Origin of the sequence: Pseudomonas sp. FEN, from assembly GCF_904067045.1 — a bacterium.
Lineage (GTDB): Bacteria > Pseudomonadota > Gammaproteobacteria > Pseudomonadales > Pseudomonadaceae > Aquipseudomonas.
This window is the reverse complement of record NZ_CAJFDC010000007.1, coordinates 457,151-572,493: the sequence shown is the minus strand read 5'-3', so window position 1 is coordinate 572,493 and position 115,343 is coordinate 457,151. Positions and strand designations below refer to the sequence as shown.

Here is a 115,343-nt window from a genome sequence, read left to right as displayed (position 1 = left end):
TGCATCTATAGGGATAAAAGGTAGTCGGGCGACTGTATACCGTAAAGCCTATGGCTTGTCTTGCGACGGGGATGCGCTACCATGGCCCTCCCATTTTTTGTTGCCTGCCACCATGCACTGTCCCTTCTGCGGTGCCAACGACACCAAAGTCATCGACTCGCGTCTGGTCGCCGAGGGCGAACAGGTGCGCCGCCGGCGCGAATGCCTGGCCTGCGGTGAACGTTTCACCACCTTCGAGACCGCCGAACTGGTCTTGCCACGCCTGATCAAACAGGACGGCAGCCGCCAACCCTTCGACGAAGACAAACTTCGCGCCGGCATGCAGCGCGCGCTGGAAAAGCGCCCGGTCAGCGTCGAGCGCCTGGAAGCCGCGCTGGTGCATATCAAGCACAAGCTGCGGGCCACCGGCGAGCGCGAGGTCAAGTCGCTGGTTGTCGGCGAGCTGGTGATGAGCGAGCTGCAGAAGCTCGACGAAGTCGCCTATATCCGTTTCGCGTCGGTCTATCGCCGCTTCCAGGACCTCAATGAGTTCCGCGAAGAGATCGACCGTCTCGCCCGCGAGCCGGCCAAGGAATGAGCCTTTCGACCGAGCAGGCCGTCCTCGACGCCCACTACATGGCCCGAGCCCTGGAGCTGGCCCGCAAGGGCCGCTACTCGACCCACCCGAACCCTCGGGTCGGCTGTGTGATCGTGCGGGCCGGCGTGGTGGTCGGCGAAGGTTGGCACGTGCGCGCCGGCGAACCCCATGCCGAGGTGCATGCCTTGCGCGAGGCCGCTGAAAACGCCCGCGGCGCCACGGCCTACGTGACCCTTGAACCGTGCAGCCATTTCGGTCGCACGCCACCGTGCGCCGACGCCCTGGTCAAGGCCGGCGTGGCGCGGGTGGTCGTGGCCATGCAGGACCCCAACCCGGAAGTCGCCGGCCGTGGCCTCAAGCGTCTGGCCGATGCCGGTATCGCCGTGCACAGCGGCGTGCTGGAAGGCGAAGCCCGGGCGCTCAACCAGGGCTTCCTCAAACGCATGGAGCATGGCGTGCCATTCGTGCGGGTCAAGCTGGCGATGAGCCTGGATGGCCGTACCGCCATGGCCAGCGGCGAAAGCCAGTGGATCACCGGTCCAGAGGCGCGTTCCGCCGTGCAGCGCTTGCGCGCCCAGGCCAGCGTGGTGCTGACCGGCGCCGACAGCGTGCTGGCGGACAACGCGCGGATGACCGTGCGCCCCGCCGAGCTGGGCCTCGACCCCGAACTGACGGCCCTGGCCGAACGCCGCCCCCCCCTGCGGGTGCTGATCGACGGTCGGCTGCGGGTGCCACTGGAGGCGGCGTTTTTCACGGTGGGGCCGGCGCTGGTGGTGACCTGCACCCCAGGCGCCAGCGAACGCTATCGGGCCCTGGGCCATGAACTGCTGGAAGTGCCCGCTGCCGATGGTCACGTTGACCTGCGCCGCGTGCTCACCGAACTGGCCGCCCGTGGCGTCAACGACGTGCTGGTCGAGGCCGGCCCGCGCCTGGCGGGCGCCTTTGCCCGGCAAGGACTGGTGGATGAATACCAATTGTTTGTCGCTGGTCAGTTTCTCGGCTCCACGGCGCGTCCATTGTTGGACTGGCCATTGGCGCGGATGAGCGAGGCGCCGCGGCTGAAAATCATCGAAATGCGCGCAGTCGGCAGTGACTGGCGAGTCACCGCGATACCTGATCCGACACCCGGCGTATAATTTTCGGCTTGCGCCACGCGCGGGCCTGTTCTCGAGGAGGACTTCATGTTTACCGGCATCATCGAATCCATCGGCAGTATCCGTGCCCTCAACCCCAAGGGCGGTGACGTTCGCGTCTACGTGGAAACCGGCAAGCTGGACCTGGCCGACGTCAAGCTCGGCGACAGCATCGCGGTGAACGGCGTCTGCCTGACCGCTGTCGAGCTGCCGGGCGATGGCTTCTGGGCCGACGTCAGCCGTGAAACCCTGGACTGCACCGCCTTCAACCAGTTGAAAGCCGGCAGCCGGGTCAACCTGGAAAAAGCCCTGACCCCGACCACGCGCCTGGGTGGACACCTGGTCAGCGGCCATGTCGACGGCGTCGGCGAAGTCGTCGCCCGTGAAGAAAACGCCCGGGCCATCCAGTTTCGCATCCGTGCGCCGAAAGACCTGGCCAAGTACATCGCCCACAAGGGCTCGATCACCGTCGACGGCACCAGCCTGACGGTCAACGCGGTGAACGGCGCCGAGTTCGAACTGACCATCGTCCCGCACACCCTGGCCGAAACCATCATGGCCGACTACCGTCCCGGTCGTCAGGTCAACCTCGAAGTCGACCTGCTGGCCCGTTACCTGGAGCGTCTGCTGCTGGGCGACAAGGCCGCGGAACCATCAAGCGGCGGCATCACCGAAAGTTTCCTGGCCGCCAACGGCTACCTCAAATCCTGAAACTCAATTTTTGAAAGAAGGGGGGTGCCGCGTGGCGCTCAACACGATTGAAGAACTGGTCGAAGACATTCGCCAAGGCAAGATGGTCATCCTCATGGATGACGAAGACCGTGAGAACGAAGGCGACCTGATCATGGCCGCCGAATGCTGCAAGGCCGAACACATCAACTTCATGGCCAAGCACGCCCGTGGCCTGATCTGCATGCCCATGAGCCGCGAGCGTTGCGAACTGCTCAAGCTGCCGCTGATGGCGCCGCGCAACGGTTCCGGCTTCGGCACCAAGTTCACCGTGTCCATCGAGGCCAGCGAAGGGGTGACCACCGGTATCTCCGCCGCCGACCGCGCGCGTACCGTGCAAGCGGCGGCCGCCAAGGACGCCAAGGCCGAAGACATCGTCAGTCCCGGTCACATCTTCCCGCTGATGGCCCAGCCCGGCGGTACCCTGGCCCGTGCCGGCCACACCGAAGCGGCCTGCGACCTGGCGCGCATGGCCGGTTTCGAGCCGAGCGGGGTGATCTGCGAAGTGATGAACGACGACGGCACCATGTCCCGTCGCGCCGAACTGGAAACCTTCGCCGCCGAGCACAGCATCAAGATCGGCACCATCGCCGACCTGATCCACTACCGGATGATCCACGAACGTACCGTTCAGCGGATTGCCGAGCAGCCACTGGACAGCGAACTGGGGCAATTCACCCTGGTGACCTATCGTGATTCGGTGGAAGGCGATGTGCACATGGCCCTGACCCTGGGCAGCTTCTGCGCCGAAGAGCCGACCCTGGTGCGGGTGCACAACATGGACCCGCTGCGCGACCTGTTGATGGTCAAGCAACCCGGGCGCTGGAGCCTGCGCGCCGCCATGGCCACGGTGGCCGAGGCCGGCAGCGGCGTGGTGCTGTTGCTGGGGCACCCGCTGGACGGCGACGTGCTGCTGGCGCATATCCGCGAGACCGCCGAGCAGGTGCCGGCGAAAAAACCGACCACCTACAGCATTGTCGGGGCCGGTTCGCAGATCCTGCGTGACCTGGGCGTGCGCAAAATGCGCCTGATGAGTGCGCCGATGAAGTTCAATGCGATATCCGGTTTCGACCTGGAAGTAGTAGAATACGTGCCCTCCGAATAAAGACTGGCTGCTCGCGGCCCTTGATTCGCGGTTCAAATATCCCTGAGGGGCGCGTACTAGGCGCGCCCCGGCTCTTTAAGAGAATTGTCGAATGACCCTGAAGACCATCGAAGGTACCTTCATCGCCCCCAAAGGCCGCTACGCCCTGGTGGTCGGCCGCTTCAACAGCTTCGTCGTCGAAAGCCTGGTGAGCGGTGCCGTTGACGCCCTGGTTCGCCACGGTGTCAGCGAAAGCGACATCACCATCATCCGTGCGCCTGGCGCCTTCGAGATCCCGCTGGTGGCACAGAAAGTCGCGCAGAAAGGCGACTTCTCGGCGATCATCGCCCTCGGCGCGGTCATTCGTGGCGGTACCCCGCACTTCGAATACGTGGCCGGCGAATGCACCAAGGGCCTGGCCCAGGTCTCCATGGAGTTCGGCGTGCCGGTGGCCTTTGGCGTGCTGACCGTCGACTCCATCGAGCAAGCCATCGAGCGTTCCGGCACCAAGGCCGGCAACAAAGGCGCCGAAGCCGCCCTTTCCGCCCTGGAAATGGTCAGCCTGCTGGCGCAATTGGAGGCTGTGTGATTAGCGACGAAAGCGATCGTTTCAACCCGCGCGATCCGAAGCCCGAAGGCGCCGGCAAGCCCTCCAAGAGCGTCAAGCGTCGCGAAGCCCGTCAACTGGCGACCCAGGCGCTGTACCAGTGGCACATGGCCAAGCAGTCGCTGAACGAAATCGAGGCGCAGTTCCGGGTCGACAACGATTTCAGCGATGTCGACGGCGCGTACTTCCGTGAAATCCTCCACGGCGTCCCGCAGTTCAAGAGCGAGATCGACACGGTCCTCAAGCCGTGCCTGGACATCGAGATCGAAGAGTTGGACCCGGTTGAGCTGGCGGTGTTGCGCCTGTCCACCTGGGAACTGCTCAAGCGCGTTGACGTGCCCTACCGCGTGGTGATCAACGAAGGCATCGAACTGGCCAAGGTCTACGGTTCCACCGATGGTCACAAGTTCGTCAACGGCGTGCTCGACAAGCTGGCGCCGCGCCTGCGTGAAGCTGAAGTGAAGGCGTTCAAGCGCTGATCCGCGCTTGACCTTTGCATGGGCGAGTTCGAGCTGATCCGCAATTTCTTCGCCGCCGCGCCCTGTGCGCAGGCCGGCGAGGGCGTTGCCCTGGGCATCGGCGACGACTGCGCTCTGCTCAGCGTCCCCGCCGGGGAGCAATTGGCGATTTCCACCGACACCCTGGTGGCCGGTGTGCACTTTGCCGACCCCTGCGACCCTTTCCTGCTCGGCCAGCGCGCGCTGGCCGTGGCCGCCAGCGACCTGGCCGCCATGGGCGCCACACCCCTGGCCTTTACCCTGGCCCTGACCTTGCCGCACAACGACGCCAGTTGGCTGCAAGCCTTCGCCCACGGCCTGAACCTGATGGCGCAACACTGTGCCTTGCGCCTGGTGGGCGGCGACACCACCCGTGGACCGCTGTGCCTGACGCTGACGGTGTTCGGTCGGGTGCCGACGGGGCAGGCCTTGACCCGCGGCGGCGCGCAAGTCGGCGACCTGCTGTGTGTCGGCGGCGAGTTGGGCAATGCGGCCGGCGCCTTGCCGCTGGTGCTGGGGCAGCGTACGGCGGAGCCGGCGATTGCCGAGCCGCTGCTGGAGCACTACTGGTCGCCCAAGCCGCAATTGGCACTGGGTCAGTTCTTGCGCAACAAGGCGACCTCGGCACTGGATATCTCCGATGGGCTCTTGGCCGATTGCGGGCATATCGCGGCGGCATCCGCGGTCAGGTTGCAGGTGGCGCACGACGCGCTGCCCTTGTCGTCGGCGTTGCGGGCCTTTCTCGGTCAGGATGGCGCCCACCAGGCGGCCCTCAGCGGTGGCGATGACTACGTGCTGGCCTTTACCCTGCCAGCCGACGAGTGGCCCGGGTTGCTGGCCGCGCACCCATCGGTACGGATGATCGGGCAGGTACTGGCCGGGCAGGGCGTGCTCCTGGTGGACGCCGCTGGCCGCGATATCACACCGGCGCGCCGGGGTTACCAACATTTTCCGGAGACACCGTGACAGATCATCCCAAGCAGGTCCCGGCCGAGCACGTGCCGCCGTCGGTCTGGCGCAATCCCTGGCATTTCCTGGCCTTCGGCTTCGGTTCCGGCACCTTGCCCAAGGCGCCGGGCACCTGGGGGTCGCTGGTTGCGCTACCCTTTATACCGTTATGGCAGATGCTGCCCGACTGGGGCTACTGGCTGATGCTTGGCGTCACCATGTTGTTCGGCTTCTGGCTGTGCGGCAAGGTCGCCAACGATCTGCGGGTACACGACCACGAAGGCATCGTCTGGGACGAGATGGTCGGGATGTGGATCACCCTCTGGCTGGTGCCGGACGGCTGGTACTGGTTGCTGGCGGGTTTTCTGCTGTTCCGCTTCTTCGACATCCTCAAGCCCTGGCCGATCCGCTGGATCGACCGGCATGTCCATGGCGGTGTTGGCATCATGCTCGATGATGTACTGGCCGGGGTCTTCGCCTGGCTGGCCATGCAAGGGTTGGTGCACCTCTTTACCTGAGGAATCGGGCATGTCTGGCTGGCGGTTGTGGGTGCTGCTGCTCTGTTTGTTTGCAGGTAGCGTTGTAGGAAATGTTGCTCGAGCTGGCGAGGAAACGTCCTTACCCGGGCAGGTCCACCTCGCCAGCGAGGAATGGCTCGACTACACCGGCGCCGACGGACACGGCATGGCCTGGGATCTGATGCGCGAAATCTTCGAGCCCAAGGGCGTCAAGGTCTTGATCAGTACCGAGCCTTATACCCGGGCGATCGGACTGGTGCAGCGGGGCGAGGCGGACGCCTGGGTGGCGGCTTATCGCAACGAGGTGGCGGGGGCGCTGTATCCGCGTTGGCATTTCGACGTCGATCATCTTTATGCCTTGGGGTTGGCGAGCAATCCGCAGCCGACCCTGGAAACCCTCGGCATCTATCGCCTGGCCTGGATGCGCGGTTACAAGTACCAGGACTACCTGCCCAATATTCGGCATTACAACGAAATCGTGCGTCGGGACGGTATCTTGTCGATGCTGTCCCACAGTCGTGCCGACTACTACATCGACGCCTTGTCCGAGGTGAACGAGGTGCTGGGGCATGCCGCGCACCCTGATATGTACCGGCGCAGCCACCTGCTGGACCTGCCGCTGTACCTGGGGTTTGCCAATACCGCACGGGGGCGTGCGCTCATGGCGCTGTATGACCTGCGTATGGAGGAGCTGGTCAGGAGCGGTGAGTTGCGGGTGATTTTCGAACGTTGGAAGCAACCTTATCCGTTCGATAGCCTGCCGGTGCCGGTGGGTACGAATCAAACCAATCGATAGTTATCATGGATAATTCAGCCTAAGCGTCTGTAGGAACCTGCTGTTACAATGCAATCTCTGCGAATTTCCAGTCCTCATACTGATCAGGAGCACATGGTGCCCGTCGTTTTCGTCGCCGCTTCCAAACTGCCCACTCCCTTTGCGACCTTCACCATGAATGGCTTTCTCGAAGAAGCCACCGGCCGTGAACACGTCGTGCTGACCCTGGGGGATGTGGCAGATGGCGCACCGGTTCTTGGCCGCGTGCATTCCGAATGCCTGACCGGCGATGCCTTGTTCAGCCAGCGCTGCGATTGCGGCTCCCAGCTGGAGGCAGCGCTGCGGGCGATTGCTCTCGAAGGTCGCGGTGTTTTGCTGTACCTGCGCCAGGAAGGCCGAGGCATTGGCCTGATGAACAAGATCCGCGCCTATGAGTTGCAGGATGGTGGCGCCGACACGGTCGAGGCCAACGAGCGCTTGGGTTTTGCCGCCGACCAGCGCGACTACTCCATCTGCCAGCCAATGCTCGAACACCTGGGCATCAAGTCCCTGCGCCTGATGACCAACAACCCACGCAAGGTCAAGGCTTTGACCGAGATGGGCATTGACGTGGTCGAGCGCGTGCCGCTGCAAACCGGGCAGAACCCGCACAACAAGCTCTACCTGGCGACCAAGGCTGGCAAGCTCGGCCATATGATGGGCAACGAGCACCAGAGCGAGGCTGACCCGGCGTGACCCGTGGCCAGGTAAAGCGGCGGCTGGCGGTGGGCTGGTGGAAGCAACTGGGGCTGAGTGTGCTGCCGCTGTTTGTCGCCAACTGGTTGTTCGGGCAGACGGAGCCGCTGCTGCCGGTGTTGGCGATGCCGTTGTTCATTGCCGGGGTGGCTTCGATGTTTGTCAGCCTGCGCTTTTTCGGGGCTTACAAGCGTTCGTTGGTAGCGACGCAGGCGGCGTTGGATAGCCCGGAAGAGCCGGCGGCGTGGATTGAACTGGCGGATGTGCGGCGCAAGGCCCTGGTCGTGGCGGCATTGCCGACCTGGATCGGCACCCTGGCGGTGTTCGTCGGGTTGGAGGCGGTGCCGTTGATGCTGCTGGTGTTGTCCACGGCGGTGCTGTTCTACCTGTACCGCGTTCCGCGTCAGTTGGGCTGATCGATACCATGCCCTTTGGCTTGGAGGGCGTCAGGTTAGAGACGGTCCTGAGGTGTGCCGGGTTTTGTGGCGAGCGGGCTTGTCGGAACGCCGCACCGCCGCGCTCGGCTGTGCAGCAGTCGTAAAACCTGTGATTACCTTCCAGCTGACACAATGAGGCTGCCGATTTTGGGGCCGCTTCGCGCCCCAGCGCGGGCAAGCCCGCTCGCCACAAGTCGCTGTGCTCCAGGATGGAGCAAGGGGCTCACAATCCCAGCAGCTTCATCCGCTCGGTCACCGACGCTTCGATCCCCGCCACATCCAACCCGCACTCCGCCAGCATCTGCGCCGGCTTCGCGTGTTCGACATACACATCCGGCAGACCCAGGTGCAGGATCGGCTTGAGCAGGTTGTCACGCGCCAGGAACTCGCTGACCGCCGCCCCGGCGCCGCCCATGATGGCGTTTTCCTCGAGGGTCACCAGCAACTCATGGCTGCCGGCCATTTCGCGCACCAGCGCTTCATCCAGCGGCTTGACGAAACGCATGTCGACCACGCTCGCCTCCAGCTTCTCGGCCACGATCAGCGCCTCGGCCAGTTGCACGCCAAATACCAACAGGGCGACTTTGCTGCCGCGACGCCGAACCACGCCCTTGCCGATCTCGATCGGTTCCAGGTCTTTCTCGATGGGCGCATTCGGCCCGGTACCGCGCGGATAGCGCACCGCCGCCGGCCCGTTGTACAAATGGCCAGTGCTGAGCATCTTGCGCAGTTCGTTTTCGTCGCTCGGGGTCATCACCAGCATGCCGGGGATGCAGCGCAGGTATGACAGGTCGAAACTACCGGCATGGGTCGGGCCGTCTTCGCCCACCAGGCCGGCGCGGTCGATGGCGAACAACACGTCGAGATTCTGCACCGCCACGTCATGCACCAATTGGTCATAACCGCGCTGCAGGAAGGTCGAGTAGATCGCCACCACCGGCTTGGCGCCTTCGCAGGCCATGCCGGCGGCAAAGGTCACCGCGTGTTGCTCGGCAATCGCCACGTCGAAGTAGCGCAGCGGGAAACGCTCGCTGAAAGCCACCAGATCGGAGCCTTCCTTCATCGCCGGGGTAATGCCCACCAGGCGCGGGTCGGCGGCGGCCATGTCGCACAGCCATTCGCCGAACACGCCGGAGTATTTCGGTCCGCTGGCCTTTTTCGGCGCGGCGGCCGGGGCGTCCAGGGGGTCGAGCTTGGTGATCGCGTGGTAACCGATCGGGTCGAGCTCCGCCGGAGCGAAGCCCTTGCCCTTCTTGGTGACCACATGCAGGAACTGCGGACCCTTGAGGTCGCGCATGTTGCGCAGGGTGGCGATCAGGGTCGGCAGGTCATGGCCGTCGATCGGACCGATGTAGTTCCAGCCCAGTTCTTCGAACAGGGTCCCGGGCACCAGCATGCCCTTGGCGTATTCTTCGGTACGCCGGGCGATTTCCCAGGCCCCGGGCAGGCGCGACAGTACTTTCTTGCTGCCTTCGCGCATGCTCGCGTAGGTGCGGCTGGAGAGAATCTTGGCCAGGTAGTTCGACAGGCCGCCGACATTGCGCGAGATCGACATGTCGTTGTCGTTGAGGATCACCAGCATGTTGGCGTCGACTTCCGGCGCGTGGTTCAGCGCCTCGAAGGCCATGCCGGCGGTCAGGGCACCGTCGCCGATCACGGCGATGGCCTTGCGCTCGCTGTTCTGCAGGCGGGCGGCGATGGCCATGCCCAGCGCGGCGCTGATCGAGGTGCTGGAGTGACCGACGCCAAAGGTGTCGTACTCGCTCTCCGAACGGCGTGGGAAAGCAGCCAGGCCACCTTTCTGGCGCAGGGTGTGCATCCGGGCGCGGCGACCGGTGAGGATCTTGTGCGGATACGCCTGATGACCCACGTCCCACACCAGTCGGTCGTCCGGGGTGTCGAAGACGTAGTGCAGCGCGATGGTCAGTTCGATCACGCCGAGGCCGGCACCGAAGTGCCCGCCGGTCTGGCCGACCGAATAGAGCAACTCCTGGCGCAATTCATCGGCCAGGGTTTCCAGCTCGGCTTCACCTAACCGGCGCAGGCCGGCCGGCGTGTCGGCACGGTCCAGCAGGGGCGTGGTCGGGCGCTTGCGGGGAATCTCATGGAACGTCGTGGGCATCAGGCGAATCGTTATAGGTATAGAAGAGGCGGCAGTTTACCTGATGCATCGCACGCTGCCCACGCGGAGCGTCGAAGTTGGCCGATACGCGGCCTTGAGCGACGCGCCGGGATCAGTGGCGACGTTCGACGATATAACGGGCCAGCTCGCGCAACGGTTCGGCGCAAGCGTCAAACGGTCGCAGGGCGTGCAGCGCCTGGTCGCGCAGCTCCAGGGCGTAGACCTTGGCCGCGTCCAGGCCGAGCAGGGCCGGGTAGGTTGGCTTGTCGCGGGCGATATCGGCGCCCTGGCGCTTGCCCAGGGTGGCGGTGTCGCTTTCCACGTCGAGAATATCGTCCTGCACCTGGAAAGCCAGGCCGATGGCCTGGGCATAGGTCTGCAGGGCACGCAACTCGTCGTTTTGCGCGTGGCCGCTGGCCAGGGCGCCAAGTTTGACGCTGGCTTCGATCAGTGCGCCGGTCTTGTGCCGGTGCATGTACTCCAGGGCTTTCTGGTCGAGCTTGCGGCCGACCGCGCCGAGGTCGATGGCCTGGCCGCCGACCATGCCGGCGGGGCCGGCCGCCTGGGCCAGGGTGGTGACCATGGTCAGGCGGATATCGGCGTCCAGGTCGCTCAGGCGTGGATCGAGCAGGGCGCTGAAGGCCAGGCTTTGCAGGCCGTCGCCGGCAAGAATCGCGCAGGCTTCGTCGAACGCCTTGTGGGTGGTCGGCTGGCCGCGGCGCAGATCGTCGTCGTCCATGGCCGGCAAATCGTCGTGCACCAGCGAGTAGGCGTGGATCAGTTCTACCGCGCAGGCCGCGCCGTTGGCCTGTTCGGGCTTGCCGCCGAGGGCCTCGCAGGCGGCGTAGGCGAGTAGCGGACGGACGCGCTTGCCGCCATTCATCACGCTGTAGCGCATGGCTTCATAGAGGCGGGCGAGTTCGGCGCTGGGGGCGTTGAACAGGGTTTCGAGTGCGCTGTTGACCCGGGCCTGGCTGCTGGCCTGATAGGCTTTGATCATTCTGCTTGTTCCGCGTCGAAGGGCTCTTCGGCCAGTTCGCCGTCGCGTTCGAGGAGGATCTGCACCTTCTGCTCGGCCTGGGCCAGGGCGCCCTGGCAGTCGCGGGTCAGGCGGATGCCTTGTTCGAAAGCGGTCAGCGAGTCTTCCAACGACAATTCGCCGTTCTCCAGGCGTTCGACCAGGGTTTGCAGGTCGGCAAGGGACTGCTCGAAATCCAGGGAAGCTTTTTTGCGGGCCATGGCGGCGATCTCGGTAGGCGTTGAACGGGCGCGACACTAGCAGACAGCGGGTTTAGGGGCAAATGCGAGGGGCTACCACTCGCTTTGTCCTGAACAGAATAGTGGATCGTTTCCACGCTCTCGGGATGATCACTGTGGTGATCGTAACAGTGCGATACATACCCATGATTGTTTGTGGATACGGCATTGCTGTATTCAAGTCAAAATTTGACAACCTACCTGCCGTGTTCCTGAAACAATTGAAGGAAGAACTCTTCGATGAATGATGAACCGGAGCAATTCCAGAAGGACTTGCTGGTCTCGGTTCGGCAGATGAAGGCGAGTAAAGCGGCGCGGGTCACCAGGGAGACATTGATCGCCGCTGTCGAGGTTCGGACAAAGGTCGGTTTGTCCGAGGGTGATTTCGCCAAGCTTCGGCCGGCGACTCCGGTTGTTTTGTAAGGGCATCGTGTATCTGTTTCTCGTCGATATGAAAACCGCAGGTCGATCGGAAAACACTGCTTAGGTAATGGCCTTTTGCCTTGTTTTACAAGGCTTTCCGGGGTTCGCACGAGGAACCTGATTTATTTGCTGAGCCACCTCACAAATACCGCTTTGTATCCATTGTCTAACAACCTTCGAATCGCTAACCTCTGCCGCTTCCCCCGCCTGTCATCGACAGGTCTTCTCTGACCGATACCGTGTCGGGAGTGCGCTGTGGATCTGGCGCAGGGATTTGTCAAACATGGCAAGGAGGCTGTTGATGCGCCGGTTTTTCCCCATCCTGATCGCCCTCTGGGCCACGACCGCCTGGGCCGAGCCCTCGGCCGAGCTTCAGGAGCCCACCGGCGGCTGGCGTTATTCGGGCTTCCTCGACCGCAGCGAGGCCCCGCGCGTGGCCTATCCCACGCCGCCCATCGATCGTGGCATCCAGCGCAGCCGCACGCCCATCGAAGGCCGGATCAATCCGCCCTCCGGTCCGCGCACGCCGCACGTCCTGTCGGTCAACGGCAACCCGCTGAATCTCTACACCGACGACGCCGGCCGCTTCGTCCGGCCCTACGCCTTCGGTGCCGGTTCCAACAACGTCGAAGTGCGCAGTTCCGAGGGCAAATCCCTCAAGCGCGTGCAGTTCTACGAAGCCAACAAGCAGATCACCCCGGCGCGTATCCGCGTGGTCCTCGGCTGGGACGACCCCAAGGCCGAACTCGACCTGCACATCATCACCCCCGACGGCCAGCACGCCTTCTACGCCCATCCGGCGTTGACCAACGGCGGCGGCCTCGACCCGGACGGCGTCGACGGCCCCGGCCCGGAAATGTTCACCATGACCGCGCCGCTGCACGGCACCTACCTGATTTATGTGAACTACTGGGGCAACTACAGCGCCAGCGACGGCTATAACTTTACCGAGCGCGCCAACCAGAACGAGGTCATCACCTCGCAGATCAACCTGGTGCTCAACGAAAACACCGTCGATGAAAAACGCGAGAGCTTCACGGTGCCCCTGCGCGCCATCGGCGACCTGCTGCTGGTCAAGACCTTCAACTATTGAACATCCCGCTCCACGGATGAATGGGCTTTGCGAACATGAGCGATAACACAGCTTCCCCGGACGCCGCCGTACCCGCCACCCCACCTGCTGGCTCGCGCCGCTGGCTGGGCCTTGTGCTCGGGCTTTGCGTGGCCGGCACGGTGGCCGGCGGCCTGGGCTGGTTTTTCCACCACAAACCGGCCGCCCCGATCCCGGAACTGGCCCTGGAAAAACTCGGCGTGAGCCGCCCGGATGCGCTGTTGGAAACCGCGTCGCTGAGTCAGTTGCCCAAGGACCTGCTCAGCGTGCCGTTCCTGCGTGACACCCTGACCGAGGATTTCGTCTTCTATTACGAAACCCACGGCGACCGCCTGGGCCTGATCGGCAGCCTGCGACGGATCATCTACGAGCATGACCTCAAGCTGCAGGACAACCTGATCGAGCAACTCTTCGACCAGCCGGCGGATATCGCCCTGTGGCGCGGTGCCGATGGTCGGCTCAAGGACTTCCTGCTGGTCATGGACCGCGGCGGCCTGGCCAAACTGCTTGAGCCCCTGGCCCATGTCGCGCTGGACGACACCCAACTGACCAAGGTCGGCGACGTGAAGGTCGCCGGTGACAGCGTGCCGCTCTATCGCCTGGCCTACAACGCCAGCAAGTCCCTGCTGTTCGCTTCCCGTGGCGACAAGCTGGTGGTGCTGTCCAACCCGGACCGGCTTTACGAGCAAACCAGCGACGACAGCGAAGTGGCGCCGGGCGAGGTCTCGACCCAGGCCCTGGCGGCGTTGCTCAATGGCGACAAACTGTTCCCCGAAGCCTTCGGTCTCAAGCCCCGCGAAACGGTCGTGAAGCAGCGTATCTCGATTGCGTCCAGCGTCCTGGCCATGGGTTACCAGCGCTTTATCCCCAACTTCGCCGGCCTGCGCCTGGATATGGACGACAAGGGCTGGCACAGCTTCCTCGCCCTGGATGAGCAGGACAAAGCCGCCGACTTCGACTTCAAGCCGATCTGGCAAGCCATGCCGGTAGGCGCCAGCGCCTGCGTCGCGCTGCCACTGGCCGCCGAGCAGCAACAACCGCTGCTGGTCAAACTGGGGGCCGACGAGGCCACCGCGAAAAAACTCACCGAACACATGAGCGGTGCCGCCGGCCTTTGCTGGTATGCCGACTCGCGCCTGTACACACCGTTGCTGGTGGCGAACCTGACCAAGGACAACGACAGTCTCGACGCCGACCTGGGCAAGCTGTTCGGCTCGATGGTCGGGAGCAAGGAAAGCAATGTCGACGGCGGTCTGTTCCCCATCGACGAGCAGCAGAAAGACGGCGTCCACCAGTGGAAGCGTCAGGTCAGCTCGACCTTCGGTCAGTACGCCGCCAAGGAAGCCGAGAACCCCGACGCCATCACCGGCAAGGGCTTCTTCCGCGTGAGCCTGGCACGACACGGTTCGACCCTGTTGTTTTCCCTGGATGACAAGCTGGTGGACAAGGCCCTCGGCACCCTCGACAAGCACTTCCCGCCACTGGCCGACGTGCTGCCCAAGGACGTGCTGATGCCGGTCTACCTCGGCCCGGACTCCCTGGCGCAACTGATGCAGCAGGAAACCCTCGACAGCCTGCCCCAGGACATGGAGCCGGTGTTCCGCAACGCCGCGCAGACCCACCTGATTCCCAAGCTGCAAAAGCTCGCCGGTTTCGGCAAATACGCCCTGACCCTGCCGGAAGGCAGCGAGCCGGACGGCCACTGGCAGTGGTTGCCGCTGCAATGGCGCGCGATGTGACGCCTATGTTCGCGATTGGCACGGCGCTATCGGGATGGCAACGCTGCACCACTGTGGCGAGTGGGCTTGCCCACGTTCGACTGCGCAGCAGTCGCAAAACCGGCCAACGCATTCCGTCAGATCGACCTCGCTTGCAGGTTTCAGGGCTGCTGCGCACCCCAGCGTGGGCAAGCCCACTCGCCACAATGGAGGGGCGTGCCCGGAAAGGCCTGTGCGTGCTGGCGCTGCTGTTCAGCGTGCCCGCGTTCGCCCTGGAAACACCGCCCCTGGACGTCGAGCAATCGCAGGTGTTCCGCGCCTGGTTCGTGCGTATCGCTCAGGAGCAACTGACCCAGGGCCCGAGCCCGCGCTGGTACCAGCAGGACTGCGCCGGGCTGGTGCGTTTCGCCGCCAACGAAGCGCTGAAAACCCATGACGACAAATGGCTACGGGCCAATGGCCTGTCCAACCGCTACCTGCCGCCCGAACTGGTCCTCAGCGAAGGCCAGCGCAACCTGGCCCAGCAATGGCAACAGGGCGGCGGCAAGGTCGGGCCCTACGTCAATGCGATCAAACTGATCCAGTTCAACAGTCAACTGGTCAGCCGCGACCTCAACCAGGCGCGGCCCGGTGACCTGCTGTTCTTCGACCAGGGCGACGACCAGCACCTGATGATCTGGATGGGCCGCAATATCGCCTATCACACCGGCACCACCACCCCCACCGACAACGGCATGCGCTCCGCCAGCGTGCAGCAACTCATGACATGGAAGGACACCCGATGGATACCCGATGCAACGAACCCCAACTTCATCGGCGTCTACCGGCTGAACTTCCTCTCTCGATGAACGGGTCTCCCATGAAGCGTCTGTTTTCCCGAATGGTTTTCGCCCTGGCCGTGCTGCTGCCGGTTGTCGCTGGTGCCGCTGATGACTCGGTGCCGCCGAGCAACTACACGCCGGTGGCCGGCGAGAGTTTCTTCCTGCTGGCCGACAGCAGTTTCGCCAGCGACGAGCAGGCCCTGGTCCGCCTCGAGGCGCCGGGCCGCGACTACCGGCGTTTCCGCATGGAGCCTTACGGCGGCGCGGATATCCGCGTGTACCGCATCGACCAGCCGCTGGAGTTCCTCAAACGCCAGAAGAACCTGCACCGGGTGGTCAGCGACGGTCAGTTCAAGGGCGAAGGGCTGTCCAACACCCTGGCCTACCTGTGGGACAACTGGTACCGCAAATCCCGTCGGGTGATGCAGCGGGCGTTCTCCTATGAGTCGCGCAAGCAAGTGACCGAGGAAGTGCCGGAACTGAAAATGGGCCAGGCCATCGCCGCGCCGACCCCGTATGACAACCACCCGCAATACGCGCCACTGCCCGGTCTGCCAATGGTCAGCCAGTTCCGCTACCCGCTGTGGGACGCCAAGCCGATCCAGCCGCCGAAGGGCGTCGACCTGGCTGGTTCTTCCAGCCAGTTCATCAGCGTCGCTCCCGGCAACGTCTATATCCCGCTGGGCAAACTCAAGCCGGGCCTGTACCTGGTGGAAGCGCTGATCGGCAAATACCGCGCGACCACCGTGGTGTTTGTCTCCAACACCGTGGCCGTGAGCAAGATCGCCGGCGACGAACTGCTGGTCTGGGCGGCACGCAAGCATGAAGGCAGCTCGGTGCCCAAGGTCAAGGTGCTGTGGACCGACGGCCTGGGCGTGATGAGCAGTGGCGAGACCGATGCCGATGGCTTGCTGCGCCTCAAGCACGTCAGCCCGGAGCGCTCGTTCATGATCGGCGAGGACGACGAGGGCGGTGTCTTCGTCTCCGAGAACTTCTATTACGACAGCGAAATCTACGACACCAAGCTCTACGCTTTCACCGACCGGCCGCTGTATCGGCCGGGGGATTGGGTGTCGATGAAGATCGTCGGTCGCGAATTCAAGAACGCCCGCGACTCGGTCAACCCGACCACCGCCCCGGTGCGCGTCAGCGTGCTGGATGCCACCGGCACCACCTTGCAGACCCTGGACCTGAACCTGGACGCCAAGTCCGGGACCCAGGGCCGTTTCCAACTGCCGGATAACGCCGTGGCCGGTGGTTACGAACTGCGTTTCAACTACCGCGACCAGACCTACAGCAGCGCCTTCCGCGTCGCCGAGTACATCAAGCCGCACTTTGAAATTTCCATGGACCTGGCCAAGCAGGACTTCCGCACTGGCGAGCCGATCAAGGGCAAATTGCTGTTGCTTTACCCGGACGGCAAGCCGGTGGCCGATGCCCGCGTGCAACTGAGCCTGCGCGCCCAGCAACTGTCGATGGTTGACAACGAGCTGCAATACCTCGGGCAATTCCCGGTGGAACTGACCAGCACCGAACTGACCACCGACGACAAGGGCCAGGCCGTGCTTGACCTGCCGGCGGCGGAAAAACCGAGCCGCTACATGCTCACCGTGTTCGCCAGCGATGGCGCGGCGTATCGGGTCAAGACCACCAAGGAGATCCTCATCGAGCGCGGCGCGGCGCGCTATCGCTTGTCGGCACCGCAGCGTTTCAGCGCTACCGGTGAGAAGGTCGCGTTCAGCTACGCCAGCGAATCCACCGTCGCCCAGCCCAACGCCGGTACGCCGAGCACCTATAGCTGGGTACGCCTGGAAGACCAGTCCACCGGCAGCGGTAAACTGGCGGCCAATGACAAAGGTTTCAGCGTCACCTTCGACCGTCCTGGCACCTACAACCTGTCGCTCAAGGACGATCACGAGCGCATCCTTGGCGCCACTGGCCATTCGGTGACCGGCGATGGCGTGAAAGCCGTGCCCGGCACCGTGGAAATCCTCCTCGACAAGCCCGAATACCAGGCTGGTGGTGAAGCCCTGGCGCTGATCACCTTTCCGGAGCCGGTCACCGACGCGCTGCTGTCCCTGGAACGCGACAAGGTCGAGGCCACGGCATTGCTGTCCAAGGGCGGCGACTGGTTGCGCCTGGAGAAAATCAGCGACACCCAATACCGTGCGCGGATTCCGGTGAAGGACAACTTCTCCCCCAACCTGACCTTCTCGGTGCTCTACACCAAGGGTGGTGAATACAGCTTCCAGAACGCCGGCCTCAAGGTCACCACGCCGCAGATCGACGTGGCCATTGCCACCGACAAGGACAGCTACCAGCCGGGCGACACCGTCTCGGTGGACCTGACCACCCAGTTCGCCGGCAAGCCGGTCGCGGCGCACCTGACCGTCAGCGTGGTGGATGAAATGATCTACGCACTGCAGCCGGAAGTGGCGCCGAGCATCGACCAGTTCTTCTACCACCCACGGCGCAACAACGTGCGCACCAGCGCCAGCCTGTCGTTTATCAGCTACGACGTGGCATTGCCGGGCAGCCCGGGCGCGCCGGGCAAGGCCAACCGCAGCGAGCGCGGAGTGAAAGTGCTGGAGCGGCCGCGTCGCGAAGACGTCGACACCGCCGCCTGGCAGCCGGAACTGGTCACCGATGCCAACGGCAAGGTGCGCTTCACCTTCCGCATGCCGGACTCCCTGACCCGCTGGCGCATCACCGCCCGGGCCATCGCCGATGCCGGACAAGTGGGGCAGAAGAACCAGTTCATCCGTTCCGACAAACCGCTGTACCTGAAATGGAGCGGTCCGACCCACTTCCGCAGCGGCGACCAGCCGAAGCTTGGCCTGTTCGCCTTCAGTCAGGCCGACAAGCCGGTCAAGACCGAACTGGTGATTCGCTACGCTCGTCAGGAACAGCGCTTGCCGTTGTCCCTGAACAAAGGCATCAACTACATCCCGCTGCCGGCGACCGCGCTGAGCAGTGGCGACTGGAGTGCTGAACTGCAACAGGATGGCAAGTCCCAGGACGCCCTGACCGTGCACCTGAGTGCGGTGGGCGACGGCTGGCAAGTGACGCAAAGCCAGAACCTCAGTGTGGCCAGTGGCGACACGCCGTTGAGCCTGCCGGCGGACGCCAGCGATATTCGCCTGCGCCTCGACGACAGCCCGCAAGCACTGTTCCGCGCCAACCTCGACGACCTGCTCAGCTACCCCTACGGTGGCGTCGAACAGACTGCCAGCCAACTGCTGCCGTTGAGCATCGCCTACCCGGCACTGTCGGCCAACGCCCAGGTCCGCGACCGTCTGCGTCTGATCATGCAGAACAGCCGCCTGCGCCTGGTCTCGATGGCCGGGCCGGACGCCTGGTTCACCTGGTGGGGCGAAGATGTCACTCCAGACGCCTTCCTCACCGGCTACGCCTATTACGCCGACTGGCACGCCAGCAAGGCGCTGGGCATCAGCCTGCCGCCGGAGCACTGGCAGCGGGTGCTGGATGTCTATGCCAAACAGGCCAGCGTCACGCCGTTGCTGCAACGGGCGCTGGTGTTGTCGTTCGCCAAGGACATGCAACTGCCGGTGAACACCCTGCTGAGCGGCCTGATGGACGAACTGGCGAAAGCCGGCGAGGGCGCCGACGCCAACCTGATGGACGATGGCCAGGACAGCGTGATCATGAGCGCACCGGATTCGGCCCTGGGCCTGGCCAGTGCGCGGGTACTGACCGCCGCCCTGGCCCGCCAGAGCAAAGTCGCCTTGCCGGATGCGTTCAGCAAGCAACTGCCCGCGGCCGAGCAGCGCCTCGGCGCCAGCTCGCAGCCGTTCGCCAGCGCCTTGAACCTGTCGATCAAACCGTTCAACGCCGACCTGGCTCAGGACCTGTTGCAGCGCCTGTTGCCGCAGCAATCCACCCTGGAACGCGCCCTGGCCCTGACCTGGCTGCAACGCAGCGTCGAGCAGACCCCGAAAATGGTCAACCTGACCCCGGGCGAAGGCTGGCAAGCGCGTCAGGGCGGGACCGGTGAGAACTACTGGCAATGGCAGGGCCCGGGTGTACCGAGCGTGTTGACCGTGAGCGGTGCGCAGGAGCTTCCGCTGCGGGCCAAGCTGAGCTACCTCAGCCAGCAGAAAGTCCCGGATGACCTGCCGGTGCAGATCAAGCGCCGCCTGCTGGAACTGGTGCCGGGCGACGACGCCTACACCTTCAGCCTCAAGGCCGTGGGTGACAAACCGTTGTCCAGCGACAGTCTCTACCTGGATGAAGTGATCCTCAGCACCAAGAGCGCCAAACCACTGCGCTACGGCATGCTCGAAGTGCCGTTGCCGCCGGGCGCCGATGTCGAGCGCACCACCTGGGGCGTCAATCTTGAGGGGTTGGCCGGTGCTGAAGCCACGCCTTTGGAGAAGGCGCATTTCGAACCGGGGCAGATGGCTTACGGTGTGCCGGTCAACAGCCTCAACGGTGAAGTGCGCCTGCGCCATCTGATCCGCTTCTCGCAGAAGGGCCAGTTCAAGTTGCCGCCGGCGCGTTTCAGCCAGATCTATGCGCCAGAGCACCAGGCCCAGGAGCAGAAGCCGGCGCTTGGGCAGATCACGGTCGAATAACATGACCCGCCCACTGGCCTGGCTGCTGTTGTGCCTCTTTCCTCTGCTGGCGACGGCAGAGGAAGCGCCCTTGCGCCTGGCTTGGAAAACCTCCGACGGTTATGAGCTGGTGCAGTTGAACACCACCCAGGTGCTCAACCGCGAGCCGGTGCCGGCGGATCTGCAAACGCCGTTGGGCAGCCTGTGGAAACTCTTCGTCTATGCCTGGTTGGTGGACACCGACCAGAAAGAGCCTGCCTACGATTGTCATGGGCAGGATCACGAGGAAGTCTATTGCTGCACCCCTGGCGGCAGTATTGCCCGGGATGCGGCGTTGGTCCGCTCCTGTGGTTTGTACTTTGACCCCAAGCGCTTGAAGATCGATGACGGCCAATGGCGTGACTATTGGCAAGCACGGCAGGCACCCGCCTGGCTGCTGAGTTTCAACCAACTGCAACCGCAAACCCGTGTCCCCGTGGTGCAACTGCTGGAAGCGTTGCGCACACTGCCGGCTCAGGAAACGGCGCGCAAACTGCTGCTGGACGTGGTGCTCAACGCCGCCGATGGTCAGGCGGTGGGACTGCTCGGCGGGCGCGTGCGGGTCAAGACCTGGAGCTGGCTCGGAGATCAGGATTCGCAGTCACGCCAGGGCGGTTTTGCCGGTTGGCTGGAAGATGGCACACCGCTTTGGGCCGGTGGTCGCGGTACCAGCCAGATGGTGCTGCGGCACTACTCGGATGTGCTGGGCAGTTTCTTGCCATCGCCGTCATCCGAGGATGCCGGGCGTTGCGTGCAGGTCGATCTGTTTTCCCGTTACCCGCTGAAAGGCGTTACCCGTGCTGACGGCCAAGCCGCTCCCAAGGGGGCCTTGCAAGGTCACTACCGGGTCGACTTCGCCAACGGCAACCAGTTGGAGATCGAAAGCGCGGGTGAACTCTTCCTGTTGCAGAATGCCGGTCAGCCACAACTGGTGGCGCGGCTGGACCGTGAGGAATATGTCGCCCGTGTCCTGCAACGCGAAGCCAAGACCGAACCGGTCGAAGCCGCCAAGGCCCTGGCCGTGGCGATCCGCACCTACCTGTTGCAGAACGCTGGCCGTAGTGGCGACTGCCTGAGCATTGACGACAGCAGCGGCCGTCAGCGTGTTGCACCACGTCCTGCCACTGCCGAAGCTCGGGGTATCGCGGCCTGGACCAGCGACCTGGTGTTGGCGGGCAGTCCGGTGACTTACCACTCTGATCAGTCGGGCCCGGACAAGCTGTCCTGGCAACAGGCAGTGGAACAGGCCAAGGGCGGCGAGCGTTATGACCAGATTCTCCAACACGCTTATCCGCGTGCGAGCTTGAGCCGCTGGGACAACCCGGTGGCTTCGTGTGAGCCGTTGCCGGCAGCGCAGGAATGGCTGCTGAAACAGCGTCGCGTCTGGCGCCAGCGCCTGGATCAGGAAGTCGGCTATAACGAATTGAGCCAGTTTGCGGTCTGTCGGGTGTCTTACGGTCGGCCTTATGTCGACCGCGAGCGCCAACGCATCTATGTGCGCGGCGTGCTGACCCAGCAGGACCGCCTCGACCTGACCCATGAATACCTGCACCTGGCGTTCGAGGCCCATCCGAACGGCCAGGACGAAGATTACGTCGAAGGGCTTGCCCGTCACCTGTTACTGGAATAGGCCATGAAATTGCGCATCTCCACCGTTGTCCTGTTCCTCGGCGCCCTGGTTGTGCTGAACGCGGCCCATGCCGATAGCGGCATCCAGTTGGACACGCCCAAGGGCGGCTGGCACGCCGGCTCGGCGGATGGCGAGCACTTCCGCCAGACCGTCAACTACCCGGCTTCATCGGTTAACACCCCTGCGGGCCAGGCGGATACGGCGCGGATCCGGGGCATGATCAAGGGCGCGCCGAAGAGCGCCAGGATGCCGGGGAATCTGATCGTCAATGGCGTGAGCATGCCGTTGAAGATCGATGAGTCGGGGAATTTTGATCGACCGTTTTCGTTTCCCACTGGCAGCAACAGCGTTGAAGTGCGCAGCCCGGATGGGCAGCAGCGCAAGCGAGTGCAGTTTCTGAATGTGGGTGGCGGCGCGACGCCGGCCAAGTTGCGGATTCTGCTGTCGTGGGACACCGACGGCACTGACCTGGACCTGCATGTGGTGACGCCGGATGGCGCGCATATCTGGTACGGCGATCGGGTCGCTCCGAATGGTGCGGCGTTGGATGTGGACGTGACCACGGGTTACGGCCCGGAGATTTTCTCCATGCCCGCGCCGATCAAGGGGCAGTACCTGATCTATGTGAACTACTTCGGTGGCGGTTATCGCAGTGACGATGACGAGAGCGGCGGGCAGGAGAATGCCGTTCAGCCACTGACCACGGCGAAGGTTACGGTGATTACGGAGGAGGGGACGGTGAACGAGAAGATGGAATCGTTCATCGTGCCGATGCGGGCGCCGGGGGAACTGACGTTGGCGAGGCGGTTTAGTTATCCGTAACCGGCCTAATAATCCCTAATCTCTGAAAGGTCTGATATGCAACCGCGGAAGTGACCGCGGAACTCACCGCGGAAGTCGAGGGGAATGTCTTTCGGTTTGTGTTGCTCGTTCAGGGGAGGGGATAGGCTTTTTCACCATGGAAGTCACCATGGAAGTCGCTGCTAGAGCTGTTTGAAAATTGATTCAGTGCGATTGGCCGGCTGAAAATTTAGCCAACGTAATTTCGAAAGCTCGCCCTGAAATCCAAAGGGTTCAGGTACAACTGATCCGACAGATCCCCGCGCAGAATGAAGAGCTTGGGCGCGTTGCGCAGCTCAAACACCCGGTAGAGAAAGAACTGTTGATCCATCTCTTTTGAGAACTGCAGCTCGTTGTGGCTGATGATGAAGGGCGCCGCTATTCCATTGTTGGTGGTTTTGACTTCGATGTACCGATGGTCCACTGGTGTATCGAACGACAAAATGTCGAATCCAGCGCCGTCGCCTCGGGTGTCCGATATCCATTCCAGTTGCTGAATCAGATCTGGGTAGCCAGCCTCCTGCAACCGCTGGTGCTCGTAGCCGATGACCCATTCCTCTCCGCTGCGGCCCAGTTGCCGGTTGGCTTCGTCACGTGCCGCGAAATTGAGCTTACGAGGTATGCGGATGCGCGATGCGGCTTCGGATGCCTGAAGTAAAGCTTCCTTCTTGGGCGCATCCACCAGCACGGTGCCGGTGTAGGTCTTTTCCCCGGGCGCCTTCACTTCCTCCAGTGCATCAACAACTTTGTGCATGACGCTGCGGTTGTCTGTGACATAGGCCTGAACCGCTTGACGCAGCAAAAGCTGGCTGTTGCCTCGGGGCTTGTAGCCCTGAATAAATGGCAATTCCAGACCGGCCAAAATGGCGCTGATGTTCGAATGCTTGAGCTCCACCGAACCTTTGCTTCGTCCGTTGAGGCGGGTGCGCAATGCGCTGTTGTGTTCGGTTTTGTTGTAGGGGCGCTGTTCAGCTTCAAGCCTCAGCATCTCAAAGTAATCGGCTACGGTCGCATCGACTTCGTCCTGGGACCAGTCCTCTCCGATTCGTATCACCTCGAACCCGAGCGACTGCAATTTGGCCGCGACGGTCGCTTCATTTTCCACAAGTGCTGTCGCGCTCAGTGGGCCGTCAGATGGGAATTGCACTCCGTAGGCAACCGCCACAACGGCTTTGATATCGCACTGTTCGCCATTTCGCGGATTGCGTACCAGGAAGTACCTCGATTTTCCGAAGCCATACCGCTTCAGAAAGGCAGAGCGTCCCAGGGTTGAAAACTCGTCAAAGGCGGCTTGGACGGCGGCAGGGCTTTGCAGTCTGGAGAGATCATTCATTTCGCGTCATGCGCCACTATGTAAGCCAAATCCTGTGAATTTGCAGGAGAGTCTCACATAAAAAGCGAAGTCTTAGAAATGGCTGTCCAGAGAAGGAAAAATATCCTGTTGGCTCGACGAAAAATCTTACGAGCACCTGATGGGGAGAGCTTTCTAGTCGTCAGTAAAAAGGGGAGCACAGCTCCCCCCTAAATCGCACTGGGCTTGTACCTGTCAGTTTGTTATCCCAGCGGGCTGGTCCTCAATCACGGAATCAACTTGTCGTTGAGCCAACTCAATCAGATGCACCACGCCCATCGCCACCTTGCGGTTCGCACCCGTGAGGTTGTCAGCATTTTCATAGGCGGTGGCGGCAGCGGAGTCCAGTATTGAGCTCGCGTTGACGAGGGCTTCTTCTCGGCTTTGTGGCGCCGGGGGCTTGCCTTGTATTCCTGCGATACCAGGGCGTTTTGGACCGCCGCCCTGAGGCAGCATGTAGTACGCCAAGGCGCGATCAGCGGCTTGGGGGTCAATGCTTTCGATTCCGGAGGTTCCCGGTGGGTTGGGTGTGACTTTGTACATGGCAAATCTCCAATCTCACGGATGGAGCCGTCACCAGTATCGCTACCAAACGATTGGGGTGGCGGCTGTACACAGGTTGGTAGACCGGAAGATTGGAGAAACCGGCGCGCCCGAAGGTGCCCTGCGCACAGCCACCATAAAATGCAGGCAATAAAAAACGCCTCATTCCAAGGGGGCGCTGTGCGCCAATCTATACCGGGCTACCAAACCCGATCACTGATATGCAGTGACGGACTGAAGACTAGCCAGCGAAATTGGCAGGCACAAGCGCTCAGGATTTTCTAGGAAACTTCATTCAAAGGAAAGCGAGTTGTCTTGCTGGCACTGCAAGATCACTGAAAAAACGCAGCTGATTTGACGGTGTTAAAACGCTGAAAGGGCAGTTGGCCGGGAGCGCGAATTCTCCTGCTGGGCCCTCGATTTTCTAGGTACTTAGGACTGATACGACTCAGTGGTTATGTGGATTTCCACGACCTGTCAAATACCAGGCCCAGTCACATGGGCCGGCAATCTGGCCAAGCGATCCCATCCTTCTGCGCTGATCCCTGAGCTGTTCGGCAACCACAATTTTTGTAGTGGCAACTGCTCCAACACGGACACCACGGCTGAAGTGAGCTGCGATTCCCCCGGACCCGCCGCGAGTGTCAGATCTCGCAGTGGCAAATGCACCAGGTGGGCGACTCCGGCGTCAGTGAGCCAAGGACTTTCATACAACCCGAGGCGCCGCAGCGGCAGATCGCGCAGGCAGGCCAAGTCGGCGTCGCGTAGATCCAGACCGCTTATCTCCAATTGCTCCAACGGCAATCCCAATTCGACGAGCATTCGCAAAGCCTTGCCGTCAATGCCGTGACAAAAACTGAGATTAAGCCGCTTCAGCGGCAGACCCGCCAGTTGTTTCAGTTCCTTCCCGGTGATGTCGTTCAATGAAAGGTCCAGCGATTCCAGCTCCAGACCACGCAGGTCGGACAATGTATGCGCGTCGATGCCTTGCACATCGGAGAGCCCCAGGCGCTTCAGTGGAAACGCGTGCAGCACATCGAGCCGCTCGATCATTTGCTGTGAAGACTTGAGATCCAGATCGGCGAGTGGCATGCCTTCCAGTTCGGCAATGTCGTCCTCGCCGATATACGAAGATTGCAGCGAAAGCCGTTCGATCGGCAGGTCCCGGATGGCGTGAAGCATGGCGTCGGTTGCGTAACAGTAATCGAGGCTCAGCGAGCGCAATGCGGTCAGGCTGTGGAGCCAGGAAGGCTCCTTCAGGATTGCGCCATTCCAGCCGAGCGATAGCTGTTCGAGTGGATGATGACCCAAGTGCTGCATTCCACGTGAAGTGAGTTCCCCTGCGCGTTCGAATGTGAGTGAACGCAACTTGAGTCGTGACAGTCCGAGCAGGCCGTCGTCGGTGACCTCATCACAACGGTTCAACGACAACTCCTGCAGCGCGCCACTGCCGAGTTGCTGGAGGAAACGGTCGTCGAAGTCTTCGCCATAGGTTTCCAACTTCAGCCGGCGCAACCGCTCGAGTGACGGGAGGCCGGTGGCGTTGTCATCGCGCGAAAAACCGGTGATTTCCAATGTTTCGAGGGCTGCGGCTGGCAAACGTTGCCACACAGTCTGATCGCAGCTGAAATTCGGGCTGTTGAGTACCAGCGTACGCAGTGGTAGCCCAGCCAGGGCATCAAGCCAGTCAGGCTCGGCATTCTCCAACACGATATGGTCTACGGGCAGTCCACGAAGCTGCGACAACAGTGCCTTGGGGCGATTGCTATGCGCGGTGGCGTTCAACTGCGCAACTGCGGCGATAGCGGCCGGATCGCACAGGCCGGCAGCGACTCGTAATCCATCCAGTGAAGCCTCTCCACTGTCGAGCAAATCGCGATAAAGCGAAGCGCGCGCGGCAATGTCATCGGGTGCGGCAGAGAGTTGGGCCATCAGGGCGTTGCGGTTCAGCACAATTGACGAGTCCGAGGTGAGTGAGCCGAAAGGATTGATGGAAGTATTAGCCAGTGAAGTCAGCCAGGTGTCCAGAGGCATGCGTGAAAAAAGGGGAGCAAGCTTCAATGCCAGTCGCTCAGGGAAGCTTGAAGCGGAGCGCGGTCTTGTGGCGAGTGGGCTTGCCCACGCTGGGGCGCGAAGCGGCCCCGAAACCAGCGAACGTAGCCTATCAGGGAGACCGAGTATGCCGATTTTGCGACTGCTTCGCAGCCGAACGCGGGCAAGCCCGCTCGCCACAAATTTCAGTCAGTTAAGATCGCTCTTAACTGACAGGCATTAGGAGCAAGCTCCCCTGTATGCCGCGCTGCTTTCCGTCAGCTTGTTACCCCTGCGGGCTGCTCTTCAATCACTGAATCCAGCTGCCGTTGAGCCAACTCGATCAGATGCACCACACCCATTGCCACTTTGCGATTGGCGCCCGTGAGGTTGTCCGCATTCTCATAGGCGGTGGCGGCAGCGGAGTCGAGGATTGAGCTGGCGCTGACGAGAGCGTCTTCTCGGCTTTGCGGGGCAGGGGCTTGGTTTTGTGTTCCTGTGACATCAGGGCGTTTTGGACCGCCGCCTTGAGGCAGTATGTAGTACGCCAAAGCGCGATCAGCGGCTTGTGGGTCGATGCTATCGATACCGGATGTTCCCGGTGGGTTGGGAGTGATTTTGAACATGCTGCGTGACTCCTAGTCGGTCAGTACGGAGCCGCTACCATCGCTACTAAACGATTCAAGGGTGGCGGCCGAACGCAGGTTAGTAGACCGGTGACTAGGCCCGGCGCACCCGAAGGCGCCCTGCGCACGGCCACCATAAAGCGCAGGTCGAAAGACATCGCCTTGCTGAAGGGGGCACTTTGCGCCTAGTCAAACGGCGGGCTACTAAACCCGATCACTGATGTGCAGTGACGACTGAAGACTAGCCACCGAAATTGGCAGGCACAAGCGCTCAGGATTTTCTAGGAAACTTCATTCAAAGGAAAGCGAGTTGTCTTGCTGGCGCCGCAAGATCACTGAAAATGAATTTTCTCATCGCCATTCAGCGCGCCATAGCCACATGTGAAGTCACTGGACTGGATGCTGTCGATCATTTCCGTGACGTCACGAAAATGATCGAAGCCGCTACATCCGCCGATGCTCAGTCATTGCCGAAAGCACCACCGACGTCGCCGCCGTCCTCGTCTCCACCCCCAGCTTAATATACACATGCTCCAGATGCTTGTTCACCGTACGCGGGCTCAAATCGAGGATGGTGCCGATGTCGCGATTGGTTTTTCCACAGGCTACCCAGCGCAACACTTCCACCTCACGCCCCGTCAGTTGAAAGCGCGCCGATAGCACCTGGCTGGCCGGTTCATCATTCAAACTCAAGGCCGCCACTGGCTGCGAAGCCGCCCGCGCCGAATGCAAAATACGTGAAGTCCGCAGATGCGCCGCCACCCGAGCCAGCACCTCATCGATCTGAATCGGCTTGGTCACGTAATCGCTACCACCCACCTCAAACCCCTGAACCACATGCCGGCTCTCCGTCAGCGCCGTCATGAACAGCACCGGAATATCAGCACTCTCCGGCTGTGCCTTGATCCGCCGACAGGTCTCAAACCCATCCAGCCCCGGCATCATCGCATCCAGCAGAATCAGGTCCGGGCGCCGGCGTTCAATCCGGTTCAACGCACTCAATCCATCCAGCGCCACCAGCACCATATAACCGGCATCGTTAAGCGCATCGGAGAGCAGGGCAAGATTGTCCGGGGTGTCATCCACAATCAGCACGACACCGGGTTCAGCGACTGTGGTCAGTGCATTCATCTTCTGCCTCCTTGAGGGTGCGGTTGATTTCGTCCAGGCGAAAGTTCTTCAGCAGCTTGCGGATCGACCCGATAAACGCCGCCGTGTCAGGTGCCTCGGCCTGGATGCTGTCGAGCTTTTCCTGCAGGCCACGGACATAGCCGATGGCGCTGAGTTCGCCGAGGGCGACAAGGTCAGGGTGTGAGGGTAGGACCCAGGGTTCGGGGAGTGCCACGGGTGCCGGCTTTTCACGCCGCACCCAATGCAGATCAAGTTGTCTCTGAATCCGTTCCAGCAACTCCGGCGTGCGCACCGGCTTGGCCAGGTAGTCATTGCAGGCACTCGCCAGGTTGCGCTCATCGCTGAAAGCATTGGCCGAGATCACGATGATCGGCACCGTGGACAGCGCATTGCGGCGGATCAGGCGGCTCGTCTCCCAGCCATCCATGGTCGGCATCGACAGGTCCATCAGAATCAGGTCCGGCCCCAGCAACGCCACCTGACGAATCGCTTCCTGCCCATTGCTGGCCTGCACCACCTCGAAGCCCAGCGGCGTGAGCATGCCATTGAGCACCTTGCGATGGTCGACATGATCGTCCACCACCAGCACCCGGCGCCGGGGCCCCTGGTAGCCGATGATGTCGTGCTCGACATGGACCACGGCCTGGGGCGCGCGCACCTGGGACAGAAACAGCCGCACCTGGAAGCAGGTGCCCTTGTCCTGCTGACTCTTGACCTGCAACTCGCCGCCCATCAACGAAGTAAGCATGCGGGTGATGGTCAGACCGAGGCCGACGCCCTTGTCCTGGCGCATCAGGTCGCCACGTTCGAACGGCTGGAAGATCCGCTCGATATGTTCGGGGTCGATGCCGATACCGGTGTCGATGATCTCGAAGTTCGCGGTTTCGCGCATGTAACTGACCCGCAGGCAAACCTCGCCGCTGTCGGTGAAATTCACCGCATTGCCCAGCAGATTGATCAGGATCTGCCGCACACGTTTCTCATCGCCGCGCACCACCGCCGGCATCTTGCCGATCAGTTCCAGGCGAAAGCGCAGACCCTTTTCCTGGGCCTGCGGAGTGAACATCAGCTCCAGGTCATGGATCAGTTCCGGGAAAGGAATCTCCGTCAGTTCCAGGCGCAGTTTGCCGGCCTCGATCTTGGCCACGTCGAGCAGGCCGTCGATCAGCGACAGCAAGTGCGAGCCACTGCGCAGGATGGTCGCCAGGGCATCCTGGTGCTGCTCCGGCATGGCCGCGTCGCGCTGCAGGTTCTGGGTGAAACCGAGGATGCTGTTGAGCGGCGTGCGCAGTTCATGGGACAGCCCGGTGATATAGCGACTCTTCGCCGCGTTGGCCGCCTCGGAGGCTTCCTTGGCATCCTGCAACGCCTGGTCGGTCAGACGGTGGGCGGCGATTTCCTGCATCAGCAACTGGGTCTGGCGGGTCGACTCTTCCTGGGCCACATGGCGACTTTCGCGGGTCAGGACGATCCACCAGGCGAGGATCGCCGCCAACATCGAGAGGGTCAGGAAGGCCTTGAAAAACGCCTGGTACAAGGTCGCCGAATGGGGCAACCCCTGGGACGCCTGGCCATAGATCAGCGCCAGGGCGCCGCTGAGCATCAGGATCAGTACCAGCAGCAGACCGAGGTAATGCATCAACCGGGTGTGCAGGCGCGGGACCAGGGTGCTGGGCAGCAGCCAGCGCAACAGCGATTCGAACTGCGCGGACAGGCGCCCCTGGGGTTTGCAACGGTCGCCGCAACGCGCATCCAGCGAACAGCACAGCGAGCAGATGGGCGTGCTGTAGGCCGGACAGAACGCCATGTCCGCGCTTTCGAACGGGTTGCTGCATAGGCCGCAGGTGATCTGTGTGCTCGGCTCTACCGGGCGCAGCAGCAACGGGTCGCTGCTGCGGGCGATGTAGTAGCGGCTGCCGGTAGCCCAGGCCAACAGCGGGACCATGATCAGCGCGGTACCGAGAGCGACAAAGGGCGGCGCGGCCTGGGCCAGGGCGCCGAACAGGCCGAAGTGGGCGAGGATCGACAGCAGCGAGGCAATCAGCATCGAGCCGACACCCACCGGGTTGATGTCGTAGAGGTGCGCGCGCTTGAACTCGATGTGTTTCGGCGACAGCCCCAGCGGCTTGTTGATCACCAGGTCAGCGACCACGCAGCCGATCCAGGCGGTGGCGATATTGGCGTAGAGGCCGAGCACCTGGTCGATGACATCGAACACCCCCAGCTCCATCAGCATCAGCGCAATCGCCACATTGAACACCAGCCAGACCACGCGGCCGGGATGGCTGTGGGTGACCCGGGCGAAGAAGTTCGACCAGGCCAGCGAGCCGGCGTAGGCATTGGTCAGGTTGATCTTCATCTGCGAGACGAACACGAACAGGACCATGGCGCCCAGAACCCATTCCGGCGAGGAGAACACATAACTGAAGGCCACCAGGTACATCTGCGTCGGCTCGGCGGCACGCTCCATGGGGATTTCGTGTTGCAGGGCGAGAAAGGCCAGGAAGGCGCCGCCGGCCATCTTCAGGGCGCCGGGGATGATCCAGCCGGGGCCGGCGCAGAGCAGCGCGGCCCACCAGCGTTTGCGGTTGGCCGCGGTTTTCTCCGGCAGAAAGCGCAGGTAGTCGACCTGTTCGCCGATCTGCGTCACCAGCGACAGGGCCACGGTGCAGGCCGCACAAAATTCCAGCAGGTTGAAGTCGCCGCCGCTGGTACTGCGGCCGAGGAAGCTGGTCCAGTCGCTGAAAGCCTGGGGATTTTTCACCAGCACGAACAGATAGGGCAGTACCAGCAACACCAGCCACAACGGTTGGGTCCAGAGCTGCAGGCGACTGATCAGTGTCACCCCATAGGCCACCAGCGGGATCACCAGTACGGAGCAGATCACATAGGCGAAGGCCAGCGGGATATGGAAATACAGCTCCAGGGCCAGGGCCATGATCGCCGCTTCCAGGGCGAAGAACAGGAAGGTGAAGCTGGCGTAGATCAGCGAGGTGATGGTCGAGCCGATATAGCCGAAGCCGGCGCCGCGGGTCAGCAGGTCCATGTCGACGCCGTAGCGGGCGGCGTAGTAGCTGATGGGCAGGCCGGTGAAGAAGATCACCAGGCTCACCGCGAGAATCGCCCAGAAGGTGTTGGTGAACCCATAACTCAGGGCCAGCACCCCGCCGATCGCCTCCAGAGCGAGGAACGACACAGCGCCTAAAGCGGTGTTGGCGATACGCAGCTCCGACCACTTGCGAAAGGACTTCGGCGTATAGCGCAGGGCGTAGTCCTCCATGGTCTCGTCGGCGACCCAGCTGTTGTAGTCGCGACGGATCTTGGCGATGCGCTGGGTGCCGGGTGGTAGCACGGTGTAGGACTCCTGCGGTCAAGGCGCTCCGTGCCTGGCGTTGTAGTGGTGAAAAATTGAGCAATTTTCATGCCCCAGGCTGCCGGGCCGCACCAGTGATTACCCGTGCGTGCGCCTGCGCGTAAGGCTGTCAGGTGGCACGGACCTGGGGCGCTAGCCTGCGCCAGCTTGGTGCGAATTTCCCTACGTCAAATGACGTATGCCTTTACGTCAGGCTGCGTATACCGGCCACTGCTCCTCGCCGCCATGCTGATGCCATCACCGTTGCTGGCCGCCCCCGAGGCGAACCCGCAGCGCCACCGCAGAGGAGTAGCAGCATGGAACCACGATTGATCCGCACCCAAGGTCTGTTGCCGCGCCGTCTGGCGCTGGGAGCGGCGGCCCTGTCGTTACTGGCCGCCAGTGTGTTCAGCCAGGGGGTCATGGCGGACGAGGCCAATAGCACCGGCCTGGCCGTGACCCCGACCGAAGTCACCGTCGGCCAGTTGCACTCGGCCACCGGCACCATGGCGATTTCCGAAACCGGTTCGATCCAGGCCGAACGTCTGGCCATCGAACAGATCAACGCTTCGGGCGGCATCCTCGGTCGGCAGATCAAGGTGATCCAGGAAGACGGCGCCTCCGACTGGCCGACCTTCGCCGAGAAGGCCAAGAAGCTGCTGGTCAACGACAAGGTGGCAACGGTGTTCGGCTGCTGGACCTCGGCCTCGCGCAAGGCCGTGCTGCCGATCTTCGAGAAGGAAAACGGCCTGCTCTACTACCCGACTTTCTATGAAGGGCTGGAGCAGTCGAAGAACGTGATCTACACCGGCCAGGAAGCCACCCAGCAAATCCTCGCCAGCCTTGACTGGATCGCCAAGACCAAGGGCGCCAAGACTTTCTACCTGGTGGGTTCGGATTACATCTGGCCACGCACCTCGATGAAGATCGCCCGCAAGCATATTGAAAACGTGCTGCACGGCACCGTGGTCGGGGAGGACTACTACCCGCTGGGCAACACCCAGTTCGGCTCGCTGATCAACAAGGTCAAGCTGAAGAAACCTGATGTGGTGTTTGCCGCAGTGGTCGGTGGTTCCAACGTGGCGTTCTACAAGCAACTGAATGCGGCGGGCGTCAATTCCTCCAAGCAGACCTTGCTCACCCTGTCGGTGACCGAAGACGAACTGCTGGGTATCGGCGGCGAGAACATGGCCGGTTTCTATGCCTCGATGAAGTACTTCCAGAGTTTGGACAACCCGAACAACAAAGCCTTCGTCGAAGCCTTCAAGGCCAAGTACGGCAAGGACGCGGTGATCGGCGACGTGACCCAGGCGGCTTACCTCGGCCCGTGGTTGTGGAAGGCGGCGGTGGAGAAGGCGGGTAGCTTCGATGTCGACAAAGTGGTCGCGGCCTCGCCAGGCATCGAGTTGAAAACCGCGCCTGAAGGCTACGTGAAAGTGCACGAAAACCATCACCTGTGGAGCAAGACCCGCATCGGTGAAGTGCAGCCCAATGGTCAGTTCAAGGTGGTCTACGAGTCCGGTCTGATCGAACCGAATCCGTTCCCTAAAGGTTACCAATAACGCTCGACCGCTATCGCCAGCAAGCTGGCTCCTACAGAGGCCGGGTACGACGAAACCTTTGTTGTGGAGCACCTATCTGTAGGGGCTGGCTTGCCGGCAATGCGGTTTTTTATTTCTACCTCCCAACAGGAGACCATCATCATGGAATGGCTATCGGAATTTGGTGCCATCGCGGCCATGCAGGGGTTCAACGGCTTGTCCGTGTTCTGCGTGCTGCTGTTGATGGCACTGGGGCTGGCGATCATCTTCGGGCAAATGGGGGTCATCAATATGGCCCACGGCGAGTTCCTCACCATCGGTGCCTACACCACCTATGTCTGTTCGAGCCTGACCAGCCATTTCGCTCCGGCGTTCCAGCCCTACTATTTTTTCTTCGCCATCGCCCTGTCTTTCCTGGTCGCCGGCGCCATCGGCTGGCTGGTGGAGTGGGCGATGATCAGCCGCCTCTACAAGCGCCCGCTGGACACGCTGCTGGCCACCTGGGGCCTGTCCCTGGTCATGCAGCAGACCTTCCGTTCGGTGTTCGGCGCCCGTGAAGTCAGTGCCACGCCACCGGAGTGGCTGATGGGTTCGTTCAACCTCACCGACGCCATCGAGATCCCGCGCAACGGCCTGTTCATGATGGCCCTGACCCTGCTGCTGACGGCGGGGATTTTTGTCCTGCTCTACCGTTCGCGCTGGGGCCTGCATGTGCGTGCCACGGTGCAGAACCGGTTGATGAGCCGGGCCGTGGGCATCAATACGCGCAAGGTCGACCGCATGACCTTCGCCCTGGGTTGCGGGGTGGCCGGGGTGGCCGGCGCGGCCTTCACCACCATCGGTTCCACCGGGCCCACCGCCGGCTCGCAGTACATCGTCGACACCTTCCTGGTGGTGGTCTTCGGCGGTGCGCAAAGCCTGTTCGGCACCATCGCGTCGGCCTTCGTGATTGCCCAGACCCAATCGATCTCGGAGTTTTTCCTCAGCGGTTCGATGGCCAAGGTGCTGACCCTGTCCGGGGTCATCCTGATCCTGATGCTGCGCCCCCAAGGGCTGTTCTCCATCAAAGTGCGCAAGTAGAGGCGAGCCGATGAACGTTCTAGACAAGATGCTGGCGGGCAAGCCGAACCTGCTCGGCGTGGCGCTGTTGGCGCTGCTGATTTTCGTGGTGTTCCCTCTGACCCTGGATGCCTTCCGCCTGAACATGGTCGGCAAATACCTGACCTACGCGTTTGTCGCCGTCGGCCTGGTGTTGTGCTGGGGCTATGGCGGCATTCTCAGCCTCGGGCAGGGGGTGTTTTTCGGTGTCGGCGGCTACTGCATGGCGATGTTTCTCAAGCTCGAAGCCTCCGATCCGCTCAGCACCAGGATCCAGACCACGCCGGGGATTCCGGACTTCATGGACTGGAACCAGATCACCGAACTGCCCTGGCTCTGGGTGCCGTTCCACAGTTTCAGCTTCACGCTGTTGGCGGTGATCCTGGTGCCGGTGCTGCTGGCTTTTATCATCGGCATGGCGCTGTTCAAACGACGGGTCGGGGATGTGTATTTCTCCATCGTCACCCAGGCCATCGCGCTGATTCTCACGGTGCTGATTGTCGGCCAGCAGGGCTTGAGCGGCGGGGTCAATGGCATCACTGACCTCAAGACCTTGCTCGGCTGGGACCTGCGCAGCGACAGCGCCAAGCTGCTGCTGTACTTCATCAATGCGGGATTGCTGTTCGGCTGCATTTTCATCGGTCGTTTTGTCCTCGCCTCCAAGCTGGGCCGCTTGCTGATGGCGATGCGCGACAAGGAGGAACGGGTGCGCTTCTCCGGTTATGACGTGGCGACCTTCAAGATCTTCGTGTTCTGCATTGCCGCCGGTTTCTCGGCGATTGGCGGCGCCATGTTCGCCTTGCAGGTGGGCTTTATGTCGCCGTCGTTCGTCGGCATCGTGCCGTCCATCGAGATGGTGATCTTTACCGCGGTCGGCGGGCGCATGTCGTTGCTCGGCGCGGTGTACGGAGCCTTGCTGGTGAACTACGGCAAGACCTATTTCTCCGAGTCCTTTCCCGAGCTGTGGCTGTACCTGATGGGCGGGCTGTTCATTGCCGTGGTCATGTACTTCCCCAATGGGTTGGCCGGGCTTTGGGACAGCCATGGTCGCCAGGCCCTGAGTCGATTGCTGCGGCGGTCTTCTGGCTCACAACCGCTGGTCGCGTCGGTGCCGCAAGCGCTGCTTACCGAAGCGAAAGCCCCGGCCTCTGAACGTCCTTCCCTGGAGACACAGCCATGACCGCCGTCGGTTTTCAGATGAATAAACCGGTGCTGGCCATCGAAGGACTGACGGTGTCCTTCGATGGTTTCAAGGCAGTGGATAACCTCAACCTGTATATCGACCGCAATGAGGTGCGAGTGGTGATCGGGCCCAACGGCGCCGGCAAGACCACGGTGCTCGACCTGATCTGTGGCAAGACCCGCGCCACCAGCGGCAGCATCCAGTTCGACGGGAAAGAGCTGACCAAGATGCACGAGTACAACATCGTCCGCGCCGGGGTCGGGCGCAAATTCCAGAACCCGTCGATCTACGAAAACCTCACCGTGTTCGAGAACCTGGAGATGTCCTATCCGGCGGGCCGCAAGGTGTTCAGCGCCTTGTTCTTCAAGCGCAGCGCGGCGGTGATTGCCCGGGTGGAGGAGGTGGCCCGGGAGATCTTTCTCGGCGACTTGCTGGAGCAACAGGCCGACCTGCTTTCCCACGGCCAGAAACAGTGGCTGGAGATCGGCATGCTGCTGATGCAGAACCCCGACCTGCTGATGCTCGACGAACCGGTCGCGGGGATGAGCGTCAACGAGCGGGTGCAGACCGCCGAGTTGCTCAAGCGCATCAGCCAGGGCCGTTCGGTGCTGGTGATCGAGCACGACATGGAGTTCGTCAAGAGCATCGCCCACAAGGTCACGGTGCTGCACCAGGGCAAGGTGCTGGCCGAGGGCAGCATGGAGTCGGTGCAGAACAATCCGAAAGTCATCGAAGTCTATCTGGGCCACTGAGGAAGCAGGCATGTTCAACGTCAACAAGCTGTCCTGTGGCTACGGCCAGAGCCAGATCCTCCACGACCTCGACCTGGTTGTGGCCAAGCAGGAAATCGTCGCCGTGATGGGGCGCAACGGCATGGGCAAGACCACGCTGTTCAAGAGCCTGATGGGCATTCTCCCGCAGTGGGGCGGGCGGGTCAGTGTCGATGGGTGCGAGGTCTCCAGCCTTGAGACCCATGAGCGGGTCGAGCACGGCATCGCCTATGTGCCCCAGGGACGGATGATCTTTCCCAGCATGACGGTGCTGGAAAATATCCAGACCGGCTTGCCGGCTTCGGCCCGGGGCCAGGTGCCGGAAGACCTCTATGCATTGTTCCCGGTGCTCCACGACATGCGCTCGCGCAAGGGCGGCAACCTCTCGGGCGGGCAACAGCAACAACTGGCGATTGCCCGGGCGCTGGCGACCAATCCCAAGGTGCTGTTGCTGGACGAACCTACCGAGGGCATCCAGCCGTCGATCATCAAGGACATCGCCCGGACCCTGAAGGAGATCCGCAATTTGCGGGATTTGACCATCGTGGTTTCGGAACAGGTGCTGTCCTTCACCCTGGAAATCGCTGACCGCTTCCTGGTGATCGAGAAGGGTCGTTTCGTCATCGAGGAAACCCGCGACAAGGTCGACGAAGCGACCATCAGCCGCTACCTCTCCGTCTAGACACCGCCGTCCTGTGGGAGCTACGTCATCCGACGTATTGGCCGATTCGCGCCGCCATTCGAGACTGCCAGCAACGCTGTACATCCCTACTGTCCAGGAGCTTTGCCATGACCGATACCTTGATCAAAGTCGACCTCAACCAGCCCGCCACCGAGAACGAGCAGATCCACAACCGCTGGCATCCGGATATCCCGATGGCCTGCTGGGTCAAGTCGGGGGATGACTTCATCCTCGAAACCTACGACTGGACCGCCGGGGCGATCAAGAACAACGATGACGCTTCCGACGTGCGCGATATCGACCTCTCCACCGTCCACTACCTCTCCGGGCCGGTGGGCGTACACGGCGCCGAACCCGGTGACCTGCTGGTAGTCGACCTGCTGGACATCGGCGCCAAGGCCGACTCGCAGTGGGGCTTCAACGGTTTCTTCTCGCGGCAGAACGGCGGCGGCTTTCTCACCGACCATTTCCCCAGCGCGCAGAAAGCCATCTGGGATTTCAAAGGCATGTTCACCAGCTCGCGGCATATCCCCGGGGTCAACTTCGCCGGCTTGATCCATCCCGGCCTGATCGGTTGCCTGCCTGACCCGGTGATGCTCGCCGACTGGAACCGTCGCGAGCAGGAACTGATCGACACCAACCCGACCCGCGTACCGCCCCTGGCCAACGCGCCACTGGCCGCCACCGCGCATATGGGCAAACTCAAGGGCCAGGCCCGCGACGATGCCGCCGCCACCGGCGCCCGCACCGTGCCGCCGCGCGAGCATGGCGGTAACTGCGATATCAAGGATCTGTCTCGCGGTTCGAAGATTTTCTTCCCGGTCTACGTCAATGGCGCCGGCTTGTCGGTGGGCGATCTGCACTTCAGCCAGGGCGACGGCGAGATCACCTTTTGCGGCGCCATCGAGATGGCCGGCTGGGTGCACATGAAGGTCGAGCTGATCAAGGGCGGCATGGCCAAGTACGGGATCAAGAACCCGGTGTTCAAGCCCAGCCCGATCACCCCGAATTACAAGAACTACCTGATCTTCGAAGGTATCTCGGTGGACGAGAGTGGCCAGCAACACTACCTCGACGTCAACGTCGCCTACCGCCAGGCCTGTCTCAACGCGATCAACTACCTGACCAAGTTCGGCTACTCCCCGGCCCAGGGTTATGCCTTGCTGGGCTCGGCGCCGGTGCAGGGCCATATCAGCGGCGTGGTGGATATCCCCAACGCCTGCGCGACCTTGTGGCTGCCGACCGAGATCTTCGACTTCGATATCAACCCCGACGCCAACGGTCCGATCAAGCACCTGGACGGCAGCATCGACCTGCCCATCGCGCCCGATCTGTAACACGCCATCAACGCTCCGGGAGGACCCAACATGCCGACCTACGAATACCAGTGCCAGGCCTGCGGTACATTCACGATGTTGCGGCCGATGAATCAGCGCCATGAGCCTTGCCAGTGCCCCTATTGCGGCGGCGCTGGCGGTGGCCTGCAGTTATCGGCACCGGCCTTGAACTGCCTGTCGAGCAGCCAGCGCCAGGCCATCGCCACCAACGAGCGCAGCGCTCACGCCCCGCAGACCGTCGCCGAGTACCAGCAGCGCCGCCATCCCAAGGGCTGCGGTTGCTGCGCGCCAAGCAAACCGGTGGCGCCAAGCAAGGCCAATCCCCTCGGACTCAAGAGCAAGACCGGGCCTCGGCCCTGGATGATCAGTCACTGACAGAGGTGTTCTTCATGCGCCATGGCGATATTTCCAGCAGCCCGGATATCGTCGGTGTTGCTGTCGTGAACTACAAGATGCCGCGCCTGCACAGCAAGGCCGAGGTCATCGACAATGCCCGCAAGATCGCCGAGGTGATCAAGGGCATGAAACAGGGGCTGCCGGGCATGGACCTGGTGGTGTTCCCCGAGTACAGCACCATGGGCATCCTCTATGACCATGATGAGATGATGGCCACCGCTGCGACGATTCCCGGCGAAGAAACCGCGATCTTTTCCGCGGCCTGCCGCGAGGCCAATACCTGGGGCGTGTTTTCCCTGACCGGCGAGCGCCACGAGGAACATCCGCACAAGGCGCCCTACAACACCCTGGTGCTGATCGACAATCAGGGGCGGATCGTCCAGCGCTATCGCAAATGCATTCCCTGGTGCCCCATCGAGGGTTGGTACCCCGGCGATCGCACCTATGTCTGCGACGGCCCCAAGGGCATGAAGATCAGCCTGATCATCTGCGACGACGGCAACTACCCGGAGATCTGGCGCGACTGTGCGATGAAGGGCGCGGAACTGATCGTCCGCTGCCAGGGCTATATGTACCCGGCCAAGGAGCAACAGGTGCAGATGTCCAAGAGCATGGCCTGGGCCAATAACTGCTATGTCGCGGTGGCCAACGCCGCCGGTTTCGATGGGGTGTATTCGTACTTCGGGCACTCGGCGATCATCGGTTTCGATGGCCGGACCCTGGGCGAGTGTGGGGAAGAGGAAATGGGCATCCAATACGCCCAGCTGTCGATCTCGCAGATCCGCGATGCCCGGGCCAACGATCAGTCGCAGAACCATCTGTTCAAGCTGCTGCACCGTGGCTACACCGGGATCTACGATTCCGGCGATGGCGACAAGGGCATCGCCGACTGTCCGTTCGAGTTCTACCGCACCTGGGTCCTGGATGCGCGCAAGGCCAGGGAGAATGTGGAGAACATCACCCGGCGCACGGTGGGCGTGGCGGATTGTCCGGTCGGGCAATTGCCCCACGCTGGTAAAGAAAAGACCGCCGGCTGAAGCATGTCATCGATCCAGCAGGTCTGCGCCTTGGAACAGCCCGAACTGGAATCGGCGATTGCCTGCTGGCCGGCACTGGGGGTGGGCAGATGATGGTTACGCTGCGGGATCGGTGGCTGCGGGTATCTCCGTAGGGACGCACGTCCGGCTAGCAAGCCACCTCCACCCGATTGCGGCCTTTTCCCTTGGCCTCATAAAGCGCCTCATCCGCCACCGACAGCAACCGCGAAAGCTCGTACCCCGACTCCTCCGTGGCCACCAGCCCGATGCTCACACTGAGAAACCCGGGCTCCAGCAGCGTCAGCCCGGCAAACGCGGTGCGGATCCGCTCCGCCACTGCCAATGCGCTGGCTGCGTCGCTGTCGCCCAGCACACAGGCAAACTCTTCGCCGCCAATGCGCCCGAACACATCCACCGGGCGCAGGATCTGTGTCGTTACCCGGCCGAAGGCGATCAGCGCCTGGTCGCCCACCGCATGGCCGAAGGTGTCGTTCAGGTGCTTGAAGTGATCCAGGTCGCAGAGCAGCAGCGCCGCCGCCGTCTTGCGCCGTTTGCAATCGGCCAGCAGTTTTTCACTCTTGAGCATGAACGATCGCCGGTTGCCGATGCCGGTCAGGGGATCGCTATAGGCCGCCGCCTTGAGCTGGCGTTCGGCGCGCTCCTTGACCATGGCCAGGGTCACGTAGCCGATCCCGACTATGTAGAGCATGGATTCGAACAGCATGAAGGAGAAGAACGGCACACCTTCGCCGCTGCCCGCGTTTGCCTGCTCCAGGCCGATGCCGGTATCGGTAAAGATCCGCACGCAGTAGAACAGGGTATTCAGCGCCGTCAGGGTCAACGCGGGCAGATAGGACGCTTCGAGGCTGTGCCGGCTCCGCCAGAACTCCAGCAGGGTCAGCCCGCCGTAGCCGGCTGCCAGCGCCGAGTAGGCGGCCACCCGCAATGGCAGCGATTCGAAGAAGCCTGGCAGCAGGCACAGCGCCAGCCAGGTCGCCGCACCCGCGAGCATGCCCGGCACTGAAGGCGGGCGTCCGGCAAACACGCGCATGGCGGTCCAGTTCATGGCGGCGCTGAGCAACAGGACCACGTTGCCGACCACCAGCGGCACAAAGTCGACGCCCAGGCCACGCAAGCTCACCAGCAGGATGCCGAGGGACGCCAGCAACATCATGCTGCCCAGGTAGGCGAGGCAGCGTTCGCGGGTTTCACGCAGCCAGGCGTGCAGGCTCAGCAGCCCCATCAGGCAGAAGATGAAGACCGAGACCAGCAGCAGGGTCGGGATGTGCAGCAGTGTCATGTTCAGGCAACCCAGTTCAGCCGGTGACCGGGGATCGCCCGGGACGGCGGCGGTGGGTGCCAGGGCACACCGCGAGTTGGAAAGCAGGATTTGGCACGTGAGCGAGCATCTTGGCAATCTCTCGGCGGGATTGTAGCGGGATCTCCGAAGGGGTGCCTGCTTGTTGAGCGGGCCTTAGCGCCAAGATCCTACAGATAGCGTTGAGTTGTCTGGCATCCAATGCGGGCACTTCCTTTTGGCCTCGACCGTAAGCTTCGGCAACTGGGCCGAACACCTGATTTTCTGTTCCTGTCGGTCCCTCTCAAGGAGTGAATGACCGTTGAAACAGGGATCTCGTTAACCGTGGGCCATTACGATTCCAGGGGCAATTATTCGCCCACGCCCGGCCCGTGCATTCCTTTGCCACCGCGCAATCCCGAGCGTCGCGCGCAGTCTCCAGCGCCCTATAACGGTGACTTCTACAGTCAACCAAAGCGGACCATTGAGCGCGAGACAGCGCCCAGCACCTGCCATATCGGTTTGAAGTTCATCTGGGATAACGGCGAAGGATTGGGGTGTGATCTGCCTTGCGTGCTGACTCCCGCCAACGGTGATCCCATTCGGACTCGGTTGGATGAGTACAGTCGGTTTGTCGGCAGCATTCCCGATGGGCCTTATCAGGCGCAGATGCTGGGGGATGTCGACACCGAAGAGGTGGTGCTCCGCAGCCGTGCCGAGGTGCAGGCCGCGTTGGAGGCGATTCTCGAAGCGGAACGTGCCGAAGCGGCGGTGCTGCAGGCCCTTCAGGATGAACGCAGCTTTTTTGCCAACGCGTTCCATACCCACCTAGCCATTGGCAAGGGCGCGCTTTATGGCGCCTGGGGATTGGTCAAAAGCCTCAAGGAATATGGCGATCTGATCAATCCCGTAACCTATTTTTCCAATGTCGTAGTCGCTGCGTGGAATGCCGATACCTCCAATGGCGCTCGCTGGATTGCCACCTTCCGGAATAACTTTTCAGTTGAGCGGCACCGTGAGCTGATCGAGGCTTTCGGCTTTGATCCCAGCAATATTAGTCGCGAGCAAGTGGCAGAGGCTTATGAACTAGCATGTTTTATCGCTGAGGATGGGCCGAGCAGGGAGATGCTGGCTCGCTTCGTGGCCGACTATGCGCAGGCCCAGAATCATGAGGAAGTTGCGGAGTTCAGCGGTGGGGCCGTTTTCGAGATTGTGCTTGCGGCATTACTGGTGCTGTTTACTGGTGGCGTCGGGGTAGCGGCTTCAGTGCGGTTACTGCCCTTGGTCCAGCGTTTGGGACAGAGGTTGCGAGGACTCGGTCAGAGCCTCCGGAACGCCAGGATCAAGAACGCGGGGCGAGCAGACGGGAAGGGCGCCGGAGCGCAGATTGTTGAGGTTGAGCGACCAAAGCAAATAACGCCCGAGCCTGTGACTAGAAAGGACGTTGAGGCGGCGTTTCAGAAATCAAAAAAAGCGCGTAACGCGCCGCCTAAACCACTGGTGGACGAACCTCACTCTATCGTTGAACGACCAGGCCGAGAGGGACAATATACGACTCACTACGGTGATGGGACCTATAAGCAGTACCGTGGATCGGGAAAGGAGCATGGTGGAATCCCGCGTCCGAACGTGAAGTTTAATGAACTCAATGTGTCCCCCAGTGGAAAGAGTTACCCAGGTGGCCCGCAAGTACGTGCTGTAAAGCCGGAGGAGTTTCCCAAGTGACGGATGAACAGAAAGACACCCAGGGGTATGGGGCTTTTTTGAAAGCCAATGAGGGGCGAAGTCTCTCGAAATTCGAATATCTTTATATGGTGATGAGGACTAACGCCATAAGTAATGATTTTTATCTGTTTTTTAGCAAGCTGTTTCATCCGACTATTTTTGTAAAAGATGGGAGCTATTTTATAGAGGAAAATTTTGATAGTGATCGCTATCAAGAATGCGTTGCTCAGGGGCAGATAAGCTCGGAAATCGCCAGTTGGCTAAATTTAGTGGAGATTACGGCTCTCTTCGAGGACATGTCCTATGAGGAGGCGGGTGCACTTTCAAATGTTATCAGTGATTGTTGGAATGCCACGCTAGCTCGAGAGTTTCCCGAATCGGGGTTTATTTCCAAAGTTTTATTCGAGGAGGAACTTGGTGAGGTCTATGTCACTTTGTGTAAGGCCTGAGTCATGAAAGTGACGGTATACATCGCGAAGGCTGAACCAAAAAACACGAGAGATAAAGGCATGAGCGATACACCTGGTCAAACCGCACTCCGATCTTGCCCGTGAGTCGCTGATTCCACCGGCGGAAAATTCCGAGTTGACGAGATAGCCTCCGATCCGCAGGCCCAAATTGTGATTGTCGCCAACAATGCCGACGAGCCACCGTTCCTGACGCTGATTTCGACTGAATCCGAGCACAAAGTCATGGCCAGGATTTCCCTTGAGGCCGCCACGGACGGGATCAAGCTGCCCGGCGACAACCCGCATTCGCTGGCAGTCCGCGAGAACAATAGTCACGCCTGCCTGCCGCTCAACGCCGAGCACTTCGGTACACGGGCCATCCACTATTTGCGGAAAGAATCCAGGTTGACGTCATTTTCCCAACGAGGCGGGAGCGTTGAGACTATGCTCAGCGCTAATGTAAGCACTGTACTTTTTCCAGTTGTCGGCCGTCCAGGAAGGAGTCCCTATGTATTTAGCGCTTCATATCCAGCTATACCCCATTGCCTTTATCGATAGCGTCTCCCGGGACCTGGCCAGCGGGCCGTACCATCATTGATGGTAAGGGTTTGTGCCGATCCCCTGCTGACGCTGCAATTCCAGAGATCGAAGAGCGACCTTCTTCAAACCGGTTCAAGCAGTCGCTCAAGGCTGCCGGCAGGTGCCGGTGGTAAATCCCAAGCCCGATGGAGAACAGCATGAACGCTAAATCGATCGACAAAATCTTGCGTCGCTTCGTCGGCAGCCTGACCGGGCTGGCGATGCTTGCCGCCATTACGGCCCAGGCTGCCGACGGCGGCATCGCCAATGGCTCTACCGCAAGCAAACGCATCGCCTTCAGCAACTCCTACGCGGGCAGCGATTTTCGCAAGGTGATGGTGCGCAACTGGCAGGAGGTTGCGGCCCAAGCGCAAAAAGATGGCTTGATCCAGGAGGCACCGGTGGTCAGTGCCAACAACTCGGCGACGGAACAGGCAGCCCATATCCAGGACATGATCGTCCAGGGCGTCAACGCCATCGTCATCCTGGCCGCGTCCGACACGGCCCTCAACGGGGTGATCCAGGATGCCTGTAATGCTGGCATCGTGGTGGTGGTCATGGCCAGCCTGGTGACCGAACGCTGCGTCTATACGGTGGACTACAACTGGTCCGCGATGGGCCGCGTGGAAATGGACTATATCGCCGAGCGCCTCAAGGGGAACGGCACACTGCTGGAGATCCGCGGCATTGCCGGCGACGCCACCGATCAGAACATCAGCGACGGTATTCACAAGGCTGCTGGCGACTATCCGGGCCTGAAGTTCGCCAAGACCGTGTACGGGAACTGGACGGCTTCCGTCGCGCGCAAGGAGGTGGCGCTGGCGCTGCCGTCGCTGCCCGGCATCGATGCCGTCGCTACTCAGGGGGGCGATGGTTATGGCGCGGCCATGGCGTTCAAGGCGGCGGGACGCCCCTTGCCGATCATTGTGATGGGTAACCGTCAGGACGAACTCGCCCTGTGGAAACAGGAACGCGATGCCAACGGCTACGAGACCGTCTCGGTTTCTGCCTCCCCGAGCGTCTCCCAGGTGGGTTTCTGGGTGGCTCAGCAGATTCTGGCGGGCAAGCAGGTGCCGAAGTTCGTCGAGGTGCCGCTGGTACGCATCGATGCGAAAGACCTGGATACCTGGCTCGCCACCATGCCGGTGGGCGCCGCCGCCAATCCCTCCTACAGCCAAGCCTCCGTCGTGGCGATGATCGACGCTGCCATCAACCCTACGCCGACGCCTCTGCCGAAGGCCGCGAAGCCGTAACGGGGAGCGGGGAGGCGAGGCCGCATGTTGGCATTCAAACCCGCCAGGGACCGGCCTATTGCCGTCAGGATCGGGCTGGCGGTCGCCGCACTGGTGCTCCTGATGCTGACGGTCTCGCTGGTGGACCTCTACGGGCTGCGGGGCATGGAGCGTGCGGTGGATTCCGCCAGCCATTCCGCGGAGATCCTGGCCTCGGTCAACGCGGCCACCGGGCGGGTGGAAAACTTTATTGCCACCCGCGACCAGGAAAGCCTGTCCCAGGCCGAAGCGATGGTGGCGACCGCCATAGCCGGCCTCACCGCCATTCCAGCGGCGGAGGCGGAATCGCTCAAGGGCAGTCTGGAGCGACTTGCCGAAGCGATCGCCACTTTACGGGCGGCGACCCTGACCATGGATGGCGAAACGGAAAACATGACCGTCCATTATGGCCGGATGCGAGAGGCGACGATCCTTGTCGAACAGGGCATCGCCGATGGGCTGAAGAGGCTTGACTCGCGCGTCGCCGACCACGAGGCGCGGGTGAGCAACATCGAAAGCGCCCATCGCATCCTGGATATCCTGCGTAACGGCGAACGGATCGTCATCGCCAATGTGGCCAAGGTGTTGGCGACCGGTGATGAGGGCGCCGCCAGCGTGGCGCGCAACGCCTGCGCGGCCCTCCCGCCCGTGGTCGAGCAATTGCGTGAGGTGATGGACGCGTCGCAGGCGGGAGAGACCCTGGACCAGCTGGCCGCTGCGGTCGCCGCGGCCAGGCTGGCGGTCGAGCACCTTGGCGAAGCGCCCAGGCTCCGGGGAAGCGAGGCCTTGCAGCATCTCACTAGCGTCGGAGATACGCTCGAGCACCTCGAGGCGATGGTGGGCGAAGTGGGCGAACACGTGGCCCATGACGCAACCGACATCCAGGCAGCAACCGGTTTGTTGCACAATGCCTCCGCGTTGTCCAAGCGTTTCGCCGAGCGCGTCGCTACCCTGGAGGCGCAGACCTTGTCGTTCCGCCTGTCACCATCGGCCGAGGTTGCCGGCTCCGTCGGCGACCTCCTCGATGAGCTCTCCCGTCTCTCCCGTGTTCTCCCCTCGCCCGGAGGACTGCAAACCCAAGCTGCGCCCCTCTCGGTCTACGAGCAGATTGCCGGCTACCGGGCGGCATTCGTCAAGTTCCATCAGGCGAGCAATTCTTTGAGCGCCGCGCGCGACCAGGTGCGCAACGAAGCACGAAGTGCCGGTCAACTGGTCGCGCGCTTCGCTGGCGAAGCGCGCTCCGACGCCATGCTGCACAATGATCGCGGCATGCTTGCGACGGTGATCGCAGGCACCATCGCCATCCTGCTGGCGGGCGCCATCGCCTGGAGCACCTCGCGGTTTGTCGCGCGGCCCATCGTGGTCCTGGCCTCGGTCATGCGCCGGCTTGCGGCCGGCGACCTGAACGCCGAGATCGCCAGCGCCGAACGCGGCGACGAGATTGGGATCATGACCCGCGCCGTCCGGGTGTTCCAGGAGAACGCCCTGCGTATCCAGGTGCTGGAGGCCGAGGCCGAGGCCGAACGACAGCAGGTCCAGGCCTCTTTGGAGAGAATGGTCGCCGAACGGACCGATACGCTGCACCAGCAGACCGAGGTGCTGGAGGCGCAGGCTGTCGAACTCATTCAGGCGCGCAACCAGGCCGAGGCGGCGAACCAGGCAAAGAGCGATTTCGTCGCCACGGTCAGCCACGAACTGCGCACCCCGCTGACCCTCATTCTCGCCCCCCTGGAGCAGCTCACGGCGGCGAGCGCCCCGCCGGCGGACTGGCATGGGCAGCTCGACCGGGTCCAGCGTAACGCTCTGCGCTTGATGAACCGAGTGAACGACATTCTCGACTTCTCCAAGGCCGAAGCGGGCAAATTTGAGTTGTTGCCGACGCAAGTTGACTTGAACAAGACGGTTGGCGTGCTGGCCGACGATGCCGCCATGGTGGCCGAGGGCAAAGGCTGCACCTTGACCTGGTACATCGATCCGGCGCTCGGCACGGTGTTTCTGGACCCCCGGCACTTCGAGAAAATTCTTCTCAACCTGGTGAGCAATGCGATCAAGTTCACCCCCGCTGGCGGCACCGTGCACCTGGCAGTGACTCCGCTCGATGGCGAGCGTTTTGAACTCGCGGTGCAGGACTCGGGCATTGGCATCGCGCCTGACAAACTACCGCTGCTGTTCCAGCGTTTTTCCCAGATCGACAATTCCGCCACGCGCCACTACAGCGGCACAGGCATCGGTCTTGCCCTGGTCAAGGATCTGGCCGAACTGATGGGCGGTGAGGTCGGCGTCAGCAGCGAGCCTGGGCGGGGTTCGTGCTTCTTTGTTCGACTTCCGCTGGGGACGGAGCAAAACACCGTACCGACCGACGCCAGCAATATGCACGAGCGAGCGTCACTGAACACAACGAGCAGTACCGAGCAACGTCACCTGCGTTTCGACGACGGCCAGCCAGGCAGTAGCAACGACCGACCTTCGCCGGAGGGGGCGGGCGAGGGGCAGCCCCTGGAACACGTCGCGCGCTCCAGGGTGCTAGTGGTAGACGACAGTCCGGAAATGCTCAGCTACCTCAGCGAACTCCTGCACAACGACTACATTGTCGCCACCGCGGCTGATGGAGAGCAGGCCTGGGCACTCCTGCAGCGTCGCCCCATCGATGTCGTTCTCTCGGATGTGATGATGCCGGAGCTCGACGGCTTTGGTCTGACAGCCAGAATCAAGTCCAGCGCGGGTTTCGCCCATTTACCCGTGATCCTGTTGACCGCCCGCGGCGGCGGCGAGGCCAGCGTTTCCGGACTGGAGAGTGGCGCCGACGACTATATTGCCAAGCCCTTCTCGCCGCTGGAGCTCAAGGCTCGCGTACGCGCGGCGCTACGCATGAGCCAGATACAGACCGAACTGCATGCAAAATCCCGCCAGGCTGGCATGGCCGAAATCGCCACTAATGTGCTGCACAACATCGGCAACGTACTCAACAGCGTGAATGTCTCGGCCGATATGATCAGTAGCCAGGTGCGCGCCTCCAAGGTGCCGGGACTGACCAAGGTGGCTCATATGATGAATGAACACGTCCATGACCTGAGCGATTTTCTTACCCGAGACCAGAAAGGAAAGATGCTGCCCGAATACCTGCTCAGGTTGGCGGAGGTGGTGACGGCAGAGCAGCAGGGTATTGTTGAAGAGCTGGAGCAACTGACCAAGGGCATCAACCATATCAAGACCATCGTCGCTGCCCAGCAGTCCTATGCCGTTGCCGTCAGTGTCGTCGAGACAGTACCGGTCCTCGAGTTGATCGATGATGCCTTGCGCATGAGTGCTGGATTACTGGCGCAGCACGAGGTGACGGTGATCAAGGAGATTGCCGACTTGCCCCTGCTGCCGCTGGACCGGCACCGGATACTGCAGATTCTGCTGAACCTGATCCGCAACGCCAGGCAGGCATTGGGCGACGTGGTCGATCGCCGCCCGAGCATCACGCTCGGCGCCGCCCTCGCCGACGGGCCGGTATTGCGCATCACGGTGGCCGACAACGGCGACGGGATTACGCCGGAGAACCTGGCTCGCGTCTTCTCGCATGGCTTCACCACGCGCAAGAACGGACATGGTTTCGGCCTGCACAGCTGCGCGCTGGCCGCGCAGGAAATGGGCGGTAGCTTGACTGTGCACAGCGGCGGAGCTGGGCAGGGCGCAACCTTCACCCTCGATATTCCCGTTGCTGCCGCGCAGGATGGGTGATGAGCGCGCCACCGGCGGCGTTTTATGTACGTGCGTGCGTTTGCCGAGTATCGAGCAGATTGAGCGCGAACTGGTAGGTGATGACGCATCCACAGCGGATTTCAGAGGATAGAATACCTTTCAAACAGGCATTAAAAAGCCGGCTTGTGGGCGGCGTTATTATCTGGTAGTAGCCATGTTTTTCTGGGGTTTACGGGGTTTCTATATTTTGTCCCCCCATTTGTCCCCCCATTCGGAAGCGACATGTAATTGGTTGTCCTCGATCCTTTTTCTAGGTGTGCGATTCCGGAATGAGGTGGTGCGGATTAATTTTGAGGTGTTCTGGAGGCAGAGTCCAGGCTTTGCAGATCACAGCTTTCACATTCAATCTGTAGCGAGTGGCAAGCTTTCGATTCGACTCTTGCGACGCTTGGGGCTCGGCTCTAATTCGCGGCGGCGTCCGTAGCCACAAGCTAAATTGGGCTACGGATTTTTTCCGTTACTCAGCTACTGCTTCAACTGCTTTGCTCAGGTCTTCAATATTGGACCATTGCAAGGTGCCAGGCGGAAGCTGCCCACCAATTTTACCTAAGAACATTAGAAGGTCCGTGACCTTTTTTCTAACGTCGTCGTCTTTTCTGACTTTTTCCCAAGCTCCATATGGTTTCTCACCATCAGCAGGCTCTCCAAACATGGCTTCTTCAAAATTCGGTACTGAGGCAACCAGCGTCGCGCTTTTGTTTGGTGCTGCAGCAACGATATTCAGTATCTGTTCGTTTGCGGGCCAGGCGGAGTTTGCCCGTATTTTTCCTTTTTTTGTTGTGATTGTTTTTTTGTCAGAGTCGTGCAATACGGCATACGGGCTGCCGAACTGATTGAGGATTTTACAAAGCGCAACAATTGTATATTTTCCCCTGGCTCGGACGACATGTATATCACCGAACAATGCCTTGTTGGAGTCGATTATTTCCTTAAATGCAGAATGCTCCGTATCACCTTCAACGACAATTGTTTTTCCTCCAAAAAAGAACTCGGCTACGAAAGGGTCGTACATATTTAAGAGCTTTAGTTCCTCCCTGTCTTCGTCGCTTAAATTAACTTTCTCAGGCCGGAATATTGTGGTTCCTGATACGTCTCCGCCAATCTCGCGCTCGACTCGTACAATCGATGTGTTGTTTCGGGACAGATCGATGAATACGGGGGAGTGCGTAGTGACCATGACTTGCCACTTACCTGACAGTGGGAGTGAATAGAGAACATTGCAGGCATCTCGAATCGCGCTCGGATGCAAGCACATTTCAGGCTCGTCCAGAAGAAGGACATGTGGCCGTTCTGCTAAGTCAGATTTATCATTTTTTGTCCGTTTGTGCTCCGCAAGAATACGAAGCGCTGTCCACAACAGCGTGCGGCGAGCACCACTACCTTGATGTTCTAAAGTGGATTGATGGCCGTCTGTAGGTCCCATTCTAAGCAGTGGTAGCGATTTGAAGAAATTTAGAACCTTTTCCAGGTCGTCTTCAGGTCTAGCGTCAAGGGTGATGGAATAGCCTGGAAATACATCCGAGATCGATTTGTTGAGACTTTCTTGTACGTCTTGTATCGCTGTGACTGCGTCTTTGGCAACTTGTATTTGAAGCGTTCCTACGGACTGTAGTAGTAATTCGTATTGGCTTTTTTCTTCTTGTTCTTCGCTTTTTTACAGCTTACTTCTTTTATTTTTTCTTTGATTGCTTCTTGTAGTAGTGAAACAATTTCCACGCCTTGTTTTTGTGGGTCGTCAAATGCTTCTATTCTATGAGTTTCTGGTCGATTAATTTGAGCAACTGCTGCGGCACCCCACGGGCCGTGATTTTCGTCCCAAGCATTTTTAGTCGTGTCGAATCCACGCTTTTCAGGTTTTCCAATGTCTTTCCAATCCAGCGCTCACGTACGTGCCGATCACCGTTTTCTTTTACGTCCATCCATTGCTGGGCTGGAAATTTACTGTTTTCGTACAGTACGGTTTCTAGTTCGATAGTTGGGTAGGATAGAACGTCTTCGGGGTCGGGGATTTTTGCGTTAGGAAAGTCTTCGATTGTTAACTCGCCTAGCTTCCCTGATTGCATGACTACTTCGTACGCTCTTAAGACTGAGCTTTTTCCCGCGTTGTTAGGGCCGACGAGTACGACGATATCATCTAGCTCGATAGTTACCGGTTTTTTTCCTATGGCTCTGAAGTTAGAGATTACTAACTTGTGCAGCCTTGCTCTCGGTGCTACCTCAGCTTTTGGCTCAGCTTTGTCGACAGGTTTTTTAACTGGTTTAGTGGCCATGCTCCCTCACAGACGTTGCTGCGACGATTTTGTCGCGTGGGAAATATGGCACAAAACGATTTCTTTAGGTTGACGAAGTCTGCGTAGTAGCTAACGATAAAAATACTCGATTCCTGGCTTCTTTTGACAGCTCCGCGCGTTTACATTTCTGGGATACCTTTGCCGACGCAGCGGGCGAGTGAAATCGATCAGTTGTTGCCGCATAGGTGGCAACAACCTAGTTATGCAAGGCTTGATGCCCGGACGCATACGTGCCAGTGTCAGGCACTGCCTGTCCATAGTCTCCAGCAGGAAGCTACGCATGCCCGATCTCACCCGTTTTATTGCACTTGTCCGGGCGATACCTGGCCGCATCTGTGTCTGGTGTATGACACTGTGCATCGCACTTTGCATGCCGTGTGTGGCATATGCGGCGAGCGGCACGCAGGTCTACAGCGGCACGCTGGGCAAAATGCCGATCATGCTTGAGTTTGATTTCAGCCGCACGGACGGCATCTGGGGCCGTTACTTTTATCAAAAATACCACTCTGATCTGGTCGTCTCCGGCACGCTGCAAGGCCAGGATCTGGAACTGACGGAGGACCGAAACGACAAACGTATCAGTGACATTCCTTCGCTGCACCTGAGTCCGACCGACAAAGGCGGTTGGCAAGGAGTATGGAAGGATACCGCTGGCAAAGTACTCCCTATCGAACTGACACCGGCTGAAATCCCGCCACCCTCCGAGAAGACTCAGCCTGGCTGGCAGGCCATCTATGATACGTCACGGTATGACTATCTGCGTGTACAGGGCCTGCCGCTCAAAGCAGGTAAAGTTGAAACCGTGATGGGGCACACCTTGCAGTGGTGGCACGAGCCGGTGTCGCAACTGTCGATGTTTGAGATCACCTCCGGCTACACCGCCGAACAGCGTCGGCGGATCAACCAACAACTGCGCGCCAGTCTTTGGGCTGAAGTGGTCAACTACAACGACTGCATGCTGGGAGGAGGCCATATGGACGCCTCCTTCGGTGAGACGGTGACGCCTCATCTGTTGGCGCCCGGTGTGGTCAGTGCCGGCATCTCGAGTGCCTATTACTGCGGCGCCCATCCGGCCTCGTCCTACACGGCGCTCAATTTTGATGTCAAAAGCGGCAAGCGTCTGACATTGGAAAACGTACTGTGGGTTGGCAAGGGGGAGGTGTTGCAAGACTCGCACGACGGCTGGGAGGCCTATGGCGATTACCGTAAAACACAGCTGGTGCCCTGGCTGATCAACCAATTGAAAGTCATCGCGCCCATGAACATGAAGAAGCCTGCCAGTGAGTACGAGTGCGACTTCAACGACCCTGATATCTGGCAATACGCCTACTGGTACTTTACCCCGAAGGGCATCAATTTCGCGCCCTACCCGGACGGCATTTCACACGCGTGCGAAGGCCCAGAGTGGTCGGTTGTGCCGTATGCGCAGATTAAAAGGACGCCGGGGGACATGAAGCTGCAACTGCTGAACTGAGTGGTGGAGCGACGACGGGGAGTAGAAAATACCGGTGCGCCAGTACCGTGAGAGGCATCAAATCTAGTAGCAAGCGAAGGGCAGGTTCAGTGCAACATAAGCGCTCCCCCAAACCCGATCTAGATTAAAACAGGGGGGACGCTCAGCAATGCAATTGAGGGTGGCTACAACCCCTACAATTAACAGTGATTCATACTGGCCATATCTTATAAGCTTTAAATCAGAGTGCTTCGAGTAAGCGGTTCGTGCATAGTGCTACCGCCAACTGCTCCACTGCTGGTGCTTATCAGAAACAGCCTTTCATTGCCCAGGACAAGGATAGTCATGCGTCGTTTGTTTAGTCGTGCTCTTTTTGCCGTGGTGCTGCTGTGTAGCACTCAGGCCTATGCCGACGGAAAAGATAGCCTGGGTACGACCGATGCTTTCAGTGCATTACTTTCGATGCCGCAAGCCCAGCCGGAGGGCGACGGTAAATGGCAGGTTTTTGCCCCGGAAGATTTTAAGGCCACCGATGAAGCTGGTCTGATTGAGTACCTGTCGCATCAGAACGCCGACATGCAGCAAGTCGCGTTCCACGGGACACTTTTGCAGCATGCCGTGCGCGCCAATATGAAAGACGTGGCCATGTGGTTGATAAGCCAGGGCGCTGATCCATTGGCGACGGTGGCTGGTTTTTCACGCGATCCAGACTCTCTTGGCTTGGCTATCTATATGGGCCATTGGAGCATCGTTGATGCGCTGCTGGCGCTGCCGGTGTATCAGCAGTTGTCGGGTCAGCAACGGACTGACCGCTATCTAGTTCAGAACCCCGCCGCGCTCGATGAACTGCTGGCCCGCCACTTCGCGGCCCCGACTGGCAAACTGGGTTCTTGCATGCTCAATTATGAGCTCGAGCGAGGTGCTGTCCAGCAAGCGCTGGAGGTGGACAGCCGCCAGTTACCCGCGCCCGGCGAGCTGGACAGATATGGCAATTGTCAGAGTGTTCAACCCGCCGAGGATCAGTCTGTTCGTGGCTCTTTTAAAACAGTCGATCTTGCCGCTTGGAAAAAACTCGATTCGCAAATGCAGCTCCCGATATTCGGCTATTTACTTCAGACGCTGGCCTCAGCCGATGACGTGAAGGCCCTGTTCGCCTCGGATTTGCGCCGCCCCGAACAGTCTGAAGAGCTGACTGAATTGCTGCTTCCGTGGATGGTTGCCAGGCCGAGAACCTTGAATGGAATCGACCCGGCGCCTTTGCCTTTCGATGCGCGCAAAGCATTAGCTGAGCACTTGCCGACGACGATTCTTAATCATTGGTTGGCTGATTCAAACCATCTTTACAGCTGGCTGGCAATCGCTGCATCGGGTTCTGTTGAAGAGTTTTCCTGGGCGTTGGCCCTGGTGCCGGATGAGATACTGACAGCAGAGTCTGCGTCTGCAGCGCAGGCGGGTTTGCAAGGCGTAAGGTCTATCGAGCAACGACTGATGATCTGGTCGGCTCTGTTGCAGCGCCGCGCGTTACGGCTTGATGTGCAGCGTGTGCCTCAGCTGCTTTACGCGGTTCCGATATCGCTATGGGCGGAGTTGTTCAAGCACGGTTATCGTATTGAAAATACCTTGGCCACTGAGAGGACAGAGAACTCTAATCATCCCGACGAGATTAGCGACTGGCTCGCGCGCCCTGTTGCTGACCTACAGCAAAGCTGGCCGCTGATGACCGAGCAAGTACCAGATCTCGCCGATAACATTATTGAAAAGCTAATACGTCCGTTTGGTCGCAAGCCCTTCACCTGCACCAATAATTCAGATTCGCCCCAGGCTCTTCAGATAGCCAGTCTGAACACGCTGATCCAATTGGGCGCAGTTGTTCATCCGCTTTCCTTCCCCAAGGCTTGCGCGCTTAACACTGCTCCCAGTGTTTACGCCCAGTTGCTTGCGTTGGGTGTTGTGGCGCCGGTTGCCGACGTGGCGAGTGCTGCACGGTTTGTCTTCGAGCCAGTGAAGTGCAATTTTTTGCCAAGCGACGGCTGGTTAAAGTCGCTTCTGGCCCCGGGTGAAGAGGAAGATTCCAGACAACTGCATTTCGAGACGGTACAGCTGTTAGACGTGCCTGAGTCGGATAACTGCGCGATGGTCGTGTCTGGTTTTTGGGACATGGTGGGCTCGGCAGATAACGACGATTTTATAGGGGGGTACGAGCGTATGAACCCCTGCTTCGAAAGGCTTGAAGTGACTGAATCGCGAATGGAGCGTAATGGTGCCATTGAGGCGCTTCGCTTTGATGGAGGTGCCAGCGCCGGGCTATTGGGCCTGCGTGATACTCAGGAGGGGACACGGTATTACTTGGCATATAGAGAGTCAGGCGATCGCTGTAGTGGTGGGCTTGCGCCTCATCTTCTGGCCTGGACTAAAAGCGCTCCCTATTATCTCAAAGAGGTCTCTGCTTATGCTCCTGTCGCTCAGGCCCTACAAGCGCAATGCGATCTGCAAGGCGATTTGAACGCGTGCCTGGGCGCAGTGGATAACTCTAGAGACGGCAATTCCACAACCTGGGACGCTCCACAGGATGTGGAAGGCTTTATCTACCGTACATTCACCGTCCAACGCGATGACTACCTCGGCGCGATACAATCATTTGACTTGGTCAAGCTGCACCATTGGGGCCAAAACCCTGTTCCCCCGAAATGGATCCTCGCCGCAATCGATGCGATCAGCCACGCTAGCTTGCCAGTCCCGGAAAAGCGCCGGCGAATAGCCTGGTTATTCAAGAACCCGGCGCAGCTCAAGGTCGCGCTTGAGAAACGCGAGTCAGATGACGTAATACTCGATCTGGCCGATTGGTTGCCACGGGAGGATTGGCAGCCACTCATTACCGCCCTTCACGTTGAAAGCACGCCGTCGAATGTCGAGCCCTGGTCGACCCTCGCCAGCGAAGCGCAAAGCAGTAACGATCCTAAAGCAGCCTGTCAATTTCTGACCGTTGCCGACCTGCCTTGTCATTGACTTTCTGCCACCGTCGACAGTAGGGAGAGATGGGCGCTTGCTTGATCTGTGCAAGGTGTGTTCGTTGGCCGCTTACACTTATGGGTCAGTTTTCGGTCAGCGGCAACAGTCTGAGTCTTCTCGTCGTAAAGCGTGTCGAAAATCAGTTCGATGATTATCGGTTTTTTGCTAACGGCCATCCACCAGTCTCCATCTGAAATTACGATGCGAGATGGTAGCAAGAAAGACCTACGTTGGAGCGTTTGATGAAGCATACCTGCGGATTCGGCGTGTAAAAAGCTCATTCTGGGGGATTACAGCCATAGTGTTGACCATTTGAGCGCGCTGCTATGCTTTGGTTTTCTTGAAAGGAGTCGATGCCGTGCCAAGAGATTATTCGCTATCGGATATGCTGGAAAGAATGTACGAGAACCAGCTCGCTCTGGAGGCTGCTGTGATGGAGCTGACGCTGTGCGTGGAGCAACGGGGCTCGGCAGAGGTTGGTAGAAGTGTCCGTGGAGCGCTGTACGTAATCGGCGAAAACGCAGGCCATATCAAGCAGGGGCTGGTCCGATTACGGGGAATGGGTCATTAGTTTAAATGCTTCCGGAAGTAGGTGCTTAAATGATTTAAGTAGCTAGGCGAATTAAGAAGGCAGCCAACTAGAGTTGGCTGCGCTCTTTGATTTTTCTTTCAGTCATGGATGCTTGCCAGCCTTACACAAGGTTTCCCACTCGTCGAGCATGTCAGCCATAATCAAGGCGTCTTCACCATTCTCTTTGTGGAACGCATTACTCCATTGATCGACACAACTATCTATACTGGCTTGATTGAATGACTTCGATGTGACGCTTTGCAAGGCAGGAGCAGCCTTGCCGCCCGCTTCCGGTCCAGTACCTTTCAGGTACGCGACGATGCGACCATCCTCAGCGTTTCCTAGGTAGTATCCTCGTAACAGAACCACGGGGGTTTTTTGGGCTTGCTGGATTTGTCCTGCGTATTCGTTCGTTGAGTCCCATAGGCCGCTGTCACGCTGATATTGATATTCGCAGATGCCTTGCTTGCAGAACACCGTGCCGCGAGTCTCTAGCACCTTCACGCTACCATCCTGCATCTTGTAGGGGAGTTTGGCAGGGATATCTTCAGGTACGCAATCTAACCAGACCGAGTTGCGTTTGCTTATAGGGCATTCTTGTATTTCTTTTGCTTGCCAGGCAGCTGCTCCTAAGGAGTATGTGTTGGTAATCAAGCCAAGCAATGAAACTACTAGAAGTTTTCTGCTCATTTAAATGTTTCCTTGTGTCTGAAGATGAATCGGCGGAGTTGAGGTGTAATAGCGCGTATTTTGGCCCTGTGGTGTGCAGAGCTCAGGTCGGTCAGATATAGGCATGCAATCGTCAAGTTTTGTTGGAGTAGATTGTTTGAGTGGATGCAATGTATTGGCTTCGTAGAGTTGGCCAGATACTTTTGTCTGGCGCTTAGATTGCGGCGTAAAGGTCTAGGCAGGAACTGTATGCGCTATAGCGCGAGCCATAGCGCAATACAGATAAGTATCAAGGCTTTATTAGAAGCCCTTGTCCTGTAGGTAAGCTCGCTATCGCTATGTTCATTCTTGCTGCCCATTGATCCATACCCTCTTTCTGAGGCTGGTATCCGTAGTAAGCATAGTCGTCTAGTAAAATTACTGCTCCGGAGACCAAGCGATCCCACAAAAACTCAATCGCAGCAACTTCAGGAACGGTGCAGTTCAGGTCGATGTGTAAATAAGAGATTTGGGTTGAGTCGATATGAGCGAGGGTGTCGGGAATGGATCCTTGTATGACCTTTGCATTAGGCCACTCTGAAAAGTTTTCCCTCACAGATTCAATATTTGACGTATATGTCCCGTCTTCAACTAACTTTCGGTTCTTGTCCGCGACGCCACCAATTTTTTCCTGCTCGGACAGATACCTGTCATCAATCCCAGAAAATGTATCAAGTAAGTAAAAAACTTTGCCTGTATTGTTCCAGTCCAGATCTTTCATGATCGCTGAGCTTAGAAAACCATAGTTGACTCCGCACTCAACAAAATCGCCGCTGTGTTTTGCGGCTGTCCGCGCCGCCCACAGCCCTATATGCACACGCCAAAACCATTTGTAGTCAGAGCCGACAGCTTCTACTCCGCGTGCATACGCTGTGATATAGCTCTCGTCGCTCATGAAGTCGTGGTTATGCACTGAAGATAATCCATCCCAGGAATAACGCCCTTCTACATTTGGATAAAGGGAGTTAGGGTCTCGTTTGTAGTTGCGGTTTTCTCCACGGCCCCAAGCCAAATAGTGTTGTGCTGGGTCAAGTCCTGACATTCTGACATCGGGATGTAACTTTAGGTATTGTTTAGGAGAAAAATCTTCAGGCAAACTCATGATATGTCCTTGTTAATGGTTTGATGACGGTGAGCAGCTGTATTAGATGATTTAGATAAGTAAGGTGAGAGCGAAACTGCCAATCCACACGATGAAATACGCCAAGTTTTGATTCAGCATCTTGGCGCGTTGGTACAGGTAGACCGGTACGATAAATACCCAACCCTTGAAGCGGCGGGTGTCGTGCCCGGCTTTCTTAAGGCGTTTTTCATCGAACAGGCTCAAGGCGACGTTCAATATCACGGTGAGGTACCAGTAACGGCCTTCACTCAGCGCTCTCTGACCACCTCCCGTGGCGCCCGCAACGAAGGCTTCCAGCAAGTAGCCAAGCAGCGGGGCGAAAGCCAGTAGCCATACCAGCGTGTTGTTGACGCTCGCGCCTGTGAGCGGGGGCGGGGAAGCCGTTTGGAGGTGCTGTAGAAACTCCGTCCTTTCGAGTTGAATCCAGTTTTCCAGCCCCTTTTTCCAAATGAGGCTGCCGTAGGTCAGCTTCCCTGAGCGGATGAGGGCGACTATTTGTTGTTCATTGGCAGCCTGACGTTGGCCTTTCTCTTCGTAAAACCATTGCTCACTGCTTGTTGCTTCCGGCATGGAAAATTCCTTGGTTCTGGATGTGGGCACAAATAGATAAATAACAACCTTTAGAGTTGATTCTCAACCTGTTGAGTTCTTCATGTCAATGAGGTGATGCCCAACCATCTAGGTTGAGATGGGGAGGCGCCGTGATAGAGACTGATCAGAAATACTTGGCGGGTGTGGTGGGGCGTGCGATTGCCAAGCAACGCATTCGCAGTGGCTTGACGCAGGAGGAAGTGGCTGAGCGTCTGGGAATCGGCAACGAGGCTGTTTCCCGTATTGAACGCGGCATCGTGATTCCCAACATTGAGCGCTTGCTAGCGTTCGCGGGAATCTTTGACTGCGAGGCGGCAGAACTGTTGACCGAGGTCAGTTCGCGCCCGGACGACCAAGCCAGCCGGATCAGTCGGTTATTGACGCCTTTGAGCCAGGATGATCGACAGCTGATCCTCGATCTGGTTGAGCGTTTGGCTGAACGGCTAGCAAAGGCATGATCGAGGCTGTGGGGCTTTCAGGTCTCGGCGTTCTGATCGAACTTGGTCCCACAGCGTAAGCAGAGAAAGTCATAGTGGTTGAATTGATATTTCTGCACGTCTCTGGCAAATGCCGTCATGGCGGTATAGCCAGATGTCGCACTGGAAACGCTTTCGCCGATCAGGTCGAGCAACTGCACGAGCAGACTTTCAGGTCGGGTTTCCGGGTCAGTTACCAGGCCTTGGGTATGGGCCTGGCGCACACTGAGTAGAAAGCTATCAATGGTCCCAATGAGCATGACGGCAGCGTTAGCGGCCTCTTTGGACAGTACAGCCTTTGAATCGCAGATCAGGCAGCGTGGGGGCATGGTGGAGCTCCGGTGAAAGGGTTAAATCACTGAGAGAAAACCTATGGATGAGGGAGGCGTAGGCCTCCCTTTATGCGGCGGGCTTTTCAAGCCACCAGTTGCAGGGCGGTGTTGAGTGCTCGCTGTTTGATGACCGCTCCTTGGCCGAACCAGGCGGTGTCCATGCGGTACTCGTTGCTGCGAGCGCGGCGCTCGTGATCGACATACTCAGTGACCGCGTTGAGCAGACCCCAGGCCGTGCCCTTGGCCGCCTCTAGCTCCGCCCCTCGACCATGACCTTCATACAGGCTCAGCACCTTCGTTAAGGCCCGCTCATTTGAGACTCCGGTCCGCTCGGGGTTGCCCGTCTGCACTTCGCTTAACACGCTACGCAGAAAATCTTTGGCTTCACGGTCTTGGACTTTGCGTTCGGCGAGCATTCGCATGCGGTACATGAAGTCGTCCCATTGCGAGACGGCGATGCCCAATTGCTGCTTCACGGCCTGTGGATTGAAACGGGTGCTGTGCGGGACCTTGATCGCCTGGCTGGCGCCATTGACTGCAATGCTCAGGGTGTTATTGCAAACGACGCGAACGGTGGTTGGAGTCGCGGTGGTAGCCAGCGTCCCGTCGCAGGAAGTGGCCAGCAGTAAATAGCCATTGACCACGTCATTACCTTTGAGCACGACTGACTGTCCAGTTCGTGCCAAGGCCCAGAGTTTGCGTCCGCCTTTCAGGACGCCAGCAGTCTCCAGTTCATAACCAGAGCGTTCGGTCAGATCACGGTAAAACTCCAGGACCTCACGGGGTTGGACCACCTGGTAGCGTTTCGAGACGACGGACAGGGCTTCTTTGCTATCCGACCGGTAGAGCACCTTGTGTTCGGGAAACGAATGGATGGTGCCGAGATTTCCGATGGAGTCAGCCATAAAGCGCACGGGTGACTCTTGGATCTGCCAGTTCATTCCGGCTTCTTGTTGCCAGACTTCCAGCGGTTGCTTGGGCGAGAGCTGATTGCCCAGACCATGCCAGGGCGTGGCGCCAACGTAAGCCATTTGTTCGATGAGGTGTGCCATGGGGAGCTTCCTTTTTATAGGCGCACGGCGAGGCTGCTGAGGATTCAGCAGGGATCAGTCGGCGTGCGGGGTGTTGATCGAGAGGGGGAGAAGCGATGGATCAGATGGTGAATAGCGATTGCTTCAAGCGGGAGGTGAGCAGTTCAAGCGGAATGACGGCAACTAAACGACAGTCCGCAGTCGAGGCAGAGGTAATTGTCCAAAACCCGTTCATCGACGATCTCGCCGAGTTTTGCGCCAGCAATACAGCCGGTCGCCGCACCTGCTAGCCCGCCGAGAATGGCGCCGGCCATCCCGCCAACGGCGACCCCAGGAGGTCCGGCGATGACGCCGATAACAGCGCCAACCTCGGCCCCGGCCATTGCCCCGGTGACCCCTTGGGCGGCACCGCCGACGGTGCCGATGAGGGCACCGATTTTCTTGGCAACATCTTTGGTCATTACAGAAGCTGATTGGCAGCTTGGACACTGGATGGTCATGAGCGCTTTCCTTTTATAGAGAGATGAAGTCATTGCACGGGCATAGAGCCAGTCAGGCAAGCCGCCTACGCGGCTTGCCTGACTGATGAGCTATTGAGTCTTGGGTTGTGATGCTCAATGCGGGGGGGGGCAAATTCGTGATGTATGACTACGAATTTGTTGAGTGCGATTAGATTGGTGCCGAAATTTCGTAGCGTAGTGAGCTTAGGGGGGGCAGGTAACTGCCATTCCTACCGCGACCGGCTAATCAGAGCAGAATCAATATTTTTCAATCGATTACCTTCGCTAGATTTTATGTACTTAATTGTGTCAAAAAAACGCCTGTAACAATCTTAAATATTTAATATTTGACAAATTGACGCCATTGAAATGTCGTCATAGTATCGCCGCCGATTGATGGCACGTAGCCATCTGAAGGGATTCTGGCATGCGTGTTTCAACTCTCAGGATGGGTACCTTTTGGGCGCTGGCGTTGGTTGGTTTGGTCGCCTCATTCTCCGTGACTGCCGCCCCTACTCCCGGTGATACCGACCTGATCCGTGATCGCCAGGATCGCCTGCTCGAAGAGCAGCGTCGCCGTCTCGAAGAACTCAAGGAACTGCCCGGTAAAGCAGCGGCTCCCGTGGCGCCGATGGCCCCGGCCGATACCCGTTGTTTCCCGATCAAGAGCGTTGACCTGCAAGGGGCTGATGCCCTGTCCGCGGGCGAGCGCGAACGCCTGCTCAAGCCTTACATTGGCCAGTGCCTGGGTGTGCCGCAGCTTAACGAGCTGCTCAAGGTCATCACTGATCGCTATATCGAAAAAGGCCTGGTCACCAGCCGCGCCTACTTGCCGCAGCAGGACCTGTCCACGGGTAACCTGAAGGTGCTGGTGGTCGAAGGCAAGCTCGAAGGCCTGAAGGGCGCGGACGGCAGCGGTTTGTCCGACCGTGAACTGGCGATGAGTTTTCCGGGCAAGCCGGGCGAGTTGCTCAACCTGCGCGAGATCGAGCAGATGGTCGACCAACTGAACCGCCTGCCGTCGAACCAGGCGCAGATGGAGCTGGCTCCGGGCAAGGAAGTCGGTGGCAGCGAGGTGTTGGTCAAGAACACCCCGCAGAAGCCTTGGCGGGCCGGGCTTTCCTACGGCAACGATGGTCAGCGAAGCACCGGTGAGCAACAGGCCGGGACGACCTTCGATTGGGACAGCCCGTTGGGCTTGGCCGATCAGTTTTCCTTGCGTGCCGGTCATGATGTGGTCAGCGACCAAACGAAGAACTCGCGCAATGCCATGCTCTATTACAACCTGCCGTTCGGCTGGTGGAACCTGAGCTACACCTACAGCGAAAGCGACTATCGTACCCAGCAGCAGGCCAGCGGCTTCAACTTCGAGTCGACCGGCGATAGCCAGAACCACCAGGTGAAACTGGAGCGGGTGATCTACCGCGATGCCCTGAGCAAGACCTCGCTCAATACCGGCCTGACCTACCTGCGCACCAACAACTTTATTGAAAAGAGCAAGCTGGCCGACAGCAGCAACCGCCTGAGCGAAGCACAGTTCGGCATCACCCATGGTCGGCGGATCGGCAGTGCCTTCGTCAACCTTGACCTGGGGATGCAGGACGGTATCAGTGCTTTCGATGCCCAGGACAATGGGCCGAATTTCAGGCAGGGACTGGCCGATGCCCGTTATCGCAAATACACCGCCACGGTCAGCTACCTGCAACCGTTCAAGCTATGGGGCGAGTCATTCAGCTTCAGCAGTCTGATGACCGGTCAGCGCAGCGACGACGTGTTGTTCAGCTCGCAGCGCATGAGCCTGGGGGGGCAGTCGTCCATTCGTGGCTACAAGGATCAGACCTTGTCCGGCGACAGCGGCGGTTACTGGCGCAATGACCTGCGCTGGAGCAGGCCGGTGACCTGGGCATGGCTGCAGCCGCTGCTCTCCGAGTACGGCACCAGTGTCGGTTACGACCAGGGCGTGATTCGTCATGGCCGCTACAGCGCCGAACAGCACGGGCGCATGACCAGCGACTCGATCGAGCTGTTTGCCCGGGGCAAGCATGTCGCCGCCACCGTGACGTTCGCCAACTCCCTGGAACGACCCGCGCCGATCACCGAGCGTGAAGCGCCGATCTATTTTCGCCTGGATTTCTTCCTCTAATTCCATTCACTGCACGCGTTGCATCGAGATCCCGACATGGACGTTCGTCAGTTTGCCTTCCTGGCCCGCCAGCCTTCTGCTGCTCTGAAAAACCGTGAGCATTTTTGGGGACTCCCCAAGCGCGGGTTGGCGTTCATTCTGGCGAACGCGATGTTCTGGCAGCCGTTGCTGGCCCAGGCGGATGGGATCGTGGTCAATGCGCCGGGCACCACGCTCGGTCAGGCGGGCAATGGCGTGCCCATCGTCAATATCGCCGCGCCGAATGCCCAGGGGCTGTCGCACAACCAGTTCAGCGACTACAACGTCGGGGCCAACGGGGTCATCCTCAACAACTCAACGAATAGGACCCAGTCGACGCAACTGGGCGGGATCATTCTCGGCAACCCGAATTTCAGCGGCGCGGCGGCCAGCGTCATTCTCAATGAAGTGAATGGCGGTAGCCCGAGCCAGTTGCGCGGCTACACCGAGGTGGCGGGGCAGTCGGCCCACGTCATTGTTGCCAACCCCTATGGCATCAGCTGTAACGGCTGTGGCTTTATCAACACGCCACAGGCCACGCTGACCACCGGCAAGGCCGTCATCACAAACGGTCAGGTCACGGGTTATCAGGTCGACCAGGGCAGCGTGTCTATCGATGGTGCAGGGCTCAATGCCGGTAACATCGACCAGTTTGAAATCATCACCCGCGCCGCCACGATCAATGCGCAGATCAATGCCCAGAAGCTGGCGATTATTGCCGGTGCCAACGATGTCGATGCCAAAACACTCCAGGCCACTGCGCGTGCGGCAGACCCAACCAGCGTGCCGCAACTGGCAATTGACTCCTCGGCACTGGGTGGGATGTACGCCGGCGCCATCAAGCTGGTGGGCACCGAAGCCGGGGTAGGGGTAAAACTGGCCGGTAATCTGGCGGCCAGCGGTGGTGATATCCAGCTCGATGCCAATGGCCAACTGAGCATGGTCCAGGCCACCGCCAGTGGCGCCGTCAATGTGAAGGCGGCCAGCCTTGATGCCCAAGGTCCGGTTTACGCCGGCAGCACCTTGAGCGTGCAGACCACAGGTGATCTGAACAGCCAGAACAATCTGGCGGCCAGGGACAACATCACCCTCAACAGCGGCGGTCAGCTGACCAACCACGGCATCATCGAAGCCGGGGTCAATGCCGATAACACGCGCAATAGCACGGGGGATGTCAGCGTTACGGCGCAGAACGTCGTCAACACCGGGCAGAGCGTGATTGCCAGCCGCGATCTGATGGTGACCGCCACGCAGACCTTGGGTAACCAGGGCGGCACCTTGAGTGGGCAGCGGCAAACTACCGTCACCGCTGGAACCCTCGACAACCAGAACAAGGGTCGTGTACTGAGTGCCGGGCAACTGAATCTGACCGTTGATACGGCGCTCAATGGCCTGGGCGGTCTGATCAACAGTTCGACCGCGCTCACGGCCGCCTTGGGTCACCTGGTCAACAGTAACGGTCAACTCAGCACTGACGGTACCCTCAACCTGACGGCCGGCAATCTTGAAAATGCGGCTGGCACGATCTCCAGCAAGGGCGATCTTTCCGGCACGGTCCAGACGTTCGGCAACCAGGCGGGTGTGCTGGTCAGTCAAGGCAATCTGAGCCTGAGCGGCGATAGCCTCGACAATACACACGCCGGCCTGATCGGCGGCGTCAAAGGCACCACCCTCACCGTCGGACAGATCGATAACCGGGGTGGCGAGCTGTCCAGCACCCAGGCCGTGACCCTGGTGGGTCAACAACTCAACAACGACGACAACGGCAAGGTCCTGGCCGACACCGATCTGCACGTGAATGTCGCGGCGGTCACCAACCGCAATGGCGGTCAACTGCTCGGCAAGACGGGCACCACCACACTCAGTGGCAGCAGCCTGGACAACGGCGGCGGCACGCTCAGCGGCAAATCGGCGTTGGTCATGACCTTGGACGGTGCCCTGACCAACCTTCAGGGTTTGATCGCCAGTGACGGCAGCCTGAGTGTCAATGTCGGCAGCCTCGACAACAGCAGCGGCAATCTCTCCAGTGGCACGGCCCTGACAGTGACCAGCAACGGGGCGGTGGTCAACCAGGGCGGCACGATCGCAACTGACGCCACCCTGGGGCTCACCAGCGCCAGCCTCGACAACAGCCAGGGCGGCGTGCTGACCGGCAAGGGTGCAACCCGGGTCACGACTGGTACTTTCGATAACAGCCACGGCGGTCGTTTAAGCAGCAACGACACCCTGAATCTGAATGCAGGGCAGGTCACCAACCAGGACGGCGGCAGCATTGCCAGCAGCCACGCCTTGACCGCCAGTGTCACTGGCCTGGACCAGCAAGGCGGCCAGCTCTTCAGCACCAGCGCCCTGACCCTGGACCTCAATCACGGCCAACTGAACAACCAGGGTGGCTATATCAACGCACCCTTGCTGGTGCTGAACAACCTCAAGGGCGTGAACAACCAGGGCGGTGAAATCTCCAGCGCCCAGGCCTACACCTTTGCCGCCGAAAGTCTGGACAACGACAACGGCAAGCTGCTGAGCAGCCAGGCCCTGACCTTGCGCATCGACCAGACCCTCAGCTCCATCAAGGGCATGATCGCGGCGGCTTCGGTGGATGCGCACGCCGGTAGTCTGGATAACAGCGGCGGTACGCTCACCAGCCTCAATCAGTTGGGGCTGACGGTCGATGGTCAGCTCACCAACCAGAATCAAGGGCTGATCAACGCCACCAGTGGCCTGACGATCAACAGCGCTGGGATCAACAACCAGGGCGGTAGCTTGCTGGGCAGCGCCATTGCCGTCGATTTCGGTGCGGCAACGGGCGATCTGAACAACGCCGCCGGCCAGATCACCACGGCTGGCAACCTGACGATCAATCACCTGCGGGACCTGAATAACCAGGGCGGTACGCTCACCAGTACGCAGAGCCTCAACCTGACAGCGCGGACCCTGGATAACAGCAACGGCGGCCAACTGATCAGCAATAACCTGCTGAGCCTGACCGCCACCGATCTGATCAATCAGAACGCTGGCCTGCTTTCCGGTTGGCAGGGCGTGACACTCGCTGGCAGCAGCCTGGATAACCGCAATAACGGCACGGTTTCCAGTCGTAGCGGCAACGTCGGTGTGACGCTGAGCGGCGCTTTGCTCAACAGCAACGCCGGCGCACTGGCCAGCCAGCAAACCTTGACGGTCAACGCGGGCAGTATCGACAACAGCAACAAGGGCATTCTTTCCAGCGGGGCGGGGCAATCGCTGACCGTCAGTGGTCTGCTGAACAACGCCCAGGGCGGTTTGATCGACAGCGGCGCGGCCCTGACCCTGAACGCCATGGCGTTGACCAGCAGCGGCACGATCAACGCCCAGCAAGCCCTGACCTTCACCGGCACCGATCTCGATAACAGCAACGGCACGCTTAGCGGTGGTGCTGCTGTCACCCTGGATCTGTTGGGCACGCTGACCAACACTAACGGTAAGCTCTCTGCCGTCGGCCCGCTTCTGGTTCAGCGTTCTGCCCAGATCAATAACCAGGGCGGCCAACTCTCCAGTCAGGGTCTGTTGACCTTGCTCACTGGCGGTCTGGATAACAGCAACAACGGCACCATTGGCTCCGCTGACAAGCTGCTGATCACTTCGACCGGAGCGGTACAGAACGGCAACGGTGGCCTGATCGCCAGCCGCAACGCCGACCTGCAACTGAGCGCTGCCAGCCTCGGTAATGGCATGGGCTCGCTGCAAGGTCAGGGCGCGGTCAACCTCGATGTCAGCGGCGATATCGACAACCAGAGCGGCAAGGTCATTGCCCAGTCAGGTGACCTGACCCTCAACGCGGCGAACATCGACAGCCGTGGCGGCCTGCTGTCCAGCATCGCGGGGGCGCTGCAGGCTCGTGTTGTCGGCGTGCTGAAAAATGGCTACGACCTCAACAACAACAGCCAGGGCGGTCAGATTCAGGCTCAGCGTCTGGATCTGCAAGCCTGGGGGGGTATCGACAATAATGGCGGGCACCTCACCGCGCAAACCGGCGATACCCTGATCGCCACCGGAGCGGGTGACTTCGATAACCGCAACGGTGGCGTCTATGCCAAGGGCTTGGTCCAGGTCACGGGCCATAACTTCGACAACAGCGGTGACACCGACGGGCAGATCGGCGGACAGCAGATTGCCCTCACGCTGGGCGGTGCCCTGAATAACCGCCTGGGCATTATTGAAAGTGGCAGCACATTGGCGATTACCGCCGCGAGCCTGGATAACCAGACCGGTCAGTTGCGTGCGCTGGGCGGCAGCGGCAAGACCGAGTTCCAGATTGGCGGCCTGTTCGACAACAGCAACGGCAAGCTGGAAACCGCCAACAGCGACCTGACCCTGGGCGTTGGCAGCTTCCTGAACCAGGGCGGCAGTGTGCTGCATACCGGTACCGGTACGTTCGATACCGCCACGGCCAACATTACCAACGCGGGCGGCAGCTTTGTCACAAGTGGTGGCCTGACCCTCACCGCCGACAACTGGACCAACAGTAGCGTGATCCAGGCCGGTCGGTTGACGGTAAACGTCAATACCCTCAACCAGACCGCAGGTGGTCAACTGCTCGCGTCTACCAGCCTGATCGGCACGGGTGGCAACTGGAGCAACGACGGTCTGATCGCCAGTGACGGTACGGCCAGCCTGAATCTGAGTGGCAGCTACGGGGGTAATGGGCGTTACACCAGCTTGAGTACCCTGGGCCTGAGTGCGGCACAGGTGAATCTGAGCAGCAGCGCTAGCATTGCCGGTGGTGGTGATACGACCCTCAATGCCGGTGGTCAACTGAGCAACTATGGGCGGCTGACTTCTGCGGCGGGCATGAGTATTACCGCAGGAACAATCAATAACTATGGAACCCTGGGCAGTGCCCAAAAGCTTTCGCTGAATACGCCAACGTTACTGAATGATCAAGGCCTGATCTTCAGCGGTTCGGATATGGATATAAAGGTCAATGACTTCACCAACCAGAATGCTGCGCTCTACAGTCTGGGGAGCTTGGCTATTTCTGGCGTTCAAGGTGGCAAAGCTAATAATGTCATTAACTTTTCTTCGTCGATGCAGGTAGAGGGTGACTTCTCGCTGGCGTCAGCAGTATTTGAGAATACTCGCAAGGCGACTGTTGGCAAGGAAACGCTTTTATCGGGTGATATCACAGTTGACTGTGGTGATGGCGACTGCTTCACTCTGCATTACCATGTTGATGAAAATTACGTATCTGAGTCCTCTTTTGAAGGGCCGGCAGCTACTGTATCGGTAACTGGGAATCTAACAGGTGATGTAGGACGTTTTACGAATTTCGCTTCAAGTGTTGCAGTGGGTAAAAACTTAACATTGAATGCTGACTCGTTTGAAAATCAGTCGGTCAGTTCTGGAGAGTTTACCCGCTCTAGGATGTATGTGGCAGGGTCGTATGGAAATAATGATGCTCTGAACTACTTGTTTGAGCACTTGGCTTTCGGCGCGGGTGATCCTTCACCGGATGGGATCGATGCGCTGTATGTCTATGCAAATAGAAATTCGAAATATTGGCATCAATACACTACTAATGGCTGTACTGCTGATGGTGGTGAGTGCGGCCCTTGGCTTATGGATATCGGTAATCAAACTATTTTTAGATCAAACGCTCTATTTGGTATTGGGCCTGAGGTCGCACTGCCTGCTGCCATCGCCGCTTATACGTTGATCAGTGATGTCAAACAATATCAAACGGGCAGTTCCGTAGCCTCGGTGATTCAAGCGGGCGGAACAGTAGTCATCAATGCGACAAATTCCATTCAAAATGGCGATTTGAGGAGCTTTGCCGCATTTTCTGATCAAGCTGGGAATCAACAAGATACAGCGGTCAGCCGAAACACGGCTGTTGCCGAAATTCATCTCAATGCCCAGCTGTCGCCGGATTTGGCCAAACAACAGGTCAATCCCACGTCGCTGCCAGATTTCGCATTGCCAACAGGTCAGAACGGCCTGTTCCGTCTGAGCGGGCAGGGCAGTGGCACCACCACCAGCAACGCTCCTACCTGGAGTGTTGGCGGCTCGATCATCAATACAACCCAGCGGCAATCTACCCCGGGTGATCTTGCGGCTCCTGCTCAGATCACCGTCGCGGATAGCCCTCAGTCCCTTGCCCGAGTACAAGGCTTACCCGACAACTCAGCCCGGACCAACCCACAGAAATACCTGATCGAAACCAACCCGGCGCTGACCGACCTCAAGCAGTTCATGAGTTCGGACTACCTGTTGTCCAACCTGGGCTACAACCCGGATGACAGCGCCAAGCGCCTGGGTGACGGGCTCTACGAACAACGCTTGATCGACCAGGCGGTGGTTGCTCGAACCGGTCAACGCTTCATCGACGGTCAAACCTCGGACGATGCCCAGTTTAAATACCTGATGGACAATGCCATCAGCAGCCAGAAGCAGCTCAACCTCAGCTACGGTGTCGGCCTCACCAATGAGCAGGTAGCGGCCCTGACTCACGATATCGTCTGGATGGAAAAGCAGGTAGTGAACGGCGAAGAGGTCATGGTGCCGGTGCTCTACCTGGCTCAGGCCAACAATCGTCTGGCTCCTAACGGCGCCTTGATCGAGGGCAACGATGTCAGCCTTATTGCCGGCCAGGACCTCAGTAATAGCGGCACCCTGCATGCCGACAACACCTTGTCTGCTGTGGCCGGCAACGATCTGGTCAACAGCGGACTGACTCAGGCCTACACACGTCTCGACCTCCTCGCCGGCAACAACCTGACAAACAAGGCGGGCGGCATCATTGCCGGACGTGACGTTAGTTTGACAGCGGTCTCGGGTGATGTGACCAACGAACGCAGCATCACTACCTATGGGGGTAGTGTTGACTCCTACAGCAGTAGTACCGATGTCGTCGACAGCGCTGCACGCATCGAAGCGGCCAACAGCTTGAGCATCAGTGCCGGACGAGACGTCAACAACACTGGCGGTGTGCTGCAAAGTGGTTTGGATACGGTGATCAAGGCTGGGCGCGACGTCAATCTGACTTCCGCGACTGCTACGAATGACGTCCGCATTGATTCTGCCCATAGCGAGACCGTCAACCAATACACGGGCAGCGTTGAAAGCGGACGCGATCTGAGTCTTACGGCTGGGCGCGACGTTGCTGTGATTGCGAGCCAACTCGACGCCAAGCGCGATGTCACGATGACTGCCGCGCAAAGTCTGGTCTTGGCTTCGGCGGCGAACGAAAGTCACTCCTATTCCAAGACTTCCCACGTCACTCAGCAACAGGACCACGTTGCTCAGGTGGCGACCAGCGTCAATGCCGGAGGTGATGTAAGACTTAGCTCCGGCCAGGACATGGCGCTTGTCTCCAGCAAGGTCAATGCAGGCAACGACGCCTATCTGGTGGCCGGTGGAAAACTCAATGTACTGGCCGCGCAAAACACCGACTACTCGCTGTACGACAAGAAGAGCAGCGGTGGTTTGTTGGGCGGCGGCAGCTCCCGGCATGACGAGGTCACTCAGGTCACCAACGTCGGCAGTGAGGTCAAGGCCGGTGGTGATATCGGTCTGATCAGCGGCAGCGACCAGCGTTACCAGGTCGCCAAGCTGGACAGCAATAAGGACCTGACCTTACAGAGCGGCGGAAGTATCACCTTCGAAGGTGTGAAGGATCTGCACAAGGAGGACCACAGCAAGAGTGATAACGGCTTTGCCTGGACCAGCATGAGCGGTCGCGGCAGTACCGACGAAACCCTGCAGCAGACGCAGATGTCGGCTAAGGGCCAGTTGGTGATCAAGGCTGTCGATGGGCTGCATATCGACGTCAAGCAGATCAATGAACAGACGGTGAGCCAGGCCATTGATGCAATGGTCCAGGCCGACCCGCAACTGGCCTGGCTCAAGGATGCTGAGAAGCGCGGGGATGTCGACTGGAGGCAGATCAAGGAGTTGCACGACTCCTACAGCTACAGCCATTCCGGCCTGGGGGCTGGAGCGATGTTGGTGATTATGATCATTGTCACGGTGCTGACGGCGGGGGCGGCGAGTAGTGCAATAGGTTCGATGGCTGAAGCAGGCGTAGGTAGTGGCTCCGCAATGGCGGCGGGTGGCAGCGAAGCCATGATGGCTGCGGGTACGGCGGTCGGGACGGAATCTGCGGGTTGGGCCAACGTTGCATTGACCGCCAGTGCTATGTCCATGGCCAGCACGGGGGTGGTTAGCGTCATTAACAACCAAGGGAATCTGGGTGCTGCACTGAGTGACACCTTCAGCGCCAGCAGCCTGAAAAATGCCGCGATAAGCGGGCTGGCGGCTGGCGCCATAAGCTACGCCGACAGTACTTGGTTCAAGCCAGTGGCAGGTGCAACCAGCGGTGGTTCTCAGGTCACGACATTGGGACCGGTCCAGAATCCGGGTTACACCAGCCAGATGCTGACTTGGAGCAACGCGGCTGATACTGCTTTGCGCAGCGGCGCGAATGCGGTAATCAGCAGTGGAATCTCGACGGCCATCAATGGCGGCAGCTTTGGCAGCAACCTGGGTAGCGCGTTGATCAACGAGGGCATCGATCTTGGTGCTGCGGCTGGTAACAGAGGTGTGGGTGATCTGGCCCAAGTCCTAGGTGTAGATCCGGGCACCGCGACGACGATGATGCTCCACTCCATGTTGGGTGGGCTGATCTCGGTTGCCAAGGGGCAGGATTTCACTAGCGGGGCGATTGCGGGGGGTGTTGCTGAAGGGCTGACACCTATTGCCAATGGGCTGTTGGCGCAATACGTCAGCGATCAATTTGCAGCCGGTGACCTGAGCCAGCAGGGGAGTCAGGACAAGATTGCGACTGCCCAGATTATCGGGCTGCTTTCCGCGTCTTTGGCCGGTGGTGATGCGGCTACGGGGAGCATGATTGGTGGGTATGGGGAGAAGTATAACGAGCAACAGCACCTGCAGAAGATGATGGCTACTGCGGCAGCACTTCGGAAACTTTTCCCCAAGAGCACAGGTGGAAATCTCGAAGGCGACATTGCGGCGCAGGATCCTACCAACCAATCAGATAGCATGGGAATGCCGATCAGCGGATCATCGTCGACGAATCCTCCGAATCAGACTACGTTGATGCTTGCGGCCCTCACGGGAGGAGTGGCGGGTAGGTTTGGTGCATCATTAGCCATTTCACTGGAGGAAGCCCTTGCCTCGCTGCCTAGTATAGAAAGGGTGTTCAGTATCAGTGAGAATACCACCCCGGAAGGAACGGCCGGGACGCCCAAAATCGTTACTAATGTGGTGCCTGAGGGGGAGGCGGTTGACGAAGCTGCAGGTGCAAAAGGCATTCCAAGCATAAGCCGGAGTACCGAAATAACGGAGCTGTTTAGCTCTTCCAGTACTAGGAGCGGTATTCAAATTGGAGATCGTTCGCTCATTGAGGTTCCAAACACAGGAAATGCAAAAATATTTTCTGGTGCAACAGATGTGGAGGTTAAGCAGTATTTTTCGGAATTGACAGGCTCGACTGACTTGCCTTCTCCTCGTACTATTCCTGGAAAAGGGGATATATATGTTGTTAATACACCTGAAGGAAATTTCACGCTTCGGAATTTTTCCTCTTCATCTGGCCAGACTGGCCCAGCCTGGACTATTGATGTGCCTAAAGCAGCCACAGGCACAACGTATAATCCAGAAATAAAATTCCTGATTGGAAATCCATAATGAATGTAAAATTTATTGACAAGATAGTGCGTGATTCATTTGGTCTGTGGATATCCGCTCTGTTTAGTGCCATTGGCTCATGGAATCCTGAACTATCGTTTCCGCAGCAAAAAGATGCTTTTTTTTCTGTGATCGAATACCTGCTTATTACAGGAAAAATAAAATTTATCGCGCCAAATGCGGACTGTTATATTTCTTCGGATAATCCGCACCCAAAATTTTCGATTAATGATGAAGCGGCTCACTGGAGGTTGGATGCGACGCAGATCGTGTCTTACTTGAAAGATAAGTGGCCGGAAGGTGTTGTGAGTGAGGGTGACGAGGCACTCACACTGTATTTTTATGAAGTGCCGGGCATAATTTGGGTAGACGAAAACGGCTGTTTGTTTGCTTCATAAGGTGTTGGTGCAAAAGCAACGGATGGGACTACTAGCTCTGGAGCGGAAAATGCCCTCAACGCAGGCAATCTTCGTGCGCAGTTAACAGCTGACGAAATAGCTGACGGTCATGCATTCGAAAAGCACGTGATTCAGCAAGGTGAGTATAAGGACCTTGGAATAACTACTCGTGAAGAATTTTCGAATCATATTGAAGAAGTTGTGAACAATCCCACTTCGTTTCGCGAGCTGAGCGGAGGAAGGACTGCCTATTGGGATGATGCCAGTGGCACCGTTGTTATCAGGAACCCCAAAGCTGCTGATGGTGGCACAGCGTTTCGCCCTACAAGTGGGCGTACATATTTTGATAATTTGAGGTAGTAATAATGGAAATCATTGAGTCCGAAACTAATCAGGCAAGCATCAATATTACACGTGATGAGCTTTTGGTTATTAATGCTGCTTTGAACGAAGTGTGCAATGGGATAGAGGTTTTTGAGTTTGAGACTCGTATTGGCGTTGACAAAGCATGTGCTTTGGGGGTTCTAGGCGAGGTTGGGCGATTGCTTGATAGAATGGACGCGTGAAATAATTTTATGGTGCAAAATGACCAAGCGGTGCGTTGGATGATGTTGCTGCTGCCCGGCCAACGCCCAAGCAGTCCGAGATAGATTTTGGAGCTGACCTTGGCCAAGAAGCCAGACCACAAGTCAGTTACAAAAATGGACAAGAAGTACCTTACGGAACATCGGGCAGTGTTCGCCCTGACTGGTGTATTGGTGACGTGTGCAGTGTTGAGGTGAAAAACTACAACATTGCGACGAATCAGCAGGGGTTGATCAGTAATATTTCCAAACAAGCGCTGCAGCGTGCGGAGAATTTACCGCAAGGTATTCAGCAGCAAGTGGTTATTGATATTCGTGGTCAAGCTGTAACGGATGCACAGAAAAATGCAGTGATTAAAGGCATTGTGCAGAAATCAAACGGCGCAATCGGGCCTGCTGACATAAGGTTTAGAGCTGAATGAGGAAGGTCGGGTTTGATGGGGGGCATACGGTATACGAATTGGGGCCCGTATCGGATGTTGTATTGTTTTTCGAGTGCCTCAATGCTTTCGTAGTGAGTAAGTATTTAGATCAGGATTGGAGTTTGTTATCGGATCGGCTTTATAAGAGCTGTTTGCGGCAAGACGAACTAGAAAAGTCTTTCGCATTGATGGAAAAAGCAAAGAGCATATTTTTCACGCTGCCAAGCTCCTCCGTTGAGTGGGATGAGGATATGCAGGCTGATCGTGATAGAACATGGCTGGACTCTAGGGCGGATACCTTGGGGGATGTTTTTTTTAGGTATTTTGACTTGTTCTCAAAGGCTAAGGATTCGGCTGTTTCATTTTTGGATGAATTTGGGATTTATCAGCCTCTCAGAATTTTAGCTTGTGACATACCTGCTTTAATGATCGAGAAAAAGAGGCCGCTCAATGAATACGATGCGCTTGGGTTAAGTGATTTACCATTTTGGCTTCGTTGAGCGGACTGTTTATTCAAGATAATATCTCACCCACACTGGCCTCGCTCCGGTGTTGTTTTATCTGCTTTAGCCTTTCTTCTTAGCTGCTCGCTTGGTTATTACTGCTTGTTCCCATAATCCGCGATGCCTGATACTTGAGAATCGATGCCATCGAGCAGTGCCTTGATAACCGATTTCTCGGCTTCGGGCATATGACTGACGGCCTCGAAGCGCAGGCGTAAATCGTCGGACGGCCCGCGTTCCCCTTTGGCGAACACCAAATCATCCAGACTGATGTGTAGCGCCTGAGCAAGCCGGATCAGGGCTTCCAGGCTCTGTAAGAAAACCTTCGTAACCCATTCAAGCGTAAGCGCTCCATGAAGACCACTACAGACACTGTTGGTCAGCATAAGCTGTATGGATGAGTAAAAAAGAACTAACTTTTTCAAAAAGGAACCAACTCTCGGAGAGGGCGTGCCAGGCAGCGCCCCTTTGCGTCCTACGATAGAGGCTGCGTCACGACGCGATTCGGTACTGACGGGGAGGGTATGGATGTACATTTCGGCCCACCGTAACAGCCCCTTTCTCTAGCGCATGACCGAAATGTGCAGTTAGCCCCTCGGCCTGCCCGTTGCGCTGCCATAAGACGACATGCTTTGTATGCCCTGGCCCGTAAGCCGCTACTGTTTCATCTGATTCTGCTGTCAGAGGTGATGGGTAGGGATTTGCTGTAAAAGTTCTACCGAAGCACGAGTAATTTCCTGTCCGAGGGTATCCCTTTAGACTGGCTCCATCGCGCATCAACGCAGCCTGGAAATTATGAAATGACAGAAAATAGCTCTACCCATCCTAGGGTTTTACGGCTCAAACAGGTGCTGGATCGTGTGGGGCTGTCACGCTCAACGATCTATGACCGAATGAATCCAGCTTCACCGCGCTACGACAGCTCCTTTCCTAAACCGATGAAAATTGGTAGTTCGGCCGTTGGTTGGCTGGAGTCGAGTATTAGCAAGTGGATTGAGTCTAAGCTTGATAGCCTTTAGAAGGGCTGCGAAAAAAAGCTCAAAGATAGTCTCGTAAAAATATAATCGTTTTGTGTGCTAACTTATAAGAAATGAATGGGCTGGTTTGGCCTCAATTCAGGTTGCCTATTGCCTTTTGGTTGGTGGCTTTTCTGGTAAAAAGGAAGTTGGTGAGTATTGGTTTATATGTTATTAGAATTAGATGATTGTTATCAGGTGGTTGGGTAGGCAATTGGATGATTAGACGTATGGGCGGATATGTGGTCTAGGGGGTGGAAATAAAGAGGGTGTGCTTAGAGTCGTCACATGGCGGTTGTCTAAAATTGAAAAAAGCAAGTGCTTGGGAGTGTTGAGTTGGGTTGGGAGGTAATGCGCTCAGCTGTTCTGTGGGTTAATATGTGGTGGGTTTATGGGGTTTAAAGAAAGTGAAGTGATGGATGCCTATAAAGAAAAGGTTGTTGAGGGGTTCTATGATCCAGTGAGAAATGAAAGGTACTCATATTTTGATGAGGGTGGCATGCTGTTTGACTCTGTTAGTAGTATCATGGAAGCTGTAAGTGTGCTCGAAAAGACTCCGGGTGATATTTTTGGGTCGGAGTCGTTCCGGATTGGAGGGAGTCTGATTTTAAGTTATGATCAGGAGTGTGTTATTTCGGCGGCTTTAATCAAGTATGCTAAAATTGAAAGGGGAATGGTCCTCTTTAAGGTTAACCCTTATGTCAGTGCTTTTTATGAGTGCTATAAGGAGATAAAGCTTTCAAATCCGCACAAGGCAAGTTGGTCGGAGTTGCCTGAGTGCTTTGATGGGTTGAATCGGTTTGTTGCTGCGGTGAGAGAACGGATTTCAAGCGGTGCATTTAAGCGGCAAATATCTGCGCATGTGCGGGCAGCTAATAAGAACTGTTCAGGTTTGTTGAGATACATAGATGCATTATTTGCGCGTCATTCCAGGTTGCTGGTGTTACGGATTGATTTTTCATACGGGAAGGGGGGACTTGAGATTGAAGGGGTTAGTGCGCTGCGAGATAGATTGAATATGCTTCGTGTTGTCTCGGAAAAAATTTCAAGACATAGGGTGGAATTGATTGGTTATCTCAAGAATAAGCGCGCTGAACTGGGTATGGTGGGGTTCGTATGGAAACTTGAGTACGGAAGAGAGAAAGGCCATCATTACCACATGATGTTCTTTCTGGATGGGGCAAAGGTGCGGCAGGATATTGTCATAGCAAAGCGGATCGGTGAGTACTGGAATAATGTGATAACCCAAGGTAAGGGGGTGTACTATAACTGCAATGGTGATAAGGGTAAGTATAAATATTGTGGTGTTGGTATGATTAGTTATAATGATGCGGAGGGACTGCATAACCTTAAGAAGGCCGCAGTCTATCTTGCTAAAGTGGATCGATACATAAGTGCCTGCATGCCCGAGGGTAAAAGGACCTTCGGAAAAGGAAACACTCCAAAACCCAGCGAGCGTTCAGCTGGAAGGCCGAGGCAGTATTAGTGTCAGCTTAAGTCTTTCGTGGTTGAGGACTGACTATGGATCCTTACAGCAGCGGAAACCAAAGGGTCATTCTTTATCCAGCGCCTCAGTGTTCTTTCGATGTTAGATGATGCAGGGCGTTTTATGTTGCTTTTAGCTAGGTAGGATTTGAACTCGGGTAATATCATCTTAAAAGCATCGAGCTCTTGAGGCCAGCCTTCTTTCGGTGTTAGCGTGTTAAGTAGTTCGCACGCTTTTTGTTTGGGTGTTAGATAGTGGTGTTTGCGAGCAAGGCCACCTTCTGCGGCGACTTCTGAAGACGTTTTTATTTGTTCCTTAAAGAATCGCTGATCACCTAAGTAGAGTACGTATAAGCCTGCGTGCAATGCCTTAACTCCCATGCCAGGCACAAAGGCTATGCTCGAGAAGGCGTCTTTTATATGGCCGAAGGCGGCGATTTTCTCCTTTGAAAAAAAGTCTTTTAATTTGTCGTTGGATGGTGTTTTGTTGGAATGGTCTGAGTTAGCATGCTCTTTAAATGCCTCGTCAAGTTTGATTTGGTTTTCTTTTGAAAGCGTTCTGCGAAGCATCATGTATCGCTTGATTATTATGTGTAATACTTCGCTCACGGCATCTTCTAAATTGAGGTTGGATAAATATTTATATTGGGGAAGATCCTCTGTGTTTGGTTGAAGGGGCCATTTTTTGTGGGAGGGCTGTTCAAGAATAAGCTCTAGTTTTGATTTGGGGGTATCGATCCAGTCATCAAAAATTGTGGCATTTATGAACATTCTTTCTGGCGTTGTGGAGTCGGCAGTTGCTCGAGTAGACATTTTTATTTCGATGCTTTGAGGGCGCATGATGCCATCATCCTTGGGTTAGTCGTTGAGGCAGCTACTTCGCAGTAGCTGCTTTTTTAAGCTGGGGCAGCGGCTCTTGTGTTCTCACTCAGCTATCGGCTTGCAGATGAAGTTTGCCCAATCTGCCATGAGTGCCCGTCGCTTGTCGAGGAAGTCGGAGCGAGAGTACGCCCCCTCAGTTTGGTCACGTTCGTCATGCGCCAACGCCATTTCGCAGACCTCACGTGGGTAGTGAGTGCATTCACCCGCCCAGTCACGAAATGAAGAACGAAAGCCGTGACGAGTGATGTGCTCGTACTCCATGTCATGCAGGAGCGTTCGTATAGCGTTTGCGTGCATTACCCCTGTCTTGCCTTGGCCTGGGAATAGAAAGAGACTCCCTTCAGCTCGCGGAATGCTCTGGACCAGCTTTAAGACTTCATCGGCAAGGGGGATGACGAAAGCTACTCGCATCTTCATACGTTCTTCAGGCAGAGACCAAGTACTAGCCTCCAAATCAAACTCATCCCAACGAGCGAACCTCACCATGTGGGCACGTGCGCTGGTCATGATGAGCAGTTGAGCAGCCAGCGACGCTGGCGTGCTGTTTGCGCTGAGTTTGGTCATCAGCGTTGGCACGTCCTGCCACCGCAAAGCTTCAAAGTGCTCACGCTTCCGAGCCTTCTTCTTTTCAGCACGACTCAACAGATTGTCCAGGTGTCCGCGCCAGCGAGCTGGGTTTTCGCCTTCTCGTAGGTTACGTGCTTTGGCGGCGTCCAAAACTTGTTCAATTTGCCCACGTACCTCGTCGGCGGTTCTGGTTTTGGTGGCCCAGATCGGTTGCAGAACCTTGAGTACCTGGGGCGTGCCGATCTCCTCTGCTGAGAGTTTGCCAATGTGGTCAAACGCATACAGCTCCAGCTTCCGCAGCCAGCCTCTACGCCACTTCTCTGACCAGGTGCCCCCGTGTGCTTCGCAGTATTCTTTCGCGAGTGTCTCGAACTTCAGCTGTTTTGCCTCACTAGCTCTCTGAGCTTCGCGCTGAGCAGCACGCTCGATGTCGCGAGCGGCTAGAGGATCTACACCATCGCTCAACTGGCTGCGTTTGGCGCTGGCTTCAAGTCTGGCTTTCTTGAGACTCACCTCAGGAAATGAGCCCAGGCCCATCTCCCTACGACGGCCTGCCAGTTGAAAGCGAAGTAGCCAGGATTTACGCCCGGTAGGTTTGACGACCAAGCGAAGCCCATCACCATCTTCGTAGGTGCCGGGCTCAGTCAGGTTTTCGACTTGTTTCGGATTCAGCTTACCCATTGGATTTCCCCTGTCGTCCCTTTTGTCCCCCCATATGTCCCCCCACTTCATCGTCGGATGAGGTCAAATGGTGTTGAACACCATCGGACAGGGGAATGCCTGAAGCCCCCGGAATAGCTAGGCTATCGGCAGAACTCTCGGATGGGATAGGATTATTTCGGACAATTAAAAAGCCGGCTTGTGGCCGGCTTCTCGGGGACGGGGTTGGCTTATTTTTGGTAAGCCTCGCTCGCCTTCAAAACGTACATCCAGAGCAAATCTGGTTGTGGGACGCCGCGCAGTTGTCTCGCGCGGTGTCGTAGGCAATCTGGCCTGCTGCAAGCAGGAGGCTGCCCAAATGTGCCGCGCAGGATACCGGCATTTACGACAGATTCCCAGCGAAAACCTTAGCCCAGAGCTGTCGTTTTCAGACAAGTGGACACTTGCCCCCTATTTCGATGGCACCGGTGGTCGGCGTTTGTTCAGCGTCGACCACCAGAACACCCAACCCAGTATCTGGATACTCTGTTGCTCGATCTGCTCCGCCGTGAGCACTTCATCCGGGTACTCGGCGCTGTTGTGGCTGCGCAGCCGCAAGGCCCCCGCCGGCAGGCGGTAGACGTACTTCACCCGCAACATGCCGTCGTGCTCCAGCGCGTACATTTCGCCGTCCACTACCTGGGTCAGGCCGCGGTCGATGGCGATGGTGGAGCCGTCCTGGATTTTTTCCGACATGCTGTTGCCGGTCATGGGCGCACACATCGCCTGGTCCGGGTCGACACCCATGGCCTGCAGGATGCGGTAGGGCAGACGGACCTTGCGCCCGGGAATGATCGCGATCTGGGTCTGGTTCGAACCAGGGGCCGTTGGGCTCTCCTTGTACAACGGTATTTGTACGTCGTTGCGCTCGGTCGCCGCGAGGTCGTCATGGGCCGAGTAAGGTGTGCTGTTCTGGGGGGCCAGCGTTTCGCGTTTAGCCTCCGCCTCGCTGGCCGTGCCGCCAGGGTGCTTGGGGCCGTCGCCAGCCCGCAGCCAGCGGCTGTTGACGCACAACAGTTCGGCTATCTCGTCCAGGCGCGCCATGGGAATGCCACGCTTGAACCAGTTGTTGACGTGCTGCGGCGTCACTTGCCGGTTGGCAGCGAAGTCCGAAGCGGATAGATGGCACTCCCGCAGGAGGGTCCTTAAGCGATCACCTGATGTATTCATGAACACAGAGTTTACTGGCGTGCTACATCTGTTTAAATAAACGAGGCGTTCAAAAATGGTCGTTCGCAACACACGGATTGATTGGGTTCGTTCAGAATTCCTACGCTGGATTAATCGGGCCTGACTCATTCTGTTTAATGATTAAAGCTCTTGTTTGTTTATCGGTAAACAGGCACAAAAAACCCCGGCAAGCCGGGGTTCTTCGATTCGCGCCAGGGCGCGGCGGATCAGCCCTTGTAAGCGGCGACCGACTTCATGATTTCGGCACGGGCGGCTTCGGCATTGCCCCAACCTTCGATTTTCACCCACTTGCCTTTTTCGAGATCCTTGTAGTTCTCGAAGAAGTGCTTGATCTGCTCCAGCAGCAGTGCTGGCAGGTCGGTGTATTCCTTCACGTCGACGTACAGCTGCGACAGCTTGTCGTGCGGAACCGCGAGAACCTTGGCGTCGCCGCCGCCATCGTCGGTCATGTGCAGGATGCCGACCGGACGGGCACGGATCACCGAGCCTGGTGCAACCGGGTACGGGGTCACGACCAGCACGTCGAGGGGGTCGCCGTCGTCAGCCAGGGTGTTGGGGATGAAGCCGTAGTTGGCCGGGTAGAACATCGGGGTGGCCATGAAACGGTCAACGAACAGGCAATCGCTGTCTTTGTCGATTTCGTATTTGATCGGCGCGTGGTTGGCCGGAATCTCGATCGCGACGTAGATGTCGTTCGGCAGGTCTTTGCCAGCCGGAATCTTGCTGTAGCTCATTGGGCGATGCCCCCGTTGGTTGATCAGAAAACTTGGCCGGTTTGACCAAAAAGTGGCGGGGATTATAGGCATATTCCGGGGGCGTTGCCACGGGTCACGGGACGTGCGGAGGCGCCTCGGAATCCTGGGGAAACGAGCCTGCACGCGATGGTAATGACTGCGGAGCATGTGGGAGCGGAGCTTGCCCGCGAAGCTTTTAGCGGTCTTGAGGGCCCTTTCGCGGGCAAGCTCCGCTCCCACAAGGGCAAGGCTGCGGCCGGGATTTCGGCATTAGTCTTTAGTCTGATACCGCGGGTCGTGGGCCTGCAAATGCCGCAGCCGCGCCAGCGGGTCCTGACGGTAGAACGCGCGCAATTGCTCGTACACCCGAGGGTACGCCGTGGCCAGGATATCCGGGGCACTGAAGAAATATTCGCTGGTCACCGCGAAGAATTCCGCCGGGTTTTCCGCCGCATAAGGGTCGATGGCGGTGTCGGCGTCGGGATTGCGGTCGAGTTGGCGATTGAGGTCATCGTAGGCCTGTTGCATCGCTTTGGCCCAGTCGCCCACCTGCATGTCGCCATGCAGCGGTGGCAGGCCGTTGGCGCCACCGCTGAGCATGTCGAGCTTGTGCGCCAGTTCGTGGATCACCAGGTTGTAGCCTTCCCAGCCGCCGCTGGCCTCCACACCAGGCCAGGCGAGGATCACCGGGCCCTGTTGCCAGGCTTCGCCGCTGTGCTCGGCGTCCCATTCGTGTTCCACGCCGCTGACATCGCGGTGGCGCTGGGGGCTGAGGAAGTCGTCCGGGTAGAGCACGATTTCATGGAAGCCCTGGTACCAGTTCAGGTCCCCCAGGTGCAGTAGCGGCAGTTGCGCCTGGGCCGCCAGCAGCAGACGGCGCTCCTGGTCCAGTTCCACGCCTGGCAAGGCACTCAGGTGCTTGTCATCGAGAAACAGCACGCTGTGCTCGCGTAGCCAGCGGTCCTCGGCGTCGCTCAGGCCGTCGAGGAAGCTCAGGTGCTCGCGAACCCGTTGCCAGGTTTCATCGGCAACGGGATGGCGGGCCAACGTTCGCCGCCGCCGCCAGGCACTCAGCGACCACATGGGATCAGTGCGTGCCGGCTTTCGACGCGGCGTTGCCGAAGCGGCTGCGGATCACGCTGAGGATCATCGGCAGCAGCGACAGCAGGATGATGCCGACCACCAGCAGCGACAGGTTTTTCTTGATGAACGGTACGTTGCCGAAGAAGTAGCCGAGGGTCACCAGGCCGCCGACCCAGAGCACGGTACCGAGGATGCTGAACATGAAAAAACGCGCGAAGGGCATTTTGCCGACGCCGGCGACGAACGGCGCGAAGGTCCGCAGGATTGGCAGGAAGCGCGCCAGGGTCACGGTCTTGCCGCCGTGGCGGTCGTAGAAGTCGTGGGTCTTTTGCAGGTAGTCGCGTCGGAAGATCTTCGAGTTCGGGTTGCTGAAGAGCTTCTCGCCCACCGTTCGACCGATGATGTAGTTGGTGCTGTCGCCGAGAATCGCCGCCAGCATCAACAGGCCGGCCAGCAACACCGGGTCCATGCCGCCGCCCGCCGCCACCGCGCCAGCGATGAACAGTAGCGAATCACCCGGCAGGAACGGCATGACCACCAGGCCGGTTTCGCAGAAGATCACCAGGAACAGGATGGCGTAGATCCAGAGCCCGTAGTTGTTCACCAGCATGTCGAGGTAGACATCAAGATGCAGGATTATGTCGATCGGGTTGAAATCCATGGGGGGCACCTGTGTGGACGGTCCGACTCGGCGGACCTGTGCAAGGAAAATAGGTATGCGTAGTTAACTACAGGGAATGTAGTTTTTTCGTACATTCCGTGGGAAAGCGGGATTATAAGAGTTGGGAAAATTTCTGCCTGCCGAGTTTGTAGCGGGGGATGTCGGATGTGGGAGATGTACAACCGGTAAGAGCCGCCGCTCGACGACTCCTATCGGGGGCGCTTGACTATTTTTCGTCAATCGGCAGCACGTAGTTCTTGAATTCGGTGTCTTCGCGAAAGCCCATGGATTCGTAGGTCTTCTGCGCCACCAGGTTGTTGCTGCTGGTGGACACGCGCAGGCGCACGGCCTGGGTGTCGCGGGCCATTCTCTTCGCCGCGCGCATCAGGTTGTCGGCCACCAGTTGGCGACGGGCATCCTCGGCCACATAGATGTCGTTGAGGATCCACACCCGCTTGAGCGAGAGCGAAGAAAAGCTTGGATACAATTGACAGAAACCGAGCAGTTTCTTGTCGTCATCGTCCGCCAGGGCTACGTAAATCACCGACTCTTTGCGCCGTAGGCGTTTTTCCAGGAAGTTGCGGGACGAATCGGGGTAGGGCAAGGCACCGTAGAATTCACGGTATTTGACGAACAGAGGCGTCAGCAGGTTCAGATGTTCCAGGGTCGCTTGAGTAATCCGCATAGATCAGGCCTCGGCTTCGTGGATATGACGGCAAACGGTTCACTCGGGCAGCCGCTACGCCGATGCTGCCCAAAGCGCGGGAAAAGCGCAATCCGGATGACGATCAGTCTTGGGGCGGGCCCAGTAGGAAGTTGCCGTTCGAATGGACATCCGATTCACTTTCCAGCGTTTGCACGTGAGCCTCGTCCTTGAGATTGACCCCCGATAATTGTCGGCGGCAGGCTTCTTTCATCAGGTACAGCAGTTTGTGGGCGGCCATGCCGTAACTCATGCCCTCCAGGCGCACGTTGGAGATGCAATTGCGGTAGGCGTCGGTCAGGCCGACCTTTGGATTATAGGTGAAATACAAGCCCAGGCTGTCCGGTGAACTGAGGCCGGGGCGTTCGCCGATCAGGATCACGGTCATTTTCGCTCCGAGCAATTCGCCGATTTCGTCGGCCACCGCGACCCGGCCCTGTTCCACCAGGATCACCGGCGACATCGACCAGCCTTCGTTCTGGATCTGTTCTTCCAGGCGGGTAAGGAAGGGCAGGGTATGCCGATGCACCGCCAGTGCCGACAGGCCATCGGCGACGATGATGGCCAGGTCGATACCCCCCGGGTTGGCGGCCGCATTGTCCTTGAGCAGCTGTGCCGAGGCGGTGTTGAGCCTGCGCCCCAGGTCCGGACGTTGCAGGTAGCTGTGGCGATCCTCGGCGGCGCTGTGCAGCAGCAGGCTGGCGCGGCCGCGTTCGGCGAGTTGCCGGCTCAGGGCGGCGTGGTCGAAGGGCAGGTGCACGGCGTCGCGGGCCTGGGCGTGGGCGAACTGGAAATCCAGCTGCGCGCCGGTGGGCAGGCTGGTGCCCGTGCGGCCCAGGGCGATTCGCGCCGGGGTCAGGCGGCGCAGGGCCAGCCAGGGATTGTCGGGGTCGAGGTCGTTGGCCATGTCGTTCATCCCAGCTGTGCCAGTGCCTGGCGGAAGGCTGGCGGCAGGCGGTTGCCGAAGCGCACCTTGCCGTCGGCCTGGGTAAAGATGCCCATCTTCGCCAGCCATTGTTCGAACTCCGGCGCGGGCTTGAGGCCCAGGGTCTGGCGGGCGTAGAGCGCGTCGTGGAAGGAGGTGGTCTGGTAGTTGAGCATGATGTCGTCGGATCCGGGAATGCCCATGATGAAGTTGATTCCGGCCACGCCCAGCAGGGTCAGCAGGGTGTCCATATCATCCTGGTCGGCTTCGGCGTGGTTGGTGTAGCAGATGTCACAGCCCATGGGCACGCCCAGCAGCTTGCCGCAGAAGTGGTCTTCGAGGCCGGCGCGGATGATCTGTTTGCCGTTGTAGAGGTATTCCGGGCCAATGAAACCGACCACGGTATTGACCAGGAATGGCTTGAAATGCCGGGCCACGGCGTAGGCGCGGGTTTCGCAGGTCTGCTGGTCGACGCCGAAATGGGCGTTGGCCGACAGGGCGCTGCCCTGGCCGGTTTCGAAATACATCAGGTTCTGCCCGAGGGTGCCGCGCTTCAGGCTCAGGCCGGCTTCGTAGCCTTCCTGCAGGACGTTCAGGCTGATGCCGAAACTGGCGTTGGCCGCTTCGGTGCCGGCAATCGACTGGAACACCAGGTCCAGCGGCACGCCTCGGTTGATCGCCTCGATGGAGGTGGTGACGTGGGTCAGCACGCAGGCCTGGGTGGGGATTTCGTAACGCTGGATGACCGCGTCGAGCATGTTCAGCAGGTCGCAGATCGACGACAGGCTGTCGGTGGCCGGGTTGATGCCGATCATGGCGTCGCCGTTGCCATAGAGCAGGCCGTCGAGGACGCTGGCGGCGATGCCGGCCGGATCGTCCGTGGGGTGGTTGGGCTGCAGGCGGGTCGACAGACGACCGCGCAGGCCCAGGGTGCCGCGGAATTTCGTCACCACGCGGATTTTTTGCGCCACCAGTATCAGGTCCTGGACGCGCATGATTTTTGAGACGGCGGCGGCCATTTCTGGCGTCAGGCCCGGGGCCAGGGCACGCAGGCTCTGTTCGTCGGCGGCGTCGCTGAGCAGCCAGTCGCGCAGGCCACCGACGGTCAGGTGGCTGACGCTGGCGAAGGCTTGTTTGTCATGGGTGTCGACGATCAATCGGGTGACTTCGTCGGTTTCATAGGGGATCAGCATTTCCTCGAGGAAATGCTTGAGCGGAATATTGGCCAGGGTCATCTGGGCGGCGACCCGTTCACCGTCGTTGAGGGCGGCGACCCCGGCCAGGAAGTCGCCGGAACGGGCGGGACTGGCCTTGGCCATGACGTCCTTGAGGCTGTCGAAGCGATAGGTCTGGGCGCCGACGGAATGGGCGAATGTGGCCATGGGGCGGTGTCCTCCTGAGTCTGAACGGTCTCTGTGGCAGCAGACAACCAATGTGGCGAGTGGGCTTGTCGGAACGCCGCACCGCCACGCTCGGCTGCGTAGCAGTCGTAAGCGCTGAGCGTCCGTTCTGCCTGATACAGCGCAGTCGCTGGTTTTAGGGCCGCTTCGCGGCCCAGCGGGGGCAAGCCCCCTCGCCACAGGGGTGGCGTTGTAATTTTGCAGTGCGCAGCGCCCGGATTGACGCCCCGTGCTGGTGCAATCAGTTACCTGTGAGCATAGCGTCCGCCGGCGCGTCCGAGCGCTGGCTGGCGGTCAACTGGAAGTAGATGAAGCCCGCGGCCATGAACCCGAGGAAAATCAGGCCGATCAGCGTGTTGAACCAGGCCATCGCGATCAGGCACACCACTGCCAGCACCAGGGCAATCCCCGGAACGATCGGATAGCCCGGCGCACGGAAGCTGCGCTCCAGGTTCGGCTCGGTTTTACGCAGCTTGAACAGGCTCAGCATACTGATGATGTACATCACGATGGCGCCGAATACCGACATGGTGATCATCGCCGCCGTCAGGCTCATGCCTTGCAGGTTGACCAGCCCGTCACTGTAGATCGCCGCGATGCCGACCACGCCGCCGGCCAGGATCGCCCGGTGCGGAGTCTGGAAACGCGACAGTTTGGCCAGCGAGCGTGGCAGGTAACCGGCCCGGGCCAGGGCGAAGAACTGCCGCGAGTAGCCGAGGATGATGCCGTGGAAGCTCGCCACCAGGCCGAACAGGCCGATCCACACCAGCATGTGCATCCAGCTGGAGTTGTTGCCCACCACGGCTTTCATCGCCTGGGGCAGGGGGTCGTTGATGTTCGACAGTTGGCGCCAGTCGCCGACGCCGCCGGCCATCACCATGACGCCGAGGGCCAGGAACACCAGGGTCAGGATGCCACCGACATAGGCTTTGGGAATGGTGCGCTTGGGGTCCTTGGCTTCTTCGGCGGCCATGGCCGCGCCTTCGATGGCGAGGAAGAACCAGATCGCAAACGGGATCGCGGCGAAGATGCCGGGGATCGAGTCGATACTGAAGCGGCTCGCGCCGGACCAGCCGTTGAGCACGAAGTTGCTGAAGCTGAAGCCTGGCGCGACCACGCCCATGAATACCAGCAGTTCGGCGACCGCCAGCACGGTGACCACCAGTTCGAAGGTGGCGGCGATGCTGACGCCGAGAATGTTCAGCCCCATGAACACCACGTAGGCGCCGACGGCGGCGAGGCGTGGGTCGAGGTCCGGGTACTGGACGTTGAGGTAGGCGCCAATGGCCATGGCGATAGCCGGTGGGGCGAAGACGAATTCGATCAGGGTGGCAATCCCGGCGATCAGCCCGCCGCGTTCGCCAAAGGCCCGGCGGCTGTAGGCAAAGGGCCCGCCGGCATGGGGAATCGCGGTGGTCAGTTCGGTGAAGCTGAAGATGAAGCAGGTGTACATGGTCGCCACCAGTAAGGTAGTGACGAGAAAGCCCAGGGTACCGGCGGTCCCCCAGCCGTAGCTCCAGCCGAAGTACTCGCCGGAGATCACCAGTCCGACCGCGATACCCCAGAGGTGCAGGGTGCCGAGGGTGGGTTTGAGTTCGGTTTGGGTTGTCATAAGTCCTCGCTTGTCTTTTTTATTGTTGGGGTGTTGGACTTGCGGGTATCGATTTTCGTTACAGCGTGCACGCAAAGCCCGTGCCAGAGCGGCCAGGCGTTATTGGAGGTGTCAGTCAGGGCCTCTTCGCGGGCAAGCTCTGCTCCCACAGGTTTTCGGTCGTTGGATTCGACTCGGACACTGTGGGAGCAGAGCTTGCTCGCGAAAGCGGCCTCAGGGTTTAGAAGAACCCAAGCGGATTGATGTCATAGCTCACCAGCAGGTTCTTGGTCTGCTGGTAATGATCGAGCATCATCTTGTGGGTTTCGCGGCCCACCCCGGACTTCTTGTAGCCACCGAACGCGGCATGCGCCGGGTACAGGTGGTAGCAGTTGGTCCAGACGCGCCCGGCCTTGATCGCCCGGCCCATGCGGTAGGCGCGGTTGATATCACGGGTCCACAGGCCCGCACCCAAGCCGAACTCGGTGTCGTTGGCAATCGCCAGGGCTTCGGCTTCGTCCTTGAAGGTGGTGATGCTCACCACCGGGCCGAAGATTTCTTCCTGGAACACGCGCATCTTGTTGTTGCCCTTGAGCAGGGTCGGCTGGATGTAGTAGCCGGTGGCCAGATCACCGTCGAGTTTCTGCACCTGGCCGCCGGTCAGCAGCTGCGCGCCTTCCTGCTTGGCGATTTCCAGGTACGACAGGATCTTGTCGAACTGCTGCTGGGAGGCCTGGGCGCCGACCATGGTCTCGGTGTCCAACGGATCGCCGCGTTTGATCTGTTCGACTTTCTTCATCACCGCCAGCATGAATTCGTCGTAGATCGATTCCTGCACCAGGGCGCGGGATGGGCAGGTGCAGACCTCGCCCTGATTGAAGAACGCCAGTACCAGGCCTTCGGCAGCCTTTTCGATAAAGCTCGGTTCGGCCTGCATGATGTCTTCGAAGAAGATGTTCGGCGACTTGCCGCCCAGTTCCACGGTGGACGGGATGATGTTTTCGGCGGCGCATTTCATGATGTGCGAGCCGACCGGGGTGGAGCCGGTAAAGGCGATCTTGGCGATGCGCTTGCTGGTGGCCAGGGCTTCGCCGGCTTCTTTGCCGAACCCTTGCACCACGTTCAGTACGCCGGGCGGCAGCAGGTCGCCGATCAGTTCCATCAGCACGGCGATGCCCAACGGGGTTTGCTCGGCCGGTTTGAGCACCACGCAGTTGCCGGCGGCCAGGGCCGGTGCGAGTTTCCAGGCGGCCATCAGCAGCGGGAAGTTCCACGGGATGATCTGGCCGACCACGCCCAGCGGTTCATGGATGTGATAGGCCACGGTGTTGCCATCGATTTCCGCGGCGCTGCCTTCCTGGGCACGCAGGCAACCGGCGAAGTAGCGGAAGTGATCGGCGGCCAGCGGGATGTCGGCGTTCAGGGTTTCGCGCACGGCCTTGCCGTTGTCCCAGGTTTCGGTGATGGCCAGCAGTTCGAGGTTCTGCTCGATGCGGTCGGCGATTTTCAGCAGGACCAGCGAGCGCGCCTGCGCCGAGGTGGTACCCCAGGCATCGGCGGCGGCATGGGCGGCATCGAGGGCCTTGTCGATATCCTTGGCGTTGGAGCGGGGGAATTCGGCGATGGCCTTGCCATTGACCGGAGACGTGTTGGTGAAGTATTGGCCGTCGACGGGCGCGACGAATTCGCCATTGATGTAGTTGCCGTACTTGGCCTTGAACGTAACGATGGCGCCGGCAGTACCAGGGTGGGCATAACGCATGTTGGGTGTCTCCTTGGCTATTGTGCTTATAAGGGAGTACGCGGGTGAGCGCTTGATAAGCGTAGAGCAAAGGTCGGGCCAGTGCGTCGCGGTGCGGGCGCCAGAGCCTTTGCCCGAAGCGGGCGGTGACGGAACGCGGGGCTGTTGCCACAGGAGTGATACGGCGCGGGTGACAGTTTGTAGCGTGCTTGGCACAACCTGTGACTCGGCGGTCGCGGGATGATTGCATTGCCCGCGGCGCTGGAGGATGCTGGTTGCTTGGAGGAACGCGCGCGGGATGTTGAGCGCACTGCGAAACCGGCGAACGTGCAGGGGATCCTGAACACACAGAGAACCCTGCGGGAGTGGAGGGAGAATAATAAGAAATGCAGAACAACCATCTGAGCCGCCACGCCCAGCAGGTGCTGACCGTGACCCAGGGCAAGGCCCACCCGGGCGGTCCCGGCAGTGACCCGTCCATCGCCCGCTCCTGGCTGCGTTGCCTGGAGGACTATCACCTCGACCCGTCGCTGAGCATCGCCCCCACCGTGCTCGAACACGGTCGCCTGCTGGAAAGCCGCGAACGTCTGCGCCAGGTCCTGCAGATCGCCGGCAATGAAATGACCAGCCTGCACCAGCAACTTTCCGGTGCCGGGCACGCGGTGCTGCTCACCGACGCCCGTGGGGTGATCCTCAACTGCGTCACCGCCCCGGCCGAACGCAAGATCTTCGAGCGCGCCGGTCTCTGGCTCGGCGCCGACTGGAGCGAGGCCTGCGAAGGCACCAACGGTATTGGCACCTGCCTGGTGGAGCGGCAGTCCCTGACCATCCATCAGGATGAACATTTTCGCGGTCGCCACACCGGCCTGACCTGTTCCGCCAGTCCGGTCTTCGATCCTCATGGCGAATTGATGGCGGTGCTCGACGTATCGTCGGCCCGCGCGGATGTCTCGCGCCAGAGTCAGTTCCACACCATGGCGCTGGTCAACCTCTCGGCGAAGATGATCGAGAGCTGCTATTTCCTGCGGCATTACGACAGCCACTGGCTGCTGCGCTTTCATTTGCAGGCCGAATCCGTGGGGCTGTTCAGCGAGGGCTTGCTGGCGTTCGATGGCGAAGGGCGGATCAGCGCGGTCAATCAGAGTGCCCTGAACCTGCTGGGACAGGGGCGCAGCGGTTTGCTGGGCCAGCCGGTGGAGGCGTTCTTCGACTGCTCGCTGGATGAGCTGCTTGGCCGCGCCAGTGCCCAGGCCAGCGCCAGTTGGCCGCTGCGCAGTCGTGACGGACGGGCCCTGTTCGCGGTGTTGCGCGGCCAGCCGCGTAGCGTGCCCAAGGTCCTGGCACCCACGCCGGCACCGATGGCACGAGCCAAACCTTCCAATATCTGCCTGGGCGATCCGGCCTTGCAGACGGATTTCCGTCGGGCGCTGCGGGTTTTCGAGCGCGATGTGCCGTTGTTGATCAATGGTGAAACCGGCTCGGGCAAGGAAGCCTTCGCCAAGGCGGTGCACCAGGCCAGCCAGCGCGCCGAGAAAGCCTTTGTCGCCCTCAACTGCGCGGCGATTCCCGAGAGCCTGATCGAAAGCGAGCTGTTCGGTTATCGCGGTGGCAGCTTTACCGGCGCGCGCAAGGAAGGCATGCGCGGCAAGCTGCGGCAGGCCGATGGCGGCACCCTGTTTCTCGATGAGATCGGCGATATGCCGTTGGCCTTGCAGACCCGCTTGCTGCGGGTGCTGGAGGACCGTCAGGTGGTGCCCATCGGCGGCGAGCCGGAGGCGGTCAATGTACGCATCATCAGCGCGACGCACCGCAATCTGTTGGAGCGGGTCGGCGCCGGCAGTTTTCGCGAGGATTTGTACTACCGGCTCAATGGGCTGGAGGTTGGCTTGCCGGCGTTGCGTGAGCGCAGCGACAAGTCGCAGTTGCTGGACTTCCTGCTGGCGGAGGAGACCGGGGAGCAGAACATGCTGATCGACGCCGCCGCACGTCAGGCGCTGCTGGCGTTCGACTGGCCGGGCAATGTGCGGCAGATGCGTACGGTGCTGCGCACGCTGGCGGCGTTGTGCGAGGACGGCAAGGTCGGTCTTGAGGATCTGCCGGCACCGATCCGACAGGCGCGGCCGGGCTTGGTCGCGGTAGCGATCGACGAATCGGCCGGGCCACCGCTGGAAGAGGCCGAGCGCCTGGCCTTGCTCAATGTCCTGGAGCAGCAGCGCTGGCACATGACCCATGCGGCCGAGCAACTGGGGGTGAGCCGCAACACCTTGTACCGCAAGTTGCGCAAGCACGGGATCGCCCGCTAGACCGTCGCTGCCCCCTTGTGTCGGAGCGAGCTTGCTCGCGATGAATGTCCAGGCACTGCGGAGCTTCAGGTACCCCGCGTTATCGTTGACGACCATCGCGAGCAAGCTCGCCCCTACACAAGGGGGGGCGTCGTCCGCCAGATGAAACACCAGGTGCGATTTCCCACGCCCTGGGCTAACCTGCGACCACGTTTACGAGGTCGACTATGCACATTCATATTCTGGGTATCTGCGGTACGTTCATGGGTTCAATGGCCGTACTGGCCAAGGAGCTGGGCCATCACGTCACCGGTTCCGATGCCAACGTCTATCCGCCCATGAGTACCCAGCTCCAGGCCCAGGGCATCGAGCTGACCCAGGGCTACGATCCGGCGCAACTGGATCCGGCACCGGACCTGGTGGTGATCGGCAATGCCATGTCCCGGGGCAATCCGGCGGTCGAATACGTGCTGAACAAGGGCCTGCCCTATGTGTCCGGCCCACAGTGGCTGGCCGACCATGTGCTGCAAGGTCGCTGGGTCCTGGCCGTGGCCGGCACCCATGGCAAGACCACCACCAGCAGCATGCTGGCCTGGGTACTGGAGCACGCCGGCATGAGCCCGGGCTTTCTGATCGGTGGCGTGCCGCAGAACTTCTCGGTGTCGGCGCGCCTGGGCACGACGCCGTTCTTCGTGATCGAAGCCGATGAGTACGACAGCGCCTTTTTCGACAAGCGCTCCAAGTTCGTCCATTACCGCCCGCGCACTGCGATCCTGAATAACCTGGAGTTCGATCACGCGGATATTTTCCAGGATCTGGCGGCGATCGAGCGGCAATTCCACCATCTGGTACGAACCATCCCGAGCGAGGGCCTGGTGATTCATCCGACCACCGAGCCAGCCTTGCAGCGGGTGATCGAAATGGGCTGCTGGACTCCGGTACAGACCACCGGCGCCGGTGGTCAGTGGCAGGTCAAGTTGCTCAGCGAAGACGGTTCGCGTTTCGAAGTGCTGTTCGAAGGCGTGGCCCAAGGCGTGGTCGAGTGGGACCTGAGCGGCCAGCACAACGTTGCCAATGCCCTGGCCACCCTGGCCGCGGCGCGGCATGTCGGTGTGCTGCCGGCCATGGGCATTGCCGCCCTCAGTGCGTTCAAAAGCGTGAAGCGGCGGATGGAAAAAGTCGCTGAAGTCCACGGCATCACGATCTACGACGACTTCGCCCACCATCCGACGGCGATTGCCACCACTCTCGATGGCCTGCGCAAGAAAATCGGCGATGCACCGCTGATCGCCATTATCGAGCCGCGCTCCAACTCCATGAAGCTCGGTGCCCACCGCGACGGCTTGCCGGACAGTGTGGCCCAGGCCGATCAGGTGATCTGGTATGCGCCGGCCAATCTTGGCTGGGACCTGGGCGCCACGGCGGCGCTGTGTTCGGTGCCGTCGATTGTCAGCGACTCCCTCGAGGGCATCATCGAGCGGGTGAAAAGCCAGGCGCAACCCGGGACGCATGTGGTGATCATGAGTAACGGCGGCTTTGGTGGCCTGCATGGCAAGCTGGCCGAGGCGCTGCAATGAACAATGGACCGGAGCGCATCACCCTGGCGATGACCGGCGCTTCCGGCGCGCCCTATGGCCTGCGTCTGCTCGACTGTTTGGTGCGCGAGGACCGCGAGGTGCACTTCCTGATCTCCAAGGCCGCGCAGTTGGTGATGGCCACCGAGACCGACGTCGCGTTGCCGGCCAAGCCGCAGATGATGCAGGCCTTCCTCACCGAGTATACCGGTGCGCAGGTCGGGCAGATTCGGGTGTACGGCAAGGAAGACTGGATGTCGCCGGTGGCTTCGGGCTCCGGCGCGCCAGCGGCGATGGTGGTGGTGCCGTGTTCCACCGGGACCTTGTCGGCGATTGCCACGGGCGCCTGCAACAACCTGATCGAGCGCGCGGCGGATGTCACTCTCAAGGAGCGGCGCCAGTTGATCCTGGTGCCGCGCGAGGCGCCGTATTCGAGTATTCATCTGGAGCACATGCTCAAGCTGTCGAATATGGGCGTGACGATCCTGCCGGCGTCGCCGGGCTTTTATCACCAGCCACAGACCATCGATGACCTGGTGGATTTTGTCGTGGCGCGGATTCTCAACCTGTTGAATATCCCCCAGGACATGCTGCCACGCTGGGGGAACACCATTTGAGCAGTGATGAGTAAGCCGCTGATAGGCCTGTTGCTGGCGTTGCAACTGGCCGGCTGCGCCACGGCGCGGACCCTGGATGCCGGCAAGGCCGGGGCGCCGGTGGTGTATTCGGGGACGCGTCTGGATTTGTATGCGTTGCAGGGTGGTTGTTGTGCCAATGATCGGTTCGGTGCTGAGGCACCGAGCTATCCGGGGCTGGATCTGCCGGCCAGTGCGCTGCTGGATACGCTGCTGTTACCGCTGGCGGTGCTGACGGTATTGGGCGTGGGGTATCAGGCGACGGGCGGGTTGTAGGCTGGAGTCCAACCCGTGGGAGCAGTCTTGTGGCGAGCGGGCTTGCCCGCGTGGGGGCGCGAAGCGGCCCCAAAAGTCGGTGCCTCATAGTCTCAGGCGGAACACGGTCAGAGGTTTTACGACTGCTTCGCAGCCGAGCGCGGGCAAGCCCGCTCGCCACAGTTATTTATTTGCCCAGTCGGCGTAGTTCATCCGACTCGACAATCCGCACCCCGTCCTGTTCTTCCAACGCTAACCGCCACAGTGCCCGCGCCAACTGACAGGCTTCGATGCCGCGGTATTTCCCGGGGATCAGCTTCGACAACGGTGCCGCCAACTGCTCCGCCAGGCGCGGCTCGGCCCGTTCGCCCAGCAGCAACGAAGGCCTGGCGATGGTCAGCTGTGGCCAGTTCTGCGCTCGCAGCGACTGTTCCATCTCGCCCTTGACCCGGCTGTAGAACACCTTGGATTTCGGATCGGCATCAATGGCACTGACCACGATCAGATGCCGCGCGCCCATTTCCCGCGCGCGCTTGCCGAAGGCCACGACCATGTCATGGTCCACGGCGCGGAACGCTTCTTCGGAACCGGCCAGCTTGATGGTGGTGCCCAGGCAGCAGATCGCCAGGTCGACACGGCCACTCAATTGCGGCAGGAAAACCGCTGGGTCGCCCACCGGGTTTTCCAGGTGCGGATGCTTGGCCAGCGGTCGGCGCGAGGGGGCCAGGACACGGCTGACCGTCGGCTCGTTGAGCAGGCGGTCGAGTAGATGTTCACCGGTCAGACCGGTGGCTCCAGCGAGCAGGATATGCTGAGGCGTCAAGTACATAAAATACCTCCCTTGATACAGATCAGCTTAGTTGTTCTTGGCTGTCTTGCTGTCTGCTTGAGTGCTTTGCAACGCTTTTCGGGCTTGTTGTTTACGCAACGCCTGCCAATGGGCCAGCACACCCTTGGGCGCCCAGATCTGCGGTTCCGAGGCTTCGAAGTTGTCCGCCTGCTCGCGCTCGGCGACATGCGCCTTGGCCAGGACGAAAGCTTGCTGCAGGTCGTCGGACTGGTTCAGTGCCTGGGCAAACAGCGCGTCGCCGAAATAGGTGAAATCGGCTTCCTCGGAGCAGCCGAAGGACACCCGGTCAGCGCGGGAGGCGGTCATGATCAGGGTTCTTTCATCCTTGAGCGCCGGGATGAAGCCGCCGGAGTAACAAGCCGAAATAACGATGATCTTGTCGCGATTTTTCAGCGGCGCCAGCGCCGAGGCCAGTTCGTCGGCCGGCAGGTCGGCCAGTTCCAGGCGCGGCTGGTCCAGCACCAGTTCGTGTTCATGGGTGCCGTGGCTGGTCAGGTAGATAAAGATCAGGTCTTCCGGCCCGCTGCGTTCGGCCAGGGTCTGGGCGGCGCGGTGCAGGTTCTCGCGGGTCGCCATCGGGCGATCGCCCAGATGGTCGCGATGGTTCACCAGGCTGATCTGGCCATGGGCGCCGAAGCGGCTGGCGAGCATCTGGTTGACGTAATCGGCCTCGCGCAGGAACACGCTTTGCTTGCCGTCGCCGGCCAGCACCAGGCTGTAGAGTTCAATCGCCGGCGTCGAGGCCGGCACGGCGGCCAGGGCTTTTTCCAGCAGCGGGCCCTGGGCCAGCAGGCCGAGCTCCAGCAGGTCGGGCAGCAGCTTGCCGTCGGCGTCGCGGACCCGCTGGCCGTTGGTCCAGGTACCGCTTTGCACGCTGCCGTCGGCCAGGATCAGGCTGCCGCGGCCGTTGTAGGTGTCGCTGGCGAACTCGCCGATATAGAGGCTGCCATCGGCCAGGGTCAATTGGCCCTGGCCGTTGAAGCGCCACTCACTGAAATCACCGCGATAGTGGCTGCCGTCGACGCCGATCAGTTGGCCGTTGCCATTGAGCGCTCCGTCCTTGAACTCGCCGATCCAGACATCTCCATCGGCATTTTCGTAGCGGCCCTTGCCATTCAACTGGTTATGCTTGAAACCGCCGGCATACTGGTCGCCGTCGGCGCTGTTGAAGGTGCCGACCCCTTCCAGTTGGCCATTGACGAAGTGGCCGGTGAACAGGTTGCCGTTGGCATCGCTGCGCTGACCCTCGCCGTTGGGCTTGCCGTGGGCGAATTCACCCTGGTATTGGCTGCCGTCTTCCAGCTCCAGATGGCCAAGGCCGGCGTACTGGTCGTCCTTGAATTCGCCGCGGTAGGTCATGCCCGCTTCCTTGAGCGTGCCTTCGCCGTCGCGCCGGCCCTGCTTGAAACCGCCGGTGTAGCTGCTGTCGTGCACGGTCAGGGTGCCCTGGCCGTGGAACAGGCCCTGCTGGAACTGGCCCTTGTAGACCTCGCCATTGCTGCCATGCCACTCGCCGTCGCCTTGCCACTGGCCATGGTCGAACTGGCCGGCATACCAACTGCCGCTCGGGTAGTCGACACGGCCCTCGCCCTGCAGCAACCCATTGACCACTTCACCGCGATAGCGACCGCCGTCCGGCAGCCGAGCGTCCGGCGGCAATAGCGATTCGCCATCACCGCAGGCGGTGAGCAGCAGGGTCAGAACGAGGGGGGCGAGTGGGCGCATAACGGGATCCGGATAATTAGGGGACCGAGTATGCCGTAGCAATATGGCGTGTCCAGTGTCCTGCACGAAACAGAGTGCACTCTGTTTCGTGGGTACGGCGGATCAGACGAAGCAGAGTGACAGTGGTTCGGCGATATAGGCGGGTTTTTCCTGGCCTTCGATTTCCAGCGTGGCGGTGGCCTTGAGCAGCCATTGGCCGGGTTTCTTCTCGGTGACCTCGGTCAGTTCGACCTTGAGGCGCACGCGGGAGTCGACTTTTACCGGCTGGATGAAGCGCACGCTGTCCAGGCCGTAGTTGACGGCCATCTTCAAGCCTTCGGGCATGATGAAGATGTCCTCCATCAGTTTTGGAATCAGCGACAACGACAGGAAACCGTGGGCAATGGTACTGCCGAAGGGGGTTTGCGCGGCCTTGACCGGGTCGACGTGAATGAACTGATAGTCGCCGGTGGCTTCGGCGAACAGGTTGATCCGCTCCTGGTCGATGGTCAGCCATTCGGAACGTCCCAGTTCCTTGCCAACATAATCATTGAGTTGCGCTACAGGTACATAGGGCATTGACACACTCCTTGGTCTATCGAGTTATCGGGCCTCGGGTTGCAGCCCTTGGCATCCACTCTAGATCATCATGGGACATGTGCCTGGTCAAGCCACCATACCTTTGGCGAATGGCAGTGTATGGGCATGCTTATAATGCCGGTATCTTCAAGGGAGAGTTCGAATGTTGCTACGTGGCCTGACCTGGCTGGTGCTGTTTCAGTTACTCGGTACAGCCCTCAATCATTTGTGTGTACCCGTGTTGCCGGGGCCGATTATCGGCCTGCTGCTATTGCTGGTGTTTCTGATGCAGCAGGGTGAAGTCAGCGCTGCGCTGAGTGACGCGGCCTTCACGCTGTTGCGCTATCTGCCGCTGTTGCTGGTACCGCCGGCGGTCGGGGTGATGGTCTATGCCAAGCAGATCGCGGCGGACTTCTGGGCGATTGTCGGTGCGCTGGTATTGTCGGTGCTGATCTCCATGGCCGTCGTCGGTGTATTGATGAACGCGCTGGTCAAGCGTCACGCCCGTCGGGGGGAGCAGTCATGACCTTCGACTGGCAGGGCGCCTGGGCGTCGGTGATCCATCATCCACTGTTCGGCATCGGCATTACCCTGGGTAGCTATCAACTGGTGCTGGCGGGCTTCGAGAAGACCCGCTGGATCTTCCTGCAACCGGTCCTGGCCTCGATGGCGCTGGTGGTCGGCATCCTGTTGCTGTGCGACCTGGATTACGCCGAGTACCGCAGGAGCACCGAGATCCTCGGTATTCTGCTGGGACCGGCCACGGTGGCGCTGGCTGTGCCGTTGTTCCTGAACCTGCGGCGGATCCGGCAGTTGTTCTGGCCGATTTTTACTACTCTGGTGATTGGTGGGGTAACGGCGACTGGCCTGGGGGTGCTGCTGGGCTGGCTGTTCGGTGCCGACCATATGATCCTGATGACCCTGTTGCCCAAGTCGGTCACGTCGCCCATCGCCATGTTGGTGGCCGAACAGATTGGCGGTGTCGCGGCCCTGGCGGCGGTGTTCGTGTTGATCACCGGGGTGATTGGCGCCATTGCCGGGCCCTGGTTGTTGACACGGCTGGGCGTGCAGGCTGCCGAAGCCCGCGGCATGGCCCTGGGCATGACCGCTCATGCGGTGGGCACCTCGGTGGCCTTGCAGGAAAGTGAAGAATGCGGCGCCTTCGCGGCGTTGGCGATGAGCCTGATGGGCGTGGCCACGGCAGTCTTGCTGCCGTTGGCGGTGACTTTGGTGGTTTGAGGAAATCGTTATGAGCCTGGCGTTGTTTCCCCTGAACACCGTGCTGTTTCCCGGTTGTATCCTCGATTTGCAGATTTTCGAGGCGCGTTACCTGGACATGATCAGCCGCTGCATGAAACAGAGCAGTGGGTTTGGCGTGGTCTGCATTCTTGAGGGCCAAGAGGTCGGCCAGGCGCCGGAAGGCTTTGCCTTGGTCGGCTGTGAAGCGTTGATTCGTGACTTCCAGCAGCAGGATAACGGCTTGTTGGGCATTCGGGTCGAAGGTGGTCGGCGTTTCCGGGTGCTCGACAGCCAGTTGCAGCGCGATCAACTGACGGTCGCCGAGGTCGAGTGGCTGGATGAAATCCCCGAGCAGCCGTTGCAGGACGAGGACGAGGATCTGGTGGCGCTGCTCAAGGCGCTGGCCGAGCATCCCATGGTCGCGGCCCTGAACATGGGCACCGCGGCGACTGGACAGCAATCATTGGCCAACCAGTTGGCTTATCTGCTGCCGTTTTCCGAGCTGGACAAGATCGACCTGTTGGAGCTGGATGACCCTCAACAACGCCTGGATGCGATTCAGGTGTTGTTGGACGAGTTGCAGGGCGAGTTGTTTGCTTGAGCAAGGCCATGTAATGACATGGAATAATTTCTATATGAAAATAATCTGAAAAACTGTCAGAAATGACAGTAGTCCGTTGTGTGCATTGGATCCAGGCTTGAGTTGCGAAAGTATGGAGAGCTCGTGGGGCGAGGATTGTCCGCGAACGAGCTTTGCGTCATTCAGTGACTGGGAAAATTGGACATGTCAGAGCATACGGAACATAAAGAGCACTCGTCGCACTCAGGGCATAGAGAAGGCACGGTCAAGTGGTTCAACGATGCAAAAGGTTTTGGATTTATCACGCCGGATGATAATACCCCGGATCTTTTTGTACATTTCAAATCCATAGCGGGAGGCGGTTTTAAAAGCCTCTCCGAGGGGCAGAAAGTGAGATTCAAAGTTGTTCAAGGGCAGAAAGGTCTGCAAGCGGACGACGTTCAAGTAATTTGAAGTTCTGCAGCGAAGACACGGCTGTCCAAATGTCCCCTGACACCCGAACTTCATCGGTTCGGCGTTTGGGTGTGTCTCTTCCTTTTCGGGAGAACAGTCATGGATAAGCGCTACGACGAAAAGCGTTACGACTCCGCCCGGGGCGGAATCGGCGTGATCACCGCACATGTGGATGGACGCGAGCTGTTCTTCCATGTGAAGTCCGCTGCTGAAGGCGGGCCGGTGTTGACGGCCGGCGATACCGTGACCTATGAGGTCGTGCAGGGCGCGGATGGGCAGTTTTACGCCATCAATCTTGAAGTCGTGGAAAGCGACCTGTCCGAAACGGCTTAATAGGCATATCGCCCGATCGCATGCTGCAAATGCCAGAGGGCATAGAACCCATAGATCGCCACGGCGGTCGGCAGGATCAACCACCAGGCCCGGGGTGGCAGGGCCGGTAGTGGCATGAAGCGCTGGCTGAGACTCAGGCTGGCCGCCAGCACCGCGACGGCGAGCAGGGCGCCGGCGAGGATGTCGGTTGGCCAGTGTGCGCCGAGGTACACCCGTGATAACGCCACCACCAGCGCCGCCAGGCAACCGAGCAATAGCCAGGTCATGCGCAGCCGTGGCGGCTGTTCACGCCCGGCCAGCACCGCCAGCATCAGGAAAAACGCGAACGAGCCCGAACTGTGGCCGCTGGGCATGCTGAAACTGCTGATCGGCTCGGCCAGCACTTCTGGACGAATCCGCGCGAAGAAGTATTTGGCGGCGGTGTTGCCCAGCGCCGTCACCGCCAGGGTAGCGCCGAAAAACAGTCCCTGGCGCCATTGGCGAGCGAGAAACAGCAGTCCGGTCAGAACACTCGCGACGATGAGTTGGGTACGGAAATCGCCCAGGCGCGTGACCATGACCGCGGCCACGTCCAGCGCCTGGTCGCGGTGTTCCTGGACCAGCGCCATCAGGCCCTGGTCGAAAGCCTCGAGGTGCGGGTAGCCGAGGAACAGGCCGATCAGCAACGCCAGGCTCAGGCCCGAAATCAAGCGGGTGGCCTTGGGGTGGCGGCGCACGCTGCAATGAATACACAACCCGATCAGCGCAACGAGCCCGGCCGCGACCACGCCCGCCTGCGCCCAGAAGCCCTCGGGCAAGGGCAGGCGGATTGCCGCGCCGGTAGCCCAGCCCGGCAACAGGTAGACCACCGACCAGCCGGCGCCGGCGATCAGGCTGACGCCGATAAAACGCGGCAGCGGCATGTCGCACATCCCCGCGATCATTGGCAACATCGGGCGCAACGGGCCGATAAAACGTCCGACCAGCAGGCTGGCGATGCCATAGCGCTGGAAATAGCTTTCCGCGCCGCTCATCCATTGTGGATGACTGCGCAGGCCCGGCAGGCGCCGGATGTTCTGGTGGAAGCGTCGGCCGAGGGTGTAGGAGATCACGTCGCCGAGCAGGCCGCCGATGAACCCCAGCAGCAGGGTTTCGCCCAGTGGCAAGGCGCCGCTACCGGCCAGTACGGCGATGGCGAACAACAGGACCGTGCCCGGCACGATGCTGCCGACAATGGCCAGGCATTCGAGGCAGGCGACGATGACAATCGCCAGGCCCAGCCATTGTGGGTTGGCTGTCAGCCAGCCGGTGATGCTATCGAGCCATGGGCCCATGGTTGACTTCCTTTTTCAGGCAAAACATGTAGGAGCAGCCGGTAGGTGGTGTTCTTCAGGTGTGCAACACGTAATCGCGCCCTTCGACCTGACCGCGCCGGAGTGGGTTGCGCGTGCAATACGCCGCATGGCTGGCGTCGACGAAGCGGTACATCAGGTGTTCGTCGCGCCCGCCGGGAATGCCCAGGCGGGTGGTCTGGATAATCTGCGCCACCTTGGCGCCGACATCCTCGACCAGCAGTCCCTGTGGGTCGAAGCGCTTGGCGTCCCACATCGGCACCTTGAGCCCGAGGGCCTTGCACAGCAAGGTCTGACCGGCACACAGCTTTTGGGTCGGGCGCGGCGTGCCATTGGCTGTCGGGTTATTGAGCAGCATCTGCGCCAGGCTGGCCGGACCGGACAGCGCATCGACCCACGGATAGCCGGATTTGATCAACACCGCGTTGCCTGGCCCTTGGGCGCTGAAGTTCAACGAATCGCCACCGCGGGCGTAGTACATATAGATGTGTCCACCATCCAGAAACAAAGCCTTACGTTTTTCCGTGTAACCGAGGGAGGCGTGACTGCCTTTTTCCTCGAGGTAATAGGCTTCAGTCTCGATGATTCGCGCGGCCAGCCACAGATCTCCCACTTTGTGGCGGACGACTTTTCCCAATAGTTCACGGGCAAGCAGTTGCGCATCGCGATCAAAAAAAGCGTCTGGCAGGGCGTTGGGCAGGGGCGCCGGGGTAAGACTGGACATCGTGGGCGTAGGACTGTTGACGACGGGTTGGGGGAGAAGCATAACGTTTTATGGCTTAATCGAGTCTGAACACCCGCTATTTGCCGCCCATTTCGACCATCCGCCCGGCACCGCTGTCCGTCAGGCGGCGCGACAGCTATAATCGGCCGCTTTCCTCTTTGCCAAGTCCCCCTTAGAGCCATGACTGAGTCCGTTCTCGACTATATGACCCGCCTGGGTCGCGCTGCCCGCGAGGCTTCCCGCGTGATCGGTCGTGCCAGCACCGCGCAGAAGAACCGCGCCCTGCTGGCCGCCGCCACGGCGTTGGACGCTGCCCGCGCCGAGCTGGCCGCCGCCAACGAACTCGATCTGGCCGCCGCCCGCGCCAATGGCCTGGAACCGGCATTGGTCGAACGCCTGGCCCTGACCCCGGAACGCATCGATGGCATGATCGTCGGTCTGCGCCAGGTGGCCAGCCTGCCAGACCCGGTGGGGGCGATCCGCGACATGAGCTACCGGCCCTCGGGCATTCAGGTCGGCAAGATGCGCGTCCCCCTGGGCGTGATCGGCATCATCTACGAGTCGCGGCCGAACGTGACCATCGATGCCGCCAGTCTGTGCCTCAAGTCCGGTAACGCGACCATCCTGCGCGGCGGCTCCGAAGCCATTCATTCCAATCGCGCCATTGCCGCCTGCATCCAGCGCGGCCTGGACGAGGCCGGTCTGCCGGCGGCGGTGGTGCAGGTGGTGGAAGTCACCGACCGGGCCGCCGTCGGTGCGCTGATCAGCATGCCCGAGTACGTTGACGTGATCGTGCCGCGTGGCGGCAAGGGCCTGATCGAACGGGTCAGCCGCGAAGCGCGGGTACCGGTGATCAAGCATCTGGACGGCATCTGCCATGTCTATGTCAGCGCCCACGCCGACCTGGCGAAGGCCCGCGACATCGCTTTCAATGCCAAGACCTATCGCTATGGCATTTGCGGCGCGATGGAAACCCTGCTGGTGGATCAGGCGGTCGCCGCCGAGTTCCTGCCGGCCATGGCCGAGCGTTTGCGTGCCAAGGGTGTTGAGCTGCGCGGTTGCGCGCGGACTCGTGCGGTGATCGAGGCGGTCGCGGCCACTGAAGAAGACTGGAGCTGCGAATACCTGGCGCCGATCTTGTCGATTCGCGTGGTCGATGGACTGGACGCGGCCATCGAGCACATCAATCATTACGGTTCGCACCACACCGACGCCATCGTCACCGAAAACCTGGCGGATTCCCGGGTGTTCATGGCCGAAGTCGACTCCAGTTCGGTGATGCTCAACGCCCCGACCTGCTTCGCCGACGGTTTCGAATACGGATTGGGTGCCGAGATCGGCATTTCTACTGATAAGCTGCACGCCCGCGGCCCGGTAGGGCTGGAAGGTCTGACCTGCGAGAAGTACATCGTGGTCGGCGACGGGCAGTTGCGCGGTCAGGCCACGGTCTGATCGAGTGAGTAAACGTCTGTCCGCCGCCGTCAGTCCGCGCCAGGTTCCGCCCCGGCGTATCGGCGTGCTCGGCGGAACCTTCGACCCGGTGCACATCGGCCATTTGCGCAGTGCGCTGGAAGTTGCGGAGTTGATGGAGCTCGATGAGCTGCGCCTGACTCCCAGCGCCCGGCCACCGCATCGCGATACACCGCAGGTCTCGGCGGTCGACCGCTTGGCGATGGTCGATTGCGCGGTGGCCGGCGTGAGGCCGCTGGTGGTGGACGACCGCGAGCTGCAACGGGACAAGCCGTCCTACACGATCGACACCCTGGAACTGATGCGCGCCGAGCTGGCCGCGCAGGACCAGTTATTCTTGTTGTTGGGTTGGGACGCATTTTGCGGCCTGCCCACCTGGCACCGTTGGGAGGAGTTGCTCCAGCATTGCCATATCCTGGTGCTGCAACGCCCGGATGCCGACAGCGAACCGCCGGATGCCTTGCGCAACCTGCTGGCCGCACGGTCGGTCAGCGACCCGAAGGCCCTGCCGGGGCCTGGCGGGCATATTACATTCGTCTGGCAGACACCCCTCGCGGTGTCGGCCACCCAGATCCGTCAACTGCTGGCCAGCGGTAAGTCGGTACGTTACCTGGTGCCTGACGCGGTCCTGGCCTATATAGATGCGCACGGGCTGTACCGTGCGTCGAACTGAAGCGGCGCGCTTGAAAGCACGAATAGTCGTGTATTGAAGCGCCCGAACATACTGAGCAAAACGAGTTTTATATGACCAACAACGACGCAAGCAAAGTTAAGCGCAAAGGCACGTTCAAGAGCGCTCCGCTGCCAGAGAAAGTGATCAGCGGCGAGCCCCTCAAGGGCGATGAACTGGTCAAGGTGGCCGTAGCGGCCCTGGAAGACGTCAAGGCCCAGGACATCCTGGTGATCGACGTTCGCGAAAAGCAGAGCATCACTGACTTCATGATCATCGCCACCGGTACCTCCAACCGCCAGATCGGCGCGATGCTGGACAAGGTCCGCGAAGCGGTCAAGGCCCTGGGCATCAAGCCGCTGGGTGAAGAAGGCAAGGGCGACAGCGACTGGGTACTGTTGGACATGGACGACGTGATCGTCCACATGATGACCGCCAGCGCTCGCCAGTTCTATGACCTGGAACGGTTGTGGCAGGGTGCCGAGCAGAGTCGTTCGGCCAGCGCCGCACACCACAGCCCGGAAAACACCCATGAGCATTTCATCAAGCTCAACAAAGACCAGGAATAAGGTGGCGTTGTGCGACTGCGCCTGATCGCCGTCGGTTCGCGCATGCCCAAGTGGGTGGAAGAGGGTTGGCATGAGTATGCCAAGCGTCTGCCATCCGAACTGGCGCTGGAACTGGTGGAAATTCCGCTCAATACCCGGGGCAAGAACGCCGACGTGACGCGTTTTATCCGTCAGGAAGGCGAGGCCATGCTGGCCAAGGTCGGCCCGAACGAACGGATCGTCACGCTGGAGGTTCATGGCAAACCATGGAGCACCGAGCAATTGGCGGTCGAACTGGATCGCTGGCGGCTGGATTCGCGCACGGTCAACTTCATGGTCGGCGGCCCCGAGGGGCTGGCGCCGGAAGTCTGTGCGCGGGCCGACCAGCGCTGGTCGCTGTCAGCGCTGACCTTGCCGCACCCGTTGGTGCGGATCCTGATCGGTGAACAGCTGTATCGCGCCTGGACCGTGCTGTCCGGGCATCCTTACCATAAATAAGCCTGCCGAATGACCCAGCCGATTCGCCTCAAGGACCACGAGAAAGACGCCCGCCTGGTGCGTAACCGTGTCGTGGTCGGCGCAATCGTGGTGGTGACGCTGATCGGCGTGCTGATCGCCCGGCTGTATTTCCTCCAGGTGATCCAGTACGACTATCACTCGACCAAGTCGGAAAACAACCGCGTCCACGTCCAGTCGATTCCGCCGAGCCGTGGCCTGATCTATGACCGCAACGGTCTCGTGGTGGCGGATAACCGACCCAGTTTCAGCCTGAGCGTGACCCGTGAGCGCGCGGGTGACTGGCGACAGGTGCTGGATGTGCTGGTCGAGGTGCTGCAGCTCACCCCGGAAGATCGCGTCTTGTTCGAAAAGCGCGTGCGCCAGGGGCGACGGCCGTTCGAGCCGGTCCCGATCCTGTTCGAGCTGACCGAGGAGCAGATCGCGCGGATAGCCGTGAACCAGTTCCGCCTGCCCGGTGTAGAGGTGGTGGCGCAGTTGGTTCGCCATTATCCCCAGGGCGCGCATTTCGCCCACTCGGTGGGCTATATGGGGCGGATCAACGAGTCGGAGCTCAAGAGCCTGGACCCGGTGAACTACAGCGGTACCCATCATATCGGCAAGACCGGCATCGAGCGTTTCTACGAACCGCAGTTGCACGGCCAGGTCGGTTACGAGGAGGTCGAGACCAACGCCCGCGGGCGTATCCTGCGAGTGCTCAAGCGCACCGACCCGGTGCCGGGCAAGGATATTGTCCTGAGCCTGGACATCAAGCTGCAGGAAGCCGCCGAAGAGGCGCTCGGCGGGCGGCGTGGCGCGGTGGTGGCGTTGGATCCGGCCACCGGCGAGGTGCTGGCGATGGTCAGCCAGCCGAGCTTCGACCCGAACCTGTTCGTTACCGGGATCGGCTTCAAGGCCTACGCCGAGTTGCGTGACTCCATCGACCGGCCGCTGTTCAACCGCGTGCTGCGCGGCCTCTATCCGCCGGGCTCGACCATCAAGCCGGCGGTGGCGGTGGCCGGGCTCGACAGTGGGGTGGTCAACGCCTCGACGCGGGTCTTCGATCCCGGTTACTACGAACTGCCCAACTATGATCACAAATACCGCAACTGGAACCGCACCGGCGATGGCTGGGTCGACCTGGATACGGCGATCATGCGTTCCAACGACACCTATTTCTATGACCTGGCGCACAAGCTGGGTATCGACCGGCTGTCCAGCTACATGAACAAGTTCGGCCTCGGCCAGAAGGTCTCCCTGGACATGTTCGAAGAGTCGCCGGGGCTGATGCCTTCGCGTGAATGGAAGCGCACCACCCGGCGCCAGGCCTGGTTCCCGGGCGAAACCCTGATCCTCGGGATCGGCCAGGGCTACATGCAGGCCACGCCCTTGCAACTGGCCCAGGCCACGGCGCTGGTCGCGAACAAGGGGGTGTGGAATCGCCCGCACCTGGCCAAGACCATCGAAGGTCAGAAGCCAGTGGATGAAAATCCGATGCCGGACATTGTCTTGCGCGATCCGTCCTCCTGGGACAAGGTCAACCACGGCATGCAACAGGTGATGCACGGTGCTCGCGGTACCGCGCGCAAGGCCTCTGTCGGTGCGCAGTACCTGATCGCCGGCAAGAGCGGCACGGCCCAGGTCGTGGCGATCAAGCAGGGCGAGAAGTACGACCGCTCCAAGGTTCAGGAGCGCCACCGCGACCACGCCCTGTTCGTCGGCTTCGCGCCGGCCAACAAACCGAAAATTGTCGTGGCGGTGATGGTCGAGAACGGTGAGTCCGGTTCCGGAGTGGCCGCGCCGGTGGTTCGCCAGGTAATGGATGCCTGGTTGCTCGGCCCGGATGGCAAGCTCAAACCCGAATATGCCGATTCAACCCCCTTGCAGGTGACGCCGTGATCGCCAATTTCGACCGCATCCTCTCCAGCGAGGATGTCATGCGCCGCCGGGCCACCCTGTTGCAACGCATGCACATCGATGGGCCCTTGCTGGTCCTGCTGCTGACCCTGGCGGCCGGCAGCCTGTTCGTCCTCTATTCGGCCAGCGGCAAGAGTTGGGACCTGCTGATCAAGCAGGCCACCTCCTTCGGTATCGGCCTGGTGTCGATGTTCGTGATCGCCCAGCTCGAACCGCGCTTCATGGCCCGCTGGGTGCCGCTGGCCTATGTGCTGGGGGTGATGCTGCTGGTGGTGGTGGATCTCATGGGGCACAACGCCATGGGGGCCACGCGCTGGATCAATATCCCTGGGGTGATCCGCTTCCAGCCGTCGGAATTCATGAAGATCCTGATGCCGGCGACCATCGCCTGGTACCTGTCCAAGCGCACCCTGCCGCCGCAACTCAAGCATGTGGCCATCAGCCTGATGCTGATCGGCGTACCGTTTATCCTGATCGTCCGTCAGCCTGACCTTGGCACCTCGCTGCTGGTGCTGGCCGGCGGTGCGTTCGTACTGTTCATGGGCGGCCTGCGCTGGCGCTGGATCCTCAGCGTGCTGGCGGCGGCGGTACCGGTGGCGGTGGGCATGTGGTTATTTATCATGCACGACTACCAGAAGCAGCGGATCCTGACCTTCCTCGACCCGGAAAGCGATCCGCTGGGCACCGGCTGGAACATTATCCAGTCCAAGGCCGCCATCGGCTCCGGCGGGGTGTTCGGCAAGGGCTGGCTGCTGGGCACCCAGTCGCACCTGGACTTCCTGCCGGAAAGCCACACCGACTTCATCATCGCGGTCATGGGCGAAGAATTCGGCCTGGTGGGCATCTGCGCCTTGCTGCTGCTCTACCTGCTGCTGATCGGGCGCGGGCTGGTCATCACCGCCCAGGCCCAGACCCTGTTCGGCAAGCTGTTGGCCGGCAGCCTGACCATGACCTTTTTTGTGTATGTTTTCGTCAACATCGGTATGGTCAGTGGTCTGTTGCCGGTAGTAGGGGTACCGTTGCCCTTCATCAGCTATGGCGGAACTTCGCTGGTGACACTGCTGTCAGCGTTTGGGGTTTTGATGTCGATCCATACCCACCGCAAGTGGATCGCACAGGTTTGAGCAAGGTGAACAATTCAATGCAAGTATTGCGCGGTTGGGCGGCCCGGTGTGCGCCATGGATAGGCCTGGTCGGCTGTCTGGGGGCGGTGCAGGGGGTGCTGGCCGGTGACTACGAAGGTTCGCCGCAAGTGGCCGAGTTCGTCGCGGAAATGACCCGCGACTATGGCTTTGCCGGTGAGCAACTGATGGAGGTGTTCCGTCAGGTCGAGCGCAAGCAGAGCATCCTCGACGCGATTTCCCGTCCGGCGGAGCGGGTCAAGCCGTGGAAGGAATATCGTCCGATCTTTATCACCGATGCGCGGATTGCCCGTGGCGTCGACTTCTGGCGCCAACATGAGACGGCCCTGGCCCGCGCCGAGCAGGAATACGGCGTGCCGGCCCAGGTGATTGTCGCGATCATCGGCGTGGAAACCTTTTTTGGCCGTAACACCGGCAACTATCGGGTGATCGACGCCTTGTCGACCCTGGGCTTCGACTATCCGCCACGCGCCGATTTCTTCCGCAAGGAGTTGCGTGAATTCCTCCTCTTGGCCCGCGAAGAACAGCTCGACCCATTGAGTCTCAAGGGCTCCTACGCCGGGGCCATGGGCCTGCCGCAGTTCATGCCGAGCAGTTTCCGTGCCTATGCGGTGGATTTCGATGGCACCGGCCATATCAATATCTGGACCAACGCCGACGATGCCATCGGCAGCGTGGCCAGCTATTTCAAGCGCCACGGCTGGGTGGCCGGAGAACCGGTGGTCAGCCGCGCGGACGTGCGTGGCGAGCAGGTCGACCAGGGGCTGAGCCCGGGTATCGACCCGGTCAAGACCGTTGGGGAGTTGCGGGCGCTGGGCTGGTCGAGTCATGATGCGCTGCGCGATGATATGCCAGTGACGGCGTTTCGCCTGGATGGTGAGAATGGCCCGGAGTATTGGATGGGCCTGAAGAATTTTTATGCGATCACGCGCTATAACCGCAGCGTAATGTACGCCATGGCCGTGCATCAGCTGTCTGACCTGTTGGTCCAAGCTCGGGGCGTCAAGTAATGCAGGCTTTGCCGATTTCAAAACCACTGAAGCTGTTGGCTTACACCGCGCTGGCGGTGCTGGTGGTCAGTTGCTCGACCAGCCGCTCGCCGTATCAGTCGTCGTCCGCCTCCAATACCATCCGCGCCAAACCGGGCCTGGACATCAACCGGGCGCATAAAGATGGCGCGCCGTGGTGGGACGTCGACGTGTCGCGGATCCCGGATGCCACGCCGACCTTGCACACCGGGCCGTACAAGGCCAACCCCTATACGGTGCTGGGCAAGACCTATTTCCCCCTGACCGACTCCAAGCGCTACGTGGCCCAGGGCACGGCGTCCTGGTACGGCACCAAGTTCCATGGCCAGAACACCGCCAATGGCGAGGTCTATGACCTGTACGGCATGAGCGCGGCGCACAAGACCCTGCCGTTGCCCAGCTATGTGCGGGTGACCAACCTGGACAACAATCGCAGCGTGATCCTGCGGGTCAACGACCGCGGGCCGTTCTATTCGGACCGGATCATCGACCTGTCCTACGCCGCCGCGAAGAAGCTCGGTTATGCCGAGATCGGCACGGCGCGGGTCAAGGTCGAGGGCATCGACCCGCAGGAGTGGTGGGCCCAGCGCGGGCGCCCGGCGCCGTTGATGCTCAACGAACCGCAAGTGGCGCAGTCCCAGGCCCCGGTCTTGACGGCGTCCGCCGGGACGATCGAGCAGTGGACCCCGCCACCGCAGCAACACGCCAGCGACGTTGTGCCGGTACAGGCTGACGCAAAAAAAAACGCTTCTGCACCAGCCTCTGGCCAGTATCTCCAGGTGGGCGCCTTCGCCAACCCGGACGCTGCCGAACTGTTGAGATCGAAGCTGAGCTCGATGGTCAACGCGCCGGTCTTCGTCAGTTCGATCGTGCGCAACCAGCAGACCCTGCATCGGGTGCGGATGGGGCCGATCGGCACGCCGGGTGAAGTGCAGCAGGTGCAAAATAGTGTACGCCTGGCCAATCTTGGTTCGCCAAGTCTGGTGACCTCGGAGTAACACAGGCACAATTGTGGATTGGGCCGCGTTTCATGGGCCGGGTTCCGGGTTGTTGGTTCGTTTGATAATAAAAGCCTGGAAAGGGTGGTGGAGCGAGCAACCTGACACGTGGCAGTTGGAAGACTGTCTGATTTATTTTTGCCCGCGAGGGCAAGTTTCCATTAGCGATTTCGAGAGACGGATGAACATCACCACCTTTGCCAAACGTTTGTGCCTGCTTGTACCCCTGATTGTTGCGCCGGCCGCCTGGGCCGCGGATGACATGGCCCTTCCAGCTTCGCCGCAACTGGCCGCCAAAGCCTACGTGCTCATGGATGCCGCCAGCGGCAACGTGCTGGTGGAGAACAACGGCGACCAGCGCTTGCCCCCGGCCAGCCTGACCAAGCTGATGACCGCCTACATCGCGACCCTGGAAATCCGTCGCGGGCAGATCGGTGAGAACGATCCGGTGACCGTCAGCGAGAACGCCTGGCGTACCGGCGGTTCACGGATGTTCATCAAGGTCGGCTCGCAGGTGACCGTCAGCGACCTGCTGCACGGCATCATCATCCAGTCCGGCAACGACGCCAGCGTGGCGCTGTCCGAGCACATCGCCGGCAGCGAAGACGCCTTCGCCGACATGATGAACAAGACGGCCGCCGACCTGGGCATGACCAACAGCCACTTCATGAACCCGACCGGTCTGCCGAACCCCGAGCACTACTCGTCGCCTCACGACATGGCGGTACTGGCCCGCGCGATCATTCGGGTCGACCCGGTGCACTACGCGATCTACTCGCAGAAAGAGTTCTTCTGGAACGGCATCAAGCAGCCTAACCGCAACCTGCTGCTGTGGCGCGACAAGACCGTCGACGGCCTGAAGACCGGTCACACCGAAGAAGCCGGCTACTGCATGGTGTCCTCGGCGGTGCGTGACGGCCAGCGCCTGATCGCGGTGGTGTTCGGCACCAACAGCGAATCGGCGCGCGCCTCCGAAACCCAGAAGCTGCTGACCTACGGTTTCCGCTTCTTCGAAACCCAGACCTTCTATCAGAAGGGCACCGAACTGGCCCAGGCGCAGGTCTGGAAGGGCACCACTCATCAAGTCAAGGCCGGGCTGGCCGAAGACCTGACCATGACCATGCCTAAAGGCCAGCTCAAGAAGCTCGCCGCCAGCATGACCCTGAACCCGAAATTGGTCGCACCGATCGCCAAGGGTGACGTGATCGGTAAAGTCGAAGTCAAACTGGACGACAAAGTGGTACACAGCGCTGATCTGATCGCGCTGGACGCGGTCGAGGAAGGTGGTATCTTCCGTCGCCTGTGGGACAGCATCCGTATGTTCTTCTACGGCATGTTCAACTGAGGCAGTTGATCGTTAACAGAGAGTGTCGATTTGCATGCCTCGCGCCTGACCCGGGCGCGAGGCATGTCCGTTGCCTGGGCTTACGAGGCCGTTATTGTCATGACTGACACTGAAGTAAAAGCGCCGAAAATCGAATTTCCCGTTACCGACTACCCGGTCAAGGTCATCAGTGACACGGGAGTGGGCAACAAGGACAAGATCGTCGAGATCGTCAAGAAACACGCCACGATCAACGATAACCGCGTGGATGAACGCCAGAGCACCAACGGCAAGTACACCACGATCCAGCTGCACATCGTGGCCACCGGCCAGGACCAGCTGTACGACATCAACAGCGAGCTGCGGGCCACCGGTTTCGTACACATGGTGCTGTGATGGGCGGTGTGCTGGGCTTTCGCGAGCTTGGCCAGACCCCTTACGAGCCGGTCTGGCATGCCATGCAGCGGTTTACCGACGGGCGCAAGAACGCGGACCTGCCAGACGAAGTCTGGCTGGTGCAGCATCCGCCGGTGTTCACCCAGGGCCAGGCCGGCAAGGCCGAGCATTTGCTGTTGCCGGGGGATATTCCGGTGGTCAAGGTCGATCGCGGCGGCCAGGTGACCTATCATGGCCCTGGCCAACTGGTGGCTTATCTGTTGCTGGACGTTCGCCGCCTGGGTTTTGGCGTGCGCGAGCTGGTCAGCCGGATGGAGCGTTGCCTGATTGATTTGCTCGCCGACTATGGCGTGCGCGCCGAAGCCAAGGCCGATGCGCCTGGGGTGTATGTCGACGGCGCGAAGATCGCCTCCCTGGGCCTGCGGATTCGCAATGGCTGTTCGTTCCATGGCCTGGCGTTGAATGTCGACATGGACCTTGCGCCATTTCGACGGATTAACCCCTGCGGTTATGCGGGGCTGGCGATGACCCAGCTGCGTGAGCACACAGGACCGATTGAATTTGCCGAGGTAAGTGCCCGGCTGCGCGCGCAGCTCGTCAAACACCTCGACTATGCTGAGCAGACGACCCTCACGGGCGGAATCGATTGATATGACTACTGGGCAAGACGCTGTGCAAACCCTGATCCCGACGCTGGACGTTTCCGAGCGCCCGGCCCGTGCGAAAGTCGAAACCGGCGTCAAGCTGCGTGGCGCCGAGAAAGTCGCACGGATCCCGGTGAAGATCATTCCGACCACCGAACTGCCGAAGAAACCCGACTGGATCCGCGTGCGCATCCCGGTTTCGCCGGAAGTCGACCGCATCAAGCAATTGCTGCGCCAGCACAAGCTGCACAGCGTCTGCGAAGAGGCCTCCTGCCCGAACCTGGGCGAATGCTTCAGCGGCGGCACCGCGACCTTCATGATCATGGGCGATATCTGCACCCGTCGTTGCCCGTTCTGCGACGTCGGCCACGGCCGGCCGAAGCCCCTGGACGTCAATGAGCCGCAGAGCCTGGCCATCGCCATCGCCGACCTGCGCCTGAAGTACGTGGTGATCACTTCCGTGGACCGCGACGACCTGCGTGACGGCGGTGCCCAGCACTTCGCCGACTGCATCCGCGAGATCCGCAAGCTGTCGCCGGACGTGCAGCTCGAAACCCTGGTCCCCGACTACCGTGGGCGCATGGACATCGCGCTGGAGATCACCGCCGCCGAGCCGCCGGATGTGTTCAACCACAACCTGGAAACCGTGCCACGCCTGTACAAGGCCGCGCGTCCGGGTTCCGACTACCAGTGGTCGCTGACCCTGCTGCAACGCTTCAAGCAGATGATGCCGCACATTCCGACCAAATCCGGGCTGATGCTGGGCCTGGGCGAAACCGACGAGGAAGTCATCGAAGTCATGCAGCGCATGCGCGAGCACGACATCGACATGCTGACCCTCGGCCAGTACCTGCAGCCGTCCCGCAGCCACTTGCCGGTACAGCGTTTCGTGCACCCGGACACCTTTGCCTGGTTCGCCGAGGAAGGCTACAAGATGGGCTTCAAGAACGTGGCTTCCGGGCCGCTGGTGCGTTCGTCCTACCATGCCGACGAGCAGGCCAAGCTGGTCAAGGCTGAACTGACCGGAGCCTAAGCCCTTGAACCATCGTCGACCCGTGCAGGCGTCCTATCCGGTCCAGAGCGCGGTGCCGGCGCTGCGTCAGGGCGGGGTGATCGGTCTGATCGCCCCGGCTGGCCCCGCTGCCCTTGACCCGCTCAAGGCGCAGCAGTGGGTGCAGGCCCGCGGCTATGAGCTGCGGATATTTCCAGGGGTCTCGCAACGCGACGGTTACCTGGCCGGCAGCGATGAGGTGCGCCTGCGTGACCTGCACGATGCCTTTGCCGACCCTGAAATCGATGTGATTCTCTGTCTGCGCGGAGGTTATGGTTGTCCGCGTCTGCTGGACGACATTGATTTCGAACTGCTCAAAAAACATCCAAAACCTTTGGTCGGTTACAGCGACATCACCGCTCTGCATCTGGCGATTGCCCGTTATGCGGGGCTCATGACCTTTCACGGGCCGCTGTTCAATGCCGATCTGCTCGGCGACAAGCTGCCGCCGACCGAGTCCTCGCTGTTCAACCTGCTGACCGGGCAGGTACGCGCGGGTAGCGTGTTCGAGCATCCAGCGGCGTTTCCACTGGTCAGCGTTGTTCCGGGCGCCGCCTCGGGGCGTTTGCAAGGTGGCAACCTGTCAATGATCTGCGCCACTCTGGGCACGCCCTATGAGATCGACACCCGGGGTGTGATCCTGCTGATCGAGGACGTCAACGAGCCGCTGTACCGGGTCGACCGGCTGCTGACCCATCTGCGTCTGGCGGGCAAGCTGGAAGGCCTGAAGGGTGTGTTGGTGGGGGATTTCGCCGGTGTCGACCCGGAGGCGCTGGCGCGCTTGCTCAAGCAGGAGTTGGGGCCGTTGGGTGTTCCGGTGCTGGCGGGTTGGCGCAGTGGGCATTGCGACCCGAACCTGACGTTGCCGTTGGGGGCGCAGGTGAGGTTGGATGCCGATGCCCGGCAGTTGGTGTTGGAGCAGGATGTGACGATTCTGCTGACTGACTGCTGACTGCTGACTGCTGACTGCTGACTGCTGACTTGTGGCGAGCGGGCTTGTGGCGAGCGGGCTTGCCCGCGCTCGGCTGCGAAGCAGTCGTAAAACAACAATCCCGGTTATTTCTGATACACCGCAATTGCAGGTTTTTGGGGGGGGCTTGGCACCCCAGCGCGGGCAAGCCCGCTCGCCACAGGACCGCGCCAGAGATCCTCAAGACTTGCCGATGGCTGTCAGCGATTACGCAAGCTGTCCAGCAGCTTGTGATTCGGATACCCATCTGCCGGCCAGCCCAGTTTTTGCTGGGCCCCACGAATCGCCTTGCGGGTGTTCGCCCCGATAATCCCGTCGGCATTACCCGCGTCATAACCCTTGGCGCTGAGCTGCGTCTGCAGCTCGATCCGCTCGGAGCGGCTCAACGGCAAATCATCTTTCGGCCATTCGCCGCTGATCAGGCCGGCGCCATTGAAGCGCTGGGACAACAAGCTCACCGCCAGCCCATAGGACGACGAATTGTTGTACTTGAGGATGGCGCGGAAGTTGTCCAATACCAGGAACGCCGGGCCGCGATAGCCCGCTGGCAGCAGCAGGGCCGCGGACAGCGGTGCCGAGCCATTTGGCAGCACAGTCCCCGCCGGTAGACGAATGCCCATTTGCAGCCACTCGCTCACTGTCTTGCGGATCGTGCCGTCGGCCTGGGCGTAGTCGAAGGCCGTTGGCAACACGACTTCCAGTCCCCATGGCTGCCCACGCTGCCAACCGGAGCTTTGCAGGTAGTTGGCGGTCGAGGCCAGGGCATCGGCGGAATCATTCCAGATATCCCGGCGACCGTCGCCATCGAAGTCCACGGCATAGGTGTTGTAGGTGGTGGGGATGAACTGGGTCTGGCCCATGGCGCCGGCCCAGGAGCCGAGCATTTCCCCGGGCTGGATATCGCCATGCTGGATA

General features: G+C 60.0%; 98 protein-coding genes and 2 pseudogenes (1 of these 100 cut by a window edge). 64 read left to right on the top strand and 36 right to left on the bottom strand.

Going from position 1 to position 115,343, the window contains the following annotated elements; genetic code table 11:
- Positions 1–112: 112 nt before the first annotated feature.
- The 11 genes from nrdR to PFEN_RS08440 all read left to right on the top strand — a co-directional run bounded on the left by nrdR (position 113) and on the right by PFEN_RS08440 (position 8,019).
- On the top strand, positions 113–577 hold the full coding sequence (gene nrdR, locus PFEN_RS08490) for a transcriptional regulator NrdR (RefSeq protein ID WP_191485968.1): 465 nt from the start codon (positions 113–115) through the stop codon (positions 575–577).
- Complete coding sequence (gene ribD, locus PFEN_RS08485; protein WP_191485973.1) at positions 574–1,713, top strand: bifunctional diaminohydroxyphosphoribosylaminopyrimidine deaminase/5-amino-6-(5-phosphoribosylamino)uracil reductase RibD; 1,140 nt, start codon at positions 574–576, stop codon at positions 1,711–1,713. The genes nrdR and ribD overlap by 4 nt, the downstream gene beginning before the upstream one ends.
- A 45-nt stretch (positions 1,714–1,758) precedes the next feature.
- Entirely contained in the window at positions 1,759–2,421 is a 663-nt protein-coding gene (locus PFEN_RS08480) for a riboflavin synthase (RefSeq protein ID WP_040071243.1), read from the top strand.
- Positions 2,422–2,452: 31 nt separating this feature from the next.
- Positions 2,453–3,544, top strand: a complete 1,092-nt coding sequence (gene ribBA / locus PFEN_RS08475; protein ID WP_191485974.1) for a bifunctional 3,4-dihydroxy-2-butanone-4-phosphate synthase/GTP cyclohydrolase II — start codon at positions 2,453–2,455, stop codon at positions 3,542–3,544.
- Between the two features lie 91 nt (positions 3,545–3,635).
- Entirely contained in the window at positions 3,636–4,112 is a 477-nt protein-coding gene (gene ribE, locus PFEN_RS08470; RefSeq protein WP_040071241.1) for a 6,7-dimethyl-8-ribityllumazine synthase, read from the top strand.
- A complete protein-coding gene (gene nusB, locus PFEN_RS08465) occupies positions 4,109–4,609 on the top strand; it encodes a transcription antitermination factor NusB (protein ID WP_177101688.1) in 501 nt (166 codons plus the stop codon). The genes ribE and nusB overlap by 4 nt, the downstream gene beginning before the upstream one ends.
- An 18-nt stretch (positions 4,610–4,627) precedes the next feature.
- Positions 4,628–5,593: a thiamine-phosphate kinase gene (thiL, locus tag PFEN_RS08460; protein WP_191486406.1), complete on the top strand. Its 966-nt coding sequence runs from the start codon at positions 4,628–4,630 to the stop codon at positions 5,591–5,593.
- Positions 5,590–6,093: a phosphatidylglycerophosphatase A gene (locus tag PFEN_RS08455; RefSeq protein ID WP_191486405.1), complete on the top strand. Its 504-nt coding sequence runs from the start codon at positions 5,590–5,592 to the stop codon at positions 6,091–6,093. The genes thiL and PFEN_RS08455 overlap by 4 nt, the downstream gene beginning before the upstream one ends.
- Positions 6,094–6,103: 10 nt before the next feature.
- A complete protein-coding gene (locus tag PFEN_RS08450) occupies positions 6,104–6,889 on the top strand; it encodes a transporter substrate-binding domain-containing protein (RefSeq protein ID WP_191486404.1) in 786 nt (261 codons plus the stop codon).
- Between the two features lie 96 nt (positions 6,890–6,985).
- Positions 6,986–7,603, top strand: coding sequence for a GTP cyclohydrolase II (gene ribA, locus PFEN_RS08445; RefSeq protein ID WP_191486439.1), 618 nt, complete (start codon positions 6,986–6,988; stop codon positions 7,601–7,603).
- A complete protein-coding gene (locus PFEN_RS08440) occupies positions 7,600–8,019 on the top strand; it encodes an MFS transporter (protein WP_191486403.1) in 420 nt (139 codons plus the stop codon). The genes ribA and PFEN_RS08440 overlap by 4 nt, the downstream gene beginning before the upstream one ends.
- Before the next feature lie 244 nt (positions 8,020–8,263).
- Here the strand turns inward: PFEN_RS08440 and dxs are convergent, their stop codons facing one another.
- The 3 genes from dxs to PFEN_RS08425 all read right to left on the bottom strand — a co-directional run bounded on the left by dxs (position 8,264) and on the right by PFEN_RS08425 (position 11,401).
- Positions 8,264–10,162 (bottom strand): 1-deoxy-D-xylulose-5-phosphate synthase, encoded by a 1,899-nt coding sequence (gene dxs / locus PFEN_RS08435; protein ID WP_191486402.1) that lies wholly within the window; start codon positions 10,160–10,162, stop codon positions 8,264–8,266.
- Between the two features lie 112 nt (positions 10,163–10,274).
- A complete protein-coding gene (gene ispA / locus PFEN_RS08430; RefSeq protein WP_191486401.1) occupies positions 10,275–11,162 on the bottom strand; it encodes a (2E,6E)-farnesyl diphosphate synthase in 888 nt (295 codons plus the stop codon).
- The gene (locus PFEN_RS08425; RefSeq protein ID WP_100944400.1) at positions 11,159–11,401 is read right to left on the bottom strand and encodes an exodeoxyribonuclease VII small subunit; all 243 of its coding nucleotides are present in this window, start codon (positions 11,399–11,401) and stop codon (positions 11,159–11,161) included. The genes ispA and PFEN_RS08425 overlap by 4 nt, the downstream gene beginning before the upstream one ends.
- Positions 11,402–11,659: 258 nt before the next feature.
- Between PFEN_RS08425 and PFEN_RS08420 the strand changes: the two are divergent.
- The 7 genes and pseudogenes from PFEN_RS08420 to PFEN_RS08390 form a co-directional block, all read left to right on the top strand.
- Positions 11,660–11,815: pseudogene (locus PFEN_RS08420) on the top strand (transcriptional regulator); the annotation flags it as partial.
- 328 nt (positions 11,816–12,143) lie between these two features.
- The gene (locus PFEN_RS08415) at positions 12,144–12,935 is read left to right on the top strand and encodes a YfaP family protein (RefSeq protein WP_191486400.1); all 792 of its coding nucleotides are present in this window, start codon (positions 12,144–12,146) and stop codon (positions 12,933–12,935) included.
- A 35-nt stretch (positions 12,936–12,970) separates the two neighbouring features.
- Positions 12,971–14,692 carry a DUF2138 domain-containing protein gene (locus PFEN_RS08410; protein ID WP_191486399.1) on the top strand — a complete coding sequence of 574 codons (1,722 nt, stop codon included), beginning with the start codon at positions 12,971–12,973 and terminating at the stop codon, positions 14,690–14,692.
- Positions 14,693–14,877: 185 nt separating this feature from the next.
- On the top strand, positions 14,878–15,519 hold the full coding sequence (locus PFEN_RS08405; RefSeq protein WP_191486398.1) for a DUF1175 domain-containing protein: 642 nt from the start codon (positions 14,878–14,880) through the stop codon (positions 15,517–15,519).
- A complete protein-coding gene (locus PFEN_RS08400) occupies positions 15,516–20,087 on the top strand; it encodes an alpha-2-macroglobulin family protein (protein ID WP_191486397.1) in 4,572 nt (1,523 codons plus the stop codon). The genes PFEN_RS08405 and PFEN_RS08400 overlap by 4 nt, the downstream gene beginning before the upstream one ends.
- Before the next feature lies 1 nt (position 20,088).
- Positions 20,089–21,735 (top strand): DUF2300 domain-containing protein, encoded by a 1,647-nt coding sequence (locus PFEN_RS08395; RefSeq protein ID WP_191486396.1) that lies wholly within the window; start codon positions 20,089–20,091, stop codon positions 21,733–21,735.
- A 3-nt stretch (positions 21,736–21,738) separates the two neighbouring features.
- Positions 21,739–22,557, top strand: coding sequence for a YfaP family protein (locus PFEN_RS08390; protein WP_191486395.1), 819 nt, complete (start codon positions 21,739–21,741; stop codon positions 22,555–22,557).
- 208 nt (positions 22,558–22,765) lie between these two features.
- On the opposite strand, the gene PFEN_RS08385 is transcribed toward PFEN_RS08390, so the two are convergent.
- From PFEN_RS08385 to PFEN_RS08360, 6 genes are all read right to left on the bottom strand, one after another.
- Positions 22,766–23,908, bottom strand: coding sequence for a DUF3883 domain-containing protein (locus PFEN_RS08385; RefSeq protein WP_191486394.1), 1,143 nt, complete (start codon positions 23,906–23,908; stop codon positions 22,766–22,768).
- Positions 23,909–24,121: 213 nt separating this feature from the next.
- Positions 24,122–24,469: a DUF6124 family protein gene (locus PFEN_RS08380; protein WP_177104656.1), complete on the bottom strand. Its 348-nt coding sequence runs from the start codon at positions 24,467–24,469 to the stop codon at positions 24,122–24,124.
- Between the two features lie 477 nt (positions 24,470–24,946).
- On the bottom strand, positions 24,947–26,401 hold the full coding sequence (locus tag PFEN_RS08375) for a leucine-rich repeat domain-containing protein (protein WP_191486438.1): 1,455 nt from the start codon (positions 26,399–26,401) through the stop codon (positions 24,947–24,949).
- A 377-nt stretch (positions 26,402–26,778) separates the two neighbouring features.
- The gene (locus PFEN_RS08370; protein ID WP_191486393.1) at positions 26,779–27,126 is read right to left on the bottom strand and encodes a DUF6124 family protein; all 348 of its coding nucleotides are present in this window, start codon (positions 27,124–27,126) and stop codon (positions 26,779–26,781) included.
- 444 nt (positions 27,127–27,570) lie between these two features.
- Positions 27,571–28,257, bottom strand: coding sequence for a response regulator transcription factor (locus tag PFEN_RS08365; protein ID WP_191486392.1), 687 nt, complete (start codon positions 28,255–28,257; stop codon positions 27,571–27,573).
- Complete coding sequence (locus tag PFEN_RS08360) at positions 28,232–31,609, bottom strand: ATP-binding protein (protein ID WP_191486391.1); 3,378 nt, start codon at positions 31,607–31,609, stop codon at positions 28,232–28,234. The genes PFEN_RS08365 and PFEN_RS08360 overlap by 26 nt, the downstream gene beginning before the upstream one ends.
- 317 nt (positions 31,610–31,926) lie before the next feature.
- Here PFEN_RS08360 and urtA point away from each other — a divergent pair, with 317 nt between their 5' ends.
- The 8 genes from urtA (at position 31,927) to PFEN_RS08320 (ending at position 39,653) form a co-directional block, all read left to right on the top strand.
- On the top strand, positions 31,927–33,171 hold the full coding sequence (gene urtA, locus PFEN_RS08355) for an urea ABC transporter substrate-binding protein (RefSeq protein WP_191486390.1): 1,245 nt from the start codon (positions 31,927–31,929) through the stop codon (positions 33,169–33,171).
- A gap of 141 nt (positions 33,172–33,312) precedes the next feature.
- Entirely contained in the window at positions 33,313–34,230 is a 918-nt protein-coding gene (urtB, locus tag PFEN_RS08350) for an urea ABC transporter permease subunit UrtB (protein ID WP_191486389.1), read from the top strand.
- Positions 34,231–34,240: 10 nt separating this feature from the next.
- Complete coding sequence (gene urtC / locus PFEN_RS08345; RefSeq protein WP_191486388.1) at positions 34,241–35,428, top strand: urea ABC transporter permease subunit UrtC; 1,188 nt, start codon at positions 34,241–34,243, stop codon at positions 35,426–35,428.
- On the top strand, positions 35,425–36,183 hold the full coding sequence (gene urtD / locus PFEN_RS08340; protein WP_191486387.1) for an urea ABC transporter ATP-binding protein UrtD: 759 nt from the start codon (positions 35,425–35,427) through the stop codon (positions 36,181–36,183). Before urtC ends, urtD begins: the two co-directional genes overlap by 4 nt.
- Before the next feature lie 10 nt (positions 36,184–36,193).
- Positions 36,194–36,883: an urea ABC transporter ATP-binding subunit UrtE gene (urtE, locus tag PFEN_RS08335; RefSeq protein ID WP_191486386.1), complete on the top strand. Its 690-nt coding sequence runs from the start codon at positions 36,194–36,196 to the stop codon at positions 36,881–36,883.
- A 107-nt stretch (positions 36,884–36,990) separates the two neighbouring features.
- Entirely contained in the window at positions 36,991–38,220 is a 1,230-nt protein-coding gene (fmdA, locus tag PFEN_RS08330) for a formamidase (RefSeq protein WP_191486385.1), read from the top strand.
- Positions 38,221–38,250: 30 nt separating this feature from the next.
- Positions 38,251–38,595 carry an FmdB family zinc ribbon protein gene (locus tag PFEN_RS08325; RefSeq protein ID WP_191486384.1) on the top strand — a complete coding sequence of 115 codons (345 nt, stop codon included), beginning with the start codon at positions 38,251–38,253 and terminating at the stop codon, positions 38,593–38,595.
- Between the two features lie 14 nt (positions 38,596–38,609).
- Positions 38,610–39,653, top strand: coding sequence for an aliphatic amidase (locus PFEN_RS08320; protein ID WP_191486383.1), 1,044 nt, complete (start codon positions 38,610–38,612; stop codon positions 39,651–39,653).
- Positions 39,654–39,801: 148 nt separating this feature from the next.
- On the opposite strand, the gene PFEN_RS08315 is transcribed toward PFEN_RS08320, so the two are convergent.
- Positions 39,802–40,953 carry a GGDEF domain-containing protein gene (locus tag PFEN_RS08315; protein ID WP_191486382.1) on the bottom strand — a complete coding sequence of 384 codons (1,152 nt, stop codon included), beginning with the start codon at positions 40,951–40,953 and terminating at the stop codon, positions 39,802–39,804.
- A gap of 312 nt (positions 40,954–41,265) precedes the next feature.
- Between PFEN_RS08315 and PFEN_RS08310 the strand changes: the two genes are divergently transcribed.
- From PFEN_RS08310 to PFEN_RS08295, 4 genes are all read left to right on the top strand, one after another.
- Positions 41,266–42,675, top strand: a complete 1,410-nt coding sequence (locus tag PFEN_RS08310; RefSeq protein WP_191486381.1) for a polymorphic toxin type 24 domain-containing protein — start codon at positions 41,266–41,268, stop codon at positions 42,673–42,675.
- Positions 42,672–43,124, top strand: a complete 453-nt coding sequence (locus PFEN_RS08305) for a hypothetical protein (protein ID WP_224770921.1) — start codon at positions 42,672–42,674, stop codon at positions 43,122–43,124. Before PFEN_RS08310 ends, PFEN_RS08305 begins: the two co-directional genes overlap by 4 nt.
- Before the next feature lie 737 nt (positions 43,125–43,861).
- Complete coding sequence (locus PFEN_RS08300) at positions 43,862–44,956, top strand: ABC transporter substrate-binding protein (protein WP_191486380.1); 1,095 nt, start codon at positions 43,862–43,864, stop codon at positions 44,954–44,956.
- A 24-nt stretch (positions 44,957–44,980) separates the two neighbouring features.
- Complete coding sequence (locus tag PFEN_RS08295; protein ID WP_191486379.1) at positions 44,981–48,700, top strand: ATP-binding protein; 3,720 nt, start codon at positions 44,981–44,983, stop codon at positions 48,698–48,700.
- Between the two features lie 478 nt (positions 48,701–49,178).
- Here the strand turns inward: PFEN_RS08295 and PFEN_RS30550 are convergent, their stop codons facing one another.
- On the bottom strand, positions 49,179–50,309 hold the full coding sequence (locus PFEN_RS30550; protein WP_224770926.1) for an ATP-dependent nuclease: 1,131 nt from the start codon (positions 50,307–50,309) through the stop codon (positions 49,179–49,181).
- A 157-nt stretch (positions 50,310–50,466) separates the two neighbouring features.
- Positions 50,467–50,991, bottom strand: coding sequence for an AAA family ATPase (locus PFEN_RS30545; protein ID WP_224770920.1), 525 nt, complete (start codon positions 50,989–50,991; stop codon positions 50,467–50,469).
- Between the two features lie 301 nt (positions 50,992–51,292).
- On the opposite strand from PFEN_RS30545, the gene PFEN_RS08285 reads away from it, so the two are divergent.
- The 3 genes from PFEN_RS08285 to PFEN_RS30540 all read left to right on the top strand — a co-directional run bounded on the left by PFEN_RS08285 (position 51,293) and on the right by PFEN_RS30540 (position 56,045).
- Positions 51,293–52,486 (top strand): RsiV family protein, encoded by a 1,194-nt coding sequence (locus PFEN_RS08285; protein ID WP_191486378.1) that lies wholly within the window; start codon positions 51,293–51,295, stop codon positions 52,484–52,486.
- Positions 52,487–52,810: 324 nt separating this feature from the next.
- Entirely contained in the window at positions 52,811–55,471 is a 2,661-nt protein-coding gene (locus PFEN_RS08280; protein WP_191486377.1) for a hypothetical protein, read from the top strand.
- Positions 55,472–55,832: 361 nt separating this feature from the next.
- Positions 55,833–56,045 carry a hypothetical protein gene (locus tag PFEN_RS30540; protein WP_224770919.1) on the top strand — a complete coding sequence of 71 codons (213 nt, stop codon included), beginning with the start codon at positions 55,833–55,835 and terminating at the stop codon, positions 56,043–56,045.
- 102 nt (positions 56,046–56,147) lie between these two features.
- Here the strand turns inward: PFEN_RS30540 and PFEN_RS08275 are convergent, their stop codons facing one another.
- The 3 genes from PFEN_RS08275 to PFEN_RS08265 form a co-directional block, all read right to left on the bottom strand.
- The gene (locus tag PFEN_RS08275; RefSeq protein ID WP_191486376.1) at positions 56,148–56,735 is read right to left on the bottom strand and encodes a hypothetical protein; all 588 of its coding nucleotides are present in this window, start codon (positions 56,733–56,735) and stop codon (positions 56,148–56,150) included.
- 268 nt (positions 56,736–57,003) lie between these two features.
- The gene (locus PFEN_RS08270; protein WP_224770918.1) at positions 57,004–57,855 is read right to left on the bottom strand and encodes a class I SAM-dependent methyltransferase; all 852 of its coding nucleotides are present in this window, start codon (positions 57,853–57,855) and stop codon (positions 57,004–57,006) included.
- Positions 57,856–57,906: 51 nt separating this feature from the next.
- Complete coding sequence (locus tag PFEN_RS08265; protein WP_191486375.1) at positions 57,907–58,446, bottom strand: GYF domain-containing protein; 540 nt, start codon at positions 58,444–58,446, stop codon at positions 57,907–57,909.
- Between the two features lie 131 nt (positions 58,447–58,577).
- Here PFEN_RS08265 and PFEN_RS08260 point away from each other — a divergent pair, with 131 nt between their 5' ends.
- On the top strand, positions 58,578–58,925 hold the full coding sequence (locus tag PFEN_RS08260) for a helix-turn-helix domain-containing protein (protein ID WP_177092736.1): 348 nt from the start codon (positions 58,578–58,580) through the stop codon (positions 58,923–58,925).
- A gap of 17 nt (positions 58,926–58,942) precedes the next feature.
- On the opposite strand, the gene PFEN_RS08255 is transcribed toward PFEN_RS08260, so the two are convergent.
- From PFEN_RS08255 to PFEN_RS08245, 3 genes are all read right to left on the bottom strand, one after another.
- Positions 58,943–59,272 (bottom strand): hypothetical protein, encoded by a 330-nt coding sequence (locus PFEN_RS08255; RefSeq protein ID WP_177092735.1) that lies wholly within the window; start codon positions 59,270–59,272, stop codon positions 58,943–58,945.
- A gap of 86 nt (positions 59,273–59,358) precedes the next feature.
- On the bottom strand, positions 59,359–60,327 hold the full coding sequence (locus PFEN_RS08250) for a DUF932 domain-containing protein (protein WP_191486374.1): 969 nt from the start codon (positions 60,325–60,327) through the stop codon (positions 59,359–59,361).
- Between the two features lie 143 nt (positions 60,328–60,470).
- The gene (locus tag PFEN_RS08245) at positions 60,471–60,806 is read right to left on the bottom strand and encodes a hypothetical protein (protein ID WP_191486373.1); all 336 of its coding nucleotides are present in this window, start codon (positions 60,804–60,806) and stop codon (positions 60,471–60,473) included.
- Positions 60,807–61,254: 448 nt separating this feature from the next.
- Here PFEN_RS08245 and PFEN_RS08240 point away from each other — a divergent pair, with 448 nt between their 5' ends.
- From PFEN_RS08240 to PFEN_RS08215, 6 genes are all read left to right on the top strand, one after another.
- Positions 61,255–62,949: a ShlB/FhaC/HecB family hemolysin secretion/activation protein gene (locus PFEN_RS08240; protein WP_191486435.1), complete on the top strand. Its 1,695-nt coding sequence runs from the start codon at positions 61,255–61,257 to the stop codon at positions 62,947–62,949.
- A gap of 36 nt (positions 62,950–62,985) precedes the next feature.
- Positions 62,986–72,651: a filamentous hemagglutinin N-terminal domain-containing protein gene (locus PFEN_RS08235; RefSeq protein ID WP_191486372.1), complete on the top strand. Its 9,666-nt coding sequence runs from the start codon at positions 62,986–62,988 to the stop codon at positions 72,649–72,651.
- Positions 72,651–73,049: a hypothetical protein gene (locus PFEN_RS08230; protein WP_191486371.1), complete on the top strand. Its 399-nt coding sequence runs from the start codon at positions 72,651–72,653 to the stop codon at positions 73,047–73,049. Before PFEN_RS08235 ends, PFEN_RS08230 begins: the two co-directional genes overlap by 1 nt.
- Positions 73,050–73,414: 365 nt before the next feature.
- Positions 73,415–73,615 carry a hypothetical protein gene (locus tag PFEN_RS08225; protein ID WP_191486370.1) on the top strand — a complete coding sequence of 67 codons (201 nt, stop codon included), beginning with the start codon at positions 73,415–73,417 and terminating at the stop codon, positions 73,613–73,615.
- Positions 73,616–73,650: 35 nt separating this feature from the next.
- Positions 73,651–74,055, top strand: coding sequence for an adhesin (locus tag PFEN_RS08220; RefSeq protein ID WP_191486369.1), 405 nt, complete (start codon positions 73,651–73,653; stop codon positions 74,053–74,055).
- A gap of 92 nt (positions 74,056–74,147) precedes the next feature.
- On the top strand, positions 74,148–74,555 hold the full coding sequence (locus PFEN_RS08215; protein WP_224770917.1) for a hypothetical protein: 408 nt from the start codon (positions 74,148–74,150) through the stop codon (positions 74,553–74,555).
- A 98-nt stretch (positions 74,556–74,653) separates the two neighbouring features.
- Here PFEN_RS08215 and PFEN_RS08210 read toward each other — a convergent pair whose 3' ends face one another.
- The gene (locus PFEN_RS08210; RefSeq protein ID WP_191486367.1) at positions 74,654–75,094 is read right to left on the bottom strand and encodes a hypothetical protein; all 441 of its coding nucleotides are present in this window, start codon (positions 75,092–75,094) and stop codon (positions 74,654–74,656) included.
- 264 nt (positions 75,095–75,358) lie between these two features.
- Here PFEN_RS08210 and PFEN_RS08205 point away from each other — a divergent pair, with 264 nt between their 5' ends.
- Together PFEN_RS08205 and PFEN_RS08200 are read left to right on the top strand one after the other, a co-directional pair.
- On the top strand, positions 75,359–75,577 hold the full coding sequence (locus tag PFEN_RS08205) for a helix-turn-helix transcriptional regulator (protein ID WP_191486366.1): 219 nt from the start codon (positions 75,359–75,361) through the stop codon (positions 75,575–75,577).
- Positions 75,578–75,965: 388 nt separating this feature from the next.
- Positions 75,966–77,060: an inovirus-type Gp2 protein gene (locus PFEN_RS08200; protein WP_191486365.1), complete on the top strand. Its 1,095-nt coding sequence runs from the start codon at positions 75,966–75,968 to the stop codon at positions 77,058–77,060.
- A 2-nt stretch (positions 77,061–77,062) separates the two neighbouring features.
- Here PFEN_RS08200 and PFEN_RS08195 read toward each other — a convergent pair whose 3' ends face one another.
- From PFEN_RS08195 to PFEN_RS08145, 11 genes are all read right to left on the bottom strand, one after another.
- Positions 77,063–77,899 (bottom strand): hypothetical protein, encoded by an 837-nt coding sequence (locus tag PFEN_RS08195; protein WP_191486364.1) that lies wholly within the window; start codon positions 77,897–77,899, stop codon positions 77,063–77,065.
- Positions 77,900–77,983: 84 nt separating this feature from the next.
- Positions 77,984–79,189: a tyrosine-type recombinase/integrase gene (locus PFEN_RS08190; protein WP_191486363.1), complete on the bottom strand. Its 1,206-nt coding sequence runs from the start codon at positions 79,187–79,189 to the stop codon at positions 77,984–77,986.
- A 429-nt stretch (positions 79,190–79,618) separates the two neighbouring features.
- Positions 79,619–80,377, bottom strand: a complete 759-nt coding sequence (locus PFEN_RS08185) for a helix-turn-helix transcriptional regulator (RefSeq protein WP_191486362.1) — start codon at positions 80,375–80,377, stop codon at positions 79,619–79,621.
- 227 nt (positions 80,378–80,604) lie between these two features.
- Positions 80,605–81,132 (bottom strand): inorganic diphosphatase, encoded by a 528-nt coding sequence (gene ppa, locus PFEN_RS08180; protein WP_191486361.1) that lies wholly within the window; start codon positions 81,130–81,132, stop codon positions 80,605–80,607.
- 270 nt (positions 81,133–81,402) lie between these two features.
- Positions 81,403–82,215 (bottom strand): zinc-dependent peptidase, encoded by an 813-nt coding sequence (locus PFEN_RS08175; protein WP_191486360.1) that lies wholly within the window; start codon positions 82,213–82,215, stop codon positions 81,403–81,405.
- Between the two features lie 4 nt (positions 82,216–82,219).
- Complete coding sequence (locus PFEN_RS08170) at positions 82,220–82,876, bottom strand: DedA family protein (protein WP_191486359.1); 657 nt, start codon at positions 82,874–82,876, stop codon at positions 82,220–82,222.
- Between the two features lie 226 nt (positions 82,877–83,102).
- The gene (locus tag PFEN_RS08165) at positions 83,103–83,561 is read right to left on the bottom strand and encodes a GNAT family N-acetyltransferase (RefSeq protein WP_191486358.1); all 459 of its coding nucleotides are present in this window, start codon (positions 83,559–83,561) and stop codon (positions 83,103–83,105) included.
- Positions 83,562–83,664: 103 nt separating this feature from the next.
- On the bottom strand, positions 83,665–84,495 hold the full coding sequence (gene eutC, locus PFEN_RS08160) for an ethanolamine ammonia-lyase subunit EutC (RefSeq protein WP_191486357.1): 831 nt from the start codon (positions 84,493–84,495) through the stop codon (positions 83,665–83,667).
- On the bottom strand, positions 84,492–85,886 hold the full coding sequence (locus PFEN_RS08155) for an ethanolamine ammonia-lyase subunit EutB (protein ID WP_191486356.1): 1,395 nt from the start codon (positions 85,884–85,886) through the stop codon (positions 84,492–84,494). Before PFEN_RS08155 ends, eutC begins: the two co-directional genes overlap by 4 nt.
- Positions 85,887–86,145: 259 nt before the next feature.
- A complete protein-coding gene (gene eat, locus PFEN_RS08150; RefSeq protein WP_191486355.1) occupies positions 86,146–87,516 on the bottom strand; it encodes an ethanolamine permease in 1,371 nt (456 codons plus the stop codon).
- A 220-nt stretch (positions 87,517–87,736) separates the two neighbouring features.
- A complete protein-coding gene (locus PFEN_RS08145; RefSeq protein ID WP_191486354.1) occupies positions 87,737–89,257 on the bottom strand; it encodes an aldehyde dehydrogenase family protein in 1,521 nt (506 codons plus the stop codon).
- Positions 89,258–89,622: 365 nt separating this feature from the next.
- Here PFEN_RS08145 and PFEN_RS08140 point away from each other — a divergent pair, with 365 nt between their 5' ends.
- The 4 genes and pseudogenes from PFEN_RS08140 to PFEN_RS08125 all read left to right on the top strand — a co-directional run bounded on the left by PFEN_RS08140 (position 89,623) and on the right by PFEN_RS08125 (position 94,003).
- A complete protein-coding gene (locus tag PFEN_RS08140; protein ID WP_191486353.1) occupies positions 89,623–91,539 on the top strand; it encodes a sigma-54-dependent Fis family transcriptional regulator in 1,917 nt (638 codons plus the stop codon).
- 206 nt (positions 91,540–91,745) lie between these two features.
- The gene (gene mpl / locus PFEN_RS08135; RefSeq protein ID WP_191486352.1) at positions 91,746–93,095 is read left to right on the top strand and encodes a UDP-N-acetylmuramate:L-alanyl-gamma-D-glutamyl-meso-diaminopimelate ligase; all 1,350 of its coding nucleotides are present in this window, start codon (positions 91,746–91,748) and stop codon (positions 93,093–93,095) included.
- A pseudogene (ubiX, locus tag PFEN_RS08130) lies at positions 93,092–93,723 on the top strand (flavin prenyltransferase UbiX). The gene mpl and the pseudogene ubiX overlap by 4 nt, the downstream one beginning before the upstream one ends.
- Entirely contained in the window at positions 93,716–94,003 is a 288-nt protein-coding gene (locus tag PFEN_RS08125; RefSeq protein WP_191486351.1) for a YceK/YidQ family lipoprotein, read from the top strand. Before ubiX ends, PFEN_RS08125 begins: the two are co-directional and overlap by 8 nt.
- A 166-nt stretch (positions 94,004–94,169) precedes the next feature.
- Here PFEN_RS08125 and PFEN_RS08120 read toward each other — a convergent pair whose 3' ends face one another.
- From PFEN_RS08120 to PFEN_RS08110, 3 genes are all read right to left on the bottom strand, one after another.
- Positions 94,170–94,811: an oxidoreductase gene (locus tag PFEN_RS08120; RefSeq protein WP_191486350.1), complete on the bottom strand. Its 642-nt coding sequence runs from the start codon at positions 94,809–94,811 to the stop codon at positions 94,170–94,172.
- A gap of 27 nt (positions 94,812–94,838) precedes the next feature.
- A complete protein-coding gene (locus PFEN_RS08115; RefSeq protein WP_191486349.1) occupies positions 94,839–96,557 on the bottom strand; it encodes a C13 family peptidase in 1,719 nt (572 codons plus the stop codon).
- Between the two features lie 102 nt (positions 96,558–96,659).
- Positions 96,660–97,115 (bottom strand): MaoC family dehydratase, encoded by a 456-nt coding sequence (locus tag PFEN_RS08110; RefSeq protein ID WP_191486348.1) that lies wholly within the window; start codon positions 97,113–97,115, stop codon positions 96,660–96,662.
- A gap of 163 nt (positions 97,116–97,278) precedes the next feature.
- Between PFEN_RS08110 and PFEN_RS08105 the strand changes: the two genes are divergently transcribed.
- The 5 genes from PFEN_RS08105 to PFEN_RS08085 all read left to right on the top strand — a co-directional run bounded on the left by PFEN_RS08105 (position 97,279) and on the right by PFEN_RS08085 (position 99,720).
- Positions 97,279–97,641 carry a CidA/LrgA family protein gene (locus PFEN_RS08105; RefSeq protein WP_191486347.1) on the top strand — a complete coding sequence of 121 codons (363 nt, stop codon included), beginning with the start codon at positions 97,279–97,281 and terminating at the stop codon, positions 97,639–97,641.
- Positions 97,638–98,354 carry an LrgB family protein gene (locus PFEN_RS08100; RefSeq protein WP_191486346.1) on the top strand — a complete coding sequence of 239 codons (717 nt, stop codon included), beginning with the start codon at positions 97,638–97,640 and terminating at the stop codon, positions 98,352–98,354. The genes PFEN_RS08105 and PFEN_RS08100 overlap by 4 nt, the downstream gene beginning before the upstream one ends.
- Positions 98,355–98,364: 10 nt before the next feature.
- Positions 98,365–98,955 carry an LON peptidase substrate-binding domain-containing protein gene (locus tag PFEN_RS08095; protein ID WP_191486345.1) on the top strand — a complete coding sequence of 197 codons (591 nt, stop codon included), beginning with the start codon at positions 98,365–98,367 and terminating at the stop codon, positions 98,953–98,955.
- 183 nt (positions 98,956–99,138) lie between these two features.
- The gene (locus PFEN_RS08090) at positions 99,139–99,387 is read left to right on the top strand and encodes a cold-shock protein (protein WP_191486344.1); all 249 of its coding nucleotides are present in this window, start codon (positions 99,139–99,141) and stop codon (positions 99,385–99,387) included.
- Positions 99,388–99,486: 99 nt separating this feature from the next.
- Positions 99,487–99,720, top strand: a complete 234-nt coding sequence (locus PFEN_RS08085) for a cold shock domain-containing protein (RefSeq protein WP_191486343.1) — start codon at positions 99,487–99,489, stop codon at positions 99,718–99,720.
- Here PFEN_RS08085 and PFEN_RS08080 read toward each other — a convergent pair.
- Positions 99,717–101,033: a bifunctional DedA family/phosphatase PAP2 family protein gene (locus tag PFEN_RS08080; RefSeq protein WP_191486342.1), complete on the bottom strand. Its 1,317-nt coding sequence runs from the start codon at positions 101,031–101,033 to the stop codon at positions 99,717–99,719. The two genes, PFEN_RS08085 and PFEN_RS08080, sit on opposite strands and share 4 nt — an antisense overlap.
- A 55-nt stretch (positions 101,034–101,088) precedes the next feature.
- A complete protein-coding gene (locus PFEN_RS08075) occupies positions 101,089–101,775 on the bottom strand; it encodes a DNA-3-methyladenine glycosylase (protein ID WP_191486341.1) in 687 nt (228 codons plus the stop codon).
- 180 nt (positions 101,776–101,955) lie between these two features.
- Between PFEN_RS08075 and PFEN_RS08070 the strand changes: the two genes are divergently transcribed.
- The 13 genes from PFEN_RS08070 to PFEN_RS08010 all read left to right on the top strand — a co-directional run bounded on the left by PFEN_RS08070 (position 101,956) and on the right by PFEN_RS08010 (position 114,410).
- Positions 101,956–103,227: a glutamate-5-semialdehyde dehydrogenase gene (locus PFEN_RS08070; RefSeq protein ID WP_191486340.1), complete on the top strand. Its 1,272-nt coding sequence runs from the start codon at positions 101,956–101,958 to the stop codon at positions 103,225–103,227.
- Positions 103,228–103,243: 16 nt separating this feature from the next.
- A complete protein-coding gene (nadD, locus tag PFEN_RS08065) occupies positions 103,244–103,918 on the top strand; it encodes a nicotinate-nucleotide adenylyltransferase (RefSeq protein WP_191486434.1) in 675 nt (224 codons plus the stop codon).
- 71 nt (positions 103,919–103,989) lie between these two features.
- Entirely contained in the window at positions 103,990–104,484 is a 495-nt protein-coding gene (gene rsfS / locus PFEN_RS08060) for a ribosome silencing factor (RefSeq protein ID WP_191486339.1), read from the top strand.
- 9 nt (positions 104,485–104,493) lie between these two features.
- On the top strand, positions 104,494–104,961 hold the full coding sequence (rlmH, locus tag PFEN_RS08055; RefSeq protein ID WP_191486338.1) for a 23S rRNA (pseudouridine(1915)-N(3))-methyltransferase RlmH: 468 nt from the start codon (positions 104,494–104,496) through the stop codon (positions 104,959–104,961).
- Between the two features lie 9 nt (positions 104,962–104,970).
- Positions 104,971–106,857: a penicillin-binding protein 2 gene (mrdA, locus tag PFEN_RS08050; protein WP_191486337.1), complete on the top strand. Its 1,887-nt coding sequence runs from the start codon at positions 104,971–104,973 to the stop codon at positions 106,855–106,857.
- A gap of 38 nt (positions 106,858–106,895) precedes the next feature.
- Positions 106,896–107,999, top strand: coding sequence for a rod shape-determining protein RodA (rodA, locus tag PFEN_RS08045; RefSeq protein ID WP_191486433.1), 1,104 nt, complete (start codon positions 106,896–106,898; stop codon positions 107,997–107,999).
- Positions 108,000–108,016: 17 nt separating this feature from the next.
- A complete protein-coding gene (gene mltB / locus PFEN_RS08040) occupies positions 108,017–109,027 on the top strand; it encodes a lytic murein transglycosylase B (RefSeq protein ID WP_191486336.1) in 1,011 nt (336 codons plus the stop codon).
- A complete protein-coding gene (locus tag PFEN_RS08035; RefSeq protein WP_191486335.1) occupies positions 109,027–110,043 on the top strand; it encodes a septal ring lytic transglycosylase RlpA family protein in 1,017 nt (338 codons plus the stop codon). The genes mltB and PFEN_RS08035 overlap by 1 nt, the downstream gene beginning before the upstream one ends.
- 181 nt (positions 110,044–110,224) lie before the next feature.
- Positions 110,225–111,388, top strand: coding sequence for a D-alanyl-D-alanine carboxypeptidase family protein (locus tag PFEN_RS08030; RefSeq protein ID WP_191486334.1), 1,164 nt, complete (start codon positions 110,225–110,227; stop codon positions 111,386–111,388).
- A gap of 99 nt (positions 111,389–111,487) precedes the next feature.
- The gene (locus PFEN_RS08025) at positions 111,488–111,763 is read left to right on the top strand and encodes a DUF493 domain-containing protein (RefSeq protein ID WP_100941582.1); all 276 of its coding nucleotides are present in this window, start codon (positions 111,488–111,490) and stop codon (positions 111,761–111,763) included.
- Positions 111,763–112,413: a lipoyl(octanoyl) transferase LipB gene (gene lipB / locus PFEN_RS08020; protein ID WP_191486333.1), complete on the top strand. Its 651-nt coding sequence runs from the start codon at positions 111,763–111,765 to the stop codon at positions 112,411–112,413. Before PFEN_RS08025 ends, lipB begins: the two co-directional genes overlap by 1 nt.
- Before the next feature lies 1 nt (position 112,414).
- Positions 112,415–113,440: a lipoyl synthase gene (gene lipA, locus PFEN_RS08015; protein WP_224770916.1), complete on the top strand. Its 1,026-nt coding sequence runs from the start codon at positions 112,415–112,417 to the stop codon at positions 113,438–113,440.
- 4 nt (positions 113,441–113,444) lie between these two features.
- Positions 113,445–114,410, top strand: coding sequence for a S66 peptidase family protein (locus PFEN_RS08010; protein ID WP_191486332.1), 966 nt, complete (start codon positions 113,445–113,447; stop codon positions 114,408–114,410).
- A 218-nt stretch (positions 114,411–114,628) separates the two neighbouring features.
- Here PFEN_RS08010 and PFEN_RS08005 read toward each other — a convergent pair whose 3' ends face one another.
- On the bottom strand, positions 114,629–115,343 hold the 3' portion of the coding sequence (locus PFEN_RS08005; protein WP_191486331.1) for a lytic murein transglycosylase. Its footprint extends 596 nt past the window's final position; 715 of the gene's 1,311 nt are visible here — the last part of the coding sequence; the start codon falls outside the window, past its right edge — the gene reads right to left on this strand; the stop codon is at positions 114,629–114,631.

Bases quoted from the DNA above. Each gene is read 5' to 3' on its own strand.
- nrdR (WP_191485968.1), top strand. From the start codon at position 113: ATGCACTGTCCCTTCTGCGGTGCCAACGACACCAAAGTCATCGACTCG.
- ribD (WP_191485973.1), top strand. From the start codon at position 574: ATGAGCCTTTCGACCGAGCAGGCCGTCCTCGACGCCCACTACATGGCC.
- PFEN_RS08480 (WP_040071243.1), top strand. From the start codon at position 1,759: ATGTTTACCGGCATCATCGAATCCATCGGCAGTATCCGTGCCCTCAAC.
- ribE (WP_040071241.1), top strand. From the start codon at position 3,636: ATGACCCTGAAGACCATCGAAGGTACCTTCATCGCCCCCAAAGGCCGC.
- thiL (WP_191486406.1), top strand. From the start codon at position 4,628: ATGGGCGAGTTCGAGCTGATCCGCAATTTCTTCGCCGCCGCGCCCTGT.
- PFEN_RS08450 (WP_191486404.1), top strand. From the start codon at position 6,104: ATGTCTGGCTGGCGGTTGTGGGTGCTGCTGCTCTGTTTGTTTGCAGGT.
- dxs (WP_191486402.1), bottom strand. From the start codon at position 10,162: ATGCCCACGACGTTCCATGAGATTCCCCGCAAGCGCCCGACCACGCCC.
- ispA (WP_191486401.1), bottom strand. From the start codon at position 11,162: ATGATCAAAGCCTATCAGGCCAGCAGCCAGGCCCGGGTCAACAGCGCA.
- PFEN_RS08425 (WP_100944400.1), bottom strand. From the start codon at position 11,401: ATGGCCCGCAAAAAAGCTTCCCTGGATTTCGAGCAGTCCCTTGCCGAC.
- PFEN_RS08415 (WP_191486400.1), top strand. From the start codon at position 12,144: ATGCGCCGGTTTTTCCCCATCCTGATCGCCCTCTGGGCCACGACCGCC.
- PFEN_RS08410 (WP_191486399.1), top strand. From the start codon at position 12,971: ATGAGCGATAACACAGCTTCCCCGGACGCCGCCGTACCCGCCACCCCA.
- PFEN_RS08405 (WP_191486398.1), top strand. From the start codon at position 14,878: ATGGAGGGGCGTGCCCGGAAAGGCCTGTGCGTGCTGGCGCTGCTGTTC.
- PFEN_RS08400 (WP_191486397.1), top strand. From the start codon at position 15,516: ATGAACGGGTCTCCCATGAAGCGTCTGTTTTCCCGAATGGTTTTCGCC.
- PFEN_RS08395 (WP_191486396.1), top strand. From the start codon at position 20,089: ATGACCCGCCCACTGGCCTGGCTGCTGTTGTGCCTCTTTCCTCTGCTG.
- PFEN_RS08390 (WP_191486395.1), top strand. From the start codon at position 21,739: ATGAAATTGCGCATCTCCACCGTTGTCCTGTTCCTCGGCGCCCTGGTT.
- PFEN_RS08385 (WP_191486394.1), bottom strand. From the start codon at position 23,908: ATGAATGATCTCTCCAGACTGCAAAGCCCTGCCGCCGTCCAAGCCGCC.
- PFEN_RS08380 (WP_177104656.1), bottom strand. From the start codon at position 24,469: ATGTACAAAGTCACACCCAACCCACCGGGAACCTCCGGAATCGAAAGC.
- PFEN_RS08375 (WP_191486438.1), bottom strand. From the start codon at position 26,401: ATGGCCCAACTCTCTGCCGCACCCGATGACATTGCCGCGCGCGCTTCG.
- PFEN_RS08370 (WP_191486393.1), bottom strand. From the start codon at position 27,126: ATGTTCAAAATCACTCCCAACCCACCGGGAACATCCGGTATCGATAGC.
- PFEN_RS08365 (WP_191486392.1), bottom strand. From the start codon at position 28,257: ATGAATGCACTGACCACAGTCGCTGAACCCGGTGTCGTGCTGATTGTG.
- urtA (WP_191486390.1), top strand. From the start codon at position 31,927: ATGGAACCACGATTGATCCGCACCCAAGGTCTGTTGCCGCGCCGTCTG.
- urtB (WP_191486389.1), top strand. From the start codon at position 33,313: ATGGAATGGCTATCGGAATTTGGTGCCATCGCGGCCATGCAGGGGTTC.
- urtC (WP_191486388.1), top strand. From the start codon at position 34,241: ATGAACGTTCTAGACAAGATGCTGGCGGGCAAGCCGAACCTGCTCGGC.
- urtD (WP_191486387.1), top strand. From the start codon at position 35,425: ATGACCGCCGTCGGTTTTCAGATGAATAAACCGGTGCTGGCCATCGAA.
- urtE (WP_191486386.1), top strand. From the start codon at position 36,194: ATGTTCAACGTCAACAAGCTGTCCTGTGGCTACGGCCAGAGCCAGATC.
- fmdA (WP_191486385.1), top strand. From the start codon at position 36,991: ATGACCGATACCTTGATCAAAGTCGACCTCAACCAGCCCGCCACCGAG.
- PFEN_RS08325 (WP_191486384.1), top strand. From the start codon at position 38,251: ATGCCGACCTACGAATACCAGTGCCAGGCCTGCGGTACATTCACGATG.
- PFEN_RS08320 (WP_191486383.1), top strand. From the start codon at position 38,610: ATGCGCCATGGCGATATTTCCAGCAGCCCGGATATCGTCGGTGTTGCT.
- PFEN_RS08315 (WP_191486382.1), bottom strand. From the start codon at position 40,953: ATGACACTGCTGCACATCCCGACCCTGCTGCTGGTCTCGGTCTTCATC.
- PFEN_RS08310 (WP_191486381.1), top strand. From the start codon at position 41,266: ATGACCGTTGAAACAGGGATCTCGTTAACCGTGGGCCATTACGATTCC.
- PFEN_RS08300 (WP_191486380.1), top strand. From the start codon at position 43,862: ATGAACGCTAAATCGATCGACAAAATCTTGCGTCGCTTCGTCGGCAGC.
- PFEN_RS08295 (WP_191486379.1), top strand. From the start codon at position 44,981: ATGTTGGCATTCAAACCCGCCAGGGACCGGCCTATTGCCGTCAGGATC.
- PFEN_RS30545 (WP_224770920.1), bottom strand. From the start codon at position 50,991: ATGGCCACTAAACCAGTTAAAAAACCTGTCGACAAAGCTGAGCCAAAA.
- PFEN_RS08285 (WP_191486378.1), top strand. From the start codon at position 51,293: ATGCCCGATCTCACCCGTTTTATTGCACTTGTCCGGGCGATACCTGGC.
- PFEN_RS08280 (WP_191486377.1), top strand. From the start codon at position 52,811: ATGCGTCGTTTGTTTAGTCGTGCTCTTTTTGCCGTGGTGCTGCTGTGT.
- PFEN_RS08275 (WP_191486376.1), bottom strand. From the start codon at position 56,735: ATGAGCAGAAAACTTCTAGTAGTTTCATTGCTTGGCTTGATTACCAAC.
- PFEN_RS08270 (WP_224770918.1), bottom strand. From the start codon at position 57,855: ATGAGTTTGCCTGAAGATTTTTCTCCTAAACAATACCTAAAGTTACAT.
- PFEN_RS08265 (WP_191486375.1), bottom strand. From the start codon at position 58,446: ATGCCGGAAGCAACAAGCAGTGAGCAATGGTTTTACGAAGAGAAAGGC.
- PFEN_RS08255 (WP_177092735.1), bottom strand. From the start codon at position 59,272: ATGCCCCCACGCTGCCTGATCTGCGATTCAAAGGCTGTACTGTCCAAA.
- PFEN_RS08250 (WP_191486374.1), bottom strand. From the start codon at position 60,327: ATGGCACACCTCATCGAACAAATGGCTTACGTTGGCGCCACGCCCTGG.
- PFEN_RS08245 (WP_191486373.1), bottom strand. From the start codon at position 60,806: ATGACCATCCAGTGTCCAAGCTGCCAATCAGCTTCTGTAATGACCAAA.
- PFEN_RS08240 (WP_191486435.1), top strand. From the start codon at position 61,255: ATGGGTACCTTTTGGGCGCTGGCGTTGGTTGGTTTGGTCGCCTCATTC.
- PFEN_RS08235 (WP_191486372.1), top strand. From the start codon at position 62,986: ATGGACGTTCGTCAGTTTGCCTTCCTGGCCCGCCAGCCTTCTGCTGCT.
- PFEN_RS08230 (WP_191486371.1), top strand. From the start codon at position 72,651: ATGAATGTAAAATTTATTGACAAGATAGTGCGTGATTCATTTGGTCTG.
- PFEN_RS08225 (WP_191486370.1), top strand. From the start codon at position 73,415: ATGGAAATCATTGAGTCCGAAACTAATCAGGCAAGCATCAATATTACA.
- PFEN_RS08210 (WP_191486367.1), bottom strand. From the start codon at position 75,094: ATGTACATCCATACCCTCCCCGTCAGTACCGAATCGCGTCGTGACGCA.
- PFEN_RS08205 (WP_191486366.1), top strand. From the start codon at position 75,359: ATGACAGAAAATAGCTCTACCCATCCTAGGGTTTTACGGCTCAAACAG.
- PFEN_RS08200 (WP_191486365.1), top strand. From the start codon at position 75,966: ATGGGGTTTAAAGAAAGTGAAGTGATGGATGCCTATAAAGAAAAGGTT.
- PFEN_RS08195 (WP_191486364.1), bottom strand. From the start codon at position 77,899: ATGCGCCCTCAAAGCATCGAAATAAAAATGTCTACTCGAGCAACTGCC.
- PFEN_RS08190 (WP_191486363.1), bottom strand. From the start codon at position 79,189: ATGGGTAAGCTGAATCCGAAACAAGTCGAAAACCTGACTGAGCCCGGC.
- PFEN_RS08185 (WP_191486362.1), bottom strand. From the start codon at position 80,377: ATGAATACATCAGGTGATCGCTTAAGGACCCTCCTGCGGGAGTGCCAT.
- ppa (WP_191486361.1), bottom strand. From the start codon at position 81,132: ATGAGCTACAGCAAGATTCCGGCTGGCAAAGACCTGCCGAACGACATC.
- PFEN_RS08175 (WP_191486360.1), bottom strand. From the start codon at position 82,215: ATGTGGTCGCTGAGTGCCTGGCGGCGGCGGCGAACGTTGGCCCGCCAT.
- PFEN_RS08170 (WP_191486359.1), bottom strand. From the start codon at position 82,876: ATGGATTTCAACCCGATCGACATAATCCTGCATCTTGATGTCTACCTC.
- PFEN_RS08165 (WP_191486358.1), bottom strand. From the start codon at position 83,561: ATGCGGATTACTCAAGCGACCCTGGAACATCTGAACCTGCTGACGCCT.
- eutC (WP_191486357.1), bottom strand. From the start codon at position 84,495: ATGAACGACATGGCCAACGACCTCGACCCCGACAATCCCTGGCTGGCC.
- PFEN_RS08155 (WP_191486356.1), bottom strand. From the start codon at position 85,886: ATGGCCACATTCGCCCATTCCGTCGGCGCCCAGACCTATCGCTTCGAC.
- eat (WP_191486355.1), bottom strand. From the start codon at position 87,516: ATGACAACCCAAACCGAACTCAAACCCACCCTCGGCACCCTGCACCTC.
- PFEN_RS08145 (WP_191486354.1), bottom strand. From the start codon at position 89,257: ATGCGTTATGCCCACCCTGGTACTGCCGGCGCCATCGTTACGTTCAAG.
- PFEN_RS08140 (WP_191486353.1), top strand. From the start codon at position 89,623: ATGCAGAACAACCATCTGAGCCGCCACGCCCAGCAGGTGCTGACCGTG.
- mpl (WP_191486352.1), top strand. From the start codon at position 91,746: ATGCACATTCATATTCTGGGTATCTGCGGTACGTTCATGGGTTCAATG.
- PFEN_RS08125 (WP_191486351.1), top strand. From the start codon at position 93,716: ATGAGTAAGCCGCTGATAGGCCTGTTGCTGGCGTTGCAACTGGCCGGC.
- PFEN_RS08120 (WP_191486350.1), bottom strand. From the start codon at position 94,811: ATGTACTTGACGCCTCAGCATATCCTGCTCGCTGGAGCCACCGGTCTG.
- PFEN_RS08115 (WP_191486349.1), bottom strand. From the start codon at position 96,557: ATGCGCCCACTCGCCCCCCTCGTTCTGACCCTGCTGCTCACCGCCTGC.
- PFEN_RS08110 (WP_191486348.1), bottom strand. From the start codon at position 97,115: ATGCCCTATGTACCTGTAGCGCAACTCAATGATTATGTTGGCAAGGAA.
- PFEN_RS08105 (WP_191486347.1), top strand. From the start codon at position 97,279: ATGTTGCTACGTGGCCTGACCTGGCTGGTGCTGTTTCAGTTACTCGGT.
- PFEN_RS08100 (WP_191486346.1), top strand. From the start codon at position 97,638: ATGACCTTCGACTGGCAGGGCGCCTGGGCGTCGGTGATCCATCATCCA.
- PFEN_RS08095 (WP_191486345.1), top strand. From the start codon at position 98,365: ATGAGCCTGGCGTTGTTTCCCCTGAACACCGTGCTGTTTCCCGGTTGT.
- PFEN_RS08090 (WP_191486344.1), top strand. From the start codon at position 99,139: ATGTCAGAGCATACGGAACATAAAGAGCACTCGTCGCACTCAGGGCAT.
- PFEN_RS08085 (WP_191486343.1), top strand. From the start codon at position 99,487: ATGGATAAGCGCTACGACGAAAAGCGTTACGACTCCGCCCGGGGCGGA.
- PFEN_RS08080 (WP_191486342.1), bottom strand. From the start codon at position 101,033: ATGGGCCCATGGCTCGATAGCATCACCGGCTGGCTGACAGCCAACCCA.
- PFEN_RS08075 (WP_191486341.1), bottom strand. From the start codon at position 101,775: ATGTCCAGTCTTACCCCGGCGCCCCTGCCCAACGCCCTGCCAGACGCT.
- PFEN_RS08070 (WP_191486340.1), top strand. From the start codon at position 101,956: ATGACTGAGTCCGTTCTCGACTATATGACCCGCCTGGGTCGCGCTGCC.
- rsfS (WP_191486339.1), top strand. From the start codon at position 103,990: ATGACCAACAACGACGCAAGCAAAGTTAAGCGCAAAGGCACGTTCAAG.
- mrdA (WP_191486337.1), top strand. From the start codon at position 104,971: ATGACCCAGCCGATTCGCCTCAAGGACCACGAGAAAGACGCCCGCCTG.
- rodA (WP_191486433.1), top strand. From the start codon at position 106,896: ATGCGCCGCCGGGCCACCCTGTTGCAACGCATGCACATCGATGGGCCC.
- mltB (WP_191486336.1), top strand. From the start codon at position 108,017: ATGCAAGTATTGCGCGGTTGGGCGGCCCGGTGTGCGCCATGGATAGGC.
- PFEN_RS08035 (WP_191486335.1), top strand. From the start codon at position 109,027: ATGCAGGCTTTGCCGATTTCAAAACCACTGAAGCTGTTGGCTTACACC.
- PFEN_RS08030 (WP_191486334.1), top strand. From the start codon at position 110,225: ATGAACATCACCACCTTTGCCAAACGTTTGTGCCTGCTTGTACCCCTG.
- PFEN_RS08025 (WP_100941582.1), top strand. From the start codon at position 111,488: ATGACTGACACTGAAGTAAAAGCGCCGAAAATCGAATTTCCCGTTACC.
- lipB (WP_191486333.1), top strand. From the start codon at position 111,763: ATGGGCGGTGTGCTGGGCTTTCGCGAGCTTGGCCAGACCCCTTACGAG.
- lipA (WP_224770916.1), top strand. From the start codon at position 112,415: ATGACTACTGGGCAAGACGCTGTGCAAACCCTGATCCCGACGCTGGAC.